The following is a 115343-nucleotide window of genomic DNA, read 5'->3' as shown; positions in this document are numbered from 1 at the left end:
GCAGGTATCTGATGAATGGCTCGGCCGAAAAAAAGAAAAAGGTTTTTCGCTCGGGTTTTTTCATGAAGATTATTTGCAGAAAGCGCCGATTGCCGTTTTAAAAAGCGAAGAAGGCGAGATCGTCGCGTTTATGAATATCATGCCGATGTACCGCGAAGGGGAAATATCCATCGATCTGATGCGCTATTCGAAGAAAGCGCCGAAAGGAATCATGGATGCGCTGTTCATCTATTTATTTCAATGGGGAAAAGAACAGGGCTACACGGCCTTCAATATGGGAATGGCCCCTTTATCGAATGTAGGGACATCGTTTCAGTCATTCTGGACGGAGCGATTAGCCGCTGTGATTTTCAACAATGTCAGCTACATGTACAGTTTTAGCGGACTGCGGTCTTTTAAAGAAAAATATAAACCGGTTTGGCGGGGAAAATATTTAGCCTACCGGAAAAACCGATCTCTCCCGGTGACGATGATCCTTGTGACGAGGCTGATCGGAAGGAGAACGAAGTGAGGCCGTTTTTTAAAACGGTCTTTTTTAGATTGCCATTGTAAGAAGCAATGAAAGGCGGTATACTGCAAATGATTGGAAGGAAAGGATCGAACTCGACAAATGGGGGATCAAAATGAAGCAAATTGAAGTATTAAGATATGATGCATTTTCAAAGACGGCGGGTCTGGGAAACCCGGCGGGCATCGTGCTTGAAGCAGACGGATTGACCGATCGTGAAATGCAGAAGATCGCTGAACAGGCAGGCTATAACGAAACGTCTTTCCTGCTGCCGAGCGAGTCGGCCGACATAAGGATCCGCTACTTTACGCCGGGCCATGAAATGAATCTATGCGGACATGCGACTGTTGCTTCACTTTATGCGCTTCTGGAAAAAGGCGCGATCGAAGCCGGGGCGGAGTTGAAGGTCGAAACAAAAGCGGGTGTTCTTTCCGTGTATACCGCTTCTGACGGCAATCAGCGGTTTTTGGTGACGTTGGAGCAGGCACCACCGAGTTTTCAGTCATTCACAGGAAGCAGAAGCCAACTGGCGGAAGCGCTGGGGATCAGCGAAGCGGACTTTCATGAAGCATTGCCCGTTGTTTACGGCAGCACAGGGATATGGACATTGCTTGTGCCGGTGAGAGATTTGGCCGCAATCCGCAGGATGAAGCCCGTTCAAGCTGAATTCCCCAACATTTTAACCGAAATGCCGCGGGCATCAGTCCACCCGTTTTGCCTGGAGACGATTCATCGGGATTGCCAGCTTCACGGCAGGCATTTTTCATCGCCTTATTCCGGAACGAGTGAAGATCCTGTCACAGGAACAGCATCAGGAGTGATGGGCGCTTATATGAAAACGTACGGAAAGGAATTCTGTGAAGAGGGCCGGACTGATTTTCTAATCGAACAGGGCCAGGAAATGGGAAAAGACGGAAAAGTGAAAATCGAAGTTGCGGAACAAAACGGCATCATGAAAGTGCGGATGACAGGAACCGCTGTATTTGCTGAAAAGCAGAGCTTCGAGGTGTAAAACAGATACCGCCTTTTTTTAACGAGTGATGATCATTGCAAACGCCAGCGGTAAACATTATAATCAACAATGATAATCATTTTCATTTGAGGGGGCGGCCACATGAACGACACGCTGGAAATTCAAAGTATTCGCGATTGTGTCAGAAATAGAAGAACGATTCGAAAGTTTAAACAGGATCCGGTGCCGAAAGAAGTGGTGCTGGAACTCTTGGAAGATGCGGTTTATGCGCCGAACCACAAGCTGACAGAACCGTGGCGGTTCATTTATATCGGGACGGAAAGCGGGAAAAAGAAGCATGCCGACAATTTAAAAGCGGCGTTTAAAGAGCTCAAGCCGAATATGCAGGAAGAACAAATCAATAAGTTCAGAGAGCATATTCTCAGCGTTCCGGCTTTTCTCTTCGTTATTATGAAAGAAGACGAAAACGAACGGGTCAGAAGAGATGATTTTGCAGCCGTCAGCTGTTTGATCCAGAATCTTCAGCTTCTCGCTTGGGAAAAAGGCATCGGCATGGTATGGAAGAGCGGGGAAGTTCTTTCTCATGAAACATTGCACAGGTTAATGGGGCTGAAGCGCGATGAGCGGGTAGCAGCTCTCTTGCAGATCGGATATCCTGCGGAAATTCCTGAAGCGAAGCACAGGACCCCGGCAGCACAGCTACTGACCGAATTAACTTAAAGAATGAGGCCCGGGAATCCCGGGCCTCGATTATTATTTTGACTGCCGCTTTTCCGCGCGCTTATCAGCCGCCTGCATGCGGGCTTGTGCTTCGCGGTCATCCTGATCGGCGAGTTCAGCAGAATATTCCTCGTATACTCCGTCAGCTTCTCTCTTATACTGATCAGGAACTTGAGGGAGCTTTTGCTTGTTTTTGTCACGGTTTTTGTGGATTGCATTTCTGCCCATATGATCACTCCTCATCAATAATCGGCCGGTCAAGCTTTATTGTTCGCTGATCAGGCTCCCGCTATGCATTACGATTTTTCCCTTGCGGCGCGCTCAGCCCTTTTAAATTCGCGCGAATATCTGACTTCCTGCGTCTTGTTCAGAGAGGATTTAAAATGCTCTCGTTTTTTCTTGTCAGCCATCTTTTCAAGCCTCCTCAAAACCTCAGTTATTCACAGGCTGTCCGTTTCAACGGCATTTATACAAGTTTTAAGCTTCTTTTAACCGGCGGTTTTCCTCTTCGAATGTTCTCATGCTGTACAGCGTGTACATATCTTTCGGAATTTCATACAGGTGAAATGTATCGCTGCCGGCCCAGTCAAGATCAGTCTTGACGGCATAGGGGAGCTTTTCCGCCGCTTTGAGGGAGCGCATATTTGTTTTTCTGATTTTCATAAAAACGGCTTCGATTTGCTTTTCATAAAAAAGCTCGCAAAAAAACGTGTCTTTCGCCCGTTGATTCAAGCCTTTTCCATGATAAGGTTTGCCGAGCCATGTGCCAAGGAAGCCTTTTTGATCTTCGATTTCATACAAGCTGATGCAGCCGACCGGGTTTTCCCATTCATCAAGTATCGTTCGCGATATCAGCTTTCCCTGTTCTTCTTCTTCGATCATGTTTTTGACATGAAACATATACTCTTCAATCGTCTCCGCTTTATTTCTGACAAAAGGGAAGACATCCGGATGAATCATCAGTTCAAAAAGTGCATAGCAGTCGGTCAGTTCCCGTTTCTTCAGCATGGCAGCCCCTCCTTAGTTTGAGGGCGGCTTTTACAGCAGAACGGGACGCATAAATCCACCCTCGGAATTTTTTAATTTGCGGAAACAGTTGTCCGCGTATCTTGCACATCCATTAAAAAATTCGGGGTGGGAATCGAACCCACTAAAACCAGAGACCTGGTGGCGCACCATTTGCCTTCCCTGTATTGTATGCTGCTAAAAAGATACTTACATTTTACGCAGCTGGGAAAGGAAAAGCTACAAGGCTTTTGTTGGGAAAACAGCTTTTATGTCAAAAGGTGTTGCAGGGCATCTTCCAGTTCGGGATATATGAAATGATAGCCGTTCTGAAGCGCTTTTTTCGGGAGGACGCGCTGCCCTTTCAGCACGAGCATACTCATTTCTCCGAGGATGCCTTTTATTACAAATTCGGGAACCGGAAGCCAGTGGGGGCGCTTTTCTACTTTCGCGACGGTTTGTCCGAAGGTTTCCATCTGAACGGGATTCGGTGCCGTGACATTGACAGGGCCGGACAGCTGAGGCTGCTCAATCGCTGATAATATCATGCCGACGACGTCTTCGATATGAATCCACGGCACCCATTGCTGCCCTGAGCCGACGCGTCCGCCTGCAAACAATTGATAGGGGAACACCATTTTTGGGAGCGCCCCTCCGTCTTTTCCAAGCACCATGCCAAAACGCATCCAGACGGTGCGGATGCCAAGCGTTTCAATTGGTTCGGCTGCTTTTTCCCACGAAGCTGTCGTTCTGCTTAAAAAATCCTCAGCTGAGACGGGAGATTCCTCTGTGAATGTCTGTTCAAGACTCGTTCCGTAAATGCCGACTGCGCTCGCCTGAATGAAGGTGTTCGGCTTCTTCCGAAGACTTTGTATGATGCGGGCTGACTCCTGCACGGAGCGGAGGCGGCTTGCCGCGATTTCCGCCTTCGTTTTTTCATTCCAACGGCCGAAAAGTGATTTTCCGGCTAAATTGATCCAAACATCGATATCGGTCAGCTCTGTTTCAGGGCGGGTGCCGTTTTTTTGCCAGAGAACGTAAGAAGTGTTTTTTTGTTCGGTTTCAGCCGGTTTTCTTGTTAAAATATAGACGTGATGTCCCCGGGCGGTTAAGGCGTTTGTCAAATGCCTGCCGATAAAACCCGTCCCGCCGGAAATCGCAATCTTCATCATGATTCCTCCCTTTCATGATCATTAACCTTATTGTAAAAGAAGAAAACAAAAGAAGGGAGTTATTTATGCCATATATTACAAAGATTTCTGCCCAGAAAAACAATGAAGAGCGGGTCAATATTTTTCTGGATGAAAAGTATGCGTTCAGCGTCGACCTGGACGTGCTCGTCAAGTTTGACCTGCGAAAAGGCAAAGAGCTTGATGAGCTTGATATCATTGAGATTCAGTACGGAGACGACGTTAAAAAAGGGTTCAAAAAAGCGCTCGATTATTTGTCATACCGGATGCGCTCGACAAAGGAAGTTAAAGACCATCTCAAGAAAAAAGACGTCGCAGACTCCGCGATCACAGAAATCCTGCATATGCTTAAAGGTTATAAATATTTGGACGACCGCGAATTTGCGGCTGCATATGTCAGCACCCACAGAAAAACGAGCGGCAAAGGCCCCGATGTCCTATTCAGAGAGCTTAAATTGAAAGGGATCGATGATGAACTGATTCAGGAAGCGCTCAGTTCGTTTTCGTTTTCCGATCAGGTCGAGGCCGCGGTCAAGCATGCGGAAAAAGTGCTGAAAAAAGAAAAAAAGCTGTCCTCCAAAGAGACGAAACAGGCCATCGAACAGCACCTTGTCAGAAAGGGGTTCTCCTTCGATGTCATCTCGGCCGCGCTTCAGGAAACGGATTACGAAAACGACGACAGCGCTGAAAGGGAAGCGCTTGAGAAGCAAGGGGAAAAAGCGATGAAGAGGTGCGGTTATGACGGATCATACGAAACGAAAATGAAGGTCAAACAGCATCTGTTCAGAAAAGGCTTTTCAATCGACATGATTGATCAATTTTTGGATGAAAAGGGATGAGAATATGGAGAAAAGATACAGTGAAATGACTGCACACGAACTGCACCAGGAAATCGCGGGTCTGACCGAAAAGGCAAGAAAAGCGGAACAAATGGGGATTGTGAATGAACTGGCCGTCCACGAACGAAAAATCGCGATGGCGAAAGCTTACCTTCTTGATCCGGCCGATTTTAAAGCCGGCAACGTATACGAAATCGAAGATGGGGGCGACGATTTCCATATCCGCTATATAAACGGCGTGTTCGCTTGGGGATACCGTCTTTCGTCACCTGATCATGAAGAGGCTCTGCCGATTTCTTTATTAAAGGAAAAGGGCTAAGCCAAAAGCTTAAACCCTTTTCGCAAATGTTATCTTGTCCGGATGCGCGTGTTGCGCTGGAGAATGATGAGGTCCTGGGTCTGCTGCGTTTCTCCGTTTACCTGCGCGCGCGCATGCTTTGTGTTTGCCCATGGCTGCGGATAGTTTTGCGTTTTCATCTGGTTAAAATCGTTTGTATACGGTTTGCGATTTGCACACAAAAGAAATCACTCCATCCCAGAAAAGTTTAGCGTTTGCCGGAAGCCCTCATTCTTTCTTGCGGATGAGTATTTGTGCTTCCGTCAGGGCGCTTTGAAGCAAAATCATCTTTGGCCCGGGGCTCGCCTTCAAATTTATTGTTGTTCATGTTCGGAAAGCCTCTTGATTTATTTCGCATCTCTTTTAGGCTCCTCCAATCAAGTCCATAATGTTTGCGTCTTCGGTTCGGAAGACGTAAGGTTAGTATATGAAAAGGACGACGTTTTCAAAAAGAAAGTTTTTTCCTTAGGGAAAGGGGGAAAAGCCAAGTGGAAGAGTACTTTGAAAAGCTGACAAATGCGCTTCTTGAAAAAAATCATATGCTGAGTTACGCACAAGCCAGAACATGGGTTGAACTGCTGTGGGGGGATTTCGAGGCGACATTTGCAAAGGCCGGCCACCCATACAGAGGAAAAGAGCTGACAGAGCGTGTCGTCAAAGAGTGGATTGAGCACTATGGCAGCAAGTTGCATTTATTTCAAAATGATAAGCCTTCTTACAAGGATCTGTTCTCCGGAGGCCGCGGGCTGCTTCATTAAGCATTTCTTTCGAAAAGAATGATTGGAGTGAAAGCGATTGTCATTGGTTCCGGATTGCCGGTGCCAGCACCGCATATCAAAAGGAGCACGAATGTCGTGAAGGCAAGGCGAGGCCGGAGCGGGAGCTGTCTGTCCGTTGAAGCGAAGACTGGTGTAAGCTTGCCTGATCAATGACCATTACATTGTGTCATTCGCCGATTCCCGGGTTGTCGGGAGGAGCCGCAAGAGGAGCGGGGTCACGGTTTCGACTGCAGCATAACGGCGTGAAGTCATGAAAAAAGCTCTGTCTGCAGCGTTCGGTCTTCCATCATGGAACAGTCGGAGAAATCAAATCCGGTTTTCACCCGATGACAAAGGGCATATTAAGGGGAAGGATTTGATTGCGGCGGCGGGCTTTGACCTCCGGTTTGACAAGCGGTCCTTACGAGGTTTTCCCTGCGGCTTCTTTGGCTTTTGGTGAAGAGCAGGGGTTTAATTTGGAAAAATATGATTCAATGCGAAAAATGTCGTAAAATGGGAAAACCATTAGGCTATCGTGTTTGATTCTAAAGCAATATCATTTTTTTACCACTTGTTCATAGATGTCTGATATAATGACAAAATAATCTTGTAGAAAATAGTACAGCGTGCCCACAGTTTTCCTTTTGTTGTGTGGGAAGCGGCTAGATGCAAGTATCCTGCCAAACGGATGCCGGATGCAATTTTATTATGTCCAAAAGAGGTGCCTTTAAGTGAAGAGAGGATTCGTTTCAATCATTATTCCTTCATACAATGAAGCAAGCAATATTAAATTGATTTATGAATCGTTGAGGAACGAATTTCAATCCATTGATTATGATTATGAAATTTATTACATAAATGATGGAAGCACTGATCAAACATTGGAGGAAATTAAAAAGCTAGCCGAAAAAAGCGAGCGTGTGAAATATATTTCGTTTTCACGGAATTTCGGCAAGGAGGCAGCCATCCTTGCCGGTTTTCAGCATGCCCGCGGCGATGCCGTTGTGGTGATGGATGCGGATTTGCAGCACCCGACATACCTCCTGCACGATTTTATTAAAGGGTATGAGGAAGGCTATGATCAAGTGGTCGCCCAGCGCAACAGAAAGGGAGACAACCCTGTGCGCTCCTACTTGTCGTCCCTTTATTACCGCTTTATCAATAATGCCGTGGAAGTCGATTTAAGGGACGGCGTCGGCGATTTTCGTCTTTTAAGCAGAAAAGCCGTCAATGCGATGCTGAAGCTGAGCGAAGGCAACAGGTTCTCAAAAGGGCTGTTTTGCTGGATCGGTTTTGACCAAAAGATTGTTTATTACGAGAACGTCGAAAGGAAAAACGGAAAGTCCAAGTGGTCGTTCCGCCACTTGTTGAACTATGGAATCGACGGGGTTGTGTCGTTCAACAACAGACCGCTGAGAATTTGTTTTTACGCCGGTATTTTTATCCTTTTTCTATCGCTTATTTATATCGCTGCGACATTCATCAGAATCTTAAAATACGGTGTGATCGTTCCCGGCTATTTTACGATTATTTCCGCCGTCCTGTTTCTCGGCGGCATCCAGCTTCTCAGCCTCGGAATCATCGGCGAATACATCGGGCGCATTTATTATGAGACGAAAAAGCGGCCTCATTACTTAATACAGGAGGCAAACATCGCTCATGGAGAAACTCATGAAAATCGTGAATCCTGAATTTATTCGCTTCGCCGTCGTCGGTGCAGTGAATACTTTGAATTACTATGCGGTGTATTTGCTGCTGCATGTTTTGCTTCAGTTGAATTATATGGTTTCTCATATTGCCGCTTTTTTCGTCAGTCTTGTGATTTCTTTTTTCTTGAACTGCTATTTTACATTTAAAATCAAGCCGACGCTGGCAAAGTTTTTGCAATTTCCGCTGACACAGCTGTTTAATTTGACGGTATCTTCTTTGTTCGTCTACACGTTTGTGAATTTTTTCAAGATGAACAGTGAGGCAGCTCCGCTTGCCTCCATGTTTTTAACCGTTCCTCTGACATTTTTAGTGACAGGGAAGATTTTGAAAAAAGACAGGGGAAGAGTATGAAGAAAACAGTTTTTTTATTTGTGATCGCAAGCGTTGCAGTTTCCTTGGCCGCCCATTCCTTTTTTCTGTATGAATGGGCGCATGACCGCTACATGACTGGGAACGGCGACGGACTTGCACAAATGATTATTTTTAAGTCGTTTCTTTTTGAACAATACAAACAAGGGAACTTCTTTTATTCGTATTCTTTCGGTCTCGGAGGCGGGATCTACAGCCAGCTTGGCTATTATTTCACGACGTCTTTTGTCTTCATCGCTTCATCCGCAGCCATTTTTCTGATGCAGCTTTTGCATTTGGCCGGGGATGCGGACCCTTTGTTCTGGGCGCAGGCCTCTGTATTCATCAGTGTCATTAAGCTAAGCCTGATCATTTTAGCGGCAGCGTATGCGTTAAACGGCATGGTGAAAAACAAGCTTGCCGCCTTTACAGGTGCGGTCTTGTACGGTACGTCGGTCATCTATTTCAGGCACACGGTGTTCTGGGAATTTTTCAGTGACGCCATGCTGTGGCTGCCGCTGCTTGTCGCCGGAGCCGAGAAAGTTATCAGGGAAAAGCGGACAGGACTGTTTATTACGGCTTGTTCTTTAACGCTGATCAATAACTTTTATTTTGCCTATATCAACTTGATTTTCATTGCGATCTATATCATCTTCCGCTGGCTGATCCGGCTAGACCCGGAAAAGGAAGCGCCGAGGTGGAAGCAATTCGGGATGTTCGCCGCTTCATGCCTGATTTCTTTCGGAATCAGCGCGGTTTCCTTTGTGCCTGCAGTTTACGGATTTTTAAACAATTTACGGCCGCCGTATGAACAGGCTGTCGCTGTATACGATCTGACGGACAACATTCTGTTTTCCAGCCGCATTGTCTTGCTGCCGGCTGTCTTTATGCTGTTCTTGTTCGCGTTTTCGTTCTATAAAAATAAAACGTTCAGGCTGTTTGCCTCAATCAGTGTGCTGCTTGTGCTTTTGCACTACAGCCCGCTTGCGGCAAGCGCGTTCAACGGCTTCTCCGCTCCGCAGAACCGCTTTGAATACCTGCTCGCTTTTACGATCGGGGGAGCGGCGGCCGCAGGAATGACCGAACTGAAAAACATCAGGCGGAAAGAGATGATATGGTCCATCCTGCTCGCCCTTCTGGTTTATATCGCGGTCATTTGGCGAAAAGACGTGGATTTATCACTGATGCAAAATTGGAGCATGCTCGTGCTTCTGTTCCTGACAATCGCCATCTTTACGGCGGCGGGGTTTCAATATAAGAAATCGCAGCTTTTTTTGCAAGCCTGCATTTTATTATCGTCCGTTCTCGTGGCGAACACGTATCAGAAATATGTTCTGTCTGAGTCAAGCGGCATTAAAGACGTCACAAAAAGCTATTTGACCAGCAATGAGTACAATGGCGAAGAACAGCGCCGCCTCTTAAACAACATTCGAAAAGACGATGACGGTGACCCGTATACAAGAATCGACTGGATGAACGGCGTGCGCAACAATACTCCGCTGATGCAGGATTTTAACGGCTTCAGCGCCTACTCAAGCATTCTCAATCGCGATCTTCTCCTGTTTTATTGGGAAGACCTGCAAATCGATATGGGAAGGGAAAGCGTCAGCCGCTACGCATCGATGGGCGACCGGGCCAACTTGTACAGCTTGCTGTACGGCAAGTATTACATGACGGAAAAAGAGAATGCCGCCAATGTTCCGTACGGGTTTATCAAAACGGATGAATCAGAGCACTACGCGGTCTATAAAAACAAATACACCATGCCGTTTATCCGGACCGCGCGGACAGTATTTACGGAAAAAGATTTAGCGGATGCGCCTGTTTTAGCGCGGGAGCATGCGATGCTTGAAGGAATCGTGCTTGAGAATGGCGATGATGGAAAAGTGCAGCCGCCGGACGTTCCTGATTTGATGAAGCAGACGAAGCTGAAAACCGAAGGGGCGAGCTATCATAACGGCGTCCTCGACGTCACCGCCGAAAATGGCGGCATCGATCTCATTCCCGAAGGCGGGCTCCCGAAAGAAGGCGACTATTATGTCGGATTTTATTTAAAAAGCCTTGCAAAAGACCAATTCTTTAACTTGCGGGTCAATGATTATGTAACATCAAGAAAATCGAACGAGTCGATTTACAAAACAGGTGTTTACGATTTAACGATCAGGGTCCCGAAAACAGATAAAATTTCAATCAGGCTGCCAAAAGGGAAATATCAATTGGACCATTTGAGCCTGCACCAGGAAGACTATCAATTGCTGAAAAAAGCGGCCGCCCAAAAAGCGCCGGCCGCCGACTTGGACTGGCGGAACAATCAAGTGTCCATCAGCTTTGACAATCAAAATGGAGACCGCTACATGGTCCTGCCGGTTCCGTACGAAAAAGGCTGGGAAGTCACTGTAAACGGAAAACCGCAAACCGTCCATAAGGCAAATTACGCGTTTATCGGATTTTCAATAGAAAAAGGGAAAAACGACATCCGGCTCGTTTATTACCCGCCGTACTTCAAAGCTGCCTTGGCCGTGACAGTCATCAGCCTCATCATCGGAATCTGGTACGGCAGAAGGAGAAAAAAGCTTGGCTCTTAAACAGAGCCAAGCTTTAATTTTTTCTGAAGTTTTTCCTCGCTGAAAATCCATCCCGTATAGGAGGTGATTAATTCGAGCGTGTCTCTGTCGATGTGCGCGATCGCCACGAAAGGGTAGTGTCCTTTGCTGCGGTATCGCAGGTCGATAAAGCGGACTTCGTAGTGATCTTTATACGTATCGATCTCCCATTTGTAAACCGGTGAGAATGAAAGAAACGCCGAAATGTTCTTATCTTGTTTCGCCGCTTTCATCACGTTCGTATCCGGCACAGGCACCCTGTTGAAGGTGTCGACGATGACGACGTTTCCGTCCATGCTTCGTCCGACGTAAAAAGCCGATTTTGCTTTGACGGCAATTCGCCACTGCCTGAATTTCATCGTAGGCGAAATAATGATTTCTTCAATATCTTCGATTTTTTCACGGAGCTCATGCTTGATGTTCCTCTGCATGAAATACCTCACCAGATAATAACCGGCCAAGACGATGTAAAGAGCCAAAAATGTATAGCCCTGATGAGCGCCTGCCAGCCAAAAGGCGATGGCTATGAGATGGCTGACGAAAATAAACGGATCAAATGTATTAATCAAGCCGAGCGCTACCCATTTCCTTGAAAAAGGTCTGATCGCCTGTGTTCCGTATGCATTAAAAATATCCACGAACACATGAAGCGCGACCGCGGCAAAGGTCCAAAGCCACAGGTGAAGCAGATTGGCTTCGGGATAAAAGAGCATGAGAATGCCCGGAATCATCAGCGACCAGGCGAGAACAGCGGGGATGGAATGGGTGAATCCCCTGTGGTGCCTAATATAAACAGCGTTGTTTTTCAATTTCAAAACGGTATCGATATCCGGAGCCTGAGATCCGGCGATTGTCGCAATCATCACGGCTTGAGCCATTGATGGGTCCATTCCGACAACTGGATCAAGCGTCGCAATGCCTCCGAGTGCAACGCCCATGACAACATGTGTGCCAGTATCCATTGGTGACCTCCCCTAATGGTGCTAGAAAATCATTTTATTTTCCAAAAACAGAACGAACGAACGACGGACCTTGCCTGAAATATTTAACGCTTTTGCTTTCTTCACTTTTAATGTAACATGTTATCGTATATGCATATAGTTTACAACAAAAAGCCGAAGTAACAAAAGATCGGTATGCAAATGTGACGTGCACAGGCAAGGAGAAGTTTCATGATGGATCTGCAAAAGAAATTACAGCAAAAAAACATCAAACAATTTCAAGAAGATTTAATTTCTTGGTATGAGCAAGAAAAACGGGATCTGCCATGGCGCTCAGACAGCGACCCTTATAAGGTATGGGTGTCAGAAGTGATGCTTCAGCAGACGAGAGTGGATACGGTGATTCCTTACTTCAACAACTTTATCGAAAAATTCCCGACCGTTGAAGCGCTCGCTGAAGCCGACGAAGAAAAAGTGCTTAAAGCCTGGGAAGGACTGGGATACTATTCAAGAGTTCGGAACTTGCAGAGCGCTGTCAGGGAAGTCCACGAACGATACGGAGGAGTGGTTCCTCCTTCAAAAGAGGAATTCGGCAGCTTAAAAGGTGTCGGCCCTTATACAAGAGGCGCGGTGCTAAGCATCGCCTACAATCAGCCGGTACCCGCGGTGGACGGAAATGTCATGCGGGTCATGTCACGGATTCTTTCCGTATGGGATGATATCGCAAAGCCTAAAACCAAAACCCTGTTTGAAAAAATTGTCGAAGCGTTTATTTCTGAAGAAAAACCGTCCGAATTTAACCAGGGGCTGATGGAGCTTGGCGCTGTCATCTGTACGCCGAAATCGCCATCCTGCCTTCTCTGTCCCGTCCGAGAACACTGTTCCGCTTTTGCAGAAGGCTGTGAAAAAGAGCTTCCGGTTAAAAGCAAAAAGAAAAAACCCTCGGTAAAAACTCTTGCAGCCGTTGTCCTGACTGATGAAGAAGGATACATCTATATCCATAAAAGACCGGCATCAGGCCTTTTGGCAAACCTTTGGGAATTCCCGAACACAGAAACGCAGAAAGGGCTGAAGCACGAGCGCGAGCAGCTTGCGGCTTTTTTGAAAGAAGCAGCCGGAATAGAGGCCGAAATCGGTCCGCTTGAAGGAATCGTAGAACACGTGTTTACACACCTTGTCTGGAACATTTCTGTCTTTTTCGGGAAAACGCTCGATCAACCGGATGATTCATACTTTAAAAAGGTCACGAAAGAAGAGCTCGCTGAATATGCCTTCCCGGTTTCGCATCAGAAAATATGGAATATGTATATGAAATAGGCAGCTTGACTGTGCATGCTGCCCGTTAGTCGTACTGGATGGTGGTGCCGTGCGTATAATCGGCTTCCTGGCGGCGCAGTCCGCCTCTTGCTTGAATTTCTTTCACAACCTCCAGGTATTCGGCATGCCCTTCTTCATTAAGGAATGGCATGATTTGCTGGAAGGCGCGGTGAAAATAGAGAAGCTCCGCATCTTTCCACTCGTTTTTCGGCGTGTGGTCGAGCTCGCTCATATCGCGTCCTACGTACATAAGGCGAATGCCTCCTTTTTGATCGTGTTATGAGCTATTTTTTATCAGATTTTTAATCACTATACTAGGAGATGAATGACAAATGGAACAAAGAAAATGTGCCCTTATTACAGGAAGCAGCCGCGGCGTCGGCAAAGCAGCCGCCCTGAGGCTTGCCGAAAACGGCTACAATATCGTCATCAACTATGCAAGAAGCAAAAAAGCGGCCCTTGAGACGGCTGAAGAAATCGAAAAGCTCGGTGTCAAAGCATTGGTCGTCAAGGCGAATGTCGGGCAGCCGGCGAAAATAAAAGATATGTTTCAGCAAATCGAGGAAGCCTTCGGCAGACTGGACGTGTTCGTCAACAATGCTGCATCCGGCGTATTACGCCCCGTCATGGAGCTTGAGGAAAGCCATTGGGACTGGACGATGAACATCAATGCGAAAGCTCTGCTATTCTGCGCGCAGGAAGCGGCAAAGCTGATGGAGAAAACGGGAGGCGGCCACATTGTGAGCATCAGTTCGCTCGGTTCGATCCGTTATTTGGAAAACTATACGACAGTCGGCGTTTCAAAAGCTGCGCTTGAATCATTGACAAGATATCTCGCTGTTGAGCTTGCGGCGAAAAACATCATCGTCAATGCGGTTTCCGGAGGCGCGATCGATACAGACGCCCTGAAGCACTTCCCGAACCGCGAAGAACTTTTGGAAGATGCCCGGCAAAATACGCCTGCCGGCCGCATGGTTGAGATTAGCGACATGGTCGATGCGGTGGAATTTTTAACGTCAGGGAAAGCGGATATGATCCGCGGACAGACGATCATTATTGACGGCGGCCGTTCACTGCTCGTGTAAATTTTTCGCGTTCAATGAATAGGATATCATCCTCCTGCACAATCTAATGGTCGTGGAGGTGATATACAATGGCTAACCAACAATCCAAAACAAACGCACAAAAAGTAAGACAACAAAACCAAGCTTCTGCACAAGGTGGTCAGTTCGGCACTGAATTTGCCAGCGAAACTGACGCGCAGCAAGTAAGACAAAATAACCAACAAGCTGAGCAAAAAAAACAGCAAAACAGCTAATCACTGAAACAGGAAAAAGCACTTCACCATCGGATGAGGTGCTTTTTTCTTTTCGTTTTTTTGATCCGACAAAACATCCGAATCTTAGCCACAATCAGTCAAAGGACATCCGGCATGTATAGAGAAATGTTAGTTAGGCAATAAATGGAGTAGAGCATAGAATGGAGGATCCCGAATGCCGGAATTTGAAAACTTGGTTCAGGGGCAGATGGAGATTATGGATAAGCTGCTGTATCTGCAAGCGGAGATTGAAAGATGCCAGAAAATTGAAAAAGAATTGGCTGCCCTTGAAAAGAAAGCCCAGCTTTTATCGATCCGGGAAGATATATCCCAGAAGCGGAAAGATCTTGCTCAAATTCAGGATTTATTCCAAAAGCAGACGGAGCAGGTGATTCAGGCTTATCAAAGAATCGAAGCATGAGCCTCTCTTTATCGTTTTTAGAAAAGAGCCATTCCTGTTCGGGAGTGGCTGTTTTATTTTCATTTTTTATTTTCAAACGTTATAATAAATAAAAGAACTGTCGGACAGGCGATGTGACACACTGACTTGTAAGGCTTTTGCAAAGAAAGTAGGGGAGAAAAACATGGGCTTTCCCAAGGAAGGAGAAACCATTCAAATTCATAGCTATAAGCACAATGGACAGATTCATCGGATTTGGAATGAAACAACGATTTTAAAAGCAACGGAATTGTGCATCATCGGCGCCAATGACCGGACAATGGTCACAGAATCTGACGGCCGGACATGGGTGACGCGAGAGCCCGCAATTTGTTATTTCCATGCAAAGCAGTGGTTTAACGTCATCGGCATGCTTCGCGAAGACGGGATTTATTACTATTGCAACATCAGCTCGCCGTTTGCTTTGGACGATGAAGCCATCAAATACATCGACTATGATTTAGACGTGAAAGTCTTTCCGGATATGACGTATCATATTCTTGATGAAGATGAGTACGCGGATCATAAAAAGGCGATGAATTATCCGAAGGAAATCGACGGCATTTTAAGGTACCACTTAAATACGTTGCTGCATTGGATACACCAAAGAAAAGGCCCGTTTGCATCTGAATTTATTGATATTTGGTATGAACGGTATTTGCATTATACAAAATAAACCTGAAAAACCTGTTGAGACCAACAGGTTTTTTGCGGTGTACTCACACATCAAGATATAGAGGGGGGAAGACGTGTGGGGGTAATCAGAAGGTACATGGAATTTGTGAAGCCGTATAAATGGAAAATCGTTTTGACGGTTTTAATCGGTATTATTAAATTTTCTATTCCGCTGGTCATCCCGCTTCTGCTGAAATACGTCGTTGACGACATCATCCAGGGGAGCGGAACCACTGAAGAAAAAACATCCACATTATTCATGGTAATGGCGGTTATGTTCGCCATTTTTTTGGTGCTTCGGCCGCCTGTCGAATACTATCGGCAATATTTCGCACAGTGGACGGCAAGCAAGGTGCTTTATGATATCAGGGACAAGCTGTTTGCACACATTCAAAAGCTGAGCCTCAGGTATTATGCAAACACCCGCGCAGGAGAAATCATTTCAAGGGTCATCAACGATGTCGAGCAGACAAAGGAATTTGTCATCATCGGGTTGATGAACGTATGGCTTGACGTGATGACGATTTTTATCGCCATCGCCATCATGCTGACGATGGATGTGAAGCTGACGCTTATTTCGATCGTGCTGTTTCCGCTTTACGGACTGTCTGTTAAATTCTTCTACGGCAGGCTCAGAAAGCTGACGAGAGAACGTTCCCAGGCGCTGGCCGAGGTGCAGGGCCACCTTCATGAAAGGGTTCAGGGGATGCCTGTCATCAGGAGTTTTGCGATCGAGGATTATGAACAGAAGCAATTTGATCACGAGAACGCGAATTTTCTCGGCAAAGCAATCCGCCATACGGCCTGGAATGCCAAAACGTTTGCCGTCGTCAATACGGTTACAGACCTCGCTCCGCTGATCATCATTACGGTTGCGGGTTACCATGTGATTCACGGGTCCCTTACTGTAGGAACGATGGTGGCGTTTTTCGGATATATTGAACGCCTCTACAACCCGCTGCGCCGCCTGATCAATTCATCGACAACATTGACGCAGTCGATCGCATCGATGGACAGGCTGTTTGAATTTATTGATGAACCGTATGAATTAAAAGATAAACCCAATGCTGTAAAAGCAGAGCGGTTAAAAGGAATTGTTGAATTCAAAAATGTTTCCTTCCAATACGAAAAGTCGGAAGAAATGATTCTGCAGAATCTTTCTTTGAAAGCGGAACGGGGCGAAACGGTCGCACTCGTCGGGATGAGCGGAGGCGGAAAATCAACGCTCGTCAGCCTCATTCCGAGATTCTACGATGTCTCAGCCGGAAGCCTGGAGATCGACGGCATCGATGTGCGCGATTACCAGGCGCAGAGCCTTAGAAACCAAATCGGCATGGTGCTTCAGGATACATTTTTATTCAGCGAATCGGTACGTGAAAACATATCGATCGGAAATCCCGAAGCTTCGATGGAAGACATCATTGAAGCGGCAAAAGCCGCGAATGCCCATGATTTTATTATGGAACTGCCGCAAGGCTATGATACAAAGGTCGGAGAAAGGGGCGTCAAGCTGTCCGGAGGCCAAAAACAGCGGATATCAATCGCCAGGGTGTTCCTGAAGAATCCGCCTCTCTTAATTTTGGATGAAGCGACATCAGCGCTTGACCTTGAAAGCGAGCACTATATTCAGGAAGCGATGGAAAAGCTCGCGAAAGACCGGACGACCTTTATCGTTGCCCACAGATTGTCGACGATTACCCACGCTGACAAAATCGTCGTCATCGAAAACGGACGTGTCGCGGAAGTCGGCACACATGACGAATTAATGAGCCGCGACGGCCACTATAAGCATTTATTTACCATTCAAAAATTAAACTAAAACCGCCAAAAGCCTGACTTTCGTTTGAAGCCGAACGATTGTCAGGCTTTTTCTTTCCATGCAAATTTCGTACATATTTCCTATCCCGTCTAAATACAATTTAAAAAATACAAGCTCCGGAGGTGTATAAGTGACAAAAGAAAAATTGCTTGAAGTATCGGATTTGTCGATTTCGTTTCACCAGAAAAAGTCTGAAACCCCGATTGTGCAAGGCATTTCTTTCGATCTCCATCCCGGAGAAATCATGGGAGTCGTCGGAGAGTCCGGCTGCGGCAAGAGCGTCACCTCTTTGGCTTTAATGGGGCTGAACGCAAACACCCGGACGACGGGCCGGATCAAGTTTCAAAACAAAGATCTTCTCATGCAGTCTGAAAAAGAATGGAGACAGATGCGCGGCAATGACATCGCAATGGTTTTTCAAGAGCCGATGACCTCCCTCAACCCCCTTTTCACAATTGGCGATCAATTAACAGAAGCACTCTCCAGCCATACCAATATTCATAAAAAAGAAGCAAGAAGAAAAGCCGTTCAAATGCTGGAAACCGTCGGCCTGCCGAGGGCGGACCAGCTGATGAAGCAGTATCCCCACGAACTGTCGGGAGGCATGAGGCAGCGGGTCATGATCGCAATGGCATTAATTTGCGAACCGAAGCTGCTGATCGCCGATGAACCGACAACAGCTCTCGACGTCACCATCCAGGCCCAGATTCTGTCCCTGCTGAAAAAGCTCAATGCCGAATTTAACACAGCCATTCTCCTCATTACCCACGACCTTGGCGTCGTTCACAATACATGTGAACGCGTGATGATCATGTATGCCGGCCGGATCGTTGAAGAGGGCGGTGTCACCGCTGTTTTTGACAGTCCGAAACACCCTTATACAAAAGGCTTGTTCGCCTCTATTCCGGCATTCACAGACAAATCCGAGCGGCTGTCTTCGATTGAGGGGCAGGTGCCGAAGCCGGGATCGATTAAAAAAGGCTGTATGTTTGCGCCGCGATGCCCCCATAAACATGAACGCTGCATTGAAGAAGCGCCTGGATTGAACAAGCTGAAGGATGATCATGCTGTAAGCTGCTTTCTCTATGAAGAGGAAGGTGTTTTCACATGAATCGCGAACTGCTGAGCGTTCAAAAGCTGAAAACGTATTACCGCGTGTCCCGTAAGAAAATCGTGAAAGCGGTAGATGATGTTACACTGTCAGTTGAAAAAGGCGAAATCTTAGGGGTTGTCGGGGAATCCGGCTGCGGAAAATCGACCTTAGGAAAATCGATATTGCGGCTGACCGAACCGACTTCGGGAAAGGTGACTTTTCTCGGGCAGGAGATGACAGGCCTTGATGCAAAAGATCTTCGCAATATGAGAAGGCATATACAAATGATTTTTCAAGACCCGTACGCTTCGTTAAATCCGCGCATGAAAATAAAGGATATTTTGGAAGAACCGCTGATCGTTCATCAACTCGGAAAGAAGGCGGAAAGGAGAGAGGTCGTGCGCTCGATGCTTGAAATTGTCGGCCTTGATGCTTCATACGGCGACCGGTACGCACACCAATTCAGCGGCGGTCAGAGGCAAAGGATCGGCATTGCAAAAGCGCTGATCACTAAGCCAAAACTAATCATTGCCGATGAACCTGTCTCCGCGCTTGATGTATCCGTTCAGGCGCAGATCTTAAATCTGCTGAATGATTTGCAGGAGGCATTCGATTTAACGTTTCTGTTTATTTCTCATGATCTCGCAGTCGTTCGCTATATCAGCGACAGGGTGGCCGTGATGTATTTCGGAAAGATCGTCGAGATGGCGGACGCCGAATCGTTATTTAGAGAGCCGAAACACCCGTATACAGAAACGCTGTTAGCGGCAGTACCGGTCATCGGCAAAGGCGAAGCGGTTCATACGGCACCGGATATTGCCGCGCCCCGCATGAGTGAAAAGGGCTGTCCTTTTTACAGCAGATGCATGAAGCGGGCAGCGGTTTGTCTGGAAGCGGAGCCGCCTCTTGAAGAGACTGCGGACGGGCATTATGTCGCATGCCATTTTACCAATAAGGAGGCAGTACGATGAAAAAGAAAAGCTGGCTGATCTGTTTGGGAATGATTCTGTCTGTTTCCGCTTTTTTAATGGGATGCTCCGGTAACGAAAGCGGAAAAAACGACGGAGAGACGAACGGGGGAAAAGATACGCTGATCATCGGCAGAGGCGGTGATTCAACATCGCTTGATCCGATCACAACGACAGAAGGCGAAGCGTTTAAAGTGACGATCAATATGTTTGAGACCTTGCTGAATTACGGAGAACAAGACACTACGCTGAAGGAAGGCCTCGCGGTCAAATGGGACGCTTCAGATGACGGTTTGACCTACACACTGGAGCTGAGGCAAGGCGTGAAATTCCATGACGGAACGGATTTTAATGCAGAAGCCGTCAAATACAATTTTGAGCGGTGGATGAACGGGGATGAAGAAAAATTTCCTTACTACGGCATGTTCGGAGGCTATAAGAAAGATGAGGGGCATGTCATCAAAGATATAAAAGTGCTCGACGACCATAAGATTCAGTTCATTTTAAAACGCCCGCAAGCGCCGTTTTTAAAGAACCTTGCCATGACTTCATTCGGGATTGCGAGTCCTGCCGCCATCGAAAAATACGGCGAAAAATTCAGGGAGCACCCCGTCGGCACGGGCCCTTACAAATTTGTCGAATGGAAGCCGAACGACCGGATCGTTCTTGAAAAAAATGAAGACTATTGGGATCAAGGCAAACCGAAATTGCAGAAGATCATTTTCAGAGCCATTCCTGAAAACTCAGCCCGCTTAAATGCGTTGAAGACGGGCGAAATCGACCTAATGGACGGCGTCAATCCGTCTGATATCGAAAGCATCAAAGCAGACGCCAATCTGAAAACATTTGAAAGGCCTTCAATGAACGTCGGGTATCTCGGAATGACGACGACAAGAAAACCATTTGACAATAAGCTGGTCCGCCAGGCGCTGAATCATGCTGTTGATAAACAGGCGATTATCGATTCCTTCTACGGAGGCCTCGCCGAATCTGCCAAAAACCCGCTCCCTCCTTCACTTGAAGGATACAACGATCAGATAAAGGAATATCCGTATGATTTAAAAAAGGCAAAAGAACTCTTAAAAGAAGCCGGATTCCCGGACGGGTTTAAAATGAAGCTTTGGGCAATGCCTGTTCCGCGGCCATATATGCCGGACGGTATGAAAATAGCCGAAGTGATTCAATCAAGCTTCGAAAAAATCGGCGTCAAAGCGGAAATCGTCACTTACGACTGGGCGACGTATTTGGATAAGGTGAGCAAAGGGGAAGCTGACGCGTTTTTGATGGGCTGGACCGGAGACAATGGAGATCCGGACAACTTCATTTATACCCTGCTTGATAAAGATAATATCGGCGGTAACAACTATACGTACTTCAGCAATGACGAGCTTCATGACATCTTAATCGAAGCGCAGTCAGACCCTGACCAAAAGAAGAGAAATAAACTGTATCAAGATGCGCAGGAGCTCCTCCATGAAGAATCGCCTTGGATTCCGCTTGTCCATTCCACGCCGATTTTGGCCGGTTCAAAAGATATCGAAGGATATGCTCCGCATCCGACAGGGAGTGAAGTATTGTCCGGCGTAGAGTTTAAATAGGTGGTGACAGCCATTGCTTGCGTACTGTTTAAAACGGACGGGGATGCTGATCCCCGTTCTCATTGGCATGACACTGGTCGTTTTTTCGATCATCCGCTTTATTCCCGGCAACCCCGCCCAGGTTATTCTCGGCCAGAGGGCGACAAAGGAAGCGGTGCAGCAGCTGACCATCCAGCTCGGCCTTGATCAGCCGTGGTATGTGCAATACGCCAGATATATCGGGGATTTGCTGAAAGGGGATCTCGGGACATCAATCCGCACGGGAGCGGCGATTACGCAAGAAATAAAGCCGTATTTGTTCGCCACTCTCGAGCTTGCTTTTTTCGCGATGCTGATCGCAGTGTTTGTCGGTGTGAATGCCGGAATCATCAGCGCGTGGTTTAAGAATTCGGTATTCGACTATATTGCGATGCTGGTTGCTTTAATTGGCGTGTCGATGCCGATTTTTTGGCTTGGTCTGATGGGCCAGTGGTTCTTTTCGATCGAGCTCGGCTGGCTGCCGACAACGGGAAGGGAGAATGTCAGAAATCCGGTCGAAGCCTTTACTTACATTCATACACTGGACACCCTTTTACACGGAAGATTTGATCAGTTTGCAGAAACCATCCGCCATTTAATTCTGCCGGGAACCGCTCTTGCCACCATTCCCGCCGCGATCATTGCGAGAATTACAAGGGCCAGCATGATAGAGGTGCTGCAGTCCGATTATATCCGCACGGCAAAAGCAAAAGGCGTGCATATGTTTTTCGTTATCTATAAGCACGGTTTAAAAAATGCGTTCATTCCGGTGTTGACCGTCATCGGCCTGCAAACCGGACTTTTACTGGGCGGCGCGATTTTAACGGAGACGATTTTTGCCTGGCCCGGCATCGGCCGGTACATTTATGATGCGATCAGCTACCGCGACTACCCGGTTATCCAATCGGGCATTCTCGTGATCGCCTTCATCTTCGTCATGATTAACTTCATTGTTGATCTGCTGTACGCTGTCATCGATCCGAGAATTAAATATTAGGAGGCGGGAAATGTGGTTGTGCTTCAAAATGAACAGCAGAGGGAGGACGTGAAGGTGCGTTCGCCTTTGGCGGAACATATTCGGCGGTTCTTTGAGCATAAACTGGCTGCCGCCGGCACGATTTTAGTCGCGCTGTTTATCCTGCTGGCCATCTTCGCGCCGCTCATCGCACCCTATGGAATAAACGACCAGTCACTGTCAGACAGGCTTGCCGCTCCGTCTGCTGAACACCTTTTTGGAACGGACGATTTTGGCAGGGATATTTTTTCAAGGGTGCTGTACGGCGCGAGGCTGTCTTTATGGGTCGGCTTTTTCTCCTGTCTGGCATCGGCCTTGGCGGGGACGCTGTTAGGGCTGATCGCCGGTTTTTACGGCAGATGGGCTGATGCGTTGATTTCGCGGCTGTTTGATATCATGCTCGCGTTTCCCAGCATTCTGCTGGCGATCGCCATTGTGGCGATTCTCGGGCCTTCCCTTGAAAATGCCCTGATTGCCATCGCCATCATCAACGTTCCGACGTTTGGCAGGCTCGTTCGTTCAAAAGTGCTCAGCATCAGGCAGGAGGAATATGTCTTATCTGCGCGTGCTGTCGGGATGTCCAATATGAGGATGATGTTTAAACACATTCTTCCCAACAGCATGGCCCCGGTTATCGTTCAAGCGACACTGAATATTGGAACGGCGATTATAGAAGCGGCCGCGCTCGGATTTTTAGGGTTGGGGGCGCAGGCGCCGAACCCGGAGTGGGGAAAAATGCTTGCAGATGCCCGGCCTTATTTGGCGCAGGCCCCGTGGACATTATTTTTTCCGGGATTTGCGATCATGCTGACCGTGCTCGGCTTTAATCTGATGGGAGACGGCCTGCGCGACACCCTTGATCCGAAAATGAAGGAAGGAAAATAAAAAAACCGGTTAACGTATTCGTTAACCGGTTTACTCTTCCTCAACTTCAAGCTCACTGTCTTTTTTGTGGTACGTCTGAAAGCTTGTGAGCAAGGTTTCCAAATGTTCAAGCTGTTCTCGGTATTCTACGGTGCTCGCCATAATGGTCAGCATATTGTAGTCCAACAGTTCTTCTTTCAATTTGTCCTGGTTTTTCAGGAATGATTCGGTCAAGTGCTGTTTGTACACGTCTCCTTCTTCGTGAAGGTCGACGTGATCCTGCGTTTTAATCCTGCCGACGAATCTCATTAAAATTCGCTCGTGCCAATGGAGAAGATAATCAAGCTCTTCGACCAGCGTTTCTTGAAATTCTTCAGGCATATGACAAAACTCGTTTTCAAGCCGGTGCAGTTTTTTCAAAGCATCAAGCGCGCGGTTTGATGCAATGATCGCCTGTCTGAACAGCACGAGCTTTCGCTGTTTTACATATGTGGAACGTTTTAAATAGCTTCTTTCTTCTTTGTAAAGCAAGTAAAGGTGATCGACCTTCATCATTTTTTCTTTCAGCTTTTCAATGTCTTCTTTCAGCATGGAGTGTTCCGTTGTCTTCCGCGTCAACAATCTGATCCATTTAATGACTTCATCTGTATTTTCAACAACATGGCTGACGAGCTTCGTTTCATATTTAGGCGGCAGAAAAATCAGGTTGACCAGGAACGCAGACAATACGCCCAAAATAACCGTTCCGGTTCTCACCAAGGCAAACCATAAAAAGTTGTCGCCGGAGCTCTCCAATATGGCAATAACGGTGACGAGAGCGATCGAAATTGTATTCTCGATCTTCAGCTTCAGGTTGATCGTAATGACGATTACCGCCGTCAATCCGATGATGATCGGACTGGGTTCAAAAATAAGTCCAAAAATAATGGCTGTGGCAGCTCCGATTATGTTCGCCTGCACTTGATCGACAATCGTCAAAAATGAACGATAGATCGAAGGCTGTATCGCGAAGATAGCCGCGATTCCCGCAAAGACAGGAGTCGGAAGGCCGAGCCAAGACGCGAGGTAAAGCGCAAGCGTAATGGCAATGCCTGTTTTGAAAATACGGGCACCAAGTTTCATTAGGCTGTACTTGCATCCCTTTCTATAATAAAATTCGTTCTTTACAGAAAATGAATTGTATTGAACATTCCCTCTCTGTTAATTTGCCAAACAATAAAGTAATATACAGCGATCTTCCGAAATATTCAACCCATTTTTAAGAAAAAACAAATCATTGACAAAAAAGAAAAACAAGCCGGCGGAAAGTGCCTGTTCACCGCGTTCTCAAAGTGCTCCGCATTTGATAAAAAAGAGAGCGGACCCGCTCTCTTTTTATATGCGTTGTTTCAATTGTTTAAATGAGTCATCCACGGCTTTAAGCGTCGCTTTAATGTCCTCTTCCGTGTGCGCGGTGGTGATAAACCATGCTTCATATTTTGAAGGCGCAAGATTGATTCCGCGCTCAAGCATCAGTTTGAAAAAGGCAGCGAACATTTCTCCGTCCGTATTTTCGGCTTGCTCATAGTTTTCGACTTTTTCGTTCGTGAAGTATACGGTGAGCGCGCCTTTTAGACGATTGACAGTGATATTGATGCCATGGGTCTCGGCATGTCCCAGGATACCTTCTTCAAGCATAGCGCCGAGGCGGTCAAGCTTTTCGTATGTGCCTTTTTCTTTCAGCACTTCAAGGCAGGCGATACCTGAGAGGATCGAAGCCGGATTCCCCGCCATCGTGCCCGCTTGATAAGCAGGTCCGAGCGGTGCGACTTGTTCCATAATCTCTTTTTTGCCTCCGTATGCGCCGATTGGCAGGCCGCCGCCGATGATTTTGCCAAGCGCCGTTAAATCAGGTTTGACGCCAAGCAGATCCTGGGCGCCGCCGTACATAAAGCGGAAAGCGGTGATAACTTCATCATAGATGACGAGCGCCCCTGCGTTATGCGTCAGTTCATTGACCTGTTCGAGGAATCCGCTCTTCGGTTCAACGATCCCGAAGTTTCCGACAATCGGTTCAACGAGAACTGCCGCAATATCGTTCCCCCATTTATCGAGCGCTTCCTTATAGCTGTCGATATCATTGAAAGGAACGGTAATCACCTCGTTTGCGATGCTTTTTGGAACCCCGGCGGAATCAGGCGTGCCGAGCGTTGACGGACCTGAACCGGCCGCCACCAGCACAAGATCGGAATGGCCGTGGTAGCAGCCGGCGAACTTGATGATTTTCGTCCTGCCTGTATAGGCCCGGGCGACGCGAATCGTCGTCATCACAGCTTCCGTTCCCGAATTGACGAATCTTACTTTATCCAAGGCAGGCATCGCTTCTTTAAGCATCTTGGCAAATGTCACTTCATGCTTTGTCGGCGTGCCGTAAAGCACCCCGTTCTCAGCAGCTGTTTGAATCGCTTTTGTGATATGCGGGTGAGCGTGACCCGTAATAATCGGTCCGTAGGCGGCAAGGTAGTCTATGTATTTGTTGCCGTCCACATCCCAAAAATAAGCGCCGCTTCCCCTTTCCATCGCGACGGGAGAACCTCCGCCCACCGCTTTATAAGACCTTGAGGGGCTGTTGACGCCTCCGACTATATGTTGAAGAGCTTCTTCATGAAGCTTTTCAGATTGAGTATGCTGCATAATATCCTCCTCATTTCTGCACCTTTTATCTATTTCTATATTGTAACACGAGGCGGACAGAGCGCAAAAAGAAGCCGCCGAACATTTGAACAAGACGGCGCTGTTTTTTATAATGGGGGAAAGCAAGCGATTAAACATAACAGGAGGCAAAACAATGACTGTTGAAATTGGACAAAAGGTGCCTGATATTGAACTGCTGGGTGATCACGGAGAAAAAGTAAAGCTGTCGGATTTTGAAGGAAAGTATGTCGTGCTCTATTTTTACCCGAAAGATATGACGCCGGGATGCACAACGGAAGCGTGCGATTTCAGAGACCGACATGAAAGCTTTGCTGAACTTGATGCCGTCATCATCGGAGTCAGCCCTGACGACCAGACAAGACATGAAAAATTCAAGCAGAAACACGATCTGCCGTTTCTGCTGCTCGTCGATGATGAACACAAGCTCGCTGAAAGCTTTGACGTATGGAAGCTGAAGAAGAATTTCGGCAAGGAATACATGGGTGTTGAACGGTCGACATTCCTGATTGATAAAGAAGGCCGCCTTGTGAAAGAGTGGCGGAAAGTAAAGGTAAAAGACCATGTCGCAGAAGCGCTTCAAGCAGTAAAAGAAATCGCGGAAGCGTAAAGCTCTGGGGGAGGCCGGACTGTATGTTAGTTTGGTCTCTTTTTACGCTCATATTCGTCTGTCTGACCGGACATGCTGATCATATCGGCCTTTTTCGCCTTAAAAATAGCTTTTTCACAGGGATTGGAATTGACAAAGATTCTGATCAGGAGTTACACTAATTATAAACGTTATAATGTAAGAATTTTTTTTAGAAGAGAGGTGCATGACGATGGCTGAACATAACCTGAAAGAAGCGTTGGAAGCGTTGAAGGAAACCGGGGTTCGAATTACTCCTCAACGTCATGCCATTCTGGAATTTCTCGTGAATTCTATGTCTCATCCAACTGCAGATGATATATATAAAGCTCTGGAAGGGAAATTTCCAAACATGAGCGTAGCAACGGTTTACAACAATTTGCGGGTTTTTAAGGAATCAGGGCTCGTTAAGGAATTAACGTACGGAGATTCCTCCAGCCGGTTTGACTTCGTGACATCCGAGCATTATCACGCAATTTGCGAACGCTGTGGGAAAATCGTCGACTTTCATTATCCCGGCCTCGACGAAGTGGAGCAGCTGGCTTCACATGTGACAGGATTCAAAGTCAGTCACCATAGACTGGAGATATACGGTTTATGTCAGGAATGCGACAAGAAAGAAAGCCATTAAAAAGAGCTGGCCGCTTTTTTAACGGTCAGCTTATTTTTGTTGCAGCATTTACTGAGACTTTCGATTATACGATTCGTTAAACTCTTTTCCTTCGAGGTTTTTATCCAGTGTCAGAGGCTCCCTGCAATGCATGCACATATCGACCCGGCCTAAAATCTTGGTCGGTTTTTCACAGTTTGGACAGACGACTTGAACCGCTTTCGTTGAAAGCATGCCGATCCAAAAATAAACCGCTGTGCTCAACAAGATAGACAATACCCCCAAGATCATAAACACCGACATCAAGAGGATCGAGGACCTAAAGAAGATCCCGACATACATAATAATGAAGCCTATAAATACAAGGCTTAACGCAAACGTTCTGATTTTGTTGATTTTGCTAGAGTATTTTGCCATATCCATCCCCCTGTCTCTAATATAGCATAGAAAAGATGTGTTATTCTTTAATTAAAACGAATCAATTGGAAAATTTCTATAGAGAGTTTTGGGGAAATTGATTATAATAATTCAATGTGTTTTCAAAATAAAGGAGTTTTTATTGGCTCGTAGAAATAGGTAGAAACAAAGAGAGAAGCTTTTAGAGCAACGCATTTACATCGTATTGGAGGAATGGTGATGGAAAATCTTCTCCGTCCGATTTACCAAGAAAGAGCAAGCCGCCCTGACACACTCGCTGTCATGCTGATTGAGAGGAGAAATCAAACCTCATCTGCGACAGATAATTTTGATGCGGCATTGTTGATTATCGTTAATAAGGCTGAAGACCCTGTATTCGTGAAGCATTATGAGTTCGACGGAAAAACGGCTTCTCTTCATATTATTTCTGTTGAACAGCTTCAGGAATGGATTTTGCTCGGAACAAATAGAAGAATCATAGACTGGGTCCTCAATGGAAAGGTGCTTTTCGACCGAAACGAATTTATCGCCAAGCTGATTGAGCAGCTCAATACATTTCCGTTTTCAGAAAGAAAACTAAAAATCGGACTTGAATACGGGAAATTAATCAGAAGATATATAGAAGGAAAATCGTTTTTTGAAGACGGTCAATTTTTGGACGCCTACAATTCCATCGTGCACGCCCTCCATCATTTGGCCAGAATCGAAGTGATCGATAAAGGTTTTCACCCAGAAGTTACGGTATGGAACCAAGTCCGCCACATGGAGCCTCAGGTTTATAAATTGTATAAGGAATTAATTGAGAGCAATGAAAGCTTGCAAAAACGGCTTGAGTTATTATTCCTCGCAAGCGATTTTCTCATTCATTCAAAAGCCGAAATCGGGGCCGCACATATTCTCAATGTCATGGATGAAAAAGAGGTTTGGCAATTTGCCGATCTTCTCAAGCATCCGGATCTCAAGTATTTCACGGCAGACCTGGGAGTCATACTGGAGTTCTTGGCTGAAAAGGACTTAGTCGGAGTCAAGCCGATTGAGACAAAGGGCCAAAAGATTTTTCACCGAGGATATTTTATCAAAAAAAGTGTTGACACTAATTTATAACGGTGATATATTATTAAGCGTCGCTGTTAGCGGAACGGTTTTTGAACTGAAAGCAGCAGCGACGAAAAAACAAAAAAACATTTGACACTCCTTGTTGAAAATGTTATACTAATAAAGTCGCTTCGGACAGGAGCGGAAATGATCTTTGAAAACTAAACAAGACAAAACGTACCTGTTAATTCATTAAATAAATCGCACATTTTGTGCGTAGTCATTATCAAACTTCATGGAGAGTTTGATCCTGGCTCAGGACGAACGCTGGCGGCGTGCCTAATACATGCAAGTCGAGCGGACAGATGGGAGCTTGCTCCCTGATGTTAGCGGCGGACGGGTGAGTAACACGTGGGTAACCTGCCTGTAAGACTGGGATAACTCCGGGAAACCGGGGCTAATACCGGATGCTTGATTGAACCGCATGGTTCAATTATAAAAGGTGGCTTTTAGCTACCACTTACAGATGGACCCGCGGCGCATTAGCTAGTTGGTGAGGTAACGGCTCACCAAGGCGACGATGCGTAGCCGACCTGAGAGGGTGATCGGCCACACTGGGACTGAGACACGGCCCAGACTCCTACGGGAGGCAGCAGTAGGGAATCTTCCGCAATGGACGAAAGTCTGACGGAGCAACGCCGCGTGAGTGATGAAGGTTTTCGGATCGTAAAACTCTGTTGTTAGGGAAGAACAAGTACCGTTCGAATAGGGCGGTACCTTGACGGTACCTAACCAGAAAGCCACGGCTAACTACGTGCCAGCAGCCGCGGTAATACGTAGGTGGCAAGCGTTGTCCGGAATTATTGGGCGTAAAGCGCGCGCAGGCGGTTTCTTAAGTCTGATGTGAAAGCCCCCGGCTCAACCGGGGAGGGTCATTGGAAACTGGGGAACTTGAGTGCAGAAGAGGAGAGTGGAATTCCACGTGTAGCGGTGAAATGCGTAGAGATGTGGAGGAACACCAGTGGCGAAGGCGACTCTCTGGTCTGTAACTGACGCTGAGGCGCGAAAGCGTGGGGAGCGAACAGGATTAGATACCCTGGTAGTCCACGCCGTAAACGATGAGTGCTAAGTGTTAGAGGGTTTCCGCCCTTTAGTGCTGCAGCAAACGCATTAAGCACTCCGCCTGGGGAGTACGGTCGCAAGACTGAAACTCAAAGGAATTGACGGGGGCCCGCACAAGCGGTGGAGCATGTGGTTTAATTCGAAGCAACGCGAAGAACCTTACCAGGTCTTGACATCCTCTGACAACCCTAGAGATAGGGCTTCCCCTTCGGGGGCAGAGTGACAGGTGGTGCATGGTTGTCGTCAGCTCGTGTCGTGAGATGTTGGGTTAAGTCCCGCAACGAGCGCAACCCTTGATCTTAGTTGCCAGCATTCAGTTGGGCACTCTAAGGTGACTGCCGGTGACAAACCGGAGGAAGGTGGGGATGACGTCAAATCATCATGCCCCTTATGACCTGGGCTACACACGTGCTACAATGGGCAGAACAAAGGGCAGCGAAGCCGCGAGGCTAAGCCAATCCCACAAATCTGTTCTCAGTTCGGATCGCAGTCTGCAACTCGACTGCGTGAAGCTGGAATCGCTAGTAATCGCGGATCAGCATGCCGCGGTGAATACGTTCCCGGGCCTTGTACACACCGCCCGTCACACCACGAGAGTTTGTAACACCCGAAGTCGGTGAGGTAACCTTTTGGAGCCAGCCGCCGAAGGTGGGACAGATGATTGGGGTGAAGTCGTAACAAGGTAGCCGTATCGGAAGGTGCGGCTGGATCACCTCCTTTCTAAGGATATTATACGGAATATAAGACCTTGCGGTCTTATAGACAGGTGCGTTTAGATCTTGTTTAGTTTTGAAGGATCATTCCTTCAGACATAGGAGACACCTGCTAAATGCGCCACATCCTGTGGCAACGCATGTGTTAGCACCTCCTGTGCGTTGTTCTTTGAAAACTAGATAACAGTAGACATCACATTCAATTAGTAAGCAAGATATCACGTAGTGATTCTTTTTAACGGTTAAGTTAGAAAGGGCGCACGGTGGATGCCTTGGCACTAGGAGCCGATGAAGGACGGGACGAACACCGATATGCTTCGGGGAGCTGTAAGCAAGCTTTGATCCGGAGATTTCCGAATGGGGAAACCCACTGCTCGTAATGGAGCAGTATCCATATCTGAATTCATAGGATATGAGAAGGCAGACCCGGGGAACTGAAACATCTAAGTACCCGGAGGAAGAGAAAGCAAATGCGATTCCCTGAGTAGCGGCGAGCGAAACGGGAACAGCCCAAACCAAGAGGCTTGCCTCTTGGGGTTGTAGGACACTCTGTACGGAGTTACAAAAGAACGAGGTAGATGAAGAGGCCTGGAAAGGCCCGCCATAGGAGGTAACAGCCCTGTAGTCAAAACTTCGTTCTCTCCTGAGTGGATCCTGAGTACGGCGGAACACGTGAAATTCCGTCGGAATCCGGGAGGACCATCTCCCAAGGCTAAATACTCCCTAGTGACCGATAGTGAACCAGTACCGTGAGGGAAAGGTGAAAAGCACCCCGGAAGGGGAGTGAAAGAGATCCTGAAACCGTGTGCCTACAAGTAGTCAGAGCCCGTTAACGGGTGATGGCGTGCCTTTTGTAGAATGAACCGGCGAGTTACGATCCCGTGCAAGGTTAAGTTTGAAAAGACGGAGCCGCAGCGAAAGCGAGTCTGAATAGGGCGCATGAGTACGTGGTCGTAGACCCGAAACCAGGTGATCTACCCATGTCCAGGGTGAAGTTCAGGTAACACTGAATGGAGGCCCGAACCCACGCACGTTGAAAAGTGCGGGGATGAGGTGTGGGTAGGGGTGAAATGCCAATCGAACCTGGAGATAGCTGGTTCTCTCCGAAATAGCTTTAGGGCTAGCCTCAAGGTAAGAGTCTTGGAGGTAGAGCACTGATTGGACTAGGGGCCCCTACCGGGTTACCGAATTCAGTCAAACTCCGAATGCCAAAGACTTATCCTTGGGAGTCAGACTGCGAGTGATAAGATCCGTAGTCGAAAGGGAAACAGCCCAGACCGCCAGCTAAGGTCCCAAAGTATACGTTAAGTGGAAAAGGATGTGGAGTTGCTTAGACAACCAGGATGTTGGCTTAGAAGCAGCCACCATTTAAAGAGTGCGTAATAGCTCACTGGTCGAGTGACTCTGCGCCGAAAATGTACCGGGGCTAAACGTATCACCGAAGCTGCGGACTGTTCTTACGAACAGTGGTAGGAGAGCGTTCTAAGGGCTGTGAAGCGAGACCGGAAGGACTCGTGGAGCGCTTAGAAGTGAGAATGCCGGTATGAGTAGCGAAAGAGGGGTGAGAATCCCCTCCACCGAATGCCTAAGGTTTCCTGAGGAAGGCTCGTCCGCTCAGGGTTAGTCGGGACCTAAGCCGAGGCCGAAAGGCGTAGGCGATGGACAACAGGTTGATATTCCTGTACCACCTCCTCACCATTTGAGCAATGGGGGGACGCAGGAGGATAGGGTAAGCGCGGTATTGGATATCCGCGTCCAAGCAGTTAGGCTGGGAAATAGGCAAATCCGTTTCCCGTAAGGCTGAGCTGTGATGGCGAGCGAAATATAGTAGCGAAGTTCCTGATTCCACACTGCCAAGAAAAGCCTCTAGCGAGGTGAGAGGTGCCCGTACCGCAAACCGACACAGGTAGGCGAGGAGAGAATCCTAAGGTGATCGAGAGAACTCTCGTTAAGGAACTCGGCAAAATGACCCCGTAACTTCGGGAGAAGGGGTGCTCTGTTAGGGTGCAAGCCCGAGAGAGCCGCAGTGAATAGGCCCAGGCGACTGTTTAGCAAAAACACAGGTCTCTGCGAAGCCGTAAGGCGAAGTATAGGGGCTGACGCCTGCCCGGTGCTGGAAGGTTAAGAGGAGCGCTTAGCGTAAGCGAAGGTGCGAATTGAAGCCCCAGTAAACGGCGGCCGTAACTATAACGGTCCTAAGGTAGCGAAATTCCTTGTCGGGTAAGTTCCGACCCGCACGAAAGGCGCAACGATCTGGGCACTGTCTCAACGAGAGACTCGGTGAAATTATAGTACCTGTGAAGATGCAGGTTACCCGCGACAGGACGGAAAGACCCCGTGGAGCTTTACTGCAGCCTGATATTGAATGTTGGTACAGCTTGTACAGGATAGGTAGGAGCCTTGGAAACCGGAGCGCCAGCTTCGGTGGAGGCATCGGTGGGATACTACCCTGGCTGTATTGACCTTCTAACCCGCCGCCCTTATCGGGCGGGGAGACAGTGTCAGGTGGGCAGTTTGACTGGGGCGGTCGCCTCCTAAAAGGTAACGGAGGCGCCCAAAGGTTCCCTCAGAATGGTTGGAAATCATTCGCAGAGTGTAAAGGCACAAGGGAGCTTGACTGCGAGACCTACAAGTCGAGCAGGGACGAAAGTCGGGCTTAGTGATCCGGTGGTTCCGCATGGAAGGGCCATCGCTCAACGGATAAAAGCTACCCCGGGGATAACAGGCTTATCTCCCCCAAGAGTCCACATCGACGGGGAGGTTTGGCACCTCGATGTCGGCTCATCGCATCCTGGGGCTGTAGTCGGTCCCAAGGGTTGGGCTGTTCGCCCATTAAAGCGGTACGCGAGCTGGGTTCAGAACGTCGTGAGACAGTTCGGTCCCTATCCGTCGCGGGCGCAGGAAATTTGAGAGGAGCTGTCCTTAGTACGAGAGGACCGGGATGGACGCACCGCTGGTGTACCAGTTGTTCTGCCAAGGGCATCGCTGGGTAGCTATGTGCGGACGGGATAAGTGCTGAAAGCATCTAAGCATGAAGCCCCCCTCAAGATGAGATTTCCCATTCCGCAAGGAAGTAAGATCCCTGAAAGATGATCAGGTTGATAGGTCTGAGGTGGAAGTGTGGCGACACATGGAGCTGACAGATACTAATCGATCGAGGACTTAACCTAAATGTTTGTGAATCGTCTGACCGTTATCTAGTTTTGAGAGAATAATTTCTCGAAAAATGCACTTGCATTTTTTCAAATACATAGTATAATGATCTTTGTCACTAAATTGTCTGGTGATGATGGCGAAGAGGTCACACCCGTTCCCATGCCGAACACGGAAGTTAAGCTCTTCAGCGCCGATGGTAGTTGGGGGATTCCCCCTGCGAGAGTAGGACATCGCCAGGCAGGCATTATTCCGCAGTAGCTCAGTGGTAGAGCTATCGGCTGTTAACCGATCGGTCGCAGGTTCGAATCCTGCCTGCGGAGCCATTTATTGGAGAGCTGTCCGAGTGGTCGAAGGAGCACGATTGGAAATCGTGTAGGCGGCCAACGCCGTCTCAAGGGTTCGAATCCCTTGCTCTCCGCCACTTTAAATACATCTGGCCCGTTGGTCAAGTGGTTAAGACACCGCCCTTTCACGGCGGTAACACGGGTTCGAATCCCGTACGGGTCACCATTCTTTTTGGACAGCACGCTAAAAAGCATCAGGTTTACACCGAAGCTTTTTAAAGGAAGGCATGCTAAGATCGCAACGTCCTGTTGCAACGCATGCACTTGTACGTCCTGTACTTCGGAGGATTAGCTCAGCTGGGAGAGCATCTGCCTTACAAGCAGAGGGTCGGCGGTTCGATCCCGTCATCCTCCACCATTTCTATGAAAATCATATTATCGCGGGGTGGAGCAGTTCGGTAGCTCGTCGGGCTCATAACCCGAAGGTCGCAGGTTCAAATCCTGCCCCCGCAACCAAATTAAATTCATTGTCAAAATGGTCCGGTAGTTCAGTTGGTTAGAATGCCTGCCTGTCACGCAGGAGGTCGCGGGTTCGAGTCCCGTCCGGACCGCCATTTAAATAAAGGCTCGGTAGCTCAGTTGGTAGAGCAACGGACTGAAAATCCGTGTGTCGGCGGTTCGATTCCGTCCCGAGCCACCATTTGCCGGTCTAGCTCAATTGGTAGAGCAACTGACTTGTAATCAGTAGGTTGGGGGTTCAAGTCCTCTGGCCGGCACTGTTTTGGAGGGGTAGCGAAGTGGCTAAACGCGGCGGACTGTAAATCCGCTCCCTCAGGGTTCGGCGGTTCGAATCCGTCCCCCTCCACCATGTTTTTAGGGGCATAGTTTAACGGTAGAACAGAGGTCTCCAAAACCTCCGGTGTGGGTTCGATTCCTACTGCCCCTGCCAATTTTAATTCACAATTTATGGCGGTTGTGGCGAAGTGGTTAACGCACCAGATTGTGGCTCTGGCACTCGTGGGTTCGATTCCCATCAATCGCCCTTCATATTGGGCTATAGCCAAGCGGTAAGGCAACGGACTTTGACTCCGTCATGCGCTGGTTCGAATCCAGCTAGCCCAGTTTTCATCTTTCTTTATCATCCTGCATATGATAAGATGAATATTAGTTAAAATGCGGAAGTAGTTCAGTGGTAGAACACCACCTTGCCAAGGTGGGGGTCGCGGGTTCGAATCCCGTCTTCCGCTCCAATTCTTAAAATGATGGCGGCATAGCCAAGTGGTAAGGCAGAGGTCTGCAAAACCTTTATCCCCGGTTCGAATCCGGGTGTCGCCTTATTTGCCTCGTGCCGGGGTGGTGGAATTGGCAGACACACAGGACTTAAAATCCTGCGGTAGGTGACTACCGTGCCGGTTCAAGTCCGGCCCTCGGCACCATTGATCACACACATGCCGGTGTGGCGGAATTGGCAGACGCGCACGACTCAAAATCGTGTTCCTTCGGGAGTGTCGGTTCGACCCCGACCACCGGTATCACTAATCATCGTATTGCCAAACGATGAAAGAGCGTTCCTTATAAAGGGAACGCTCTTTTTATTTATTCTTTATCTTTGAACAAGTCCGTAAGAATTTTTTCTTAAGGACTGCGAGCTCTGGAAGCTACGAGAACATACCGTGAGATATTATCGAAATGAGCTTAATAAGGTGCAGAAACTTTTACAGGAGCAAAATGTATGTGGCGACCCCTAGTCGATGACAGAGGAGCATATAATGCTATCTTATTCTCTCGAAATAAACTGTGTAAGTAAAAGTTGTGTCCGCTCTTTTACTCACACAGTTTATTTTACATTCCTAAAAAAGACGCAAAATCGGCGTCTATAAATTAAATTTTATTCCAAGTATCGGTATTGATTGCTGCTTATAATTTAATTCTATACTAAACAGCTTACTTTTCTGTATCTAACTTCTTCATTTCTTCAAACCATGACTCAAAAATATCATCGGGTAACAGTTCGTCATCATTTGAATAAACTAAATCATATCTGTAATTGCCTTTCAAACTGTTTTGTTTAACATTGTAAATTAACTTTATTTCTGTAGGCATCTCCTGACTAAATTCAGTACATACCTTATGGATTTCCTTTAAATTTTTTAACCCGATATCTAAAACAGCTTCTTGACGATTTTCTGATGTATCGTATTTTTCATTCTCTTTTACCGCGTCGTTAAGTTTGTGCTTGTAAACCAACTTACCATTTATTTTATAAAATACATCAAAGGAATACATTTCAGGTTCATATGAGCAATAAATATAAATGGCATCAGCCTGATTTTCGACATACTCAAGACAAATGGCGACCATATCTGTTTGTAATTCAGATAAATAATCTTCAAATGTTTTAGTCATATAACCACTCCTAGTTCTCTAAAGTTACTTTCTTCAAGTTACCATCTATACTGTATTTTATGTCAAAACTCTTTGGTCTAGGATTGTTCCCATCATAATTAATTTTAACATTAACGGCTACTTTTTTCTTTTCAGATATCGCTTTAGCCCATTTGTTTTCTAATCTCTTGTATTTACTCTGGTTAATGTTACTGGACTGCGAAACGAGATTGTCTAATTCAGGAGAGCCACCAAATCTATCGGCAGCTAAGTGTCCGGCATGACCCTTAAAGACCGGAAGCAGATCATCGCTACGTTCAGGCGGAAGCAACTTTTAAGCCAGCCAAATCTTAGAACATTCACAGGTATTCGAGACTATACGATGATGTTGCTTCTATTGGAGACGGGTATTCGGACGAATGAGTTCGTAAGCATAAATTTAAAAGATGTAAAAATCGAAGAATCAGTCATACACGAAAGAAATGCAAAAGGGAATCAAGAAAGAATTGTTCCGATTACATCCGCAATGATGAAGCAACTTAAAAAGTACATTTCTATCCGAGGGTATGTTGAGACAGACGCGCTGTTTATTACTCTCGATAGAAAGCCTGTCATTGAAATAAGAAACATTCGAGAAGAGGGCGGATAAGTTTGGCCGTAACTTCTATCGGGCGGTATTCGCACAGTTAATTAGCATGCCCTTACTTTTTATTAGCCATTTATAGGACGAAAAGTAAATTATTTATACAAATTTCTTTGCAAACATTGGTAACTTTCTGTAAAATGTTCTCATAGCGATAGAGGCAGTAAAGTGTGGGAGGTTTGACAATGAAAACAGTAGCCTCTGTGAACGTAGCCAATCTCATCAATCAGTGGTATGTTCACATAAAAAAAAGAGATGTCTCAAATGCCGTAGAACTTAGGGGCAGAATAAAAGGCCTTTTAAACGTAATGGAAGAAGATCAGGACGTTTTGCTTTACTTTAATCTACTTGATTACAGGTTCAGAGTATTAATGGAAGACGTCGCGGGGGAGCCGCAGCTTCCGCCTATTGCTGAGGATAAGGCGAAGACAGACGGTTTGTTAAGATACTATCACTTTCTCTTTAAAGGAATGTATGAAAGTGCGAGGAGCAACTACTCTAAAGCGCTTAATTGTTTTAGAGTTGCCGAGCGGCAGCTCGATAATGTCGAAGATGAAATCGAAAAGGCCGAGTTTCATTATAAGCTTGGAAATCTCTATTATTTTACTAAAACAACTCTACTTTCTTTTCATCATCTTTCAATCGCGAAGAGCATCTATAGGGCTTATGAAGAATATAAGACACAGTCGATAAACTGTACGGTGCTGCTCGCACTCAATTATATAGACGACGGACGTTTAACAAGAGCTGAAAATATGCTTAATAGTTGCGCAGAAAGACTGATCAAGATGGGCGATAATCATCTGCTGGCGGCTGTCTACTATGATCTCGGCTTTTTAAAAATTCAAGAGGATAAACACGAAGAAGCACTCAAGTATTTCGACCTCTCATTTAAAACAGATGACATCGAAAAAAATGCGCCTATTATGTACATGCAGTGCATATACGAGTCAGCTAGATCGACTTATAAGATAGGTGAGGTTGATAAGGCGCTTAAGTGGGTTCATCTTGGTTTTGAGTTTGCTCAGAAAACGAATAATATCAACTTTTCGCTCAAATTCTCGATTTTAAATATATGCTATAGCGCTCCCCTCGAGGGTGTACCGCAAGTAAAAGAGTTTATCGAAATGCTCGAGGAGAGGGAGGCTTACGTAGACATTGAGGCGCTTGCTGAGGATGTGGCCAACGTCTACAGCTCATTAAATAATTACAAATATTCCACATACTTCTTGGAAAAAGCAATAAAATCAAGTAAACTAACAGGAAAGGAGGTTCTTTAAATGAAAAAACTTATTGTAACTGCTTTCCTTACTGCATCGCTTGGACTCGTTTTAACCAGCGCAGCAGACTTCCTCGCAGAAAGTATTCAAACAGCAGACTCAGTAACATTACTTGCCTCAAGAGGAGCGGGCTCATAAAACAAAAATACAACAGTAAGAGGGCGGCTATTACAGCCGTCTTTTTTATGATTTCCATCGCATTGAAAGAGGAAGTGTATGTGAAGGGAAGTGCTTCATAATGAACTTTGTGCAGCCTATCCGGGATATGGACCAGATTTATTATATAAAAAAATTCCTGAGAGAACGGATTGAAAGAAACTAGCTGCTTTTCGTCACCGTCATAAACTCAGACTTGCGTATATCCGATTTACTTCGTTTAAGAGTCCGCAACGCCAAACGAATGTACATCGATTTACGCGAGAAGAAAACCTGCAACCAGAAACGGATCAAAATAAATAAGGCCCTAAAAAAGGCCCTGGCCGATTACATTAAAGACAAGGATGACCAGGAATTTTTGTTTAAGAGCCGTGAAGGGCTTAACAAACCAATCAGCAGAAGCACGGCATATAACATATTGAAAGAGGCGGTGGAATTCGTCGGGCTTAATGGCATCGGTACCCACACCATGAGAAAAAATACTCTTTTAAGGCTTCTCATTATTATTGATTTTGTCTTTATAAACTTTTAATATTGTCGTGTTTAAATCACTGATTTCTGAGAAATGCCATTCAAACGTCGTTAGAATTCTATGAAGTTCAAATAACATTTTCTCTATTTCATCACCATCGTTCTTATCCAATGAACTAAAATTGTTTAATATAACATCTAAATCTCCAGTTAACATCCTAAAATCCTCAAGGTTCTCGTACTGTTCATCTATATCTTCTTTATTTACAATAGTAATACTTGAATTAAGTTTATCTAATATGTCCAATATTCCTTCTAACTTTTTATCCATATAAATTCCTCCACAATTATTTCCAGCCCTTAACTACTCGTCCAAGTGCTTTTTTAGTCTTATCAGAGTTTAAAGCACCATCTAAATTCAATACGTATTTCACATTACCTGTCTTATCTATTACTTCTAAATGGTCTTTATGTAATGCGTCAAGATAAACTCCATAACCCTTTTTCAGATATGGGTTATCCGTCTTCTTTTCTACCTTATAAATTGATTGTCCATCGTACTTTACTTTTGATTTTGACAAGGAATTACTTATTGATTTTCCAAATTCCATATCAAAAAACTCATTCATATTTGAAACAGGTTTAACACTACCCTTAGAGCTTTTCTCAACCTTCGCAACTTTCTTTGCCGTCTCTTCGCCTTTAAAGAACTTAAATCCTTTTCTACCGTATTTCAGCAGCCGTCCAACAGGTGTTAAAGAAGTTCCGGACGCAGCACGCTCGACATCAGAGACTTTTTCACCTGTGTCCGGATCTCTGCCTATTATGACTCGAACCGCATCATTTCCGCCCGCTATTTCTTTTGCAACAAAATCCCCTATATCATTTACTGGTTCTAAAGGAGTTCCTTCAAAATCTCGCTTAAGATTCCCTTGGCTTCGACTTTCTGGAATACGTTTAACAGCTTCCATCTCTACTTTGCCGTTTACAATGTACTCTCTTACGATTTGACCATTTTCATATACATGGTAACGCCCACCGATATATTTAATGTCTGACGGATTTTGAACTACTTCATCGGCGACATCAACTGTTTTGACCTTTTTCCATCCTTTATGATTATATAGTTTACCATCAATGACCCGAATATCTCCATAAACCTTCGGATGTTTTTCTGCTTCTTTTTGTAACGTATTCAAATCAAAATCGTTCGCATAAACGTCTTGATTGATATTTTCTTTATTGTCTGCCCTCATCACCGTATACACATTGGATCGTTTATTTTTGTTGAGCTTTTCAAGCATCATCTCCATCGGAGACGGCTCGGCATTCTCCAGTTGGCCCTGAAGTCCGCCAGGTAGTCCGTTTGCTTTAGTGTTATCATCCGGCTTTAAAATCGCGCCTTTTTGATAACCGGTGATTTCAATTTTGGGGCCGGTATACATCTTTTCGAGCCGCGCTATGTATCTCTGCATCGTCTCAAGATCATTTTCAGCCGTTTTGAGCGCGTTTGTCTGTTCGCGGTCAAACGCATGCAGCTTTTCAAGAGTCGTGCTGATTTCCTTTAACGCTTTCTGATTCTGTTCATGAAAACCGCTGTCATTCAAATCCGGTAAATCAACGATATGACTAACTTTTGCGATCGTGGCGTTGGTCTTGGAAACCAAATGTTTCGTTGTTCGATCAGCCGCATTTAAGCCATTCTCAAGTTCGTGTTCGAGAAAGGACTGGGAAATAAATCCGTTATGGTTGGGTTCCAGGGAATTCAGCGCGCTTTTCATTTTCTTCAGCGTGGAACTGTATTCCTCTATAAAGGTATCATAGAACTGTAGAAAAGGGGTGTGACATTCCTCGTAAAAGGCGCGGATCGCGTCGCCGCCTTTTCCTTTTAAAGCATCATCAAGTGATGTGATGCCCTCAACGGCCTTTTTGGCTTTAGCGAATTCGTCTGATTGTTGTTTTAATTGTTCGAGCGTTTGATCAATTGCATTGTGTAACGCCTGAACATCCAGAGTCTTCATGGCATTCTCCTCTAATCCTTTTGGTTACAATCAGTATAGAGTTTACCACTTTACGGAAAGGGATTGGTGAATAAATCCTGTTTATCCATGAAAATGAATCTTATTGATTAGGTCTATAAACCTAAATGTTTTTGTTTTTGAGGATAAACCGATCTTGATTTTTTAGAAGCTTTAATAGCTTAAAAGATCTTAATTGGTTTTCGGTAATGGAAAACCATGATATAATTGCCATTAAAGGATTTTTAATGGTTCAGGGGGTTAACCTGTGATTTATATATATTGTGATGAGAGTTGTCATTTGGAAAAGGACAAGAGTGATGTAATGGTATTAGGTGCAATAGGAATTGATTCTCGATATCTTAAAGAAATTTATGAAGATATACGTCAGATTAAGATTAATCATGGGTTAGATTCTTGGTTTGAGATTAAGTGGACCAAAGTTTCTAAGGGAAAGATTGATTTTTACATAGAATTGATTAAGTACTTTTTTAACACACCATCTTTATCTTTTCGGGGTGTTGTTGCTACAGGTAAAGATGAATTAGATCACTCCATTTATAACGGAAACGATTATGACACTTGGTACTATAAAATGTACTATTTATTGCTTGATCCGTTTACCTTGCCAAATAATAATTATCGAATTTTTATTGATATAAAGGATAGTCGTGGAGGAAAAAAAGTAAAGAAACTTCACGAGGTTCTTTGTAATAATAAATATGATTTCAACAAAGAAATTATAGAAGACATAAAGCAGATCCATTCCCATGAATCTGAAGTTTTGCAATTATGCGATTTATTTATTGGAGCACTTTCATTTTTCCATAGAGGCTTATATTTACACTCGAATTCGAGTGTAGCTAAAAAAGCAATGATTGAGAAAATAAAAGAAATGTCAGGCTGGTCCTTAAATCATAGTACATCTAGAGCAGAAAGCAAATTTAATTTATTTATTTGGCAGCCAAGAAGGAGCTTTTAAAAATGTATTCAGAAAAGTTATCTCCTCCTATAGATATCACAGGGTTGACGAAACATTCTGATATTGAAAATAAGCTTTATAGAGTTTTTCGAGAAAAGATTATGGATAAGGAAGGCAGAAGTAAATTCAAAGGTAAATTTATTTTTGTGAATTTTGAAAATTGGATAGAAGGAAAAAGTGAAACATTTTGGCACTTAATCAGTTTGAATAGTGAAGAAAAATTCAATATATTGCCATGTAATAACTGTTTATCCATAACCAAGTGTTATTCTAATTGTATTGAAAATGAAAGAACAATTCTTATGAACAATAGCGATGTTCGAAACATTTGTTATTATAGGGGAATAAGAATCCATTGGATAAACGAAATAATAAATCTAGCAAATAAAGGTGATCCGGACATTAAGATATGGAAAGTGAATAAAAAGAAAGGGCGAAAACAGACATATATTAGATTTGTCAATGGGGCTGTTGATTATGTTGTAATACTTGATGAATGGTATAAAGAAGGAAAACTGAAGAATTATGTATTGACTTCAGCTTATCCGGTTTTTTACATAAATGCTAAGATGAATTTTGATTCTGAGTATTCTAAATATATAAAGAGTTTAGTTCATGATCCTAAATAAATAAAAACCGGTAATCGCTGTGCGAAAACCGGATTCTCCTTCTACACGTGGCAGATGAGCTACATTTAAATTACTATAAAAGTAATCTGTTGTCAACAGACCGTACAACATTGTCCACTTATTTAATTCCAGAATGGGATTCATTTAAAGTATTCCCATTCTGTTTTGTTTTAAAACCTTAAATAATTTGTTTTAAATGAAGCCCTCTTATCAAAAATATGTGCTTACCTAATTTCTATGTCAACAACATCCTCAAATTTAATGAGATTGGTGTCTCTTTTTGAATCCACAACATGGAACAGCTTGCGCAGCTGGTTTATGTAATGGATATGGCCCTCTATTTGAACGATCTCCCCGGTTTCCGGTCCGTTAAGCATTGGCATTGGCTTAAATAAAGAAAACTGAACTGGATTATTAAACTCCATTGCTTCACTTTTGATCATTTCCATATCTTCGATCTGTGACATGTCAAGAACCGGCCTTTTAACCTTATTCTGGTTGCTTTCTAATTCGCGGAGCAGGCTGACATGCTCCGGCAGCATCATAGCTGTCCATTTGATTGATCCCCGATCTTTCAAGTTGTCATCTTTCATGGTGTTCATCTCCTTGAGATGATTATAAGGAAACGTTTGTTCTGTTCTCGACAAGAAAAATTAGCCATTAAAAAACTTCTTTAAGAGAAGGGCTTATTTCGGTTCGATTTTTGTATCTGGGAGTTTGGCCAGATGTACAGAGTAATCCTCATCTTCTATATCCAGCATATCTTGATCGCTTTTTAAAAGGTCATTTAAATGCCCAATATCAATTCCAAAAATTTGAAAAACTACGAGTGTATTAAAGAGACCCATATCGGATGCCATATTATCTGAGCCAAAAGTGGATAGATTTAAACCGTTGAAATTTTGATCGTTATCATACCATGCATTCAAAGTAAAACTGCCACCGGAGTCATCACTTTCACTTATTAGCTCTCTAGTATAAATATTTTTATTTTCGTCATATTCAAAATCCCCAATATCATCAAAAATAATTCGATTGAGAATAGGAGAGTTCATTTCTTCATCGTTTTCAATTTCCTCAGCTTTTTCATTGTATGCCTGTGCAAACTCTTCAAGGCTAAAATTAAATGCTTTTTGGCTACTCTCAACGTTATTTGTTTGGATGTTATTGTCTTCACTCTCAGCGTTCTTTGTCTCTTTTTCTTCAGAAGACGTATTTTCACTGCTGCACGCGGATAAAGTGAAGGATAAAAGAAAAATGAATAATAAAAAAATAAAGTTCTTTATAAAAAAATCCCCCTCTTGTTTTAAAACGAACATTTACATTTTAAAACAAATGAGGGGGGGTTTCTATATAGACTCGTTTGAACAGCTTGTTAAATAGTTGGTTTACAGCAGCTCTTCTCACTACGCTTTTTCCTAATTATAAGAAAGTAAGTTCTTATTATCTGATTTTGTTGATACTCATTTTCTTCTTCCCTTTTGTGTTGGTGATTTTATTATAACAAAATTCGATATACGGCTATCCGTAATGCAGAAAAACCTTCCTGAAATTTTTTTGCACAAATTTTGCACAAAGGTAAACAAAAACCTTGATAAATCAATGGTTTAAAGGGTATGTTCGACCTCGCCCACCGGTATCACTAAACACCGTATTGCCAAACGATGAAAAAGCGTTCCCTTTGTAAGGAACGCCCTTTTTGTTTATTCCTCATCAACGTGGAGAACCGCCAACATATTCGCAATGACCAACTGTTGTCCGCACTCTTCATTCATCGCACCGTGAAATGAAGCACCTTATCATCAGCAAGGTGCTTTTCTTTATGCAATGATATGTTCCGATCCACCTTTTTACGTTTTGTTTACAAGTTGATCAAACTTTAGCGACATCTGCCCGCTATATTGAATACAGCCAGATCTCATCCAAATATAGACAAAGGATCATTTTGAGGAGGAATACAGTTGTCAATTAGCATTAAATTGCCTGACGGGTCCGTCAGAGAATTTGAGGAGGAAGCAAGCATTGAAGATGTCGCTGCTTCTATTAGCTGCGGTCTGGAAAATGCGGTTGCAGGTAAATTAAACGGAAAGCTTGTAGATTTATCAACTCCGCTTCAGGACGGTGCGCTCGTTGAAATTGTCACCCGGGACTCGGCTGAAGGTCAGAAGTTCAAGCGTGAAAAAGCGCGGGGGACAGGGCGTATTGTGGCACTTGATGCAGCTCGGGGGCTGGCGGTCATCGGGATGTATTTGCAGCACTTCGCCTTGAACGAAACGAACGGTTCAATCGTTTCCGGGAATACGACGCTTCTATTTGTGCTTTGCGGCGGCATCTCCTATTCGATCATGGCCGGGCGCATGTTGGATCGAGGAATGGAGCCGGCCGCATTTCGGACGCGGATGCTTGCCCGCGCGGTATTTATCGATATTATAGGATACCTTCTCATCATGCTGAATACTCCGTTCGGGGTGATTTTGCCAGCTTATGCGGCACTGTTTGTGCTGGCGTTGGTGCTGATTCGTCGTTCGACACGTGTGTTAGTTACAACAGCAGCTGTTTTGCTTGCAGTGAGCCCGCCGCTGATGATTCTCGGAGGCAGCGTCCTGTCGAAAGCATACTTACTTGGTGATATGGCAGGCGGCCCGATGTCGGCGCTCGCACTTGCACCCGCTTTTGTCGCCGGTATGGCAATCGGGCGCTTCGATTTGACCAGGATGCGGACCGCACTCTCGCTAGTGGGCAGCGGCACAATCATGGTTATCGTCTCTAAAGTTTTGGGCACTTTCGTTCTTCCGGGGCTGAGCCGTTCATTCGAAGAGTGGCTCGTAAGTGTTCAAGGCACCGCCGGCGCTGAGCCGGATCAGTATGCAATCTGGCCGCACAACGTGGCACCGCCGTTGTGGCACAATCTTCTTTCGATCGCTCCGCACAGTGCGTCAACTTTCCAGACGATGCTGGGGCTTGGGGTTGCCTTTCTGGTGCTTGGATTGGTATGTCTCGTGCCGCAGAAAAACTCTGCCGTGTTAAAGCCGTTCGCGGGAGTCGGACGTGTGGCGTTGACGATGTATGCAGCTCAGTTTGTTGTTATATGGACTCTTGAAATCTCGGGGGCCAAGTATGATATCGGGGCCATTCCATTCAGTGATCTGTTCGTCGCGGCCATGGTGACGGTGACAGGGTGGCTGATTGCACGGCTTCCTGCCGGTCCGCTTGAGACAGCGATGCGCCGCTTTGACCGGGCCTTCAGCACCTTGGGACCCGTCACGGGAACGACGACATCCAGGTAGGCGGTCTTTAACATTTTACCAGAAGAAACCGTCTAAGGAGGCAGTTCCTTCAGGCTGTTAGCCTGTCGGGAGCTCCGGAAGATATTGGAGGAGGAGGGCATGCTGAATCAGAGTGTGAGGCAGGCAAATGAAATGCAGCCAGAACTCCTCACTCTTGTAATGGTTTTCTCTTATCAAGTTTGCAATTTGAAAATATCACGAAATGGGGATGGCATTTTTCTATGTTTAAGAAATCGTTCACAAAGTGTTATCTGATCTTGGTTTTGTCGTTTATGATGCTGCTTGGAGCGATAACCCCCGGTGTTGCTATGGCGCAGACTGGCAAGGGGACGGCGTCCGGTCAGCAGACAAAAGTAAAGACTAAAAAATCTCAGAAGCTAAAACTGGACAACAATGTTGCTTCGATGACAGAGAAACGAACGCTTCATGCTGCGTTTAAGCTTCCGCAAGGTGTTGATGTGAAGAGCTTAAGCTGGACGTATGACGGCAAACCGCTGTCTCAATGGAAAAAATATAAGGTCCGGGATTACAGCGGTGCACCTTTCATTACTGTTAGCCATGTAAAAGTGACCAACGGCAAGGTTCATGCTAACATCAATTTCGATCTTCCATACGATACAGACAACCTGTCAGAGCCGCGATTGCAACGTCCGCTATACGCATCGCTGATGGGCACATATGATTTGGCGGCAACAGTGAACGGACGAGTGGTTGCCCATGCTCCCGTAAAATTGACGCCATATGACAGCTTCCGCACTTACGATGAGCTGAAACCGGAGATCGATGCCGTTACAGCAAAAGCTGCGCAAAAAAACAACAGATATATCAAAACGACTTCTATTGGAAAATCGGTCGAAGGCCGTGATATCTATTTGACAGTGCTTGCCAAAGATAAAGCCGCTGTCGATAAGTATCAGAAGGTGACTCACCCTGCCATGCTCAATGACCCGAAGAAATTGCAGGCCGACATTAAATCCGGCGCATTTGGCGACTATCAGGTGCCGATCTGGTTGAACAATATTCATCCGAATGAAGCGCCTGGCGTCGATGCGATCATGAATTACTTTAAGTCAATGGCATTGGATAAGAGCATGACGTACGATACAGTCCTGCCGAATGGCAAGAAAAGCAAGACAACGTTGAATATAGACGATGCATTGGAACATGTTTTTTTCCTGTTCGTTTATACGGACAACCCGGATGGCCGGGTTCATACAACACGTTCCAATGCTGAGGATTTCGATTTGAACCGGGATAATTCTTATCAAACCCAGCCTGAAACGCGCAGCGTAACGGAACAAATCGCGAAGTGGTCGCCGCTGTCTTTTCTGGATATGCACGGGTTCGATGCCAATTTCCTGATTGAGCCTTCTACTCCGCCTCATAACCCGAATGTTGAGTATGACCTTTTGATTGACCACATGGTGGAACAGGCAAAGGCTATGGGTGAGGCCGGGATTGCTAATACGAAGTATGACTACTATCATATTCCTTATGAAGAACATCGGAAAACTGCGAAAGATCCAAATTATGTGTCAAAAGGCACGGCTTCGGGATGGGATGATGCATCTGCAGCATATACCGCTGCATTCGCCATGTATCACGGTGCGATGGGTCACACGCTGGAAACGCCCGAGTCGAATGAAGAGTCTACCAAAGCTCTGTATTACAGTTCTGCGGCAGCTGCAAAATATGTAGCGGAAAAAAAAGAAGAGCTGTTCCTGAACCAATTAAAAATATTCGAGCGCGGCGTGGACAATATCGATGATCGCGCTGTCGATCATTACTTGGTCAACGCCAAAAACGAAGAGATCGGCCGACCGCGGCAGGGCAATCAAAACTTCTTCCCGGAATATTACGTACTGCCGGTCGATAAAAATATTCAAAAGAATGTGTTGGAAACCTATAAGATGGTTGAGTACTTCCTTCGCAACGGCGTAAAGATTGAACGATCAACAAAAGCGGTAACCGTTGACGGAAAAACATATCCGGCAGGATCATTTATTGTAAACATGCACCAGGCAAACCGCGGCCTCGCGAACTTGGTCTTGTATGATGGAATAGATGTATCTGATTATGAAATGATAGCCGGTGAGATGATTCAAAATTTCCATGATATGCGAGGTTTTGACCGTTATGTAATTCGAGATGCCGGGGTGTTCAAAGGCAAGACTTCTGCCATCACCTCCGTGTCGTTTCCGGGGACTAAAATGCCAAAACGCTCAGCTTATGTGCTAATCCAGAACACAAACAATGATGCGATAAAGGCAGTCAACGAGTTACTGGCAGCCGGCAAGACCGTTACAATGCTCACCAAGAGCGGATCAGGCTATCAAGCGGGCGACTTCGCGGTTGCCTACAAGGACCTGGCCCCGTTGGCTTCCAAGTACTATCTCGACGTGAGCGCATCCGGCCATAAGAAACCAAGCGGCAAAGTCCTCAGGGCTTCTACTGTAGGAGCACTGGGTGAAGCGGCATATGTACTGAAAAATCTGGGCTTTAACGTCACCTCAGAACAGGCGGGCGCAGATGTGCTTGTCAATACGTTCGACTCTTCTAAATATGTTAATAAAGGAAAGCCTTACATTGCATTTGGAAACATGGGGATGACGAATGTTCAGAAGTGGATCCCCGGATTTTCTTTTAAAGGACCTGAATGGGAGAGATACGAAGGCGTCTTCTTGGCAAATGTCATGCAAGATCATGCTATTACAGCTCCTTACAATAAACAGGAATATTTCTACACAGTCACTGGTTCTTATATTACCGCTGTTCCTAAAACGGCAAAAGTGCTTGCGGTGATTGCTGATGAAGATCACTTCTTCAAGGCAGGCTGGTGGCCTGGACATGATGCTGCCAAAGGAAAGATTATGGCTTTCACGTATAAAGATAACAACAAGAACTTAACTGTTTTCGCTAACGATCTAACCAATGACGATCATCCGCAGCATCAATATCGGTTGCTGGCGAATTCGATTTTCAATGCCGGTCCCGGAAAAACCGAAAATGCTCCATCATCAAAACGATGAGAGGCTGGACAGCTGAAGTGCAAGCGGCTCCCGCAGTGGAGGCGCCTCTAAACAGCTGGATAGACAAGCTTTGGAACGAACATTGAACCATCGTTAGCAGTGCCATGATTTTAGATCATGCTGCCTTTCTTTTGAAGGGCAGTTTTTTCGTGTCTGACGGGTCTCCATCGTTTGCTTTGCTTCTAGTCAAAGGGCCGGAAGCTTCCGTAAGTGCCTGCTTTTCATGTGCGGCCATATGCTTCCAGCCTTTCTTGAATCTTTCCCATTTTTTTATGCAGAAACTTAAGGTTAAAAAAGACGATAAGTGTTCCGGATATGGCTGATAAGATCATTGCAGGAAAACTGAATTTTTCTATCTCTGCGGCAGCGGTCAGCAGATAGCAACAAAATGGCAGCATAAAGATCGACGTTAATATGCCGGGTACATAATGTTTAAATGTGAACCATAGGACGATATGAACAAGGAAATGAACAGTAAAAGCAAAAAAGAAACCAAACCAGATAATATATTGATTAAAATAAATACTGAGAACAGTTACACCAACAGCTAGAATAAATTCTTCGAGCACAGCGCAAACAAAAGAAGCGGTTTTGGCATGGCCGAATGGAGCTTTTTTCAGTTGTTTCAGCTTGCTTCGATATCTTTTGCCCCATGCCTCGACCATCACCATCTCTTCAAAATCATGCAGTATAAATAAGATCGGCAGCATCCAAGCCATAAATTGCATGTTTTCCATTTACATTCCCCCCTCTTATGTGCCACAATTGTGACATTTCATAGAGAACAAAGTCAATGAGCCAACGAAAAGTGCTACATTGCCATAAAAAGTGCGACAGGAGAGAGAATATGAAGCAAATGCCCTCAAAAACAGCTCAGCAATCTAAAAGCTGGCTGACGCTATCATTGTTGGAGCTTATGAAGGAAAAAAGCTTTTCAGACATCACCATTACAGAGATAGCGGAAAAAGCGCAGCTTGACAGAAGAACATTTTATCGGCATTTCCATTCAAAAAAAGATATATTAGACCGCTATTTTGAGCAGCTTTGCAGTGAGTATTCCAATTACATTGTTCAGGAAAAACATATTGACTTATCCAGTCTTGGACATGCATACTTCAACTTTTGGAGCCGACATGCCGATTTTTTACAAGCCCTTTATCAGAACCATTTGTTTTATTTGATTGTTGAGAAATATAATGAACTTCTACCGGATCTTCATAAAAAATTTAAAGAAGAAACCTTTCATTTTAAAAGCAAAATCGACTTGGAGTACGGGCTTTCATTCAGCGCAGGGGGCTTTTGGAACATCCTTTCAAAATGGTTTGAGAGAGGCCGGAAGGAAACTCCTGAAGAAATGAGTCATATTCTGCAAGGAATAGTAGATTCATTTTTAAACAAGCAAGCTATCGAAAGGTGATCTCATGTTGGTATATAAGTGCTTTAAGTGTTTAGCCTTCTTTCTTAATTTCTGCTTGTGCTTACGGCCAATCTTCGGTACCGTTAATGCAAAGACCCTTGTAATATAGAGAACAGGAGTGAGGCCGTTGTTGAATACGGTGAAGATCAGAGGGGTGGCCATCGGAGAAGGAGCCCCGAAAATTTGCGTGCCGCTCATCGGAAAAACGCATGAACAATTGAAAGAAGAAGCTGCTTTTCTTCTATCGATTAATCCGGATCTTGCCGAATGGCGGGCGGATTTTTTTGAGGATGTCGAAGACGTTGACAAAGTGAAAAAGGTATTGGCTGACATCCGGGAGATCTTAAAGGATATCCCGTTGATATTTACATTTCGCAGCGCGGAGGAAGGCGGCGAAAAAGAAGTCAGTAAGGAATTTTACTTTTCCTTGAATCATGCCGTAGTCAAAACAGGGCTGGCAGATGTGATTGATGTCGAGCTGTTCAATGAAGAGCATCATGTGGAAAAACTGGTTCAAGCGGCTCATATGCAACATGTCTTTGTCATTATATCCAACCACGATTTCGGGAAGACGCCGAGAGCGGAAGAGATCGTTTCCCGTCTCCGAAAAGCCCAGGATCTTGGCGCCGATTTCCCTAAGATCGCGGTGATGCCTGAAACACCGGCAGATGTGCTGGTGTTGCTTGAGGCGACTCATATGATGCATGAGCGGTATGCGAAGCGGCCGATTATCACGATGTCGATGGCCGGAAAAGGCTTGATCAGCCGGCTCGCCGGAGAGGTATTTGGCTCGGCCGTGACGTTCGGCGCAGCGAAAAAAGCATCCGCACCTGGCCAAATTGAGGCGACGGATTTGAAACATATACTTGATGTGCTTCATCGCAATTTATAATAATTGGGTGTGCCGCTATAGTGAAAAAGATTCATATATTTTTCCATCCTTTTCACTTGCTAAATCGGTGTGTTACGATAAAAAATGAATTGAATAGCTTTACTAGGGGTGCCCGACTGCGGGCTGAGAGAGAAACATGTGTTTCTTAACCCTTTGGACCTGATCTGGTTCGTACCAGCGTGGGGAAGTAAAAAGGATTCGGGAGAAGATGGGGAATGGGTATGGTCCGTCTGTCTTCCAGTGATTTTACTGACTGTAAAACCAGGTTCATCATATGAGCCTGGTTTTTTTGTGCTGGTGCTGTTCCGGAGTTTCGTCCTGATCAATTTTTTAGAGGGGAAGGATTTTTACATGAAACAGGAGTCAGTACAGCAAAAAAACATCTCGATTATGTCAAGTTTTTCAGGGAGCCGCAAAGTGTATGTCGAAGGGGCGCGACCTGACATTCAAGTGCCGATGAGAGAAATTTCGCTAAGTCCGACGACGGGTTCATTTGGCGCCGAAGAAAATCAGCCTGTCCGCGTCTACGACACGAGCGGTCCCTATACGGACGCGAATGCAGAGGTTGATATTCTGAAGGGGCTGAAACCTTTGCGGGCGACCTGGATCAGGGAGCGCGGCGATACCGAAGAATATGAAGGCAGAGAAATCAGACCGGAGGATAACGGCTATAAAAGCAAAGAGAAAGCGAGCAACAGCTATCCAGGGTTGAAACGAAAACCGCTGCGCGCGAAAAAAAGTCAAAATGTCACCCAGCTGCATTACGCAAGAAAGGGGATCATTACGCCCGAGATGGAATTTATCGCGATCCGAGAGCATGTATCTCCCGAATTTGTTCGTGATGAAGTGGCAAGCGGACGGGCGATTATTCCGTCAAATATCAACCATCCGGAAAGCGAACCGATGATTATCGGCCGCAACTTCCACGTGAAAATCAATGCCAACATCGGCAATTCCGCTGTCACCTCTTCGATTGAAGAAGAAGTAGAAAAAATGACATGGGCCATCCGCTGGGGCGCCGATACGATGATGGACTTGTCCACAGGTAAAGATATTCATACAACGAGGGAGTGGATCATCCGCAATTGTCCAGTTCCTGTAGGGACTGTGCCAATTTATCAGGCGCTTGAAAAAGTAAACGGCGTCGCGGAAGATCTCACTTGGGAGATTTACCGCGATACATTAATCGAGCAGGCTGAGCAAGGCGTTGATTATTTTACGATTCATGCCGGCGTCCTTCTTCGGTATGTGCCGCTGACGGCAAAGCGCGTCACTGGAATCGTATCCCGCGGCGGGGCAATTATGGCGCAATGGTGTTTGGCTCATCATGAGGAAAGCTTTCTGTACACTCATTTTGAAGAGATTTGCGAGATTATGAAAACATACGATATCGCATTTTCGCTCGGGGACGGCCTTCGGCCCGGCTCGATTGCGGATGCGAATGATGAGGCCCAATTTGCCGAATTGGAGACGCTCGGCGAGCTGACGGAAATCGCCTGGAAGCATGATGTTCAAGTGATGATCGAAGGACCGGGACACGTGCCGATGCATAAAATTAAAGAGAATGTCGACAAGCAGATGGAAATTTGCAAAGAGGCGCCGTTTTACACGCTCGGCCCGCTGACGACCGATATTGCACCGGGCTACGATCATATTACATCAGCAATCGGAGCGGCGATGATCGGCTGGTACGGCACGGCCATGCTTTGCTATGTGACGCCGAAGGAGCATTTGGGACTGCCGAACAAAGACGATGTCCGCGAAGGCGTCATAACATACAAAATCGCGGCCCATGCGGCTGACCTTGCCAAAGGGCACCCCGGCGCGCAAATCCGCGATGACGCGCTTTCGAAGGCGCGCTTTGAATTCCGCTGGCGGGACCAGTTCAATTTGTCGCTCGATCCGGAAAGAGCGCTTGAATACCATGATGAAACCCTTCCGGCGGAAGGCGCCAAAACAGCACACTTTTGTTCAATGTGCGGGCCTAAATTTTGCAGTATGAGAATTTCCCAGGATATTCGCGACTATGCCAAGGAAAACGGCCTTGATGAACAAAAGGCTATTCAAAAAGGATTGGAAGAGAAGGCGAAGGAATTTAAAAAAGCAGGCGGCAGCATTTACAGTTAAAAACGGGCAATACTGCAGATGAAAGGGGAACCTTTCATCTGTTTTTTTATAATATGGGGTTGACAGGTCGGAATAATATGAATTAGTATGTTGTTTAATATTTCGGAAAATTTCATCAGCGCTGATCGGTCAACCGAAGGCTCTTATCTCAATTGGGATAAGAGTTTTTTATTTTCAGTTTAGAAAAGAAAGGGGAACAAGATGTCTTTATCAATTCGTGTAAATGAAAAAACATTTGGAAACGGCAGCCTTAAAACAAGCGTGCTTCAAGACGTGAAACTGACGGTCGAAAACGGCGAATTTCTGACTGTCATCGGTCCAAGCGGATGCGGGAAAAGCACGCTCTTAAAAATCGCTGTCGGTCTTGACGGGAATTATGAAGGGCGAATCAGCATGAACGGAAGAGAAATCAAGGGCCCGGGGATTCAGCAAGGTTTCATCTTTCAGGAGCATCGGCTTTTTCCATGGCTGACGGTCGAGCAAAATATCGCCGCAGATTTAAGCCTGAAAGAACCGGCGGTGCGAAAAAAAGTCGATGAATTGATTGAAACGGTGCGGCTGAAAGGCGCGGAGAAACAGTATCCACGCGAGCTGTCCGGAGGTATGTCGCAGCGGGTCGCGATTGCCAGGGCTTTGCTCAGGGAGCCTGAGATTTTGCTGCTTGATGAACCCTTCGGCGCCTTGGACGCCTTTACGAGAAAGCATCTCCAGGATGTTCTGACAGACATTTGGCGAGAAAAGAAGATGACGATGATCCTCGTGACGCACGATATTGACGAATCGGTTTATTTAGCCAACCGGGTCGCGATTCTTACCGCAAAGCCGGGGAGAATCCACAAGCTGATTCCGGTCGATCTGCCATTTCCGCGCAGCAGAACATCGCCCGTTTTTCAATCAATCAGACAAAAAGTGCTGAAAGAATTCGAGACAACGGAAACATTCAGCTTTCAGGAAGGTTCAGGGATTTGAGCAGAAAGGAGCGGAAAAACGTGAAAAAATGGCCGTTGTATATGCTGGGCTGCCTGATGCTTCTTGCGGGCTGTTCAGCAGCCCAATCAAGCGGAGGGGGCGGAGATTTAAAAGAGATCAACATCGGAGTGCAGCAAAGCTTAAGCCCGTTGCTCCTTGCGAAAGAAAAAGGCTGGTTTGAAAAAGAGTTCGCAAAAGAAGGGATTCAAGTGAAATGGACAGAGTTTCAAAGCGGTCCGCCGCAGTTTGAAGGTCTTGCCGCAGGTAAACTTGATTTTTCCCAGGTTGGAAATTCACCGGTGATCGCAGGGCAGGCGGCTGGCATTGATTTTAAAGAAATCGGTCTTTCGCAAGACGGTTTAAAGGCGAACGGCATTCTTGTGAAAAAAGGGAGCGGCATCAATGACATAAAAGATTTGAAAGGAAAGAAGGTGGCGGTGGCAAAAGGCAGCAGCGGGTTCGATTTTCTGTATAAAGTGATCGATAAAGCAGGTCTGGAGCCAACAGACGTCAACATCATTCAGCTTCAGCCTGACGAAGCCATGCCGGCATTTGACAGCGGCGCGATTGATGCATGGTCGATTTGGGAGCCGTTTTTGTCCCTTAAAACGATCAAAAGTGATGCGGCAATATTGGTTGACGGGGAACAAATCGACAAGTATTCCCCGGGTTTTACGCTTGTACGAAGCGAATTTGCTGAGAAGTATCCGGATGAGGTGATCCGTTTTCTGAAGGTGTATGACAAGGCCGTGAAATGGCATAAAAACCATAAGAAAGAAGCGGTTGAAGCGTATGCGAAAATTAAAAATCTCGACAAAAAGGTCGTTGAAAACGTGCTGAATAACACCGAACCGTTAAATGAGCCGATCACAGACCTCATTATTGAAACGCAGCAGGAGACTGCCGATTTTCAATTCGAATTAAAAGCGATTAACAAAGAGATTGATGTAAAAGAAGTGGTTGACAATTCATTTATTAAAAAAGCGCTGAAAGGAGGAGATGACAAATGAGGGCTGTTTCATCAAGCACCCCCTCGATCCAGCCGAAAGCAGGCGCAAAACTGAGACCGGCCGCTTTTCGGCTGGCATGGGGGAAGGGAATTGTATTACCTGTGATATTGATTTTATTATGGCAGCTTGTCGGGTCATTTGAGCTCATATCAAAAACCGTGCTTCCGGCTCCTTTAGGTATATTGCTTACATTTCGGGATCTCATCGTATCAGGAGAGCTTTTCACTCATTTAGGCATCAGCATTCAGCGCGCCGCGCTCGGCTTTTTCCTGGGAGCCGGACTCGGGCTCCTGCTGGGGCTTGTAATCGGCTTTTCAAAAATCGCCGAGGATTATCTCGATCCCTCTCTGCAAATGCTGAGAACCGTTCCGCATCTCGCCGTCACGCCGCTGTTTATCTTATGGTTCGGTTTCGACGAACTGTCAAAGGTGCTCTTGATCGCGCTCGGCGCCTTCTTCCCGGTATATATCAACACATTTTCAGGAATCAGGGGCGTCGATTCGAAACTGTTCGATGTGGCGAGAGTATTGGAGTTCCATTGGCTGAAGCAGGTGACTAAGCTGATTCTTCCCGCGTCGCTTCCGAACATCCTCTTAGGCATCCGCCTGTCGCTCGGTGTTTCGTGGCTGGGCCTTGTTGTTGCCGAACTGATGGGATCAAGCGCGGGAGTCGGCTATATGATTATGGATGCCAGACAGTTTTCACAAACAGATAAGGTGTTTGTCGGAATTTTGATTTTCGCTGCCGTCGGCAAGCTGACGGATTCATTCGTCAGAATTCTGGAGAAAAAGTGCCTTGGCTGGAGAAACAGCTATCAAGGTAATCAAAAGTAAAGGGGAGATCTTTTTGGACATTTTATGGTTTATTCCTACTCATGGGGACGGACGTTATCTCGGCACAGACACGGGAGGCAGAGCCGCAGATCACACCTATTTTCAGCAGGTAGCGCAAGCGGCTGACCGGCTTGGGTATACAGGGGTTCTTTTGCCGACGGGAAGATCGTGCGAAGATCCGTGGATTACCGCCGCCGCTCTGGCGTCAGTCACGAAAAATCTGAAGTTTTTAGTCGCTGTAAGACCCGGTTTGATGCAGCCGTCGGTTGCGGCGCGGATGGCTTCCACATTCGACCGGCTTGCAGAGGGCAGACTCCTCATCAATGTGGTCGCCGGCGGTGATCCGTATGAATTAGCCGGCGACGGCCTGTTTATCAGCCATGATGAACGGTATGAAGCGACAAATGAGTTTCTCGACATATGGCGGTCGCTTTTAAAAGGCGAGACTGTCAGCTATTCGGGGAAACACTTGAAGACCGAAAACGGCCGCTTACTCTTTCCGCCCGCCCAACATCCTCATCCGCCGATCTATTTTGGGGGCTCGTCAAAGGCCGGGCAGGAGACTGCCGCCAAACACGCGGATGTCTATTTAACATGGGGAGAGCCGCCCCATCTCGTTAAAGAAAAAATCCAATCTGTCAAAAGACAGGCTGAAAAAGAAGGGAGGAACGTCCGTTTTGGAATTAGACTGCACGTAATCGTCAGAGAAACGGAACAAGAGGCGTGGCAGGCGGCAAATAGACTGATCAGCCACTTGGATGATGAAACGATTGCCGCAGCCCAAAACGCGATGAAACGGACGGATTCATCAGGGCAAAAGAGGATGGTTCAGCTTCATCAGGGAAACAGAACCAATCTTGAGATCAGCCCGAATCTTTGGGCGGGCATCGGACTGGTCAGAGGCGGAGCGGGGACAGCGCTCGTCGGTGATCCGGAAACGGTGGCCTGCCGGATAAAAGAATATGCTGATCTCGGCATCGAATCCTTTATCTTCTCAGGTTATCCTCATCTTGAAGAAGCGTACCATTTTGCCGAAAAGGTCTTTCCGCTCCTTCCGTTTCGCCCGAAACTTCAAAGAAAAGCGTCTGGCGAAGTCATCGGAAATGACCATTTTCCGACGAGGCAAAAGGAAAAAACGATTTAAATAAAAAAACTCCAGACATTCTGGAGTTTTTTATCTGTTTTTATAAAATGAAAACATATACGAAAGATGCTGAATAATGATCAGCACAAAGATGACGATGATCGGGAAATACGGGATCCTGGCTTGGAAAAACGGGTAAAAGATCAATAGAAGCGCTGCGACTGGCATCGCCACATACAGCACGATATAAGATGTTCTGCATGCTTTTGCGGTAATCATCTGTTCTCTTTCATCCTGTTCTTTAAATTCGTCAGGGACGAGCATAAAGCGCTGCTTGCGTGAACCGCTTTTTTTCTCCAAGTATGTGTAAATCGAAAGCACGAGCCCAAAGAGAAGGATGGGAATCAGGTTAAAAACAAAATGGAGCTCTGAAGCGTTTGTTTTCAAGCTTTTGGCGATTTGTTCCGATGTGTGAAAAAAGGTTATAAACGTCCAGCATGCGAGTCCGAACAGAAGGATGTGAAAGAAAGTCCGTGTGATCATATTCATTCGTGTTTGCCTCCCTCTAACCAAAATACGTCTTCCATTTTTAATTGAAATTCCTCGCAAATTTTCAAAGCCAAAAGAAGCGACGGGATGTAATTGCCTTTTTCAATGGCCGCAACTGTCTGCCTTGTAACTCCGATCGCGTTTGCAAGGGCTTCCTGTGAATACCCGTACCTTGCTCTCAATTCTCTAACCCTGTTGTTCATCCTACCACCTGCAATTCTTCGTTTATATAGTATATTTGACATATTGTTAAATGGGTTTGACATAATGTTAACTTGATTTTACAATGTAATCAACATCTTTTGATCTAGGATCGGCAGGTTATTAACTGTAACATTTAAATTTATACATAAAATTAACAGAAATGGAATAGAGAAAATAGAATTATCTCACTTTTTAAAAAAAGGGACTTTGAGGGTATTTTGGGGTTCGGATTTCAGGAGAAGGAGGGTCTTATTAGCTGGTTCTTTTTCCTTAACATCCTTGAAAGACACGAGATTTATAAAAAGAAAAAATGAGAGAGAAAGAAGGAGGAGAAATAAGACAAAAAGATTATAAAGACATCATAAAGTGGAAACGGGGCTTTCATCTTCTCTTCCAAGCCGAAAAGCGTGGGCCATTAGATTGAAAAACCGCGAGATCCTTAAATAAATAGTTGGAACGTAGTGTTTATGAAATAGGAAATTTCATAGATTTCAGTATGATTTTGGATATGTTACTCTTTGGTTACTTGATAGAAAGGAGGGGGAAAAATGACATACGCAGCACCTCAGGTTGACTATTCTGTCAATCCGTCGATCGAAGATCAGGCTTGGTTCTTGGTGTTTGTTGCAGTGCTTTTGGCACTTGGCGCAACTGTTGTTCTTGGCGCCGCTGTATGGTGTGTAGTTAACGGAAACGGCAGCTTCACAGGATCCGTCCAATGGGTCAGCGGTTTGAAAGTCAACATTGAATGTAGGAAATAGCCATACTTAAAGTATCTGTTCACAACAAGAGACATATTTGATGAGGCTTAACCGTCTGTGGGGGGCGGTTAAGTCTTCCTGACATTAATCATACCCTGGAGGCATTATGTTTATTATAGATAACCTATCTAAAACATATAAAAACAATGTGACTGCCGTTAGCGGGTTTCATATAAAGATTGAAAAAAACCAGATTGTCGCGATAGCGGGTCCGAACGGTTCAGGAAAGACGTCGATTATTAATTCCATTTTAGGAATCATTACGCCTAGTGAAGGAACCATTCTTTTGGATGATCTGCAGAACACGACGGCGGAATTCAAGCAAAAGCTGGCGTATGTTCCCGATGAACTGCTTTTGCCGGATGCCCTTTCAGCTGCCGAATATTTGGATTTTGTTTCTTCTATGTATAATTGTACATCAAATGAAAAGCGGAGACAATTAATTGAGCTTTTCGATATGAAAGAGGCTTTGCAGGAGCCGATTGAAACGTACTCACACGGAATGAAAAAAAAGACGCAGCTGATCGCTGCTTTTATGCTGGAGAGCAAATTTGTCATCATGGATGAGCCGTTTCGCGGGCTTGATATTGAAGCGGTCATCAATACGAAAAAGCTGATGAAGCGCTATGCGGCCACACAAGGGTCGATACTGCTTGCGACTCATGACATGCTTTCTGCGGAAGAATTGTGCGATAAGATTGCGATTATTTCCAAAGGCGTCAAGATGGATGAAGGAAAAGTCAAAGAATTAAAGGTTAAATACAGCTGTAATTCGCTTGAAGAAGTGTTCTTGAAAGCTTCGATGCTGAGTGATAGGGGTGCGCATTTTGATCAAATCATTCGAAATTTCTAAAATGATGCTGAAAATGTGGCAGAAGGAAATGGGCAAGCTCTTAAATACCGGCACCAAAAAAATGATCGCCGCCCTTTTTTTAATTTTGGCGATTGCGATGGGGAGCATCATTGGCTACAGCTTTACGGGGATGTTTTTAAGCGCTTTTCTGAATGGAGAAATTCGCTCACTCGGGTTGTTCGTGATTTCAATGTTCATGAACGTCTCGATTTTTACGTTTGTTTTCTTCATTTTATTTAAAGTAAGGACGCCTGAACAGAACAGCTTCTCCATGCAGCTGAGCTGGTTCCCGCTGACGGCTTTCGAGAGGAGTCTCGGATATTTTATTCCGTTTGCCGGCGCGGTTTCATTCCTTGTCCTGTTTATCATGTCTATTCTGCTGATTCCGAATTTTGTCGCCAGCGGTGTAGGCTTTTGGTTTGCTTTTACGTTTTTTGCCCTGCTTTTTGTGCAGATCATTTTTTTCTTTTCGCTTCTCAACCTTGTTTATAACCTGGTGTATATGGTGATCTTGAAATTCGGTTTTCCGCTGCAAAAATTTTTTTCAATGTTTGTTCTTGTCGTATTAGCTGTTATTTACGGATTCACCTCTTTTGATCTGGGGAAGATTCAGAACGCTTATTCAACCTTTGATTATAATCTGACATATTTTGCAGCGCCGCTGTTTCTCGTGCTGAACGGTCAGTCGGCAGGCGCCGGAATCATACTGGTGGTGCTGATCTTGGCAGCCGCAGTAACTGCTTCGTTTATGTCGCTGAATGTTGTGCCGATCCTCACTGAAAAAAAATCATCCAAACTGTTTTCATTTATTAAAATCCCGTCGTCAAAACCGCTGTCTTTGGCGGTGAAAGAAATAAAATCACAGGCCAGAAATGAAGAAAATATTTTAAACTTCATTTTTTTACTTTTGGCTCTATGCTTTTTAAAATACAAATTTCAGTTCGGATTTACCGGGGAGAGCTATTTGGTGCTTGGAGGCGTGACGGGCATCATCGCCTTCAATTCATATGGGAATGATCTGCGGATGATGCAGGTGTACAAGGCGATGCACTTGAAAATAACAACGGTTTTGTGGTCAAAGTATCTCGGGCTGTGTGTGCTTGGCCTCATTCAACTCTGCTTGTTTTCCGTGTTGACGTGGACTTTTCCTGAGAGCTTTGCGGTCTTCGTAAAGACGATTGCCGTGCTGTTAAACGCAATTGCGATGTTCTATTTAGCGGGCATTATTTTTCCGCTTGACCGCAACAACCCTTATATGGGGATCTTCTCTTTCGGAATGCTCCTCATCTTTATGATTCCGCTGTTTTTCATCGTGAATTATGCGGTCGATAAAGTCACGGGCGAAGCGCTGCTGTTTCTCATACCGTGTCTCGAATTACTGCTGATCCTGCTGTTATACGGAGGGTTTAAATGGAGGTACCATTATGATCATTAGGATGTTGAAAGCACTGGTCGGAATCAAAAAAATTCCCTATTTTCCAGAGCATGTGAAGCTGGATCGGAAGCATATTTCAGATCGCGATCTCGATGCGGATTTTCCCATCAATCCGACAGCCTATCAAATGCTGAAAGAAGTCGACGGAAAAAAAGACGAACTGGAGATAGCCGGGGATCTGGCCGGCGTCTTTCGCGTCAGTGAAGAGGTGTTGCTAAAGGATTTGCACCAATTGCTGACAGGGCTCAACCGCAACTATTTAATCAATTGGAAGTACGGTGAACGCCCGTCTTTCCTCGGTTTTCTCTATCAGTTTTTCGGCCAGTACCATATTCGCTACAAGGAAAGGTTTTCAAGCGATTCTGATTCATTTCTGTTTTTGTACATGAAATTTCTTCATGTGATTTCTAAGAAAATTATTGTTTTCTGGCTCGTCTTTTTGATGCTGTCGCTTTCGGCTTACATTTTCGTTCCGGACGGTTCAATCATCAGCATTGCCGCTTATTTTTCCGTCATCTATTTCGGGTTGATCACCGGCACAGCGCTTCATGAAGTGGTGCACGGCATCGCGCACCGGAAATTTGTCGGAAAAAACGGGCCTCAAGGGTTTTTAGCGGCTGATATGATGTCCGTCAAATTTATCAGGCCTGTCATATCGCCGTATGATAAAAAGTCGATTTGGATTACGGCGTTGGGGCCGCTTATACCAGGGGCGCTCGGAATAGCCGGCGTGCTGTTTACGATCTTTTTTCTTCAGGAAAACGCGGTCTCGGTCGGCATGCTTCTGTTCTTTTCCACTTATGCTCTGCATATGATGTATCTGCTTCCGTTTATGGGTGACGGAAAGTCGATTATGAAACAGCTGATGATCAGAGGAATTGGAGGTAAATCATCATGAATACAAACTCTTTAAAGCAGGGACTAATCTTTGCCAGTTTCTCAAGCTTTCTCGCATTTCCGATGCTTGCGGCTGCGCTTTTGTTTTATCATCTTTTTTCAAATCAAACGAGCAACGATATCCTGTTTAACAGTTTGTCGTTTGTCATGGAGAGCGAATCGGCTTTTTCATTCCAGGTGAAGCCCAACTTTTTCTTCATTATGATCGGGCTGTTTATCGGCATTTTTATTATAACGGCCGCGATTTCATCAATTTATCAGAAAAAAAAGGGTGAATCTTAAAAGAGCTTGCTACTTGAGGCAGGCTTTTTTTATTTGCATCGGAAGACGGGTTGTGATAAATTTAAATCGTAATCATTACGCTTTGTTGAGAAGGAGGATACTCAGAGTGGCCAAGAAATCAAAAATTGCTAAAGAAAAAAAGCGCCAAAAGCTTGTTGAACAATATGCGGAACTCAGAAAAGAACTAAAAGAAAAAGGCGATTACAGAGCTTTGAGCAAGCTTCCGCGCGACTCGGCGCCATCAAGGCTGCATAACCGCTGCGAAGTGACCGGAAGGCCGAGAGGATATATGAGAAAGTTTAAAATGTCGCGGATCGCGTTCAGAGAGTTAGCATATAAAGGCCAGGTACCAGGTGTGAAGAAATCCAGCTGGTAATCTGTCAATGTCCGGAAAAAAGCTGCCGATGTTCATATCGGCGGCTTTTTTTCGACAAATTTTTAATATACCCTTGACGAAATTTTAATAAACGTGTAACATAATAAAAGTCAAAACGATGATGTTGTTTTTAGAGATCATATGCGGGTGTAGTTTAGTGGTAAAACCTCAGCCTTCCAAGCTGATGTCGTGGGTTCGATTCCCATCACCCGCTCCATACATACTGTTTATAACGCAGTGTTTCGTTTCTCAGATTAAACGAAGCATTGCGTTTTTTCATGTATGAAATCATCGTAAAAAACCTGCTCTCTTTAAGAACAGGTTTTTAAGGAAAGACGGTTGAGATATGTTCGCCGCCGTGAATTTGTTCGAACATTTTTGTTAAAGACTCGAGCAGGCGGCGGGATTCTTCTATAGATAATGAGGGCCTGAAAAAGACGAGCTGCAAGGCATCTTTTGTATCCGTTCCTGCATGATGAAGGCTGAGGTTTCCGGTGATCGTGCCGAATGCTCCAGCATCATCGGAGAACGTGATGATCTCGCCGGGACTTCCGGGTTCGATTTTGATCGGACCGTTTAATTTCCGGGCATCATATATATGAACCGGTATCAAATATTTGAGGGAGAAAAAACGGCTCAGATCAATCGCTGAATTTTCCGGCTCAACAAAGCGTTGTTCTTTGATATCTTTCAGCATCCGTTCGAGTCCGCTTTCCCGTCCTGAATAAGACGGGTTCAGCTCACGGAAGGCATCATGCCATTCTTTAACGGCCGATTCATCTTCGGGACTGCGATCGGCATAGTCAAAAAACAGCGATTCCTGAAAAAGGCGGAGCCGGCCTTTGAGCATTTGCGGGGAGCCGGTGATCTCAATATCTTGATATAACACAGCGCCAACCTTAAATGAAGGAATGCGGTTTAAAATAGCAGGCGCGATTTGCAAACGAAGTTCCAATTTAAATTCATCTCCCGTGTCATGGTACACTCTATTATACAGAGAGCGAAAACGAAAACAAAGAAAGGAGGCTCTGCACGATGGATGTGAAAAAACTGAAACAGGATGTCATCGAATTCGCACAGGAAATCGGCATCGATAAAATCCGGTTCGCCAGTGCAGATACTTTTGAAACATTAAAAGAACGATTGATTGAGAACCGGACCCTCGGCTATGAATCAGGCTTTGAAGAACCCGATCTTGAAAAGCGGACGAACCCGGATCTGCTTTTGCCGAAGGCGAAATCGATCATCGCCATCGCCCTTGCTTACCCTTCAAAAATGAAAGATGCGCCGAGAAGCAAGAAAGGCGAACGGAGGGGCATCTTTTGCAGAGCTTCCTGGGGAAAGGATTATCATCATGTTCTGCGGGAAAAGCTTGATCAGTTGGAAGAATTTTTGAAAGCGCAGCGCAGCGATGTCAGAACGAAATCGATGGTTGACACCGGTGAGCTGTCGGACAGAGCTGTCGCAGAGCGCGCGGGCATCGGCTGGAGCGGAAAGAACTGCATGATCATTACGCCTGAATTCGGGTCTTACGTTTACTTGGCGGAAATGATTACGAATATTCCGTTCGAGCCTGATGAGAGAATCGAAGATCAATGCGGCTCATGCAACAAATGTATCGAGGCATGCCCGACCGGTGCGCTCGTCAACCCCGGGCAGCTCAACTCCCAGCGCTGCATCGCTTTTCAGACGCAGACAAAAGGTTTTCTGCCCGACGAGTTCCGTACGAAAATCGGGAATAGGATCTACGGCTGTGATACGTGCCAGATGGTATGCCCGAAAAATAAAGGGGTCGATTTTCATCTGCATCCTGAAATGGAGCCGGACCCTGAGATTGCCAAGCCGCTTTTAAAACCGCTTCTGACGATGTCGAATCGCGAATTTAAAGAAAAGTTCGGCCACGTGGCCGGCTCATGGAGAGGCAAAAAGCCGATTCAGAGAAATGCGATTATCGCACTTGCCCATTTTAAAGAAACGGACGCTCTCCCTGAACTGATTGAGCTGATGCACAAAGATCCGCGACCGGTCATCAGGGGAACCGCCGCATGGGCGGTCGGAAAGATCGGCGGAGCAGATGTGATGGGTGAATTGGAGCGCGCGCTCGCGCACGAGCAGGATGAAGAAGCAAAAGCTGAAATCCAAAAAGGCATCGCTCTTTTAAAAGAAACGAGTGCGACTAATTAAGGGCTGTCCTGACATATGTTTAATGATGAGAAATGAATTAACAAACATATGGTGGTGTAGCCCTTGAAACAGATCATCGAGCAGCTCCTGAAAGCCAGACTTCATTACTTAATCAACGGAAAAGATGAAACAAACTGGCGGGATGCCGGGGGTTTTAAAATCATTGAACGGAAGCGGAGGCTTTTTCAAAAACGCGGCGTGCAGATCGTGAAGGCCAATATAAAAGCAGCTGTAAAAGAGCACTGGCTTGATGAAGACGGCGCGTCGCATGTGAACTATCAAACCCATACCGCATACTTGTGCAAAGACGGGGATGATATGTATATGGAAGAACATATTGAAGACAGAAGCGCCATTTTGTATGATCAGATGGTCATCAAAGACTCCAAGGCCCCGCGTCCAGCCGCACAGTCTTATCCTGAGCCTGAAAGCGGCGATGATGAGATGCGCGAATTGCTGGGAAGGGCGTTCCGCTATGACCGGCTGGCCGCGGTGCGCTATGCGGAAACGTATTGGAATAAACGAAATCCCGCTTACAAAAACTTTGAAGACAATTGCACAAACTTTATTTCCCAGTGCATAAGGGCGGGAGATGCGCCGATGCGCGGCTATCCGAACAGAGGAAAAGGCTGGTGGATGCAAAACCATTCCTGGAGTTACAGCTGGACTGTCGCTCATTCGCTCAGAACCTTTTTGAAGCAGTCAAAAGCCGGCCTCCGAGCGGTTCAAAAGCGGGCCGCGAAAGAGCTGATCGAAGGCGATGTCATCTGCTATGATTTTAACGGAGACGGAAGATTTGACCACGTGGCTCTTGTGACGGCAAAGGATAAAAGCAATATGCCGCTGGTGAACGCGCAAACGCACGACTGCCGGATGAGGTACTGGTCTTACGAGGATTCGCCTGCTTATACTTCATCGATTCGATATGCGTTTTTTCATATATCAGATGATACGACAAAATCGTAATGAGTGGTATAATAAACAGCGGATCAGAAAAACAGAGGTGAATACTTTTGGCATTGCATGTCGTACTATATCAACCAGAAATTCCTGCAAACACAGGAAATATCGCACGGACTTGTGCAGCAACAGATACAACGCTTCATTTAATCAGACCGCTCGGCTTTTCAACCGACGATAAAATGCTCAAGCGGGCAGGTCTTGATTATTGGGAATTCGTCAATGTCGTCTACCACGACTCATTGGACGAATTGTTTAATGCCCATCCTGACGGCCGTTTTTTCTTCATTACAAAATTCGGTCAAAAACCGCACACTTCATTTGATTATTCAGATCAAAACGAAGATCACTTCTTTGTCTTCGGACGAGAGACGAACGGCTTGCCGAAAGAGCTGATCGAACAAAACATGGATCGCTGTCTGCGCCTGCCGATGACAGAGCATGTCAGATCACTGAACTTATCAAATACTGCAGCAATCCTCGTGTACGAGGCGCTTCGCCAGCAGAATTACAGAGATTTGACTTAAGCTTTATCAGGAAAAGAGCCCTTTTTAACAGAGGGTTCTTTTTTTTACTTTCTAATGTAACAGTGTTATGTTACAATGTGTGTAAAGGAGCTGAAACAGATGGTTCAGGATGATTTAATTTCAAAAAAAGAGCTGCTGGATTTGACTTCGATCTCATACGGGCAGCTCTATAGATGGAAACGGAAAAATTTAATACCGGAAGAGTGGTTTATCCGGAAATCGACGTTCACCGGACAAGAAACGTTTTTTCCGAAGGAAGACATTTTAAAAAGAATCGAAACCATTCAAAGCATGAAAGAAAATCTTTCCCTTGATGAAATGGCGGAAATGTTTACACCCGGTCTGTCCGAACTTAGCGCGAGCCGCGGGGAACTGCTTGAAAAAGGCATCGTTTCACAAGCGGTCATGACGTTTTTTGAAGAATGCACCGGAAAGCGCGATGATCCATTTCATCTGACAGAAGCGCTTGCGGCTTATGTGCTGGAAGGCCTGCTCCAATCCGGCGACATCAGCCTGGATGAAGGAAAAATGGTGCTGGATGTCATCATGTCACACGAGGCGGAGAACAAAGGGAGGCTGATTGTGCTTCGGAAGCTCGGCATTGCAACATGTCTGATCACCGAGGGCAGCATCGTGTTGGAAAAAGGAGTCAAGGTCGCCGCTGACATCAATCTGGCAGCGAGCAGCGAAGAATTGAAAACAAAATTCATGTAAATGGAGGATCAAAAGATGGAGAATTTATTGATAAACGGATTTGGCAGTTCAGGCGGAGGCACGTATCAAACGGTTGAATTAAACGGCAAAGGAACGATTAACGGCGATATTGACTGCGAAAGGTTCAGCTGCAGCGGCACCGGGACTGTAAACGGAGACGTGAAAGCGGGTGAGCTGAGAATCAGCGGCCACGCCAAACTAAACGGCGCAATCGCAGCTTCCAAGGTCAGAATCGACGGTTCTGCAAAGGTGGATGGCGATGTCGAAGCAGAACAGCTTAAAGTCTTAGGCTATGCCGGCATTAGCGGACATGTGAAAGGCGACGAAGCAATCGTTCGCGGAAAAACGTCAATCGGCAAAGACTGCGAAGTGGAACATTTTACTGCGGAAGGCTATTTTACAATCGACGGGCTTTTAAACGCGGAACAAATTGAGATTAAGGTTCACGGCGGTGAAAGTAAAGTGAAAGAAATCGGGTGCCGGCGGATCGTCTGCACTGCACATCAATCGAAGCTGTTCTCGTTTTTAACGCCGCTTATTTCTCCTCCGAGACTGTCTGCCGAGCTGATTGAAGGGGATCAAATTGAACTCGCCAATACGGCCGCGAAAGTTGTCCGGGGCAATTCGGTTATCATCGGCGAAAATTGCGACATCGACCTGATTGAGTATAAGGAAGATATCCGGGTGGCGGAAACGGCAAAAGTCGGAGAGAGAAGAAAAATATAGCGGAGGGATAGGACATGAAGAAACACGACTTGAAAATACACGGCTCCGGAAATGCCGGAGGCGGATCATTCCATCATGTTCTCATCAGAGGTGAAGGAACGATCACAGGAAACATTGAATGTGAAAAATTCAGTACACACGGCACAAGCGAATTGTCAGGCGATGCGACAATCAAAAACTTTAGTGTACACGGGGAAACAGAGATCCGAGGGAGGCTGAAAGCTGACAAAGCCAGAGTGTACGGGACGGCGGATGTTTCTGAAGACGCCGACATCAGCGATGCAGCCGTAAAAGGCATTATCAATATCGGGGGTAATATGGCGGCTGAAACGTGCGATGTCAAAGGCGCACTGAACGTAAGAGGCGATTGTGAGGCAGAGGATTTTACACTGATGGGCAGCTTGGACGTAAAGGGTCTGCTGAACGCCGGCGCGATTGACATCGGCTTAAAGTTCGGAAACAGTTCGATTGGCGATATCGGCGGCACGCATATTAAGATTGTCAAAAAACGCGGGCTCTTGTTTAATAGAAACGGAGGTTTTCTCTCAGCAGGGACAATCGAAGGAGATGATATTTACCTGGAAAACACGGAGGCCCGCATGGTCAGGGGAAACCGCGTGCATATAGGGCCCGGATGCAAGATTGAGAAAGTTGAATACAAAAGCAGCTGCCGGGTATCTCCTAAGTCTGAAGTGAATGAAGATCAACAAGAATAAAACAGTGTTATGTTACGAAAAAAGGATGGCTTCAAAAGTGAGCCATCCTTTTTCCTTTGAATTTTATTTGCCGGGTTTGCTTTCGTATCCGGCAGTAAAAATGGATACGAGGAACGCGAGGATGACCCCCATCATGATCAACGTTCTCATTAAAATCCCTCCTCATCCTTATTCCCTTGTTGTCATCTGCACCGATGCCATCAGCCGTACCGCAGGAGCACTTGCGGACGGAACTTTTCTGCTCTTATTATGAATGGTTTGCTCCATCCTTGTCAATTCGAGGAAAGTACATTTCATTTTTTATATGAAAAGCATCTAAAGGGACATCTCCGCATAGATTGAATGTAACAGTGATTCACTTGGCACCTTGCATTTATCATCATATAGGAGGTTCTTATGGATATATTAAAAAAGATTGAACAGTATAGAGAGGAAGAGCAGCGTCTGAAATGGGAAGGAACCTTCGCTGAATATTTAGAAATCGTAAAGGAAAATCCGACTGTCGCGCAATCTGCTCATTCCCGCGTTTACAATATGATTAAAGACAGCGGCATTGAAGAGAAAGACGGGAAAAAAGTATACAGCTTCTTTGACAAAGAGCTGTTTGGTCTTGAAGAGCCTTTGGAACGCCTAGTTGAAGAATACTTTCATCCGGCCGCGAAGCGCCTTGATGTCAGAAAAAGAATCCTGCTTTTGATGGGGCCTGTTAGCGGGGGAAAGTCGACTTTGGTCACCATGCTGAAAAGGGGGCTTGAAGCATACTCTCTTACAGATGAAGGGGCTGTCTACGCCATTCAGGGCTGTCCAATGCACGAAGATCCGCTTCATCTAATTCCTCAGCATCTGCGGGACGATTTTTACAATGAATACGGCATTCGTATTCAAGGCAACCTGTCCCCGTTGAACATGATGAGGCTGGAACAGGAATACGGCGGAAGAATAGAAGACGTGAAGGTTGAAAGAATCTTTTTTTCAGAGGATAAACGGACGGGGATCGGTACGTTCAGTCCGTCGGACCCTAAATCGCAGGATATCGCTGATCTGACGGGAAGCATTGATTTTTCGACGATTGCCGAATACGGATCGGAATCCGATCCGCGCGCATACCGGTTCGACGGAGAATTAAACAAAGCGAACAGAGGAATGATGGAATTTCAAGAGATGCTGAAATGCGATGAAAAATTCCTCTGGCATCTTTTATCGCTTACACAGGAAGGGAATTTCAAAGCGGGCCGGTTCGCGCTCATCTCAGCGGATGAATTGATCGTAGCCCACACGAATGAAACCGAATACCGTTCATTTATATCCAATAAGAAAAACGAAGCGCTCCATTCGCGGATTATCGTCATGCCGATTCCATATAATTTAAAAGTATCAGAAGAAGAAAGAATTTATGAAAAAATGATCGCTGAAAGCGATGTGTCTGATGTTCATATTGCGCCGCACACGCTAAAAGTGGCTGCGATGTTTTCGATTTTGACGAGGCTGAAAGAGCCGAAGCGGTCAGACATTGATCTTGTCAAAAAAATGAGGCTGTATGACGGAGAGAGTGTTGAAGGCTACAATTCTGTCGATGTCGAGGATTTGAAAAAAGAATACACTGACGAAGGAATGAGCGGAATCGATCCGCGCTATGTCATCAACCGGATCTCGTCGACGATCATCCGCAAAAACATGGAATCGATCAATGCGCTTGATGTCCTCCGTTCTTTAAAAGAAGGGCTTAGCCAGCATCCATCGATTTCGGCAGAAGACCGCGAGCGTTATTTGAACTTTATTTCCGCCGCCAGAAAAGAATACGACGAAATGGCGAAGAAAGAAGTCCAAAAAGCGTTTGTGTACTCTTATGAGGAATCTGCGAAAACGCTGATGGACAATTATCTTGATAATGTCGAAGCGTACTGTAATAAAATTAAGCTTCGCGATCCGCTGACGGGAGAAGAAATGAATCCGGATGAAAAGCTGATGAGGTCAATAGAAGAACAAATCGGCATTTCCGAAAATGCGAAAAAGGCATTCCGCGAAGAAATTCTCATTCGCATTTCTGCCTATGCAAGAAAAGGGAAACGGTTTGACTATAATTCGCATGAGCGGCTCAGAGAAGCCATTCAGAAAAAGCTGTTCGCAGACTTGAAAGATGTCGTCAAAATCACGACATCGACAAAAACGCCGGACGAACAGCAGCTCAAGAAAATCAACGAGGTCGTCGCCCGTCTCATTGATGAGCACGGCTACAACTCGACTAGCGCAAACGAACTCTTAAAATATGTAGGAAGCTTATTAAACCGGTAACTTGAAGACCCGTCCGGAGAAGGGCGGGTCCTTTTGTCCCATTTTCAAAATTGTTTGTCAAAAGTTATTTGCACCTGCATAAGATAACAATAAACATTTTAGACTTGCATCCGCAGGGCTATAAACCGAAGCCATTTAAGGGGATTATCAATAAGGAGGGGAATTCATGTCCCATAAAGACAATGGCCATTTTATTATTTCTCAGGAAGACTGGTCCCTCCACCGAAAAGGGTATGATGACCAACAGCGTCACCAGAAAAAGGTGCAGGACGCGATCAAAAACAATCTGCCTGACCTGATTACAGAAGAAAGCATTATTATGTCCAACGGCAAAGATGTTGTCAAAATTCCGATTCGATCGTTAGATGAGTATAAAATCCGCTATAACTATGATAAAAATAAACATGCCGGCCAAGGAGACGGCGACAGCGAGGTAGGAGATATCGTCGCAAGGGACGGTTCGGATAAACGGGGCGCCGGCAAAGGCCAGGGAGCGGGCGATCAGGCCGGTGAAGATTATTATGAAGCTGAAGTTTCGTTAATCGATTTGGAAGAGGCGCTCTTCAGCGAAATGGAACTGCCGAATTTAGAACAAAAAGAACGGGATGATATCGTTGTCGAAGATATTGAGTTCAACGATATCCGCAAAACGGGTTTGACCGGTAATATCGATAAGAAAAGAACGATGCTCAGCGCTTTTAAGCGAAATGCAATGACGGGAAAACCTTCATTTTATCCGATCTACCCCGAAGACTTAAAATTTAAAACGTGGAATGACTCCGTAAAGCCGGAATCAAAAGCCGTTGTGCTCGCAATGATGGATACGAGCGGATCGATGGGCGTTTGGGAAAAATATATGGCGCGAAGCTTTTTCTTTTGGATGACACGTTTTTTACGGACAAAGTATGAAACGGTCGATATTGAGTTTATCGCCCATCACACTGAAGCCAAAGTGGTATCAGAAGAAGATTTCTTTTCGAAAGGGGAAAGCGGGGGCACGATTTGTTCATCTGTATACCGCAAATCCCTCGAACTGATTGAAGACAAATACCATCCGACACGCTATAACATTTATCCGTTTCATTTTTCGGACGGCGATAATTTGACATCCGACAATGCGCGTTGCGTTAAGCTTGTCGGAGAGATTATGGAGAAAGCGAATATCTTTTGCTATGGCGAAGTCAACCAGTACAACAGACATTCAACGTTAATGTCAGCCTACAAAAATATTAAAAACGAAAAATTCAAGTATTATGTGCTGAAACAGAAAGCCGATGTTTTTCAGGCTCTGAAGAGCTTCTTCAGCAATGAAGAACGGCATCAATATACATGAAAAAACGCGATTGAAACCTCCGGCAGCGGAGGTTTTTTGTTTGGAAAATATTTAAATCAAAATTTTAAGTGCAAGGTTATTGACATTCTTTATTACTTTAACTAATATTTAATCTTGTTAACTATTTATTTTGTTGTGCAGAGGTAAAAACAAATTTACCGCTTCCGATCTTTCTTGCTCAGTTTTGAACAACTTTTTCAGTACACGTCCCGCAAGTTGCTGGGCAGGAAATAGGAAAACGCAAAACCGCGGAAGCCGATCAAACCGGCTTCATCCAAAATATAAGGATATGAAAGGAGAAATAAACATGAGCAAAGGACGTTTAATTGCGACGAACATTATCGGACTCATCATCGTGCTTGCCATCTTAGCAGGAGGTGCGTATTTCTATTATGACAGCATCAGCTATGTGAAAACCGACGAAGCACACGTGACAGGCGAGATGGCCGACATTACGGCGCCTTCATCAGGGAAGCTCTCAGATTGGGATTTGAAAGAAGGATCAAAAGTTTCAAAAGACGAAAAAGCAGCGAAAATCAAAGGGGAACAAACGGTTGACGTGAAGTCGATCATGGACGGAACGATTGTCAAAAACGAAGCGAAAGAAGGCCAGATCGTACAAGCCGGTCAAACGCTTGCGAAAACCATCGACATGGATCATCTGTACATTACAGCTAACATTGAAGAAAACGACCTGAAAGACATCGAAAAAGGGGACAAAGTCGATATCGTCGTTGACGGTGATTCAGGCACTACATTTGAAGGAAATGTCGAAGAAATCGGCTATGCGACAAACTCAACATTTGACTTGCTTTCTCAAAGCAATTCAAGCGGAAACTACACGAAAGTGACGCAGAAAGTACCTGTGAAAATTTCAATTAAAAACCCGTCTGACAAAGTGCTGCCGGGAATGAACGCATCCGTGAAAATTTCAAAATAACCGGGGGAAATAAAAACGAGCGAAAGGAGGATGTCATAAGTGGCTTCTCAGAAAAAAGGAAATATGTCACTGCTCATCATTTTAATGGGCGGCTTGTTTCTGGCCATTTTAAACCAAACGCTACTGAATGTGGCGATGCCTCATCTCATGACAGAGTTCAATGTGAGCGCCACAACGATTCAATGGCTGACAACCGGATATATGCTTGTCAACGGCGTTTTGATTCCTTTATCAGCCTTCCTGATTATGCGGTTCGGCGGACGGAGCTTGTTTTTAACGGCGATGCTGCTGTTTACGGTCGGAACGCTGATATGCGGAATTGCGCCTAACTTCTCGACGATGTTAACCGGACGCCTCATTCAGGCAGTCGGCGGAGGCATACTTCAGCCTTTGGTCATGACCACGATTCTCTTTATCTTTCCTCCGGAAAGCCGCGGGAAAGGAATGGGAATCTTCGGGCTTGCGATGATGTTTGCTCCTGCTGTCGGTCCGACGCTATCCGGCTGGGTCATTGAAAACTACAGCTGGCGGATCATGTTTTACGGCCTTGTGCCGGTTGGTTTGATCGTCATCATTTTCGGTTTTTTCCTATTTAAAAATATGACGGAACCTAAAAAAATCAAATTGGACACAGCGGGCGCGGTTCTTTCAATTGTCGGATTTGCGGCGTTGCTGTATGGTGTGAGCGAAGCCGGCTCAGACGGCTGGGATGATCCGCTCGTACTTTCCACAGTTGTGATCGGTGTAATCGGCATTGCCGCTTTTATCATCCAGCAGTTGAAATCGAAAGAGCCGATGCTTGACTTCAGAGTGTTCAAATACGATATGTTTTCACTGTCAAGCGTGATCAACGCCATCATTACAGTTGCTTTGTATGCAGGAATGTTCCTGATTCCGATTTACTTGCAAAACCTGGTCGGTTTTACAGCGCTTCAGTCGGGGCTTTTGATGCTGCCGGGCGCACTTGTCATGCTTGTGATGTCGCCGATCTCAGGAATTTTATTTGATAAAGTCGGCCCAAGGCCGCTAGCGATTGTCGGATTATTGATCACTGTTGTGACGACCTACGAATTTACGACGCTTACGATCGATACACCGTATATGCACATCGTGTTGATCTATGCGATTCGGGCGTTTGGGATGTCCATGTTGATGATGCCGATCATGACTGCCGGCATGAACCAGCTTCCGCAGCATTTAAACAGCCACGGAACGGCGATGTCGAATACGCTTCGCCAAATCAGCGGTTCGATCGGAACGAGCTTGATCACGACGATTTATACAAATCGCACGACATTCCACTATGCATCAATGGCCGATCAGACAAATACGGCTGATCCGTCATTTATGAGCACATTGCAGTCAACCATTCAGTCAACAGCGCAATCGATGCATATATCTCTTGAACAAGCACAACAATATGTCGTGAAATATTTGACCGGACAGGCTCAGCTCAACTCGAATGTCATGGGCATCAATGACGCATTTATGTGGGCGGCCGGGTTCTGTGTCATCGGCCTCGTTCTCAGCCTGTTTTTGAGGGATGTCAGAAAAGACAAGCTGCGCAGGAAGAACAAGGCGGAGGAGCTGACATTGCTTCCGGCTCCTAAAGAAGCGAAAGAATCTTAAAATGAGGAGGTTCTGACATGAAAATTTATGTTGTTTACGACAGTGAAGGCGAGCATACGAAAAAGCTGGCTGAAGCCATTGCGGAAGGCGCAGGGGAACATGAGGCTGCAGACGTGCTGATCGATCATGTCAGCCAGGCGGATATTAGAAAGCTCGAAGAAATGGATGCTATCATCTGGGGCTGCCCAGGTCATTTCGGTACAATCAGCTCCGGATTAAAAACTTGGATCGACAGGCTGGGCTACCTTTGGGCGGAAGGGAAGCTGATCAATAAGATCGGCGCAGTCTTCTGCACAACAGCGACAACTCACGGCGGTCTTGAGGCGACAATGCTCAACTTAATAACACCGATGCTTCATCAAGGCATGATGGTCGTCGGCTTGCCTGGAAATGTACCTGAAAATGCTTTATACGGGTCTTATTACGGTGCAGGCATCACGTGTCCTGTCGACAGTGACGAACTGATCGGCGAAGAAGGCCTGGAGCTGGGCCGGGCTTTAGGCAGACGCGTCGCCCAAGTGACAGACCGCTTTACAGCAGGACAGTGAGGAGCGATTTGACATGACCATTATATTGACCATCATCGCTGCTGTCCTCGTCATTATCGGTCTGGTGGTATTTAATGTGCGGTCGGCGTCTTCACAGGATAAACCCGAACATGAGGATAACGCGGCAGCTGAAGCTGGCATTCCTCATGTTCAGGAAGAAGAAGTCGCTGAGCAAGTTGAAGCCGATCAGCAAGATCCGTTCGAAATGAATGATCAAACCTATCGGGCGATTCTGCAAAAACTTCAACATCCAAAAGAGGAAAAAAACCATTCCGAGAAAACGGAAATGGACGATATGGATTACCGAAAAGCATTAAAATCCATGAAAAAGCGGGAACAGGATTAAAGGCAAATTCGCTGGGAACCAGCGGGTTTGCTTTTTTTATTTGCGCTTTTTTGCAATATTACTTGTGATTTCCCTCGTACTACTGATGCAGTACTCTGATACAGCTCGGTCTGGAAGGAAAGACGCAGCTTTGGTTATATAATCCGAACAACAGTGCGTTATTGCTGTTGTATACCAATTGATTTCCCGCGCTAGTTTATTCATTTTCGGGCTGATTGTCAGAAGCGTTCTGCTCTCAAGCAGCAACAGCCTGTTTTCCGCGTCATTTGCTTCTTGTCAATATCGCTGTCTTTTTAGGCTCCGTGTTTTTTCCACATGAGGTGATGTTCTTTCGAACGATAGATGAAGCGCTCAGAAAATATTCGGCTATCAAAAATTCATCCGGGAAATTTCCTTGTTGATCTACAATGCTTATGGATTATTCGAGGCGCTGTTCATCAAGTGCAGAGATTCTGGAGCATTTCTTTAAAAGCTGATTCAGCCAGAAAGGAGACGAAGAACATCGCCTATTTAACAGAGCTCGATATGTTCTACGATCCATTTCGGGTCAAGGATATGATTCACTTTTATGAAACCCAGTTTTCCGATTTCCGTATAAATAAAGCGTGGGACCTGTTAAAGGACATGAAAATCGACGGGGATAAAAAAATCGGCAAGCTTTCCAAAGGCAACCGGGGCAGGCTGAAGCTCGCGCTCACATTGGCGCGCGATGCAGCAGTCGTGCTGCTTGATGAGCCGTTTTCCGGTCTTGATCCGATGGTGAGAGAATCGATCGTCAAAAGCCTTCTTACATATTTGGAGCTTGATAAGCAGACAATCGTCATCGCCACCCATGAGATTCATGAAATTGAACAAATTTTGGATGAGGTCGTCGTCGTCTTAAATGGCCGAATTGAAGAAAAAAAGGATGTCGAACAGCTGCGCGAGGAATCCGGAATGTCGCTTTTGGAATGGCTGAAACGGTTTATTGAAGAAAAAAATTGAAAAGGCTGGAGGAGAAACAGTGGAAACACTTTTGGAATTAAAAAATGTATCAAAAACGATCAGGGGGAAAAAGATTATCGACGGCTTGAGCTTTGACGTGCGGGCAGGCGAAATATTCGGCTTCCTAGGTCCGAACGGCGCCGGAAAAACGACGACGATCCGGATGATTGTCGGGCATATGAACATCACCGCCGGTGAAATCGCCGTGTGCGGCGTCAGCGTAAAAGAAAATTTTGAAAAGGCCGCGCGGCATATCGGAGCGATCGTTGAAAATCCGGAACTGTATAAATTTTTAACGGGCTATCAAAACCTTCAGCAATACGCGCGCATGACGAAAGGCGTGACGAAACAGAAAATTGACGAAATCGTCGAGCTTGTCGGATTGAAAAACAGGATCAACGATAAGGTCAAAACGTATTCTTTAGGAATGAGACAAAGGCTTGGCCTGGCCCAAAGCCTTTTGCACGATCCGAAGCTCTTGATTCTCGATGAGCCGACGAACGGGCTTGATCCGGCCGGTATCCGGGAAATTCGCGATCATTTAAGAAAGCTGACGAGAGAAAGAGGTATGGCGGTCATCGTTTCAAGCCACCTGCTTTCAGAAATGGAGCTGATGTGCGACAGGATCGCCATTATCCAGAACGGAAAGCTCCGGGATATTCAGCATGTGCACGGACCCGCTCGGGATGAAAAGAAGCGCTATTATATTCAAGCGGATGACAATCAGGCTCTGATGCGGGAAGCGGCTGCCTTCAAAAAGATGAAGGTTGACGAAGCGGAAGGCGGGATAGAGCTCAGTCTTCAAAAGGATGAAGTGCCTGATTTGATCAAACACTTGTCAGACAACGGTGTCCGCCTATATGAAGTGAAGGCTGTGAACAAATCGCTGGAAGACCGGTTCCTGGAAATCACCGCAGAGAAGGAGGAAGCTCAGCATGTTTAATCTCATCGTAAATGAATGGATCAAAATTTTTAATCGAAAAGGCACATATGTCATGATTGCGATTTTGCTGTTATCTGCCATCGGGCTGGGCGTTCTCACAAAGATGATCGGAGAGACAGACCAAAACCCGGACTGGAAAAAAGAATTGATGCAGGAAAATAAAGATATGAAAGAACAACTTAAAGGGGTCAATAATCCGGCACTTGAAAAAAGCTATGAACGGTCGACCGCCATTAATGAGTATCGAATCAAGCACGATTTGCCGGAAGACGGGGACTATTCGGCCCTGTCGTTCATCAGCGACGCGAGCGGCAACATTCCTCTCCTCGGTCTGTTTGTGATCACGGTGGCTGCGGGAATCGTTGCGAATGAATTCAACTGGGGAACGGTGAAGCTGCTTGTCATCAGGCCGATCAGCCGCTTTAAAATTTTGCTGGCAAAATATTTTACAGTTCTGCTTTTTGCATTGGCTTTGCTTTTCATTCTGTTCGCAAGCGCGGGTATCACAGGCCTTGCTTTATTCGGGGCAGGCGACGGCAGCCAGGTTCACTTGGCGTACGCCGATGGAACCGTTGAAGAAAAAAGCCTGCTGCTGCACTTGGCCGGCAGCTATTTGCTGAATTCAATATCGCTTTTGATGATGGCGACAATGGCCTTTATGATTTCAGCTGTTTTCAGAAACAGCTCGCTTGCCGTAGGTATTTCAATTTTCCTTTTGGCAATGGGCGGAACGGTGACAAACTTGCTCGCAACGAAATTTGATTGGGTGAAATACATCTTATTTGCCAACACTGATCTCACTCAATACTTTGACGGATCTCCGCTTGTTTCAGACATGACGCTGGGATTCTCGATTGTGGTGCTGGCTGTCTATTTTATCGTTTTTCATGTGCTCGCCTTTGGTGCATTCACAAAAAGAGACATCGCTTCATAAGCGGTTTTCGCAAAAAAAGCCTGACGCCGGTTTTCCGGGCGTCAGGCTTTTTTTAAATATAAAAAGACTGCTGACATTCGGTCAGCAGTCCTGTATGAAGATCAGCGGTTCACAGCTTACGCTTTTGTTACGTTAGCAGCTTGTGGTCCGCGGTTTCCTTCAACGATTTCGAAAGATACAGATTGGCCTTCTTCCAAAGTTTTGAAGCCTTCGCCTTGAATAGCAGAGAAATGAACGAATACATCGTCTTGTCCTTCAACTTCGATGAATCCGAAACCTTTTTCAGAGTTAAACCATTTTACTTTACCTTCTAGCATGAAATTTCCTCCTAAAGCGATAACGCTTAAATTCACTATTCTTGCTCTAAAACAAACTTCCAAGACGAAAACTCTTACAAAACTTTCTTCTTAAAGATAGTTCGAACAAAAATAATTACCTTTACTTTACCAGTGTTTAAGCGAAATTACAACTGCTAAACACAATTTTTTTAAAAAAAGTGAAATTTAATAATCAGGGCGAAAAATAAAGCATTGAAAAGCGGGTTTTTGAAATTTTCACAATTCTGATTGACAACATTTCAAAGAAGCTGTAAAGTTAGGTAAAACTTCATGCATCAACACTTCTTATTTAGAGAGGCGGAGGGAATTGGCCCTATGAAGCCTCGGCAGCGGGTTCTGCATACAGCAGAATACTGTGCCACATCCAACAAGCCGTACGGGCTTGGAAGATAAGAAGAGAGCGGACCACTCTATTTACTTCGTGTCGTCTAAGGCTTCTTCTTATTTTTTAAGAGGGAGCCTTTTTTGTTAGCCAAAAAGAGGAGGAAGATCATCATGATTACATTTGAAGGCGTTGAAAAGGTCTATGAAAGCGGCGGACAGAAGGTTCATGCGCTCAATGGAATCGACCTTCATGTAGATAAAGGGGAAATATACGGCGTCATCGGATTCAGCGGCGCAGGGAAAAGCACGCTGATCCGCTGTGTGAACTTCCTTGAAAAACCGACGGCCGGAAAGGTATTCGTCGGCGGAAGAGACTTAATGTCTCTGTCGAAAGCTGAGATTCGAGCTGTTAAAAGGAAGATCGGCATGGTATTTCAGCATTTTAACCTGTTAAATTCAAAGACGATTTTCGCTAATGTCGCTGAGCCGCTCGCGCTTGTCAAAACACCGAAAGCCGAAATCAAGCAAAAAGTGACGGAACTGCTCCATTTTGTCGGACTTGAGGATAAAGCCCGCGATTATCCGGATCAGCTGTCGGGCGGCCAAAAGCAGCGCGTCGGCATTGCCCGGGCGCTGGCGACAAATCCGGAGGTTCTGCTCTGTGATGAAGCGACATCCGCGCTTGACCCGCAGACGACCGGCGATATTTTGAAGCTGCTGAAGCGCGTCAACGAACAATATAACATCACGATTTTGTTGATCACTCATGAAATGAATGTGGCAAAAGAAATCTGCGACAAAGTCGCGGTCATTGAAAAAGGAAGGATCATTGAATCAGGCAGCGTGTTTGACGTGTTTTCCGCGCCGGAAACCGAAACGGCCAAAAGCTTTGTCAAATCAGCCATCGACCACGAGATACCTGAATCGATTCAAAAATTAAATGTGAAGCATCTCTACCAGCTTCAATTTGTCGGCGAATCTTCCGGGAAGCCATTTCTTTCGCAAGTGGCAAAGCGGTTTGACGTAGAAGTCAACATTCTGCACGGAACGATTACAGAGCTTCAGGGAATTCCGTTTGGCAGTATGACGGTTGAACTGCAGGGGGAAGACGGTGAAATCGGGCGGGCGCTCGAATATATCCGCAGAGAAAACATTCGCATCAGGGAGGTATAAGCATGCTTGTTACATATGACCAAATCATTGACGCACTGGTTCAGACGATTCAAATGACGGTTTTCTCGCTTTTATTTTCAAGCGTGATCGGCATTCCGCTCGGCATTTTGCTGGTTGTCACAAGGAAGGGGCATCTGCTTGAAAATCCGGCAGTTTTTACGGTTGTCAATATGATCATTAACATTTTCCGGTCCGTTCCGTTTATCATCTTGATGGTTGCTTTAATTCCGGTGACAAGGCTGATTGTGGGGACGTCCATCGGCACATCGGCAGCGATTGTTCCCCTGACTTTTTATGCGGGGCCTTACATCGCAAGGCTCGTCGAGAACTCTCTGCTTGAAGTCGATCCGGGAGTCATTGAAGCCGCTGAAGCAATGGGAGCGACTCCGCGGCAGATCATCTTCCGGTTTCTGATTCCGGAAGCGCTCGGTTCGCTTGTGCTGAGTTTTACGGTGGCAACTGTCGGATTGGTCGGAGCGTCGGCGATGGCTGGTGCGATAGGCGCCGGCGGTCTTGGGGATTTGGCGATCACATACGGCTACCAAAGGTTTGACACGCTGACGATGATCATCACGGTTGCAATTCTCGTCATCGTTGTGCAGGGATTGCAGACATCCGGAAACGTTCTGTCCAAAAAATTGAGAAGAAGATAAACAGAGAGGGAGACAGCTATGATGAAAAAGTTCACATTTGTTATCATTTTACTGCTGCTTGCGGGAGTGATCGCGGGGTGTGCGGCAGACTCTGATGCGAAAACCATTAAAATCGGCATCAGCGGAACGGATACAAGAATCTGGGACTATGTGAAGAAAAAAGCCGAGAAAGAAGGCTTAAAGCTTGAAATCGTCAAATATTCTGATTATGTTCAGCCGAACCAGGCTTTGGCAGGCGGTGACATTGACGCCAATGCATTTCAGACGATATCTTACTTTAATGCATTCAAAAAGGAACGCAATCTTGAACTATCGCCGATCGGCACAACGATCATCGCTCCGATGGGCATTTATTCCGAGAAGTATGATTCGCCTGACGATATACCAAACGGCGCGGAAATCGCTGTTCCGAGCGAAGCGACGAACATGGGCAGGGCCTTGCTCCTGTTGGAGTCCGCCGGCCTGCTTCAATTAAAGGACGGATTTGACGGAAACGGAACGCTTGATGCGATTAAAGAAAATCCTAAAAAACTCAAAATCACAACGGTGGCCGCAGAGCAAACGCCGCGCGTGCTTCCCGACGTCGCTGCATCTGTTATCAACAACGGCATAGCGGTTGACGCTGGCTTCCATCCTGTCAAAGATTCGATTAAACTGGAAGACGAAACAGCGACACCGTACATCAACATTATTGCGGCCAGAACAGAAGACCGGGACCGTGAAGATTTGAAAAAAATCGTTGAGCTGTACCAATCAGACGATACCGCTGAATTGATCAAAAAAGAGTTTGACGGTGCACAGCTGCCGACTTTTGTTCCACTGAAAGACATCGGCGAATAAAATGTCAGTCGCGCAATTGATTCCCGGGTCATATATTGAAATACATCGATAATTCCTACTTGACCAATCAGGTTTGTTGTACTATAGTTTTTAAATGTAAAAAATTCTGGGGGTGCTTTTGTTACCATGACATTATTTGTTGTTATTAATATTATCGTCATGCTCGGCCTGATGGCGCTCCTTTATATGATGCAAAAAAAACATGTTTCGTTTTCTAAGCGGGTATTTACCGCTCTGGGAATCGGCATTGTTTTTGGATTCGCTTTGCATTTTATATATGGTTCGTCTTCAGAAACGATTACGCAGACATCTGATTGGTTTAATATTGCAGGCGGCGGCTATGTGAAGCTTTTGCAGATGATCGTTATGCCGCTTGTATTCATCTCGATTTTGGGTGCTTTTACAAAGCTTAAACTGACGCACAATATCGGAAAAATCAGCGGATTGATCATCGGCCTCTTGATCGCGACGACAGCTGTCGCTGCTGCGGTGGGAATCGCGTCCGCACTTGCTTTCGACCTGCAGGCTGTCCATGTGGATCAAGGCCAGGCAGAGTCAATGAGAGGGGCGGAACTCGAACAGAAATCGCAGGACATGGAAGCCAAAACACTTCCACAGCAAATTGTCGAGCTTCTTCCGGGGAATCCGTTTTTAGATTTTACGGGAGCAAGACCGACATCAACGATCGCCGTTGTTATTTTTGCGGCTTTCCTTGGAATCGCGTATCTCGGGGTCAATCGAAAACAGCCTGAACAAGCTGAGCTTTTCAAAAAGATGGTTGATGCCGTGTATGCGATCATTATGCGTGTAGTGACGTTGATTCTGAGGCTGACGCCTTACGGTGTATTGGCGATCATGACAAAAACGATTGCAACGAGCGATCTCGACAGCATTGCCAAGCTCGGCAAATTTGTCATCGCTTCATATGTGGCGCTGATCGTCATGTTCATCATTCACCTGCTGCTCATTACATTCAGCGGTTTAAATCCTGTCACATACTTGAAAAAGGCGTTTCCGGTCCTTGTATTCGCGTTTACATCTAGATCAAGCGCAGGCGCTTTGCCGCTGAACATTAAAACACAGCGCAGCCTCGGTGTTCCCGAAGGCATTGCAAACTTTGCCGGTTCCTTCGGACTGTCCATCGGACAAAACGGATGTGCCGGAATTTACCCTGCAATGCTCGCGATCATGATTGCGCCGACGGTCGGACAAAATCCGCTTGAGCCGTCATTTTTGTTCACGGTTATCGCTGTTGTTGCGATCAGCTCTTTCGGAGTGGCAGGCGTCGGCGGAGGTGCGACATTTGCAGCGCTTCTCGTCCTTTCGGCGTTAAATATGCCCGTAGCGCTTGCCGGACTGCTGATTTCGGTTGAGCCGCTCATCGACATGGGGCGTACGGCTCTTAATGTCAGCGGCAGCATGACGTCAGGACTTGTCACAAGCAAAGCAACAAATGAACTTGAAAAAGACACGTACCAAGACCGTACTAATATCATTGAAGCAGAAGTGTAAAAGAAGAACGGCCCGCACAGCTTGATTGCTCGTGCGGGCCGTTTTTTATGAATAGTTTTGGTCGTTATCGAACATCGTCTGGTTTGCAGTCTGATCGTTCATGACATTAACCGGGGCAGTCATATGGCTTGATTGATGCTGGTCGTTTGCCGTATGGCCTGACTGGCGATGTTCCTGTGACTGTCCTCCGGAATTGAAAGCCTGTTTGATCATGTCAGCCGGATTCATCATCATCTGGTTTCGGCCGTTACCTTGCTGTCGACCTCCCATGCCCTTCGCGAACATGCCTGTCAATCTTTTGCGGATTTCGGGAGAAAAAGCCGCGGTCAATGCAGCTGATCCTAAAACCAATACAGCGGGATGGATGCCTGATCTTCTTCTAAACAAAGGGTCAACCTCCTTTTTACGTATACCATCCCCAGTCCTGATCGGTTTTATTCTTCAAGCTGTGCCGCGAGATATAAGCGGTTACTTTCGAAAAATTCGAAAATTTTATGATAGGCTTTTATTTTATTTTCTCTTTTAGAAAAACCGTGCCCTTCATTTTCCAAAACAAGATACTCAATATTCCGCCCCATGGCTTTTAACCGATTGACGACCTGATCGGACTCTTCCTTTACGACGCGGGGATCGTTTGCGCCTTGGATGATCAGCATCGGCTGAGTCATATTCTCCAGGTATGTAACAGGAGAATCGGCTTTCAGTTTTTCATAATCCCGCTCAGGGTTGCCGACCCATTTTTCCATCATCGGCTGCCAGAAATCCGGTACGGATTCGACAAACGAAAACAGATTGCTGACTCCGCATATATCGACGACGGCGTGGAAATACTCTGGATGCCTTCCGTGAAGCAATAGCGACATATACCCTCCGTAGCTGCCCCCCATTAAAAAAAGTTTTTCGCGGTCCGCAAGCTTTTGATCGATAAGCCAGTCGATGCCTGCAGTCATATCGAGGCGCGGTCCGTCTCCCCAATCTTGTTCAACCATTTTAAAGAAGGAATAGCCGTAATTCGCTGATCCCCTGAAATTAGGGGCGAATAACTGGTAGCCCATTTTCGCAGCGAGTTGAAAGAGATCATAGAACATAAAGGTTTCTGCATCTTGCGGTCCGCCGTGCGGCCAAATAATCGTCCAGCCGTTCGCTTCTTCCGGGCCCGGCTTAAACAGCAGCCCTTCTATTGCGAGACCGTCAAAAGAAGGATATGTCACAACCTCCGGATATGACAGCTCCTGTTCGGAGAAACCCGGAACCGAATGTTTCGTTAATTGCCGCCATTTCGTCTGTCCTTTCGTTAATACATAGAGATTAGCCGGCCTGGTCGGCGTTGAGCCGAGAATGTACAGCGTGCCCGAAGAGGCGCAGTGTATTTTCGAAATGGATGTGCAAGGGCAGTCCACCTGCCGGCTTCCTCCTGTTGCTGTGTTGTACTCATACATCACCTCTTTGACGCCTTTTTTTCCAATCAGATAAAGGAAAGTTCCACTCGGATCAGCGTGGATGGCTGTTAAATCAGTTTTGTCAATCGAAAGCACCGGCGCAAAAATACCGGATGAAACGTTGTACAAGGCAAGGTATGAAAACTCGGCTTCGTAGTTTGTCGTGACGAATAACCGATCATCAGATGCAAAGCGGGAAGAATAAACCATATGAGGCAGCGTCTCATCGGGGACGATTCCTGTCGTCACACCTTCAGCGGTATGGATCATGCAGACATTGTGGCTGTTGACATAGTAGACATGGATGCTGACGGCTTTCTCGCCCGGGCTTACATCAGCCAGTATTGAAGTTCCGTCTTTTCCTTCAAAAATAAGCTCTTCTTTTTCAGCGAGACAATCGTATCTGTATGTATTTAAAAATGTCGGATTGTCCTTTGTGGAGGAGTAGTAAACGGCGTTTTGGACAGGGATGGGCTCGAAGTGGCGGTCCGTTTGATTTCCGTTTAATGAATGGAACGACCCGTTTTTTGACGAAAGCTTGTACAGTCCGCTTTGTTCGTTTCCGTCATGGTCAAAACCGGCATAGAGAATAGAGCCGTCGGGATTGTAGGCGATTCCTTTTGCATCCTGATTCAAGAATGACAGCTGGTACGGGTATGCATCGGGAAGATCCATCGCCCACAGGTTTGATGTTCCGTTGAGATTTGTATCAAAAACAAGCTGCGTCTCATTGGGATGTACCGCAAAGTCTTTAATTCGCAGCACATGCAAAATGCTTTTTGCTTTTTCCATTTTATATACACCTCCGGATTTATTTGGGTATTTTTACATTCAATAAGATCATAACAAAAGTCGCGTATAAAAAATATGCTTTAGACAAATAAATAACACGAAAAAGAAAAACCTATACGTCAATCATTAAAGGAGGCAATTTTAATGTTCAGTATGAAAAAAAGCGCGATTGTTGCTTTGCTCCTTCCGTTTTTGTTCACAGCCGGATGCGGCATGGCAAACCAGGGGGCGGATAACAACCGTCGCAACCAGGACAATGCGCTTCAAAATGTAACAAACAGAGATAACGACCGCACGAATGTCAATGACGGCAGAAACGTCAACGACCAAATGAATGTGACAGACAACCGCGATGCCAACCGGGATAATAATAATATGGAAGTGGCGGATAAAGCTGCAGACAAAGTGACGGAACTGAAAGAAGTAAGAAGTGCAAACGTCATTACGACAAACCGCAACGCTTATGTAGCGGTCGTTTTGAAAGGCAATCCGAAAGGCGACGTAACGAATGAGCTGAAAGGGAAAATCTCGAAAAAGGTTAAAGAAGCAGACAATAACATCAACAATGTATTCGTTTCGGCAAATCCTGATTTTGTTGACCGGATGACAAATTATGGCGACAGAATCCAAAATGGCGAACCGATCGAGGGCATGTTTGAAGAATTCGGTGAAACGATCAACAGAATTTTCCCGAATCAAAGATAATGAAAAGCCGCAATGAGCGGCTTTTTTTGTTGGCTGCTTTTCATACAGGCCACTTCCTGAACCTTCCCGCATAGTGTGTAGTACAGTGAAGCACATTGCGGATGGAGGGATGATATGTGACGGGAGAGATGAAAGCAGCCTTTATTTTAATTATGGCGGGCACTCTATCCGCTTTGTTATTGGCCGTTTTTGTCGTGTTCAGCCAAGAGAGCCCTGAGGCAGCTGTTCTTTCTGGGAAAAAAGAAAAACTGAAAGAATCGCTGAAAATGCTTAAATATGAAAGTGTCAGCATTTATTACGCTAAAGAAGATAGGACGATCCTGGAGCTGACAAAGGAGACGCTTCGGGATGCAGCTGACTTGAATCGGGAACTGTTTGCGAATCCTCTTCAAGACAGCGTTGATTTGATCTTTTTTTCAAACCGCGATGATATGGAGTCATTTTCAAAATTAAAGGATATCACCGGATTTTACTCAAATGATATGCGGATGATCGGGCTGTTGCTCGAGGAGAAAAAGCATCTGAATAGCAGCGAGGGATTCGCCGTCTTCCTGTACAAACGGGTGCTGATACATGAGTATACCCATTATGCTTTTCACGTCAAGCTGAGAGAACTGAATGCCGACCCGGCAGCTTATCCGCTTTGGTTTCACGAGGGAGTGGCGGAATGGGTTTCTGCGCATGACGCCGTAGAAATCCGGACTTTGCCGTCAGCCGTTCCTTTAAGCAAGCTGAAGACCGACCGGCAGTGGCAAAAAGCACGCATTGGATATGAAACCGATATTTATTTGCAAAGTTATTATTTGATCGAAGAGCTCGCGGAGAAAAAAGGAAGGGGTATCATCCTCGACATTATAGAGGAAACGGCTGCTCGGGGAAGTTTTGAAGACGGATTTAAGGCCGCCGTCGGTCAGTCTTTACCGGGCTTTGAAAAAGAATTCAAACGGAAATATGAAGCGAAAAAAACGGCACGGAACGTTTCTCTTCCGTGCCGTTTTCATTATCAATGAATAGGTCTCTGCTGCCCGTTCGGAGGCATTTGCGGCTGACCTTGCACCGGAGCGAATGCTGAAGTCATCTTCTGCATGTCTTGCGGTGCAAGCTGAGGAACTTGATAGTACCCGTGTTTGTTCTGATAAAGGAAAATTTCATAAGCCATTTCGATATAGTGAGGAATCTGGTCTGCGAGAACCCTTCTGCAGACAGGGTTTGTCACTTCGGGAGCCGCCATGGCCAATGCCGAACAATTGGTTTTCATCAAGCCGAGCATAAAGCTGCTGATACAGGCGTCATCAATCGCCTGCACGGATTGCTTCGGCTGTTTTGGCTGGGCATCTTTTAACCCGTAGACAAATTGGCGATCCTCTTTCATCATATATGTTGCCGTTTCCTGGCTCGGCTTTTGCCCCGTTCTGAAACATTCTGTTGTGATGTTGTACTGAGACGAAATAAACCGGTGCTGCCTGTCCAAAATATCGAGCAGCTCCGGATCTTTGACATGCTCTCTGAACATCATATATTGCTCAAGAACGCCGATCATACCGGACAACACTTCATGCATGTCAAACACTTCGTGGCCCCCGTGATTCATATGCTGCATTCCTTCATTGCCTTGATTGATTTGCATTTGCGGCTGGTTTTGCTGTTCCACTCTAACGTATCCTCCTTAAATGTAATTCAACTATTATATTTCGTTTTTGCCGTCATGTTTATTCAAAAAAGGAATAATCGATAAACTGGATTTAAAGGGATTTTATTCTAACCGTCGAATAGTTTAGTTCAGAGAAAATATTATGGGGGTCTTGTGTTCAAAGACAATATATCATCTCATTGGTCGAAAGTGGAAATGAGGTCATTTTGGCGTCAAACTGAAAAAAACTGAGGATCAGGAGAGGAAATTCTGGCCGGTTTTGAGATCCCTCGTACCTTTGTAAACGGAGCACATATCTGCCGGGCGATGATGAAATGTTCATGCATGCTTCCGGCAGTTAAAGGAATTCGATGAGTGGATGGATGTCTGATATCCAAAAAAACAAATGAGCCGAAACAGGTCGGATTCAAATAAAGCCTGCCGGAAGAAGAATAAAAGACGGATGTCGGTCTTGTGTTCATGCACTTTTGTTTAAATATGGACTGAAAAACAATCGATTTGCAATGCCCGGGTGGATATCGGCATGAAGAACTTTGGCATTTAAAGAAGGTGCCTGGAAACTTTTTATTGCCCCTGCGCGATCTGTAAAGGATTCTCCCTCCGTAAATGATTTCAGCTGCCAATCATCATGAAAATGCAAAAAAGGTGTTTTCCTTTTTGATTTTGCACTTAGAAAAGGAGGAGTTTTGTAATGCTGGGCTCAAGTGAGACGGTTGGAAAAATGTCAGGTTTATTTGGTAATGATTCTGTGTATCCGAAGGTGCAAACAGAAGTATATAAAAAAATCAATGAACTGAGTGGTTTTCATAGGCTGGATGATATTTATCTTTCCTTGATCGACCAGTATATGTTTCCTTGTCTGATCCTGAATGACCGGGGAGAAATTGTCGCGTCCTCAGAAAGTGCCGATCAATATTTGAAAAGTTCAAAAGGCAACATTCATCAAGCTTTTCCCGCGAGCTTATCCGTGCAGGTCAATGCCGCTTTACAACGGGCAAAAAAAGAGAAAAAAGTGTCGTTTAAAAACGTTCCGATTTATTTAAGCGGAGAACTATCCTTTGTTCATTTGACATTAAAAAGTTTCTTCCGCCAGTATCACAAGCTTTATGTGCTGTTTATCGAAAAAGCAAAAGAAGAGGCTGCCCGCGCGCCGGTATCCGGCGGAGAGGACGGCCAGCTTCATCTCCAACATCTGTACCGGACGGTAAAAGAGCTCGAAGCGTCCAACGACGCTTTGGTGTCCGCCAATCAAAAGCTTCAGGAAGAAAACAAAAAATTAACAGCGCTAAACAGGGCGTTTGAAAAGAAAGTGAATGAGCTGAACACCCTTAAAAATGATCTGAACAATCTGCTGACGAGCACGAACATCGCCGCCGTTTTTTTGGATCAGGAATTGAAATTGAAATTATTTACGCCAGAAGCCGCCAATATGTTCGACCTGAAAAAGGAGGACCTTTCAAGGCCTGCCGATAAGCTGACAGAGAGGTTCAACTATGAGGAGTATGCCGATGACTTAAAGCGGACGCTTTATGAAAACAAGACGGTCGTAAAAGAGTTCGAAATGCCAAACGGCGGCTGGTATGCCGTGAAAATGATGCCTTATTATGCTTCGGGGAAAAAGATTGAAGGCATTGTTGTCACGTTCACGAATGTCACTGAACTGAAAAAGACAAACGAGGCCCTGCACATCAGCTCACAGGCTATTGATCAAAGTCCGGCCAACATATTGCTCACTTCGGTCGACGGTTCGGTTACTTATGCAAACAAACGCTTCTGCCGGATGCTCAGAAAACAACAGGATGACATCATCGGCAGGGATGTATTTGACATTTACCGCAAGCATTTTCACTGTGATGATCTCCATCGCTACTGGAAGCACGTCCTTGATAAGAAACCATGGTCAGGGGATCTTCATTACCAGGATGGGGAGCAGCAGGACAGGTGGGAGCAAACCTCCCTTGTTCCTGTGGAGGACAGCGCAGGGAACGTGCATCAGGTGATGCTGATATCCGAGGACATTACAAACCAAAAGCGGTCTGAAAAAATGCTTATGAAATCGGAAATGCTGTCAGCGGTCGGGCAGCTCGCGGCCGGGATCGCTCATGAAATACGGAATCCCCTCACATCTCTGAAAGGGTTCCTCCAGCTGATGATCCAGTCTAAAAAATATCAAAAAGACTATGCGGAAGTGATGATGTCCGAATTCATCAGGCTTGAAGCGATTATCAACGAATTTCTCGTATTGGCCAAAACAAAATCGACTACATTTGATCCGGTTCAGGTCAACTCGATTGTTGAAGATGTCTGCATGGTATTGGAGTCGCAGGCCGTGCTGAACAATGTGCGGATCGAGAAACAGCTGAGCGGAGATCTCCCTGAGATTCTTGCTGTATCAAATGAACTGAAACAGGTTTTCCTCAACATATTAAAAAATGCGATCGAGGCGATGGAGGATGTTGAAGGCTTTATCACAATACGTTCCTACTTTGAAAAAGACAGCGTATTCATCACCTTTGAAGATCAGGGAAAGGGCATCTCAAAAGATGTGCTTGAAAAGCTTGGGGAGCCATTTTATACAACGAAGGAAAAAGGAACCGGGCTCGGATTAATGGTTACATTTAAAATTATTGAAAATCACGGCGGAAGCATTCATTTTGAAAGCGAGGAAGGAAAAGGAACGACCGTAAAATTGAAGCTTCCGATTAAAGAATGAGAATGCGGTCATCCCTGTTCTCATTCTTTTTTGAAAATTTTACAAAAAAATTATATGTTCTTTATCATCATCAGATAAACTTGACAGGAAGCAAAAAACGGGAGGCGAATATATGGTCAATGTTCTAAAGTGTCGTTTTTTAGCTGGTTTGACGATCACCCTTATGATGATTGCGTCTTTTTTAGCGCCGTTTGCGGACGTATCGCGCGCTTCAGAAACGATTACCGTAGAAGAAGCGATTAAGCACAACGAAGGGCATGCAGCCGTTGAAGGGTATGTCGTCGGGCATACTGTGTCGAGCGGCCATTATCGTTTCAGCGGAAATTTCGCCAACGATTATAACATCGCAATCGCAGATAAAAAAGAGGAAACATCACCTGAGAACATACTCCCCGTGCAGATACCCGCATCTTTCAGAGACCAGTTCGGTTTAAAGACAAACCCTCATCTCATCGGAAAAAAACTCATCATTGAAGGCGAACGCTCTACATATTTTAATTCCCCCGGTTTGAAATCCGTTCAATCCATCACATTTTCCGGAGGCGATGCGCCGCCAGTCCAGCCGGAGATCAAAACGATAGCCGAGGCGCGCAAGCTTTTAAATGAAACGGTCAAAATCAAAGGAATCGTCACTGCGGATCAAGCAGCTGTCGGAGGAGGAAAACTGTCCACATTTATTCAGGACGACACGGCGGGAATCAATATTTATTCCGCTGTACAAGGCGATTTTCCGGAGCTGAAAGAGGGGATGTCTGTCTCGGTCACAGGGAAGATCACGACATTCAAAGGTTTGACAGAAATTGTTCCTGTACCGTCAGGCATTGAAGTAACCGGAGAAGGAGCGGCACTGCCTGACCCTGTTCCGTTGACCATTAAAGATGTGCTCGATCACGGAACGGCAGCTGAATACGAAGGCCGGCTTGTGAAGATGAAAGGCTTTATTGAAACAAAGCCGGATACGCCGGCAGGCGGCGGCTATAATATCACGATGATCGATGAAAACTATCATCCGCTCACACTAAGGGTGATGGAACAAACGAATGCCGCCGAATCGATAGAACAAGGACAATGGTACGAAATTACCGGCGTGTTAAGCCGTTATGATACGGTGCAGCTTCTGCCAAGAAAGCAGGACGACCTTCAGATATTAGACGGCGTCGGGCATCCTCCCCCCGCTGCTGAAGGGGAATACGAAAGTGTTGTCGAACGAGTTGTTGACGGGGATACGATCCACTTAAAAGAGCCGGTTCTCGGATCTACAAAAGTCCGCTATGTCAACATAGATACAGCCGAAACTTATCATACACCGAAAAATGAATTAGATGAAAACCAGCTGAAGCATGGAAACAAGGCGAAGGAATATTTGCAGTCTATATTGGCTCCGGGAGACAAAGTCACTGTGAAGGTGGGCAAAGAAGCAAAAGACAGCTACGGCCGCCTGCTTGCCCAAGTCATCACTGAAGACGGCGTCAATACGAATTTGCAGCTTGTCCAAAAGGGGATGGCTGTCACCTATTTCATTTGGCCGATTGGAAGTGATGAAGACTATCAATTGTTTCAAAGCGCCGTCAAAAAGGCGAAAGACGAGAAAATCGGCATTTGGAATCCCGCTGATCCCCTCCTCGAAATGCCGTTTGAATTTCGTGCCAGGGAGCAAGGCAAAGGGCTGACGCGGCACGTCGGAGACTCTGCGGAAAAAACGTATGTCGTGCCTGAAAAGTGGCGAGAGATTCCGGTGGAAAGACGAATTTTCTTTGCGACGGCTGAAGAAGCGGAAGCTGCAGGCTATTCGAAAAAAGAGCAAAGCGGCAATATTCCGCTGCGTCTGTTAAGCATGAATGATCTGCATGGAAAGATCGATCAGCAATATGAGCTCGATCTAAACGGCGATGGCCGGACGGATGGAACATTCGGCAGGATGGATTATGCAGCAGCATTAATCAAAGAAAAAAAATCCGAACGTGAAAATACGCTGATCGTCCATGCAGGCGATATGATCGGAGGAAGCTCGCCGGTTTCTTCCCTGCTTCAAGACGAACCGACAGTTGAAGTCATGGAGGAAATCGGATTTGACATTGGAACCGTCGGGAACCACGAGTTTGATGAAGGGACCGAAGAGCTGCTGCGCATGTTGAACGGCGGCGAACACCCTGAAGGGAAAGGGACAAGTGGTTATGACGGACAGAATTTCCCGCTTGTCTGCGCCAATTGCAAGTTGAAAACAAGCGGGGACAGCTTTCTTCCTCCATATGAAATCATTGAAGTTGAAGGAGTGCCTGTCGCTTTTATCGGCGTCGTGACACAGGCGGCTGCCAATATGGTCATGCCCGAAGGGATTCGCTCAATTGAATTTACAGATGAAACAAAGGCCGTCAACCAGGCTGCAAAAGAATTGAAAGCGAAAGGGGTCCGGGCGATAGCGGTGCTCGCCCATATGACAGCTTCCCAGGACGGCGGAGTTGTGACCGGTGAATCAGCCGAACTTGCCAAAAAAGCAGATCCCGAGATCGATGTTATCTTTGCCGGCCACAATCATGAAGTGGTCAACGGCCAAGTCAATGATATTTTAATCGTTCAAGCATACGAATACGGGAAGGCAATCGGTGTTGTCGATCTTGAAATCGATCGGGAATCGAAAGACATTGTTCAAAAGAAAGCGGAAATCGAATATGTGAATCAGGAAAAGCTCAAGCCTGATCCGGCGGTCGGTCAGATACTGGATAAATATGAGCAGATGGTTGCGCCGATCATCGGTGAGAAAGTCGGTGAAGCAGCGCGCGATATGGCAGGAGGCTATTCAAATGACGGAGACACCCCTCTCGGAAATCTGATTGCTGACGGCATGCGGCACGCGATGAATTCAGATTTCGCATTGATGAACGGGGGCGGGATCCGCCAAGATTTAAAAAAAGGAACGATTACATGGGGAGACTTGTTCAATATCCAGCCTTTCGGCAACGTACTCGTCAGGCTTGAAATTAAAGGAAGGGATTTATACGATATTATAGACGCGCAAATATCCCCATCATACGGTCCGGATTACTCGATCAGCGGCTTTACCTACACATGGAACCCGAAAACAAATAAAACCGCGGATATCTTTCTTGAGGACGGAACGCCAATTGATTTAGACCGGACATATACGCTGACCGTAAACAACTTTATGGCATCTGCTTCGGGCAGCAAGTATTCGCCGATTTCCCGGCTTGGAAAAAATTCGGTCACAGGGCCGGAGGATATCGAAGCCACAGTAGAATTTGTCAAAAGCTTTAAAGAACCGATCGCTTACGCTGCCGAAGGACGAATCAAAAAATTAGCAGAAGATGATTCGCGTCCGGGAGAAGAGCCAGCTGATCCTGATGATGAAGAAAAACCCGGAAGCGGAGGCGCTGATCCGAATGACGAAGAAAAACCGGCTGGAGATAAGGGCGATGGAGAAAAGCCCGGCAATGACAGCGGAGAAAAGCCGGTTCATGGCGATACGTCAAAGAGCGGAGCTGCTCCTGTTGCAGGCGTGACGATCGGTGAAGGGGCGGATGCGCCGGAGGAGAAGATGGACGGTCTATCAAATGATGCGTTTCTGTCAGATTCGCGTGAAGAGCACAAGCTGCCCGATACGGCGGCCTTTTACGGCGGTTTCCTTTTGTACGGCTTCCTGACGTTTATGTTTGGAGCGATTCTTTATATGCGGAAAAGGGGTATTGCAAAACTATGAAAGTCAAGATGTTATCGTTTCTGCTTATGACGGCGGGGCTTGCCATTTTTGCATACGGCGGCTGGAAAATATTCGATATGAACAGACAGACCGATATTTCTTTAACTGCAGCAAAAGAAGCCATTGCATCGAGTCAATCCGTCCGTTCAGCAAAGCATCCCTCAGCGCCCGCATCGTTTAAACCCGACAACGGCGAAGCGGCAGGCATCCTCCATATTCCCAGACTGGACGCTGAGCTTCCCATCGTTGAAGGAACCAGTCCCGATGATTTGAAAAAAGGCGTCGGTCATTATAAAGACAGCTATTATCCAAAACAAAACGGGCAAATTGTTCTTTCGGGGCACAGGGATACGGTTTTTCGCAGAACAGGAGAGCTTGAAATCGGAGATAAGCTGAAAATCGAGCTTCCATACGGAAGCTTCGAATATGAAATCACACACACGAAAATTGTTGATCAAGATGATACATCCATCATCACGCTGCAGCACGAAAAAGAAGAACTGCTGTTAACGACATGCTATCCGTTTTCTTATGTCGGAAATGCGCCTGAGCGCTATATTATGTATGCAAAACCGCTTTAAGGCTGTCCTTAATGGACAGCCTTTTTTATGTTTAATCAATCGTGCCGAACAGTCGTCCGATTTCGTCTTTCAAGTCATCCGGCAGCGGTGCTGTGACAGTGACGGGTTCTTTTGTGATCGGATGGGTCACATTGATTTCGATCGCGTGAAGAGCCTGCCTCGGAAAAAGCCCCTCTGAACCGCCGTATAAAGTGTCGCCTGACAAAGGATGGCCGATGCTTGCAAGGTGAACACGTATTTGGTGGGTTCGGCCTGTCTCCAGCTGCAGCCTGCATAGTGTAACATCGTGCCGGCTGTCATACTCTTTCGATTCAAAATGGGTCACGGCGGGCTGTCCGGAATCGGACACCCTTCTTCTGACGGGGTGGTACCTGTCTCTGCCGATCGGCGCCGAAATGGTTCCTGTTCTTTTTCTGAATTTCCCTTCCGCTACAGCTAGATATGTACGCGACAGTTCTTTTCTTTGCAGCTGTTCGTCTAAAAGGGCGTGGGCGAGGCGGTGCTTTGCAAAAACGACAGCGCCGCTCGTATCCTTATCAAGACGGTGGACGTGCCGGACTTTCCGCTCCTCGCCGTTCATTTGAAAATAAAACGCCACAAGGTTGCTCAGCGTACCGGTCTGGCCAGCTTCATTCGGATGTGTCGCCATTCCCGCCGGCTTATTGACAATGAGCATATGATCATCTTCAAACAGAACGGGAAGTTCCCCGTATTCAGGGACGATTCCGCTTTCTTCCTCCTCCCTGAGATCGATCATCACGCTGTCTCCGCTCTCCAGCCGAACGTTATGATCTACGGGTTTATGATTCACTTTAATTTTCTCGTTTGCGACCCAGTATTGAATGACAGGCTTCGATGCTTTCGCTTCTCTTTTTAGAAATGCAAATAAATGTTCGCCGTCATGCCGGCTGCCTGCACTAAAGATTAAGCCGTGGTTTTTTTGGTTCATTTTTACTGCTCCTTTCTGTAAAAAGCGTTCAGCCATTAGGAAACACTTACCTTCACAGCCCATTGTTTATGTATGATATTCTGATTGAAGAGATTTGAACAAGGGATGAAGGGTGATCAATTTGCGAATTGTAAAGGCAGCAACTGAAGAACAAGAAATTTATATAGAAGAGCTTGTATCAGAGCTGTATCAAATATTTCCATTGTACTTGAATAAACAAAAAATAAAAGAACTTAAAAAGCAGGGCATGCTTGAATTGAAAGAGGATGAATACAAAGGAACGCTCGATGAGGCGTTTCAGATTATGACAAGCCTGCAATTGATCCATGCCTTATTAACTAAGGCGAAGCGCCGGTGGATGCTGAAAGACCGTGATTTGTTCGATAAAAACTGCCGCAAGCTGAATGACTGCGGTTTGTACTTCCCTCTGACATCCGCCGACTTTCATATCGTGAATACCGAGAATAAAATGCTGATGTAAAATCGGCTTTTGCCTGAATTGAAAGAGCTTGTTCCGTTTTCGGAAAAGCTCTTCTTTTTATGAAAAGATGATATAAGAAATAAGCGGAAAACACAATGAAATGGTGCCAACTTCCTTTTTAGCATGTGCGCGACCTGTACATACTAACAATCGAAAGGGGTGCAGTCTATTGACGACAATCAGCAATGCAATGTCTAAGCAAGTGGCGACAATTTCTTCCAATCAAACGGTTCAAGAAGCGGCTGAGTTGATGAGCCGTCATAATATAGGGGCGATCCCGGTCGTAGATCAAGGCGTGTTAAAAGGAATGATCACAGACCGTGATATCACACTCAGAACGACAGCGGAAGGCCAGGATGGACAGACGCCTGTTTCAAACGTGATGACAACCAATGTTGTTTCAGGGAATCCGAACATGAGCCTTGAAGAAGCATCACAGCTGATGGCTCAAAGTCAAATCCGCCGTCTGCCGATCGTCGATAACAACCATTTAGTTGGGATTTTGGCGCTCGGGGATCTGGCGGTAAACGAAATGTCCAACGAATCTGCCGGACAGGCGCTTACGAACATCTCCACTCCGGCGCGGACTCAGTAAGAACGGAAGAGCTTGCCTCTTACAGCAGGCTCTTCTTCATTTATACATACCGGTTTTTAGTGTCTTCTCTTTTCAAGGGGCGGCAAGAAGGATACAATGAATGGTGCAAACAGTCAAAAGGAGTTGGGCTAAAGCGCGATGATTAAAGCAGTGATTTTTGATTTTGACGGTCTTATTTTAGATACAGAAACGCATGAATATGAAGTGCTCCAGGAAATTTTTGAAGAACATGGCTCAGAGCTGCCTATGTCGGTTTGGGGAAATGTCATCGGCACGGCCGCCGGATTCCAGCCGTTTTCTTATCTGGAGGAACAGCTGCAAAAAAAGCTGGACCATGAGCAATTGACGAAATTGAGGCAAGAGCGTTTTACGAAAAGAATGGAAAGCGAAAAAGCGCGTCCCGGTGTGGAAGCTTATTTGTCCGCGGCGAAAGAGCTCGGTTTAAAAATCGGCTTGGCGTCAAGCTCGGATTATAAATGGGTGTCTCAGCATTTGAAACAAATCGGCCTGTACGATGATTTCGAGTGCATCAGAACGGCCGATGATGTTGAGGAAGTCAAACCGAACCCGGAACTCTATTTAAAAGCGGCGGAATGTCTCGGTGTGAAGCCTGAGGAGTGCATTGCATTCGAAGATTCTGTCAACGGATCAGTCGCCGCGAAAAGAGCCGGAATGAAATGTGTGATTGTACCGAATAAAGTAACGAAAAGCTTGCTGTTCGAGCATTATGACCACCGTTTGGAATCAATGGCGGAAATGGAGCTGGAGCAGCTGATCGAAAAAATTTCCAATCCATCATAAAGAAGGCAGAGGAGGAATGGGACGTGTCTGAAAAACTGGATCTTTCCCGCTTTGAAAAAAAGATTGTCATCCGCAATATTGAAGAAAAAGATATCGACAGCATCATCGGGCTTCAAGAGCTATGTTTTCCGGGAATGATCCCATGGAAACGGGAACATCTGGAAAGCCATTTGGAACACTTCCCGGAAGGCCAGTTTTGCGCAGAGCTTGACGGAGAAGTCATCGGTTCCTGTTCAAGCCTGTTGATCAACTTTGATGAATATGATGACAGACACACATGGCAAGATATTACAGACGACGGGTATATTACGAATCACAATCCCGACGGTTTAAACATGTACGGGATCGAGGTCATGGTTCATCCTGAATACAGACGGATGAAGATCGGCCACCGTCTCTATGAAGCGCGTAAAGATCTGGCAAGGCGCTTGAATTTAAAGAGCATTATCATCGGCGGCAGGATTCCGAACTATCATAAGTACGCTTCCGAGATGACGCCGAGGGAGTATGTCGAACAAGTCATCCACCACCAGATCTATGATCCGGTTCTTTCGTTTCAACTGTTGAACGGATTTACGATGATGAGGATCAATCCGAACTATCTCCCGGATGACAGAGCATCAAGCAAATATGCGACATTGATGGAGTGGAATAATGTCGACTACTTGCCGCAGACGAAGCGCTATTACAAATCAGCTTTTCCGGTAAGAATCTGTGTGATTCAATATGAGATGAAGCAGATTCATTCCTTCGAGGAGTTTGCCAACCAAGTCGAATACTATGCAGACGTGGCTTCAGACGCGGGAGCGGATTTTGCCGTCTATCCCGAAATCTTTACGACGCAGCTGATGTCGTTTCTTGAAGAGCGTTCACCGAGCCTGGCTGTTCAGCGGATCACCGAATATACAGAAGACTATATCAGCCTGTTCACAGATCTTGCCGTTAAATACAATGTCAACATTATCGGCGGTTCCCACTTCGTTGAAGAAGAAGGGAAGATCTACAATATCGCTTACTTGTTCAGAAGGGACGGAACTATCGAAAAGCAATATAAGCTTCATATTACCCCGAATGAACGAAAATGGTGGGGCATCAGCAGGGGGGACGAGGTGCGCGTCTTTGACACAGACTGCGGCAAAATCGCGATCCAGATCTGCTATGACATCGAGTTCCCGGAGCTCGGCAGAATCGCAACCGAAAAAGGGGCCAAGATTATTTTCACCCCTTTCTGCACGGAAGACCGCCAAGGCTATTTGCGAGTCAGATACTGCGCTCAAGCAAGAGCGGTTGAAAATCAGGTGTACACGGTTATTTCCGGTACGGTCGGCAATCTGCCGCAAACCGAAAATATGGATATCCAATATGCACAATCCGCGATTTTTGCTCCTTCAGATTTTGAATTCGCAAGGGATGGAATCGTCGGAGAATGCAATCCGAACATTGAAATGGTGGTCATCGGCGATGTCGACCTGGAAATTCTCAGAAGGCAGCGGCAGGACGGAACCGTCCGGCAGCTCAAGGACAGACGCCATGACATCTACCGGATTCATTATCAAAAATAGCAGATTCGTGTGCCGGCCGTTTTAGGCCGGCTTTTTCATGTTGACTTTTATCTTTATTTTTCATATATTGTAACTATTAAAAGGAGGTGGAAAAGATGAATCAAACTGGTAAGCGTATGACGGATATGCAAGCTCATCTGTATATTTGTCGCGCGATTTTTTCCGGGGAATGCGTATTACGGGATCAGTCTGCCCTTTTTTACACATTCAATTGGAAAAAATACCAGTGAGAGACATCTGCCCACAATCGGATTTTTGATGCTGACGGCGGGGTGTAAGCTCTGCTGTCTTTTTTATGCTCGGTGTCTCTTTACGGAGTGCGGAGGAAAAATAGATGATGATATGCAGTTTGCAACATGTCGGGCAAACATACGGAGGACATACGATTTTCAGCGGGCTGTCATGGGACCTGCACCAAGGGGAGCGAATCGGTCTGATCGGACGAAATGGGGAAGGAAAAACAACGTTGCTGAAGCTGATCGGCGGCCAAGCGAAACCTGATGAAGGCCTTGTGACTTGGAAAAAAGGATTATCAACGGGGCTCTTGGAGCAGAATCCCGCATGGGACGGCAGCCAAACGGTAAAAGAGCTGCTGTATGATGTTTTTTCGTCATTATGGGACACACAGCAGAAGCTTTCCCGGATTGAACGGCAATTGGCCGTTGAAAAAGACGAGGAAAAACTCAGTCTTCTATTGGAAAAGTACGGGGCTTTACAAGATGAATTTCAACGGAAAGGCGGCTACGGCATCAGTGCGCAAATCGAACGGGTAGCGCACGGCTTAAATATCGAGCGGCTACTCGATGCCGAGTGGCGGGAGTTAAGCGGAGGAGAACGGACGAAAGCGGGTCTTGCCAGGCTTCTCTTGTCAGCTCCGGATCTGCTTTTACTGGATGAACCGACAAACCATTTGGATTTGACAGCGATCGAATGGCTGACGTCTTTTTTAAAGCAGTACAAAGGCACAGCAGTCATTGTATCGCATGATCGCTATTTCCTGGATGAATCGGTCACCTCAATTCTTGAAATCGACCAGGGAGAGCTTCACTTTTCCAAAGGCGGCTATACACATTATGCCGATGAACGGGAAGAGCGCCTCATGAGAGAATTTCATGACTATCAGGATCAGCAGAAGAAAATCAAAAAAATGAAGGAAACGATCAAGCGGCTGAAGGAATGGGCGAATCGCGCCAATCCTCCGAATGATGGCCTGCACCGGCGAGCCAAAAGCATGGAAAAGGCTTTGGAGCGCATGGAGAAGGTGAAGAAACCCGTACTGGAACGCAAAAAGATCGATTTAGCTTTCAGCATGGATGAACGAAGCGGAAAAGATGTCGTCAGGCTTGAGGATGTCTGCAAAAGCTTCGGTGAGCGGTTGCTTTTTGACAATCTCAGTATGCATGTCCGTTTTCAGGAGCGCGCCGCCATCGTCGGAGAGAACGGCAGCGGCAAAACGACGCTGCTCAACATCATTAGCGGAAAGGAAACACCGGACAGCGGTGACGTGCAGCTTGGCAGCAATTTATCGGCCGCATATCTGACGCAGCATGTCGGCGAAATGGAGGAAGAGCGCACGGTTTTAGCCGAATTCCGTGAACATGTTTCTGCATCAGAAGGCGAAGCCAGAATGTTGCTTGCAAAGTTTTTGTTTTTCGGCCAATCCGTCTTTCAAAAAGTGAAAAATTTAAGCGGAGGCGAACGGATGCGGCTTCGCTTGGCCCAGCTCGTTCACCAAAACCATAATGTGCTGATCCTCGATGAGCCGACAAACCATTTGGACATCGAATCGAAGGAGATGCTTGAAGAAGCATTAAGCCAATTTCAAGGGACGATTATCGCGGTTTCGCACGACAGATACTTTCTTGACCGGCTTTTCAATGTCACCTGGTGGCTTGACGGCAGAAAACTCGTCAAGTATGAAGGGAACTATACATTCGCAAGAGAGAAGCGGCGGCAGGGTTGACACATTTTTATCACATTTGATAGGATATTGCTACAGTTATAGAAGGCAAAAGCAATGGAATGTATGCACGGACTGTATATATTCTCTTTCGATATCTTAATTCTGCTTGATTTTGTTGTATGGGTATGCATACAAGTTAGGCAGCATTCAAACGCCTGGTTGACACAGGTTATTTGAGTGCTGCCTTTTTTTATTGTCTTTCTGCCATAACTGTGAGAAAAGAAGAAATAATGGAGGTTTTAGTATGGCTTTTCGAAAACCGGATGAAATAGCGGAGGCGGCAATTGAAGCAGGAATGAAAAAGATACAGCTCCCGCTGCCGTCTCTGCTTGTATTGGGGTTTTTAGGCGGCGCATTTATCGCGCTTGGGTACTTGCTTGATATCAGGGTAATCGGCGACCTGCCGAAAGAATGGGGAAGCCTGTCCAGCCTGATCGGAGCTGCCGTATTTCCTGTCGGTCTGATCCTTGTGGTGCTCGCTGGCGCTGAATTGATCACAGGGAATATGATGTCCGTTGCGATGGCTTTATTTTCAAGAAAAATATCACTGAAACAATTGGCGGTTAACTGGGGAATCGTTACGATTATGAACTTAATCGGGGCACTGTTTGTTGCTTACTTTTTCGGACATTTGGTTGGATTGACTGAAACAGGTCCTTATTTAGAAAAAACGATCGCCATTGCACAAGGGAAACTCGATATGAGCTTCGGCAAGGTTCTCATTTCCGGCATTGGCTGTAACTGGCTTGTATGTCTTGCTGTATGGCTTTCTTTCGGCGCACAAGACGGAGCAGGGAAGATCCTTGGCATCTGGTTCCCAATTATGGCTTTTGTCGCAATCGGATTTCAGCACGTTGTCGCCAACATGTTTGTGATTCCCGCAGCCATTTTTGCAGGCTCGTTCACATGGGGGCAGTTTATCGGAAACATCATTCCGGCTTTTATCGGCAATGTCATTGGCGGATCCGTGTTCGTCGGTCTCATTTATTTTATTGGATACTACAAGAAAGACCGCTCCAGAAAAGAAATGAAGCGGGTATCATAAACAAAGGGCAAACATACAAATGCCGTCCGTTTTTGGAAAAAGATGATGATGAAATGGGATTAGGCGGGTGTACTTACAAAGTAAGAAAAAAGCAACGGAGGCTGAACAGCATGACAATGAGACAGCAGAATGTGATGCACAAGGAAAAGCTCATGGCTCATTCAGCCTGTGGAAGAGTTCGTGTCCTTCCTTAACCAATGCTTTTCGCACGCATTAAATCGGAATAGACGGACATCCGCAACTTCCCGCAGGCAGTAGAGACAATGTATGTCTTCTTTTGTCTGCGGTTTTTATTTGCCTGCGGCAGAAAAAATGATGCCCTTTGAAAGGACAGTGAAAAGACAGTTGCATTTGCCTAAACCAGCAAGACCGAAAGGCTGCCGGTCATATAAAAATCCTGAAACATGCCCATTGCTTGAGCACTGCCAAGATCAAAGAACCGCCAGAAAGTCATCATCCGACATGTAGGGGAGGCCCGCAAAATCGTTTGTCTGTTTCAGGGGAAACGGAATGTGAGTGAACAAGTTCTCCTTACAGCCGCATCCCAGTACATGAAGAAGATTGCCGCATACCTAGCCAAGCAGGGCCGGGTATGCGGGAGCTCTTTTACTGCAAACGGGCTGGAAACACCGTTGAAAACAAACGGAATTTTCTATATGATTGATAGTATTAATGAGAACGGTTATACATAAAAAGAAGGTGCATCATGGAGTTTGTGCTTGTTTTACTGCCGGTTTTCGGGATATTTGCGATCGGGTTCATCGGACAAAAGCTGCTTCATTTTGATATTCAGAACCTATCTAAAATGTCCCTGTATTTAATGTCTCCGTTTTTAGCGTTTGATACGTTTTATGAGAACAAGCTGACGATGGATTATATCTATATGTCTGTCTATTGTCTCGGCCTCTGTTTCATTTTGATTCTATTTGTCTACCTCATTTCATATGTTCACGGGTATTCCAATCAGGAGCGGTGCGCTCTCGTTTTATCATCCGCTTTCATGAATAACGGAAACTACGGCACTCCCGTCGTCCTGCTTGTCTACGGCACGGCCGGGCTTGATATCGCCGTTGTGCTGATGGTGCTTCAGCAGCTTGTCATGAGCACGATCGGCATATATTATGCAGCGAAAGGAAGCCCTGAAGCGGGCGGATTTAAAATTGTGATGACAAGGGTTATCCGGATGCCGGTCGCATACGGTGCGCTGCTCGGCATATGCTTTCAGCTGGGGCATATTTCGATTCCCGAACAGTTAATGACGGGAATTAAATTGGTGGGGGACGCCGCGATTCCGACGATTATGATTATTCTCGGCATGCAGCTTGCGGTGATTTCCTTTCAACATATCGAATACCGGAAAATTTCTTACTCGCTTTTGCTGAAACTATTCGTGTCTCCGCTCATTGCCTTGGGGTTTGCGCTGATTCTTCCCGTCGACGGGCTGGTTAAACAGATCATGGTGTTGGCGGCGGCCATGCCGACAGCGGCGAATACGACTTTGATGGCGGTTCAGTTTGAAACAAAGCCGGAAATCGTTTCAAGCGCGACGTTTATCAGTACAATGCTCAGCATCGTCACCCTTCCGGTCGTGCTGTGGCTGCTTTCATTATGGGGCTGACCTCTTTTTTCGGTCAAAACCAAAAAACGGCGGCTGATGACTGGCAAGCCGCCGTTCCCCAGAGGTTACCCGCCTATTTGCAAAGCGATATTTCCAAACTGCTCCCCGTCTTTCATCCGTTTAAAGGCTGCAACCGCTTCTGATAAAGGAAACACTTGATCAAGCACCGGCTTAAGGGAATGGCGTTCGATAAAATCAATCATTTGCCGAAATTCTTCGAGGCTGCCCATCGAAGTGCCGATGATGCTGATCTGCGGGAAAAAGAGCGAGCGCAGCGGAAGCTGGATGCTGTCTCCCGAGCTGGCGCCGAAATTGATGATCCTTCCGTTCGGCTTGATGACATCGAAATAATTCGCAAAAGTTGCCGGACCGATGCTGTCGAGGATTAAATCAACCCGTTCCCCGCCCAAGCTTTCTTTCCACAGACCGCGGCTTTCAATTGCGAGATCCGCCCCATAGCGGAGCGCTTCTTTTCTTTTTTCTTCGCTTCGGGAGGTTACAGTCACCCGCGCGCCTGCTGCCTTTGCCATGAGCACTGCGTTTGTGGCGACGCCTCCGCCGACTCCCGGTATTAAGATGTGTTCGCCTTTTTTTAAATGTCCTTTCGTAAATAAAGCCCTGTAAGCGGTCAGAGCGGATAAAGGCAAGACGCCTGCTTCCTCCCAGGAAAGGTGCGCCGGTTTTTTCAACACGTGCTTCGCCGGGACGATGACATGGTCTGCGAAGGTTCCGTCAGATGGGCCGCCGAGAATGTCGGGTACTTGCGGAACAGAATCCGTATATTCCCAGCCGATGCTCGGATTGATGATCACCTCTGTATGAACGGCGAGGCCCTGAACGCCTTCGCCTGTCTCTTCGATCGTGCCTGCTCCGTCGGAGCCGGGTATAAATGGGGCATCACCCGCCTCCCTGGATTGAAAGAGGAACAAGTCACGGTGGTTCAGTCCGGCCGCTTTCAGTCTGATTTTGACTTCACCCGGACCGGGCGTTTTGTCGGAAACGTCTGTATATTTCAGTCCTGAAAGGCCCTTGATTCCTTCATGGATGATCGCTTTCATAAAAAATTCCCCCATTCGAGTTGGTTGTGTTAAATTATGGACATGACTGAAGGTAAATGTAAAATGATTTGCCCGGGCACCGTGAGAGGCTTCTGTTTATAAAGGATTGCAATGAGGCGGAAATTCCATTAGTGTAATACAGAAGCAAGATAGCAAGTGAAGGAGATGGAACATGAGTTTTCACGATCAACAAATTTTACCTGCGGTACGTAATATGAAGCAGTTTGATACATTCCTGGACAGCCCGTTTTCATACGGGGTCCTGCTTGACATCCACCTTGGACAGCTGGGAGGCGTCATCAGCGCGGCCAGATCCCATGGGAAAAAAATGTTTGTGCACGTCGATCTGATCCAAGGAATTAAGCATGATGAATACGGGGCGGAATTCATTTGCCAGGAAATGAAGCCGGCGGGCATTCTCTCTACAAGATCAAGCGTTATCGCAAAAGCAAAGCAGAAGAAAGTATATGCGATCCAGCGCATGTTTTTAATAGACACAAGCGCCATGAAGAAGAGTATTGAATTGGTGAAAAAGCACAGACCCGACTATATAGAAGTGCTTCCCGGAGTGGTGCCGGAACTGATCAAGGAAGTCAAAGAAATAACCGGCATTCCGATCTTTGCGGGCGGGTTTATCCGTACCGAAAAAGACGTCGAGCAGGCGCTTGCAGCAGGGGCGTCCGCAGTCACCACCTCAGACACTGATTTATGGAAAAAATACTGGAAGTAAAAATTTAAAATGTGAAAAATTATTGACAACGCTTTCACTATACGATACGATCTTACTAAGTTAATACATTGTGACGGAGACCCGGAGACCACAGCAGTTCTTTACTCAGTATGATGTAAAGAAAGTTTGCTGTGTTTTTTTATGGTCTTTTAGACACAGTGAAGAAGGTGAACCCATGGTGTTCATCTTAGAATAACACTTCATAATAGATTTTAGGAGGGATAGCCTTGACAGCATTTTGGGGGGAAGTTATCGGAACGATGCTGCTCATCGTCTTTGGAGCTGGAGTTTGTGCAGGAGTTAATTTGAAAAAATCGCTGTCCCATCAATCCGGATGGATTGTGATCGTCTTCGGCTGGGGGCTTGGCGTGGCCATGGCGGTATATGCCGTCGGCGGCATCAGCGGAGCGCATTTAAATCCCGCCGTTACATTGGGGCTGGCATTTGTCGGAGATTTTCCTTGGAAAGAAGTGCCTTCCTATATTTTGGGACAGATGATCGGCGCATTTTTAGGAGCGGTGCTCGTTTTTCTTCACTACTTGCCGCACTGGAAAGAAACCGAAGATCAAGGCGCGAAGCTGGGAGTATTTTCGACAGGGCCGGCGATTCCAAATACATTTGCAAACCTGTTCAGTGAAACATTGGGGACTTTTGTTCTCGTTCTCGGACTTTTAGCGATCGGTGCAAACAAGTTTACTGACGGACTGAATCCGCTCGTTGTCGGATTTCTGATCGTGGCGATCGGGCTCTCGCTCGGCGGAACAACAGGCTATGCGATTAACCCTGCCCGCGATTTGGGGCCGAGAATCGCCCACTTTGTCCTTCCGATTGCAGGCAAAGGAAGTTCAAATTGGAAGTACGCGTGGATTCCTGTTTTAGGACCGGCGCTCGGCGGTTCATTTGCAGGCGTTTTTTACAACGCCGCATTCAAAGGGCACATCACCAACACATTTTGGATTGTAAGCGTTATACTAGTTGTGATATTGTTAGGTTTCTATATTCATATGAAAAAACAATCGGTTGATCAATCGGTCAACATTTAAAAAAAAACGCAAATCTTAACAGACATATAAGGGGGAGTTTCCAAAAATGGAAAAATACATTTTGTCTCTTGATCAAGGCACCACAAGCACAAGGGCGATTGTTTTCAACAAAGCAGGCGAAATCGTCCATATTGCGCAAAAAGAATTTCAGCAATATTTTCCAAACCCCGGCTGGGTTGAACACAATGCAAATGAAATCTGGGGCTCCGTTCTGTCGGTGATCGCTTCTGCGCTTTCAGAATCGGGAATCGAAGCCGCGCAAATTGCCGGAATCGGGATCACCAACCAGCGGGAAACGACCGTTGTTTGGGATAAACATACCGGTAAACCGGTCTACAATGCGATTGTGTGGCAGTCCCGCCAATCGGCGGAAATATGTCAGGAATTGAGAGAACAAGGCTATGAAGAAACGATCAGGGAAAAAACAGGCCTTTTAATCGATCCTTATTTTTCAGGCACGAAGGTGAAATGGATTTTGGATCATGTGGAAGGGGCACGGGAGAAAGCGGAAAACGGCGACCTTCTCTTCGGTACGATCGATTCTTGGCTGATCTGGAAAATGTCCGGCGGAAAAGCGCATGTGACAGATTATTCAAACGCCTCAAGAACACTGATGTTCAACATCTATGACCTCAAATGGGATGATGAACTTCTCGATATTCTCGGCGTGCCGAAATCGATGCTTCCTGAAGTCAAGCCTTCATCGCATGTATACGCTGAAACGGTCGATTATCATTTCTTCGGCAAAAACATTCCGATTGCAGGTGCAGCCGGCGACCAGCAGGCAGCATTGTTCGGGCAGGCTTGCTTTGAAGAGGGAATGGTTAAGAACACGTATGGAACAGGCTGCTTTATGCTGATGAACACCGGCGAGAAAGCGATCAAATCAGAGCACGGCCTGCTGACGACAATCGCTTGGGGCATCGACGGAAAGGTGGAATATGCGCTGGAAGGCAGCGTCTTCGTCGCTGGTTCCGCTATTCAATGGCTCCGTGATGGGCTGAGAATGTTTAAGGACGCCAAAGAAAGTGAAAAATACGCTGTAAGAACAGAATCTGCCGATGGTGTTTATGTGGTTCCTGCATTTGTAGGTTTAGGCACGCCTTATTGGGACAGCGATGTCCGCGGCGCTGTATTCGGACTGACCCGGGGTACGACGAAAGAGCATTTTGTTAGAGCAACGCTTGAAGCGCTTGCCTATCAAACGAAAGATGTTCTTGACGCAATGATGGAAGACTCCGGGATCTCGGTGAAAACGCTGAGAGTCGACGGCGGAGCTGTCAAAAACAACTTCCTGATGGATTTTCAGGGCGACATTTTGGATGTCCCTGTAGAACGTCCTGAAATCAATGAAACAACCGCGCTCGGTTCAGCCTATTTAGCGGGTCTTGCCGTCGGGTTCTGGAGTGATCGTTCCGAGATCAAAGACCAGTGGCAGCTTGACAAACGTTTTGAACCGAAAATGGAAGAAAAAGAGCGTGAGAGTCTGTACAGCGGGTGGAAGAAAGCTGTAAATGCAGCTAGGGCTTTTAAATAAGCCGCATGTATGTTACAATCTAATTAAGTTAATAGAAACGGTTGGAGAAGAGGAGAGACCGCAGGCACCAAAGCAGTATCAGCGCTTTGGATGTTTGTGGTCTCTTTTTCTATTTTTTTACCGTGACAACAAGGGAGGACATGAACATGGAATCATTATTTTCAAGCCGCAAACGGGACGATATTTTACAGAATATGACGAAGCAGAAGTATGACGTGTTTATTATCGGCGGAGGTATTACAGGCGCAGGGACGGCATTGGACGCCGCATCTCGCGGAATGAAAACGGCGCTTTGCGAAATGCAGGACTTTGCGGCCGGAACGTCAAGCCGCTCCACGAAACTCGTACACGGCGGACTTCGCTATTTAAAGCAATTTGAAGTGAAAATGGTAGCCGAGGTCGGCAAAGAGCGGGCGATCGTCTATGAAAACGGTCCGCACGTGACAACGCCTGAATGGATGCTGCTTCCGATGCATAAGGGAGGCACTTTCGGCAAATTCAGCACTTCAATCGGACTGCGAGTGTACGACTTTTTAGCAGGTGTCAAAAAAGCTGAGCGGAGGAGCATGCTGAATGCCGAGGAAACGCTTCAAAAAGAGCCGCTCGTGAAAAAGAACGGCCTGAAAGGCGGCGGCTATTATGTCGAATACCGGACGGATGACGCCAGGTTGACGATCGAAGTCATGAAAGAAGCGGTTAAATTCGGAGCCGAGGCCGTCAATTATGCGAAAGTAAGCGATTTTATTTATGAAAACGGCAAGGTCACCGGCGTGGTCATTGAAGACGTCTTCACGAAAAAAACGTACCGTGTCCACGCGAAAAAAATCGTGAATGCCGCGGGTCCGTGGGTTGACCGTCTACGGGAAAAAGACCATTCAAAAGAAGGCAAACACCTTCAGCATACAAAAGGCGTGCATCTTGTTTTTGATCAATCGGTCTTTCCTTTAAAACAAGCCGTTTATTTTGATACGCCCGACGGCCGCATGGTGTTCGCGATTCCGAGAGACGGAAAGGCATATGTCGGCACAACGGACACCGTCTACAACGAGGATCTGGAACATCCTCGAATGACGACTGCAGACAGGGATTATGTCATTAATGCAATCAACTATATGTTCCCTGAACTGGGAATCAAGGCCGAAGATGTCGAATCAAGCTGGGCGGGGCTCAGACCGCTGATTCATGAAGAAGGAAAAGACCCGTCCGAGATTTCCCGGAAAGATGAGATCTGGACTTCTGAATCCGGACTGATCACGATTGCCGGCGGAAAGCTGACCGGCTACAGAAAAATGGCTGAGCATATCGTCGATCTTGTCAGAGACCGATTAAAAGAAGAGGGCGGCAGAGACTTCGGTCCTTGCAGAACAAAAACGATGCCGATCTCAGGCGGCCATATCGGCGGCTCCAAAAATCTGGAGGATTTTATTCAAGTGAAAGCAGCCGAAGGGATCAAAGCTGGACTGTCCGAAGAGACGGCAAAACAGATTGCCGCACGATACGGTTCAAACGCAGACCGCCTGTTTGATCGTGTCCCATCCCTGAAAGATGAAGCAGCAGAACGCCGCATTCCTGTCCATGTACTGGCAGAAATGGATTACGGGATCGAGGAAGAAATGGCTGCCGTCCCGGCAGACTTCTTCGTGCGCAGAACGGGTGCGCTGTTCTTTGATATCAATTGGGTCCGCACTTACAAAGACAGCCTTACCGACTACATGAGCGAGAAGCTGAACTGGGATGGCGAAACGAAGGCCCGGCATGTCCAAGCATTGGAAGGACTTCTTCACGACGCTGTTGTCCCGCTGGAAAGCAGATGATGTATCAGGTCAAATGCCCTTGATGGAATTTCGTTAAAAATCAACCGAATGGCCTAACGTGAGGCTGTCTTGATCAGGCAGCCTCATTTTTTTCGTTCGGCATGCTAAATTTGGACAAAGCGGCTGTTTGTCGATATGATAAAAGAAAAGCTGCAATTACTTAGCTAGAACATTGGAGGTAATCATGAGCTGGAGAACGAGCTATGAACGCTGGAAAAACAAAGAAAACTTAGATTCCGAATTAAAATCGCTTCTTTTGGAAGCTGAAGGAAATGAAAAAGAACTAGAGGATTGCTTTTATAAAAAACTTGAGTTTGGTACAGCCGGCATGCGCGGAGAGATCGGACCCGGTCCGAATCGCATGAACGTTTATACGGTTCGCAAAGCATCGGCGGGCCTTGCCGCATACATAGGAGCGAACGGCGAAGAAGCAAAAAAGCGCGGTGTTGTGATCGCGTACGATTCCCGCCACAAGTCGCCTGAATTTGCAATGGAAGCTGCTAAAACGCTCGCGGAAAACGGCGTTCAAACGTACGTGTTTGACGAACTGCGCCCGACACCTGAACTTTCCTTTGCGGTAAGAGAACTGAATGCGTTTGCAGGTATTGTCATCACGGCGAGCCATAACCCGCCTGAATACAACGGCTATAAAGTCTACGGAGAGGACGGCGCGCAGCTTCCGCCTGCTGATGCCGACAAACTCATCGGCTTTGTCAATGCGATTGAAAATGAATTGGAAATCGAAGCAGGCGATGAAGCTGCCTTAACCGAAAAAGGGTTGATCCAAATAATCGGCGAGGAAATCGATCAAGCGTATCTCGATAAACTGACATCGATTTCTGTCAATCCTGATCTGGCAAAGGAAACTGAAGTCAAAGTCATTTTCACCCCGCTGCACGGCACGGCAAATAAATCCGTGAGACGCGGCTTGAAAGCTCTCGGGTATGAGCATGTCACAGTCGTTCCGGAACAGGAGCTGCCTGATCCTGACTTTTCGACCGTGTCTTCTCCTAATCCGGAAGAGCACGCCGCTTTTGAATATGCGATCAGGCTCGGAGAAGAAAAAGGAGCCGATATTCTGATCGGAACCGATCCCGACGCGGACCGCCTCGGCGTTGCTGTAAAGGATCAAGAAGGCCGTTACGCGGTGCTGACAGGAAATCAAACCGGCGCGCTGCTTTTGCATTATCTGCTATCGCAAAAACAGCAGAAAGGCACGCTGCCTGATAACGGAGTCGTTCTAAAAACGATTGTGACAAGCGAAATGGGGCGCGACATTGCCGCTTCTTTCGGACTTGACACGATCGACACGCTGACCGGCTTTAAATTCATCGGAGAAAAAATCAAACAATTTGAAGCATCGGGCGAATATGCTTTCCAATTCGGTTATGAGGAGAGCTACGGTTACTTGATCGGCGATTTCGCAAGAGACAAGGATGCCGTCCAGGCAGCACTGCTTGCGGTTGAGGTATGCGCCTTCTATAAAAAGCAAGGAAAATCGCTGTATGATGGGCTCCTCGAATTGTATCAAACGTTCGGCTTCTATAGAGAAGGCTTGAAGTCCCTGACCTTAAAAGGAAAAGAGGGAGCGGAGCAAATCGCAGCCATCCTCAGCACATTCAGAGAACAGCCGCCTCTTTCCATCGCCGGAAAAGACGTTGTATCCGCAGAAGACTATTTGACAGGGAAGCGGACGCTGCTGAAGGAAAACAAAACAGAAACGATCGATCTTCCGACATCCAATGTTTTGAAATATTTCCTTGAAGACGGCTCATGGTTCTGCCTCCGTCCATCTGGCACAGAGCCTAAAGTGAAATTTTATTTCGCAGTCAAAGGCCCAACCAATGAAGACAGTGAAGCGCTTCTCCATCAATTGACAGATGAAGTGATGAAAAAAATCGATGATATTGTAAAAGCGACTTCAAATTGATAATCGCTGAAAACCCGCCTTGCTACACGGCGGGTTTTCAATTTTTATTGATAAGCGGCCATAAATGATGTAATATATATTTAACAATAAGTTAGATATAAATTGCATATGAAAGGGGAAAATGGCTGACATGAAATGGATTAAAACCGGGGATGAATACGTAGAAAAGAAAATGACGCAATTTTTTAGCGAAGCCGGTACGATTGTCGCTGCTATCTTATTTTTGGATATGATCATCCGGGGCCTCATTTTAGGGCGACCGGCATCCGAATACATCGTCAGTGCCATCGGTTTTGCAGTCTATGCAGGCTGGATATTGTTCCGCTATCTTTTGTCGGGGTTTGAATATCCGGAGATTGCAGGTCAAGCGGCGTACAGGAAAAAAAGAAAAGAGATCACGGCTCTCAGCCTCGCTTCCGGCATCATATTTGCCATTTTAGTGCTTATTTTTACCGGCATACCAAAACACCCCGGCAGTTGGTTTGACTTTATTATGATGGTGATGTTGTTTGTATTTTTTCATTTTCTGATCAACTTTATCTCGTTGCGCAAATCCTTTCGGAAAAATCAAGATCTATTAGATGATTAAATGAAAATGGCGGGTGAGCATATGGTTAACCGGGTCAAACTCGCCCGGGTCGAAAAGTCTTTGACACAAGCCCAGCTTGCCGAGCGGGTCAATGTGACAAGACAGACGATCGGGCTGATCGAAAAAAATAAATACAATCCGACATTGCACCTTTGCCTCGCGATCGCAAAGGCGCTGGACAAAACGCTTGATGATTTGTTTTGGGAGGAAGAAGCTTAACGATTCGCTTTGTCCCTTCTCGGTCAAAAGTCTTAGAAAAGTTCATCTCATGAGGTGGCCTTTTTTTTATCAAATATCGATATAATAAAAGAAACTCCGGGTTAAGGGGATGAATCTTTTGCGGGAAGACACGCAGTTTGAAAAATTGAAAACGCTCAAAGAAATAGCGGAAGCTTTAAACGAAGGGAACCATCTAAAAGAAACGCTTCATGCTGTTTTAAAAAAGCTGCTCAGCTTAACGGGACTCAAAACGGCGTGGCTTTTTCTGATCGATGAAAAGGGGCGCTTTGAACTGGCCGCTTCGGTCTGCCTGCCTCAGGCGCTTTCTTACCGGCACAACCGTTTATTATGCGAAGGAAGCTGCTACTGTCTTGAACAATATAGGGACGGAAAGCTGGACAGGGCGAAAAATATCATTCATTGCCGGCGAATTACGACGGCCATGAGACAGAAGACCGGAGATCCGGAAGGCATCACACATCATGCAACCGTCCCCCTCAGCGATCAGAAGAAACGGTTCGGTTTGCTGAACGTTGCGGCTCCGGACAAAATTCATTTCAGCCGCGGGGAACTGGCGCTCCTCGAAGCTGTTGCTTTGCAAATCGGGATGGCGATCAAACGGATGCGGCTTGCTGAACAACAGCAAAAACACATGCTGCTGACCGAAAGAAACAGATTGGCTCAGGACTTGCATGATTCCGTCAATCAAATGCTTTTTTCGCTCAGCTTGACCGCTAAAGCGGCGGGGGAAATGACAGACCAGCCTGAGATCAGGGAAATGCTCGAGTTTATGCAACATCTTTCTCATGAAGCACTGCTTGAGATGCGGGCGTTAATATGGCAGCTGAGGCCCCAAGGCCTTGAAGAAGGGTTGGCGGCGGCTCTTGAAAAATATGCGGAAGTGCTCGGCCTTCAGGTGATCTTCACGCTCAGCGGTGTGCTCCGGCTGCCGCCTCCTGCTGAGGAATTGATGTGGCGGCTGAGCCAGGAAGCTCTCAACAATTGCAAAAAGCATGCCAGTGCTAGCCGCATACAAGTGAAAATCGATGTATTCCAATCGTCTGCCGTCTTGGAGATCGAAGATGACGGCAAAGGGTTTCAGTACGATCCTGACGCGGGGCTTCCGACGCTTGGGCTGAAAGGAATGAAGGAGCGGACGGAAAAAGCGGGCGGCACGTTTTTGATCGACTCCGCAATCGGTAAGGGGACGAAAATCCGGGCGGTTTTGCCTTTGAAGGAGAGGGGGGAGGCAGGATGGAAAAGGTGAAAATCATCATTGCCGATGATCATCATATTGTCAGAAAAGGCCTCTTATTTTTTTTCAAAACAAAAAGCGATTTTGACGTTGTCGGAGAGGCATCAACAGGAATTGAGGCGCTCGATGTCTTGCGAAGACGGGAGGCAGACATCGTATTAATGGATTTATCAATGCCTGAAATGGACGGAATTGAGGCGACAAAGCGAATAAAAAAGGAATATCCGTCTGTCAAAATCATAGCGCTGACAAGCTATGCGGATGAAAGCTATGTGATTCCCGCCATCCAGGCTGGAGCCTCTGCCTATCAGCTCAAAGACGCCGAACCTGATGAACTTGTCGAGACGATACGTGCTGTTTATGGAGGGAGATATTCCTTGGATCCAAGCATCATGTCCCACGTCTTTCACCATATGTCACAGGCTGATGAGAAAGAAAAAATACATCAATTGACAAAAAGAGAAAAAGATGTTTTATTGGAAATTACAAAAGGGAAAAGCAACAAGGAAATCGCCGCTTCTTTATTTATCAGCGAAAAAACAGTGAAAACTCATGTATCCAATCTGCTGTCAAAGCTTGGCTTATCCGATCGCACGCAAGCCGCGCTCTTTGCAGTTAAACATGGACTACAACAAAATGACGGGAGATGATCAAATGAAAATAACCGTAGTCAGCGGAACCGCAAGAAAACAGGGCAGAACGCGGATCGCCGCTTCCTATATCGCCCGCACGTATCAGGCCGAGCTTATCGATCTAAGCGAGTTCATCCTACCGATTTTCAACGGAGATGAAGAGCAGAGCTCGCTGGAGAATGTTCAAAAACTGAAAGCTTCGGTCAAAGAAGCAGACGCTGTCGTTTTATTATCTCCCGAATACCACAGCGGTATGAGCGGCGCTTTGAAAAATGCGCTCGATTTTTTAAGCAATGAACAGTTCTCGGGCAAACCGGTGGCGCTTTTTGCTTGTGCAGGAGGCGGCAAAGGCGGGATGAACGCGCTCGCCAATATGCGCATTGTCGCGCGCGGAGTTTATGCGAACGTCATCACAAAGCAGCTTGTGCTCGATCCGATTCATATTGATGAGGAACACCATACGGTTACTGAAGCAGCCAAAGCCAATATCAAAAACGTAATGGAAGAGCTTCTGCTCTTTGCCGAATTTCAAAAAGCCTGACGCTGATTAAAGCGCCAGGCTTATTTTATTTTACGTAAAAACGAGCACGCCGTTTTCGTGTTCTTGTCCCGAAAATGAGGCGTGATCAATGTATTGCAGCAGATCATAAAGCCTTTTTTCGACAATGGCGTCATCTCTTTCAAAATTGTAGGCGTGCAAAAAATGCTCGATCCGCTTTGATAATAAATCGTCTTCTGTCCGCACCATCAGGATCAGCAGGTTGTCCCACTGCGAGCGGTGCGTATAATACAAAGCTTTGTCATAGTCAGCGTAATTCAATTTCGCCACTCTCCCTTCTTTCTGAGGAGTCATGATTATTTTATGTGGCGGGGTGTTTTTTTCTCCGGGCAAAACTTGGTCTCCCTTGTTTGACGGCCTAGAAATATGAGGATGGTATACGCTATACCGCGAAAAAATGTCTGCATGACATTCTCCGTTTCCGGTCAAGCTAACGTATGTACAATACATGCGGAGCGAATGGAAATGAA

The 115343-nt window shown here is 46.1% G+C and carries 115 protein-coding genes, 17 tRNA genes, 3 rRNA genes, 1 pseudogene and 2 riboswitches (2 of these 138 cut by a window edge); of the genes and pseudogenes, 108 read left to right on the top strand and 28 right to left on the bottom strand.

Translation table 11 applies throughout. The annotated features are described in order from the left end of the window. The 3 genes from mprF to M1D90_RS17645 form a co-directional block, all read left to right on the top strand. Positions 1 to 511, top strand: the final stretch of a protein-coding gene (gene mprF / locus M1D90_RS17655) for a bifunctional lysylphosphatidylglycerol flippase/synthetase MprF (protein ID WP_023856445.1). The gene continues 2042 nt to the left of window position 1, outside the view; 511 of the gene's 2553 nt are visible here — the last part of the coding sequence; its start codon lies beyond the left edge, outside the window; the stop codon is at positions 509 to 511. A gap of 112 nt (positions 512 to 623) precedes the next feature. Continuing rightward, positions 624 to 1520 carry a PhzF family phenazine biosynthesis isomerase gene (locus tag M1D90_RS17650; RefSeq protein ID WP_020450616.1) on the top strand — a complete coding sequence of 299 codons (897 nt, stop codon included), beginning with the start codon at positions 624 to 626 and terminating at the stop codon, positions 1518 to 1520. A gap of 102 nt (positions 1521 to 1622) precedes the next feature. Further along, positions 1623 to 2201, top strand: coding sequence for a nitroreductase family protein (locus tag M1D90_RS17645; protein ID WP_020450617.1), 579 nt, complete (start codon positions 1623 to 1625; stop codon positions 2199 to 2201). 33 nt (positions 2202 to 2234) lie between these two features. On the opposite strand, the gene M1D90_RS17640 is transcribed toward M1D90_RS17645, so the two are convergent. From M1D90_RS17640 to M1D90_RS17625, 4 genes are all read right to left on the bottom strand, one after another. After that, positions 2235 to 2429 (bottom strand): YfhD family protein, encoded by a 195-nt coding sequence (locus M1D90_RS17640; protein ID WP_020450618.1) that lies wholly within the window; start codon positions 2427 to 2429, stop codon positions 2235 to 2237. 68 nt (positions 2430 to 2497) lie between these two features. Then, positions 2498 to 2611 carry a YfhE family protein gene (locus tag M1D90_RS17635; RefSeq protein WP_023856002.1) on the bottom strand — a complete coding sequence of 38 codons (114 nt, stop codon included), beginning with the start codon at positions 2609 to 2611 and terminating at the stop codon, positions 2498 to 2500. A gap of 67 nt (positions 2612 to 2678) precedes the next feature. Next, positions 2679 to 3209 (bottom strand): GNAT family N-acetyltransferase, encoded by a 531-nt coding sequence (locus tag M1D90_RS17630; protein ID WP_043054191.1) that lies wholly within the window; start codon positions 3207 to 3209, stop codon positions 2679 to 2681. 266 nt (positions 3210 to 3475) lie between these two features. Continuing rightward, positions 3476 to 4375 (bottom strand): TIGR01777 family oxidoreductase, encoded by a 900-nt coding sequence (locus M1D90_RS17625; protein ID WP_023856001.1) that lies wholly within the window; start codon positions 4373 to 4375, stop codon positions 3476 to 3478. Positions 4376 to 4443: 68 nt separating this feature from the next. On the opposite strand from M1D90_RS17625, the gene recX reads away from it, so the two are divergent. Continuing rightward, positions 4444 to 5235, top strand: a complete 792-nt coding sequence (gene recX / locus M1D90_RS17620) for a recombination regulator RecX (protein ID WP_020450621.1) — start codon at positions 4444 to 4446, stop codon at positions 5233 to 5235. 4 nt (positions 5236 to 5239) lie between these two features. Beyond that, complete coding sequence (locus M1D90_RS17615; protein ID WP_025810180.1) at positions 5240 to 5554, top strand: YfhH family protein; 315 nt, start codon at positions 5240 to 5242, stop codon at positions 5552 to 5554. Positions 5555 to 5583: 29 nt separating this feature from the next. Here M1D90_RS17615 and M1D90_RS17610 read toward each other — a convergent pair whose 3' ends face one another. After that, a complete protein-coding gene (locus M1D90_RS17610) occupies positions 5584 to 5712 on the bottom strand; it encodes a YpzG family protein (protein WP_369878957.1) in 129 nt (42 codons plus the stop codon). A 68-nt stretch (positions 5713 to 5780) separates the two neighbouring features. Next, the gene (locus tag M1D90_RS17605) at positions 5781 to 5930 is read right to left on the bottom strand and encodes a small, acid-soluble spore protein K (protein ID WP_003179924.1); all 150 of its coding nucleotides are present in this window, start codon (positions 5928 to 5930) and stop codon (positions 5781 to 5783) included. Between the two features lie 130 nt (positions 5931 to 6060). On the opposite strand from M1D90_RS17605, the gene M1D90_RS17600 reads away from it, so the two are divergent. From M1D90_RS17600 to M1D90_RS17585, 4 genes are all read left to right on the top strand, one after another. Continuing rightward, positions 6061 to 6330, top strand: coding sequence for a YfhJ family protein (locus M1D90_RS17600; RefSeq protein WP_020450622.1), 270 nt, complete (start codon positions 6061 to 6063; stop codon positions 6328 to 6330). Positions 6331 to 7061: 731 nt separating this feature from the next. Further along, on the top strand, positions 7062 to 8021 hold the full coding sequence (locus M1D90_RS17595) for a glycosyltransferase family 2 protein (protein WP_020450623.1): 960 nt from the start codon (positions 7062 to 7064) through the stop codon (positions 8019 to 8021). Then, positions 7990 to 8391: a GtrA family protein gene (locus M1D90_RS17590; RefSeq protein WP_020450624.1), complete on the top strand. Its 402-nt coding sequence runs from the start codon at positions 7990 to 7992 to the stop codon at positions 8389 to 8391. Before M1D90_RS17595 ends, M1D90_RS17590 begins: the two co-directional genes overlap by 32 nt. Continuing rightward, on the top strand, positions 8388 to 10973 hold the full coding sequence (locus M1D90_RS17585; protein WP_105980824.1) for a YfhO family protein: 2586 nt from the start codon (positions 8388 to 8390) through the stop codon (positions 10971 to 10973). The genes M1D90_RS17590 and M1D90_RS17585 overlap by 4 nt, the downstream gene beginning before the upstream one ends. On the opposite strand, the gene M1D90_RS17580 is transcribed toward M1D90_RS17585, so the two are convergent. Then, entirely contained in the window at positions 10970 to 11953 is a 984-nt protein-coding gene (locus tag M1D90_RS17580; RefSeq protein ID WP_023855996.1) for a metal-dependent hydrolase, read from the bottom strand. The two genes, M1D90_RS17585 and M1D90_RS17580, sit on opposite strands and share 4 nt — an antisense overlap. Before the next feature lie 210 nt (positions 11954 to 12163). Between M1D90_RS17580 and mutY the strand changes: the two genes are divergently transcribed. Continuing rightward, positions 12164 to 13249, top strand: coding sequence for an A/G-specific adenine glycosylase (gene mutY, locus M1D90_RS17575; RefSeq protein WP_025810173.1), 1086 nt, complete (start codon positions 12164 to 12166; stop codon positions 13247 to 13249). Positions 13250 to 13274: 25 nt separating this feature from the next. Here the strand turns inward: mutY and M1D90_RS17570 are convergent, their stop codons facing one another. Next, positions 13275 to 13499, bottom strand: coding sequence for a hypothetical protein (locus tag M1D90_RS17570; RefSeq protein WP_020450628.1), 225 nt, complete (start codon positions 13497 to 13499; stop codon positions 13275 to 13277). Between the two features lie 82 nt (positions 13500 to 13581). On the opposite strand from M1D90_RS17570, the gene fabL reads away from it, so the two are divergent. From fabL to M1D90_RS17520, 10 genes and pseudogenes are all read left to right on the top strand, one after another. After that, positions 13582 to 14334: an enoyl-[acyl-carrier-protein] reductase FabL gene (gene fabL, locus M1D90_RS17565; RefSeq protein WP_020450629.1), complete on the top strand. Its 753-nt coding sequence runs from the start codon at positions 13582 to 13584 to the stop codon at positions 14332 to 14334. 83 nt (positions 14335 to 14417) lie between these two features. After that, positions 14418 to 14567: pseudogene (locus M1D90_RS17560) on the top strand (gamma-type small acid-soluble spore protein); the annotation flags it as partial. A gap of 175 nt (positions 14568 to 14742) precedes the next feature. Next, positions 14743 to 14988 carry a YgaB family protein gene (locus M1D90_RS17555; protein WP_003179940.1) on the top strand — a complete coding sequence of 82 codons (246 nt, stop codon included), beginning with the start codon at positions 14743 to 14745 and terminating at the stop codon, positions 14986 to 14988. A 163-nt stretch (positions 14989 to 15151) separates the two neighbouring features. Further along, the gene (gene ntdP / locus M1D90_RS17550; RefSeq protein WP_003179942.1) at positions 15152 to 15682 is read left to right on the top strand and encodes a nucleoside tri-diphosphate phosphatase; all 531 of its coding nucleotides are present in this window, start codon (positions 15152 to 15154) and stop codon (positions 15680 to 15682) included. A 75-nt stretch (positions 15683 to 15757) separates the two neighbouring features. Then, positions 15758 to 17500 carry an ABC transporter ATP-binding protein gene (locus M1D90_RS17545; RefSeq protein WP_020450630.1) on the top strand — a complete coding sequence of 581 codons (1743 nt, stop codon included), beginning with the start codon at positions 15758 to 15760 and terminating at the stop codon, positions 17498 to 17500. Positions 17501 to 17630: 130 nt separating this feature from the next. Then, positions 17631 to 18611 carry an ABC transporter ATP-binding protein gene (locus tag M1D90_RS17540; protein ID WP_023855992.1) on the top strand — a complete coding sequence of 327 codons (981 nt, stop codon included), beginning with the start codon at positions 17631 to 17633 and terminating at the stop codon, positions 18609 to 18611. Continuing rightward, positions 18608 to 19564, top strand: a complete 957-nt coding sequence (locus M1D90_RS17535) for an ABC transporter ATP-binding protein (RefSeq protein ID WP_023855991.1) — start codon at positions 18608 to 18610, stop codon at positions 19562 to 19564. Before M1D90_RS17540 ends, M1D90_RS17535 begins: the two co-directional genes overlap by 4 nt. Further along, complete coding sequence (locus M1D90_RS17530; RefSeq protein WP_026580617.1) at positions 19561 to 21159, top strand: ABC transporter substrate-binding protein; 1599 nt, start codon at positions 19561 to 19563, stop codon at positions 21157 to 21159. Before M1D90_RS17535 ends, M1D90_RS17530 begins: the two co-directional genes overlap by 4 nt. A 13-nt stretch (positions 21160 to 21172) precedes the next feature. Further along, positions 21173 to 22174, top strand: coding sequence for an ABC transporter permease (locus tag M1D90_RS17525; RefSeq protein WP_020450634.1), 1002 nt, complete (start codon positions 21173 to 21175; stop codon positions 22172 to 22174). A 12-nt stretch (positions 22175 to 22186) separates the two neighbouring features. Continuing rightward, complete coding sequence (locus M1D90_RS17520; RefSeq protein WP_020450635.1) at positions 22187 to 23077, top strand: ABC transporter permease; 891 nt, start codon at positions 22187 to 22189, stop codon at positions 23075 to 23077. 30 nt (positions 23078 to 23107) lie between these two features. On the opposite strand, the gene M1D90_RS17515 is transcribed toward M1D90_RS17520, so the two are convergent. Further along, positions 23108 to 24178, bottom strand: a complete 1071-nt coding sequence (locus M1D90_RS17515) for an FUSC family protein (RefSeq protein ID WP_020450637.1) — start codon at positions 24176 to 24178, stop codon at positions 23108 to 23110. A gap of 252 nt (positions 24179 to 24430) precedes the next feature. Beyond that, positions 24431 to 25729, bottom strand: coding sequence for a glutamate-1-semialdehyde 2,1-aminomutase (locus tag M1D90_RS17510; protein WP_023855989.1), 1299 nt, complete (start codon positions 25727 to 25729; stop codon positions 24431 to 24433). Positions 25730 to 25883: 154 nt separating this feature from the next. Between M1D90_RS17510 and bcp the strand changes: the two genes are divergently transcribed. Both bcp and perR read left to right on the top strand, forming a co-directional pair. Next, the gene (bcp, locus tag M1D90_RS17505; RefSeq protein ID WP_023855987.1) at positions 25884 to 26357 is read left to right on the top strand and encodes a thioredoxin-dependent thiol peroxidase; all 474 of its coding nucleotides are present in this window, start codon (positions 25884 to 25886) and stop codon (positions 26355 to 26357) included. 211 nt (positions 26358 to 26568) lie between these two features. Next, entirely contained in the window at positions 26569 to 27006 is a 438-nt protein-coding gene (perR, locus tag M1D90_RS17500) for a peroxide-responsive transcriptional repressor PerR (RefSeq protein ID WP_003179961.1), read from the top strand. 48 nt (positions 27007 to 27054) lie between these two features. Here the strand turns inward: perR and M1D90_RS17495 are convergent, their stop codons facing one another. Next, on the bottom strand, positions 27055 to 27402 hold the full coding sequence (locus M1D90_RS17495; RefSeq protein WP_020450640.1) for a YgzB family protein: 348 nt from the start codon (positions 27400 to 27402) through the stop codon (positions 27055 to 27057). Positions 27403 to 27621: 219 nt separating this feature from the next. Here M1D90_RS17495 and M1D90_RS17490 point away from each other — a divergent pair, with 219 nt between their 5' ends. The 20 genes from M1D90_RS17490 (at position 27622) to M1D90_RS17395 (ending at position 35244) form a co-directional block, all read left to right on the top strand. Further along, entirely contained in the window at positions 27622 to 28506 is an 885-nt protein-coding gene (locus tag M1D90_RS17490) for a nucleotidyltransferase-like protein (RefSeq protein ID WP_020450641.1), read from the top strand. A 223-nt stretch (positions 28507 to 28729) separates the two neighbouring features. Then, positions 28730 to 30279, top strand: a 16S ribosomal RNA gene (locus tag M1D90_RS17485). A 233-nt stretch (positions 30280 to 30512) separates the two neighbouring features. Then, positions 30513 to 33442 (top strand): 23S ribosomal RNA (locus M1D90_RS17480). A gap of 109 nt (positions 33443 to 33551) precedes the next feature. Beyond that, positions 33552 to 33667 (top strand): 5S ribosomal RNA (rrf, locus tag M1D90_RS17475). The 16S, 23S and 5S rRNA genes sit together here with 16 tRNA genes alongside, the layout of an rRNA operon. A 9-nt stretch (positions 33668 to 33676) precedes the next feature. Then, positions 33677 to 33751 (top strand) — tRNA-Asn (locus M1D90_RS17470). Between the two features lie 6 nt (positions 33752 to 33757). Then, a tRNA-Ser gene (locus M1D90_RS17465) sits at positions 33758 to 33849 on the top strand. A gap of 14 nt (positions 33850 to 33863) precedes the next feature. Further along, a tRNA-Glu gene (locus M1D90_RS17460) sits at positions 33864 to 33938 on the top strand. Positions 33939 to 34054: 116 nt separating this feature from the next. After that, positions 34055 to 34130 (top strand) — tRNA-Val (locus M1D90_RS17455). 21 nt (positions 34131 to 34151) lie between these two features. Beyond that, positions 34152 to 34228, top strand: a tRNA-Met gene (locus tag M1D90_RS17450). Between the two features lie 21 nt (positions 34229 to 34249). Continuing rightward, positions 34250 to 34326 (top strand) — tRNA-Asp (locus M1D90_RS17445). Between the two features lie 10 nt (positions 34327 to 34336). Continuing rightward, positions 34337 to 34412, top strand: a tRNA-Phe gene (locus M1D90_RS17440). Positions 34413 to 34415: 3 nt separating this feature from the next. Beyond that, a tRNA-Thr gene (locus tag M1D90_RS17435) sits at positions 34416 to 34488 on the top strand. Positions 34489 to 34495: 7 nt separating this feature from the next. After that, positions 34496 to 34580, top strand: a tRNA-Tyr gene (locus M1D90_RS17430). A 7-nt stretch (positions 34581 to 34587) separates the two neighbouring features. Continuing rightward, positions 34588 to 34661 (top strand) — tRNA-Trp (locus M1D90_RS17425). Between the two features lie 20 nt (positions 34662 to 34681). After that, positions 34682 to 34754: transfer RNA gene (locus tag M1D90_RS17420), tRNA-His, on the top strand. A gap of 8 nt (positions 34755 to 34762) precedes the next feature. Next, positions 34763 to 34834 (top strand) — tRNA-Gln (locus M1D90_RS17415). Between the two features lie 53 nt (positions 34835 to 34887). Beyond that, a tRNA-Gly gene (locus tag M1D90_RS17410) sits at positions 34888 to 34962 on the top strand. A gap of 14 nt (positions 34963 to 34976) precedes the next feature. Beyond that, positions 34977 to 35047: transfer RNA gene (locus M1D90_RS17405), tRNA-Cys, on the top strand. 12 nt (positions 35048 to 35059) lie between these two features. Beyond that, positions 35060 to 35148: transfer RNA gene (locus tag M1D90_RS17400), tRNA-Leu, on the top strand. Between the two features lie 14 nt (positions 35149 to 35162). Continuing rightward, positions 35163 to 35244, top strand: a tRNA-Leu gene (locus M1D90_RS17395). A 412-nt stretch (positions 35245 to 35656) separates the two neighbouring features. On the opposite strand, the gene M1D90_RS17390 is transcribed toward M1D90_RS17395, so the two are convergent. After that, on the bottom strand, positions 35657 to 36118 hold the full coding sequence (locus M1D90_RS17390) for a DUF600 domain-containing protein (protein WP_456282930.1): 462 nt from the start codon (positions 36116 to 36118) through the stop codon (positions 35657 to 35659). Positions 36119 to 36128: 10 nt separating this feature from the next. Beyond that, positions 36129 to 36428, bottom strand: a complete 300-nt coding sequence (locus M1D90_RS17385) for a DNA/RNA non-specific endonuclease (RefSeq protein WP_218832537.1) — start codon at positions 36426 to 36428, stop codon at positions 36129 to 36131. On the opposite strand from M1D90_RS17385, the gene M1D90_RS17380 reads away from it, so the two are divergent. The 4 genes from M1D90_RS17380 to M1D90_RS17365 all read left to right on the top strand — a co-directional run bounded on the left by M1D90_RS17380 (position 36378) and on the right by M1D90_RS17365 (position 38708). Next, positions 36378 to 36746 (top strand): tyrosine-type recombinase/integrase, encoded by a 369-nt coding sequence (locus M1D90_RS17380; RefSeq protein ID WP_095289807.1) that lies wholly within the window; start codon positions 36378 to 36380, stop codon positions 36744 to 36746. The genes M1D90_RS17385 and M1D90_RS17380 overlap by 51 nt on opposite strands. A gap of 179 nt (positions 36747 to 36925) precedes the next feature. Continuing rightward, positions 36926 to 38020 carry a response regulator aspartate phosphatase gene (locus M1D90_RS17375; protein WP_025811897.1) on the top strand — a complete coding sequence of 365 codons (1095 nt, stop codon included), beginning with the start codon at positions 36926 to 36928 and terminating at the stop codon, positions 38018 to 38020. Further along, on the top strand, positions 38021 to 38158 hold the full coding sequence (locus M1D90_RS17370; protein ID WP_011201590.1) for a hypothetical protein: 138 nt from the start codon (positions 38021 to 38023) through the stop codon (positions 38156 to 38158). It abuts the gene before it with no gap. Positions 38159 to 38420: 262 nt separating this feature from the next. Beyond that, entirely contained in the window at positions 38421 to 38708 is a 288-nt protein-coding gene (locus tag M1D90_RS17365; RefSeq protein WP_376711831.1) for a tyrosine-type recombinase/integrase, read from the top strand. Here M1D90_RS17365 and M1D90_RS17360 read toward each other — a convergent pair. Both M1D90_RS17360 and M1D90_RS17355 read right to left on the bottom strand, forming a co-directional pair. Then, the gene (locus M1D90_RS17360) at positions 38664 to 38978 is read right to left on the bottom strand and encodes a hypothetical protein (protein WP_106070804.1); all 315 of its coding nucleotides are present in this window, start codon (positions 38976 to 38978) and stop codon (positions 38664 to 38666) included. The two genes, M1D90_RS17365 and M1D90_RS17360, sit on opposite strands and share 45 nt — an antisense overlap. Positions 38979 to 38994: 16 nt before the next feature. Next, positions 38995 to 40668 (bottom strand): T7SS effector LXG polymorphic toxin, encoded by a 1674-nt coding sequence (locus M1D90_RS17355; RefSeq protein ID WP_456282929.1) that lies wholly within the window; start codon positions 40666 to 40668, stop codon positions 38995 to 38997. A 265-nt stretch (positions 40669 to 40933) separates the two neighbouring features. Between M1D90_RS17355 and M1D90_RS17350 the strand changes: the two genes are divergently transcribed. Both M1D90_RS17350 and M1D90_RS17345 read left to right on the top strand, forming a co-directional pair. Then, a complete protein-coding gene (locus tag M1D90_RS17350) occupies positions 40934 to 41647 on the top strand; it encodes a DUF3800 domain-containing protein (RefSeq protein ID WP_061578444.1) in 714 nt (237 codons plus the stop codon). A 2-nt stretch (positions 41648 to 41649) separates the two neighbouring features. Beyond that, positions 41650 to 42276 carry a hypothetical protein gene (locus tag M1D90_RS17345; RefSeq protein WP_161621065.1) on the top strand — a complete coding sequence of 209 codons (627 nt, stop codon included), beginning with the start codon at positions 41650 to 41652 and terminating at the stop codon, positions 42274 to 42276. 224 nt (positions 42277 to 42500) lie between these two features. Here M1D90_RS17345 and M1D90_RS17340 read toward each other — a convergent pair whose 3' ends face one another. Both M1D90_RS17340 and M1D90_RS17335 read right to left on the bottom strand, forming a co-directional pair. Continuing rightward, entirely contained in the window at positions 42501 to 42869 is a 369-nt protein-coding gene (locus M1D90_RS17340) for a YolD-like family protein (protein WP_456282928.1), read from the bottom strand. A 93-nt stretch (positions 42870 to 42962) separates the two neighbouring features. Continuing rightward, positions 42963 to 43595, bottom strand: a complete 633-nt coding sequence (locus tag M1D90_RS17335) for a hypothetical protein (protein WP_456282927.1) — start codon at positions 43593 to 43595, stop codon at positions 42963 to 42965. Positions 43596 to 44237: 642 nt separating this feature from the next. Between M1D90_RS17335 and M1D90_RS17330 the strand changes: the two genes are divergently transcribed. Together M1D90_RS17330 and M1D90_RS17325 are read left to right on the top strand one after the other, a co-directional pair. Continuing rightward, positions 44238 to 45563 (top strand): TGS domain-containing protein, encoded by a 1326-nt coding sequence (locus M1D90_RS17330; protein ID WP_144498061.1) that lies wholly within the window; start codon positions 44238 to 44240, stop codon positions 45561 to 45563. 221 nt (positions 45564 to 45784) lie between these two features. After that, positions 45785 to 48592 (top strand): M14 family metallopeptidase, encoded by a 2808-nt coding sequence (locus M1D90_RS17325; RefSeq protein ID WP_456282926.1) that lies wholly within the window; start codon positions 45785 to 45787, stop codon positions 48590 to 48592. A gap of 221 nt (positions 48593 to 48813) precedes the next feature. On the opposite strand, the gene M1D90_RS17320 is transcribed toward M1D90_RS17325, so the two are convergent. Next, complete coding sequence (locus M1D90_RS17320) at positions 48814 to 49329, bottom strand: HXXEE domain-containing protein (RefSeq protein ID WP_145929893.1); 516 nt, start codon at positions 49327 to 49329, stop codon at positions 48814 to 48816. 110 nt (positions 49330 to 49439) lie between these two features. Between M1D90_RS17320 and M1D90_RS17315 the strand changes: the two genes are divergently transcribed. From M1D90_RS17315 to ssuD, 7 genes are all read left to right on the top strand, one after another. Next, positions 49440 to 50009, top strand: coding sequence for a TetR/AcrR family transcriptional regulator (locus M1D90_RS17315; RefSeq protein ID WP_023856463.1), 570 nt, complete (start codon positions 49440 to 49442; stop codon positions 50007 to 50009). 127 nt (positions 50010 to 50136) lie between these two features. Then, complete coding sequence (gene aroD, locus M1D90_RS17310) at positions 50137 to 50901, top strand: type I 3-dehydroquinate dehydratase (RefSeq protein ID WP_031305076.1); 765 nt, start codon at positions 50137 to 50139, stop codon at positions 50899 to 50901. 94 nt (positions 50902 to 50995) lie between these two features. Next, a riboswitch (TPP riboswitch) is annotated at positions 50996 to 51104 on the top strand. A 148-nt stretch (positions 51105 to 51252) separates the two neighbouring features. After that, positions 51253 to 53028 (top strand): phosphomethylpyrimidine synthase ThiC, encoded by a 1776-nt coding sequence (gene thiC / locus M1D90_RS17305; RefSeq protein WP_429726145.1) that lies wholly within the window; start codon positions 51253 to 51255, stop codon positions 53026 to 53028. A 201-nt stretch (positions 53029 to 53229) separates the two neighbouring features. Further along, positions 53230 to 53997 carry an ABC transporter ATP-binding protein gene (locus M1D90_RS17300; RefSeq protein WP_456282925.1) on the top strand — a complete coding sequence of 256 codons (768 nt, stop codon included), beginning with the start codon at positions 53230 to 53232 and terminating at the stop codon, positions 53995 to 53997. Between the two features lie 41 nt (positions 53998 to 54038). Next, the gene (locus M1D90_RS17295; protein ID WP_186440207.1) at positions 54039 to 55007 is read left to right on the top strand and encodes an aliphatic sulfonate ABC transporter substrate-binding protein; all 969 of its coding nucleotides are present in this window, start codon (positions 54039 to 54041) and stop codon (positions 55005 to 55007) included. Then, positions 55004 to 55840, top strand: coding sequence for an ABC transporter permease (locus M1D90_RS17290; protein WP_145608274.1), 837 nt, complete (start codon positions 55004 to 55006; stop codon positions 55838 to 55840). Before M1D90_RS17295 ends, M1D90_RS17290 begins: the two co-directional genes overlap by 4 nt. A 13-nt stretch (positions 55841 to 55853) precedes the next feature. Next, on the top strand, positions 55854 to 56984 hold the full coding sequence (ssuD, locus tag M1D90_RS17285) for an FMNH2-dependent alkanesulfonate monooxygenase (RefSeq protein WP_020450658.1): 1131 nt from the start codon (positions 55854 to 55856) through the stop codon (positions 56982 to 56984). Between the two features lie 30 nt (positions 56985 to 57014). Here ssuD and M1D90_RS17280 read toward each other — a convergent pair whose 3' ends face one another. Both M1D90_RS17280 and M1D90_RS17275 read right to left on the bottom strand, forming a co-directional pair. Beyond that, positions 57015 to 57473, bottom strand: a complete 459-nt coding sequence (locus tag M1D90_RS17280; RefSeq protein ID WP_020450659.1) for a hypothetical protein — start codon at positions 57471 to 57473, stop codon at positions 57015 to 57017. After that, a complete protein-coding gene (locus M1D90_RS17275) occupies positions 57470 to 57676 on the bottom strand; it encodes a helix-turn-helix transcriptional regulator (RefSeq protein WP_020450660.1) in 207 nt (68 codons plus the stop codon). The genes M1D90_RS17280 and M1D90_RS17275 overlap by 4 nt, the downstream gene beginning before the upstream one ends. Before the next feature lie 549 nt (positions 57677 to 58225). Between M1D90_RS17275 and M1D90_RS17270 the strand changes: the two genes are divergently transcribed. The 7 genes from M1D90_RS17270 to M1D90_RS17240 all read left to right on the top strand — a co-directional run bounded on the left by M1D90_RS17270 (position 58226) and on the right by M1D90_RS17240 (position 62498). Next, positions 58226 to 58438 (top strand): hypothetical protein, encoded by a 213-nt coding sequence (locus M1D90_RS17270; protein ID WP_020450662.1) that lies wholly within the window; start codon positions 58226 to 58228, stop codon positions 58436 to 58438. Positions 58439 to 58544: 106 nt separating this feature from the next. Then, positions 58545 to 59291: an ABC transporter ATP-binding protein gene (locus M1D90_RS17265; protein ID WP_456282924.1), complete on the top strand. Its 747-nt coding sequence runs from the start codon at positions 58545 to 58547 to the stop codon at positions 59289 to 59291. Next, positions 59257 to 60726 (top strand): hypothetical protein, encoded by a 1470-nt coding sequence (locus M1D90_RS17260; protein ID WP_025811867.1) that lies wholly within the window; start codon positions 59257 to 59259, stop codon positions 60724 to 60726. The genes M1D90_RS17265 and M1D90_RS17260 overlap by 35 nt, the downstream gene beginning before the upstream one ends. Further along, on the top strand, positions 60716 to 61624 hold the full coding sequence (locus M1D90_RS17255; protein WP_020450665.1) for a PqqD family protein: 909 nt from the start codon (positions 60716 to 60718) through the stop codon (positions 61622 to 61624). Before M1D90_RS17260 ends, M1D90_RS17255 begins: the two co-directional genes overlap by 11 nt. After that, the gene (locus tag M1D90_RS17250; RefSeq protein ID WP_011197680.1) at positions 61621 to 61905 is read left to right on the top strand and encodes a hypothetical protein; all 285 of its coding nucleotides are present in this window, start codon (positions 61621 to 61623) and stop codon (positions 61903 to 61905) included. Before M1D90_RS17255 ends, M1D90_RS17250 begins: the two co-directional genes overlap by 4 nt. A gap of 106 nt (positions 61906 to 62011) precedes the next feature. Next, positions 62012 to 62281, top strand: a complete 270-nt coding sequence (gene rpsN, locus M1D90_RS17245; RefSeq protein WP_023856470.1) for a 30S ribosomal protein S14 — start codon at positions 62012 to 62014, stop codon at positions 62279 to 62281. A 143-nt stretch (positions 62282 to 62424) separates the two neighbouring features. Then, a tRNA-Gly gene (locus tag M1D90_RS17240) sits at positions 62425 to 62498 on the top strand. Between the two features lie 108 nt (positions 62499 to 62606). Here the strand turns inward: M1D90_RS17240 and M1D90_RS17235 are convergent. Beyond that, entirely contained in the window at positions 62607 to 63236 is a 630-nt protein-coding gene (locus M1D90_RS17235; RefSeq protein ID WP_023856471.1) for a hypothetical protein, read from the bottom strand. Positions 63237 to 63316: 80 nt separating this feature from the next. Here M1D90_RS17235 and queG point away from each other — a divergent pair, with 80 nt between their 5' ends. The 16 genes from queG (at position 63317) to M1D90_RS17155 (ending at position 78057) form a co-directional block, all read left to right on the top strand. Beyond that, positions 63317 to 64465 carry a tRNA epoxyqueuosine(34) reductase QueG gene (queG, locus tag M1D90_RS17230; protein ID WP_025811864.1) on the top strand — a complete coding sequence of 383 codons (1149 nt, stop codon included), beginning with the start codon at positions 63317 to 63319 and terminating at the stop codon, positions 64463 to 64465. A gap of 63 nt (positions 64466 to 64528) precedes the next feature. Beyond that, positions 64529 to 65431: an amidase domain-containing protein gene (locus M1D90_RS17225; RefSeq protein WP_197407214.1), complete on the top strand. Its 903-nt coding sequence runs from the start codon at positions 64529 to 64531 to the stop codon at positions 65429 to 65431. 47 nt (positions 65432 to 65478) lie between these two features. Continuing rightward, positions 65479 to 65952 carry a tRNA (uridine(34)/cytosine(34)/5-carboxymethylaminomethyluridine(34)-2'-O)-methyltransferase TrmL gene (gene trmL, locus M1D90_RS17220; protein ID WP_020450670.1) on the top strand — a complete coding sequence of 158 codons (474 nt, stop codon included), beginning with the start codon at positions 65479 to 65481 and terminating at the stop codon, positions 65950 to 65952. Between the two features lie 99 nt (positions 65953 to 66051). Then, positions 66052 to 66666, top strand: a complete 615-nt coding sequence (locus M1D90_RS17215) for a YhbD family protein (protein ID WP_023856473.1) — start codon at positions 66052 to 66054, stop codon at positions 66664 to 66666. A 15-nt stretch (positions 66667 to 66681) separates the two neighbouring features. Next, positions 66682 to 67392, top strand: coding sequence for a polymer-forming cytoskeletal protein (locus M1D90_RS17210; RefSeq protein ID WP_039072541.1), 711 nt, complete (start codon positions 66682 to 66684; stop codon positions 67390 to 67392). Between the two features lie 14 nt (positions 67393 to 67406). Then, positions 67407 to 68108, top strand: coding sequence for a hypothetical protein (locus M1D90_RS17205; RefSeq protein ID WP_328031196.1), 702 nt, complete (start codon positions 67407 to 67409; stop codon positions 68106 to 68108). A gap of 37 nt (positions 68109 to 68145) precedes the next feature. Then, a complete protein-coding gene (locus M1D90_RS17200) occupies positions 68146 to 68361 on the top strand; it encodes a hypothetical protein (protein WP_125897635.1) in 216 nt (71 codons plus the stop codon). 143 nt (positions 68362 to 68504) lie between these two features. Then, positions 68505 to 70400, top strand: a complete 1896-nt coding sequence (gene prkA / locus M1D90_RS17195) for a serine/threonine protein kinase PrkA (RefSeq protein ID WP_020450674.1) — start codon at positions 68505 to 68507, stop codon at positions 70398 to 70400. Positions 70401 to 70566: 166 nt separating this feature from the next. Next, positions 70567 to 71733 (top strand): sporulation protein YhbH, encoded by a 1167-nt coding sequence (yhbH, locus tag M1D90_RS17190; protein ID WP_020450675.1) that lies wholly within the window; start codon positions 70567 to 70569, stop codon positions 71731 to 71733. A gap of 307 nt (positions 71734 to 72040) precedes the next feature. After that, complete coding sequence (locus M1D90_RS17185) at positions 72041 to 72673, top strand: HlyD family secretion protein (RefSeq protein WP_128822912.1); 633 nt, start codon at positions 72041 to 72043, stop codon at positions 72671 to 72673. A gap of 63 nt (positions 72674 to 72736) precedes the next feature. Then, entirely contained in the window at positions 72737 to 74302 is a 1566-nt protein-coding gene (locus tag M1D90_RS17180) for a DHA2 family efflux MFS transporter permease subunit (RefSeq protein WP_231692498.1), read from the top strand. Between the two features lie 17 nt (positions 74303 to 74319). Then, a complete protein-coding gene (locus tag M1D90_RS17175; RefSeq protein WP_020450678.1) occupies positions 74320 to 74850 on the top strand; it encodes an NAD(P)H-dependent oxidoreductase in 531 nt (176 codons plus the stop codon). Between the two features lie 13 nt (positions 74851 to 74863). Continuing rightward, entirely contained in the window at positions 74864 to 75196 is a 333-nt protein-coding gene (locus tag M1D90_RS17170) for a hypothetical protein (RefSeq protein WP_039072544.1), read from the top strand. A gap of 441 nt (positions 75197 to 75637) precedes the next feature. After that, positions 75638 to 76180 (top strand): ATP-binding cassette domain-containing protein, encoded by a 543-nt coding sequence (locus M1D90_RS17165; protein ID WP_230631837.1) that lies wholly within the window; start codon positions 75638 to 75640, stop codon positions 76178 to 76180. Positions 76181 to 76199: 19 nt separating this feature from the next. Then, a complete protein-coding gene (locus M1D90_RS17160; protein WP_023856481.1) occupies positions 76200 to 77123 on the top strand; it encodes an ABC transporter ATP-binding protein in 924 nt (307 codons plus the stop codon). After that, positions 77116 to 78057: an ABC transporter permease gene (locus tag M1D90_RS17155; protein ID WP_101560629.1), complete on the top strand. Its 942-nt coding sequence runs from the start codon at positions 77116 to 77118 to the stop codon at positions 78055 to 78057. Before M1D90_RS17160 ends, M1D90_RS17155 begins: the two co-directional genes overlap by 8 nt. A gap of 116 nt (positions 78058 to 78173) precedes the next feature. Here M1D90_RS17155 and cspB read toward each other — a convergent pair whose 3' ends face one another. After that, positions 78174 to 78374, bottom strand: coding sequence for a cold shock-like protein CspB (cspB, locus tag M1D90_RS17150; RefSeq protein ID WP_003155376.1), 201 nt, complete (start codon positions 78372 to 78374; stop codon positions 78174 to 78176). 303 nt (positions 78375 to 78677) lie between these two features. After that, positions 78678 to 78791: riboswitch (SAM riboswitch) on the top strand. 99 nt (positions 78792 to 78890) lie between these two features. On the opposite strand from cspB, the gene M1D90_RS17145 reads away from it, so the two are divergent. From M1D90_RS17145 to M1D90_RS17130, 4 genes are all read left to right on the top strand, one after another. Next, positions 78891 to 79892, top strand: a complete 1002-nt coding sequence (locus M1D90_RS17145) for a methionine ABC transporter ATP-binding protein (protein ID WP_023856483.1) — start codon at positions 78891 to 78893, stop codon at positions 79890 to 79892. Positions 79893 to 79894: 2 nt separating this feature from the next. Then, a complete protein-coding gene (locus M1D90_RS17140; RefSeq protein WP_020450685.1) occupies positions 79895 to 80545 on the top strand; it encodes a methionine ABC transporter permease in 651 nt (216 codons plus the stop codon). Positions 80546 to 80566: 21 nt separating this feature from the next. Next, positions 80567 to 81385, top strand: coding sequence for a MetQ/NlpA family ABC transporter substrate-binding protein (locus M1D90_RS17135; protein WP_149169340.1), 819 nt, complete (start codon positions 80567 to 80569; stop codon positions 81383 to 81385). 126 nt (positions 81386 to 81511) lie between these two features. After that, complete coding sequence (locus M1D90_RS17130; RefSeq protein ID WP_020450687.1) at positions 81512 to 82897, top strand: L-cystine transporter; 1386 nt, start codon at positions 81512 to 81514, stop codon at positions 82895 to 82897. A gap of 45 nt (positions 82898 to 82942) precedes the next feature. Here the strand turns inward: M1D90_RS17130 and M1D90_RS17125 are convergent, their stop codons facing one another. Both M1D90_RS17125 and M1D90_RS17120 read right to left on the bottom strand, forming a co-directional pair. Then, a complete protein-coding gene (locus M1D90_RS17125; protein ID WP_020450688.1) occupies positions 82943 to 83284 on the bottom strand; it encodes a hypothetical protein in 342 nt (113 codons plus the stop codon). A 47-nt stretch (positions 83285 to 83331) separates the two neighbouring features. Further along, positions 83332 to 85128 carry an alpha/beta fold hydrolase gene (locus tag M1D90_RS17120; protein WP_456282923.1) on the bottom strand — a complete coding sequence of 599 codons (1797 nt, stop codon included), beginning with the start codon at positions 85126 to 85128 and terminating at the stop codon, positions 83332 to 83334. A 144-nt stretch (positions 85129 to 85272) separates the two neighbouring features. Between M1D90_RS17120 and M1D90_RS17115 the strand changes: the two genes are divergently transcribed. Next, complete coding sequence (locus tag M1D90_RS17115) at positions 85273 to 85833, top strand: YhcN/YlaJ family sporulation lipoprotein (RefSeq protein WP_396279054.1); 561 nt, start codon at positions 85273 to 85275, stop codon at positions 85831 to 85833. Between the two features lie 116 nt (positions 85834 to 85949). Further along, a complete protein-coding gene (locus tag M1D90_RS17110) occupies positions 85950 to 86843 on the top strand; it encodes a hypothetical protein (RefSeq protein WP_456282922.1) in 894 nt (297 codons plus the stop codon). On the opposite strand, the gene M1D90_RS17105 is transcribed toward M1D90_RS17110, so the two are convergent. Next, positions 86837 to 87484, bottom strand: a complete 648-nt coding sequence (locus M1D90_RS17105; RefSeq protein ID WP_020450692.1) for a spore coat protein — start codon at positions 87482 to 87484, stop codon at positions 86837 to 86839. The genes M1D90_RS17110 and M1D90_RS17105 overlap by 7 nt on opposite strands. Before the next feature lie 691 nt (positions 87485 to 88175). On the opposite strand from M1D90_RS17105, the gene M1D90_RS17100 reads away from it, so the two are divergent. The 3 genes from M1D90_RS17100 to M1D90_RS17090 all read left to right on the top strand — a co-directional run bounded on the left by M1D90_RS17100 (position 88176) and on the right by M1D90_RS17090 (position 94493). After that, on the top strand, positions 88176 to 90197 hold the full coding sequence (locus M1D90_RS17100) for an ATP-binding protein (RefSeq protein ID WP_411239087.1): 2022 nt from the start codon (positions 88176 to 88178) through the stop codon (positions 90195 to 90197). Between the two features lie 112 nt (positions 90198 to 90309). After that, a complete protein-coding gene (locus M1D90_RS17095) occupies positions 90310 to 93912 on the top strand; it encodes a 5'-nucleotidase C-terminal domain-containing protein (RefSeq protein ID WP_456282921.1) in 3603 nt (1200 codons plus the stop codon). Beyond that, positions 93909 to 94493 carry a class D sortase gene (locus M1D90_RS17090; RefSeq protein WP_023856493.1) on the top strand — a complete coding sequence of 195 codons (585 nt, stop codon included), beginning with the start codon at positions 93909 to 93911 and terminating at the stop codon, positions 94491 to 94493. The genes M1D90_RS17095 and M1D90_RS17090 overlap by 4 nt, the downstream gene beginning before the upstream one ends. 31 nt (positions 94494 to 94524) lie before the next feature. On the opposite strand, the gene M1D90_RS17085 is transcribed toward M1D90_RS17090, so the two are convergent. Continuing rightward, on the bottom strand, positions 94525 to 95442 hold the full coding sequence (locus M1D90_RS17085; protein WP_035339123.1) for an RluA family pseudouridine synthase: 918 nt from the start codon (positions 95440 to 95442) through the stop codon (positions 94525 to 94527). A 112-nt stretch (positions 95443 to 95554) separates the two neighbouring features. Here M1D90_RS17085 and M1D90_RS17080 point away from each other — a divergent pair, with 112 nt between their 5' ends. From M1D90_RS17080 to M1D90_RS17045, 8 genes are all read left to right on the top strand, one after another. After that, positions 95555 to 95923 (top strand): DUF5365 family protein, encoded by a 369-nt coding sequence (locus M1D90_RS17080; protein ID WP_026579999.1) that lies wholly within the window; start codon positions 95555 to 95557, stop codon positions 95921 to 95923. Positions 95924 to 96113: 190 nt separating this feature from the next. Beyond that, on the top strand, positions 96114 to 96518 hold the full coding sequence (locus tag M1D90_RS17075; protein ID WP_373367315.1) for a CBS domain-containing protein: 405 nt from the start codon (positions 96114 to 96116) through the stop codon (positions 96516 to 96518). 138 nt (positions 96519 to 96656) lie between these two features. Beyond that, complete coding sequence (locus M1D90_RS17070) at positions 96657 to 97319, top strand: HAD family hydrolase (RefSeq protein WP_456282920.1); 663 nt, start codon at positions 96657 to 96659, stop codon at positions 97317 to 97319. Positions 97320 to 97342: 23 nt separating this feature from the next. Continuing rightward, the gene (locus tag M1D90_RS17065) at positions 97343 to 98881 is read left to right on the top strand and encodes a bifunctional GNAT family N-acetyltransferase/carbon-nitrogen hydrolase family protein (RefSeq protein ID WP_020450701.1); all 1539 of its coding nucleotides are present in this window, start codon (positions 97343 to 97345) and stop codon (positions 98879 to 98881) included. Between the two features lie 334 nt (positions 98882 to 99215). Next, positions 99216 to 100844: a ribosomal protection-like ABC-F family protein gene (gene abc-f / locus M1D90_RS17060; protein ID WP_456282919.1), complete on the top strand. Its 1629-nt coding sequence runs from the start codon at positions 99216 to 99218 to the stop codon at positions 100842 to 100844. Between the two features lie 244 nt (positions 100845 to 101088). Beyond that, positions 101089 to 101889 (top strand): formate/nitrite transporter family protein, encoded by an 801-nt coding sequence (locus M1D90_RS17055; RefSeq protein WP_448155682.1) that lies wholly within the window; start codon positions 101089 to 101091, stop codon positions 101887 to 101889. 512 nt (positions 101890 to 102401) lie between these two features. Beyond that, positions 102402 to 102581, top strand: a complete 180-nt coding sequence (locus M1D90_RS17050) for a hypothetical protein (RefSeq protein WP_142300486.1) — start codon at positions 102402 to 102404, stop codon at positions 102579 to 102581. 14 nt (positions 102582 to 102595) lie between these two features. Next, on the top strand, positions 102596 to 103507 hold the full coding sequence (locus tag M1D90_RS17045) for an AEC family transporter (RefSeq protein WP_020450706.1): 912 nt from the start codon (positions 102596 to 102598) through the stop codon (positions 103505 to 103507). 65 nt (positions 103508 to 103572) lie between these two features. Here M1D90_RS17045 and M1D90_RS17040 read toward each other — a convergent pair whose 3' ends face one another. Further along, positions 103573 to 104565, bottom strand: coding sequence for a quinone oxidoreductase family protein (locus M1D90_RS17040; protein ID WP_023856502.1), 993 nt, complete (start codon positions 104563 to 104565; stop codon positions 103573 to 103575). A gap of 172 nt (positions 104566 to 104737) precedes the next feature. Here M1D90_RS17040 and M1D90_RS17035 point away from each other — a divergent pair, with 172 nt between their 5' ends. From M1D90_RS17035 to M1D90_RS16990, 10 genes are all read left to right on the top strand, one after another. Then, on the top strand, positions 104738 to 105295 hold the full coding sequence (locus M1D90_RS17035; protein ID WP_026579996.1) for a glycerol-3-phosphate responsive antiterminator: 558 nt from the start codon (positions 104738 to 104740) through the stop codon (positions 105293 to 105295). Positions 105296 to 105522: 227 nt separating this feature from the next. Continuing rightward, positions 105523 to 106338 carry an MIP/aquaporin family protein gene (locus M1D90_RS17030; protein ID WP_020450709.1) on the top strand — a complete coding sequence of 272 codons (816 nt, stop codon included), beginning with the start codon at positions 105523 to 105525 and terminating at the stop codon, positions 106336 to 106338. Positions 106339 to 106384: 46 nt separating this feature from the next. Continuing rightward, positions 106385 to 107875 (top strand): glycerol kinase GlpK, encoded by a 1491-nt coding sequence (glpK, locus tag M1D90_RS17025; protein WP_020450710.1) that lies wholly within the window; start codon positions 106385 to 106387, stop codon positions 107873 to 107875. 146 nt (positions 107876 to 108021) lie between these two features. Further along, positions 108022 to 109689, top strand: a complete 1668-nt coding sequence (gene glpD, locus M1D90_RS17020; RefSeq protein ID WP_095289875.1) for a glycerol-3-phosphate dehydrogenase — start codon at positions 108022 to 108024, stop codon at positions 109687 to 109689. A gap of 184 nt (positions 109690 to 109873) precedes the next feature. Further along, the gene (locus M1D90_RS17015; protein ID WP_456282918.1) at positions 109874 to 111619 is read left to right on the top strand and encodes a phospho-sugar mutase; all 1746 of its coding nucleotides are present in this window, start codon (positions 109874 to 109876) and stop codon (positions 111617 to 111619) included. A 130-nt stretch (positions 111620 to 111749) separates the two neighbouring features. Further along, positions 111750 to 112208 (top strand): DUF6773 family protein, encoded by a 459-nt coding sequence (locus tag M1D90_RS17010; RefSeq protein WP_025811820.1) that lies wholly within the window; start codon positions 111750 to 111752, stop codon positions 112206 to 112208. 21 nt (positions 112209 to 112229) lie between these two features. Beyond that, entirely contained in the window at positions 112230 to 112427 is a 198-nt protein-coding gene (locus tag M1D90_RS17005; protein WP_026579993.1) for a helix-turn-helix transcriptional regulator, read from the top strand. 118 nt (positions 112428 to 112545) lie between these two features. Next, positions 112546 to 113694, top strand: a complete 1149-nt coding sequence (locus tag M1D90_RS17000; RefSeq protein WP_456282917.1) for a GAF domain-containing sensor histidine kinase — start codon at positions 112546 to 112548, stop codon at positions 113692 to 113694. Next, entirely contained in the window at positions 113682 to 114332 is a 651-nt protein-coding gene (locus tag M1D90_RS16995; protein WP_033155147.1) for a response regulator, read from the top strand. Before M1D90_RS17000 ends, M1D90_RS16995 begins: the two co-directional genes overlap by 13 nt. Before the next feature lie 4 nt (positions 114333 to 114336). Beyond that, positions 114337 to 114855 (top strand): NADPH-dependent FMN reductase, encoded by a 519-nt coding sequence (locus M1D90_RS16990; protein ID WP_101560641.1) that lies wholly within the window; start codon positions 114337 to 114339, stop codon positions 114853 to 114855. 30 nt (positions 114856 to 114885) lie between these two features. On the opposite strand, the gene M1D90_RS16985 is transcribed toward M1D90_RS16990, so the two are convergent. Further along, on the bottom strand, positions 114886 to 115134 hold the full coding sequence (locus M1D90_RS16985) for a YhdB family protein (protein WP_023856510.1): 249 nt from the start codon (positions 115132 to 115134) through the stop codon (positions 114886 to 114888). 198 nt (positions 115135 to 115332) lie between these two features. Between M1D90_RS16985 and M1D90_RS16980 the strand changes: the two genes are divergently transcribed. After that, positions 115333 to 115343: the beginning of a YqzG/YhdC family protein gene (locus M1D90_RS16980; RefSeq protein WP_306453675.1), read on the top strand. It continues 316 nt past the right edge of the window; the window shows 11 of its 327 coding nt (coding positions 1-11); its start codon is at positions 115333 to 115335; its stop codon lies off the right edge, out of view.

The organism is Bacillus sp. JZ34, assembly GCF_053903205.1.
This window is presented reverse-complemented; position numbering and strand designations above follow the sequence as displayed.

Excerpts from the sequence above, each read along its gene's own strand:
- queG (WP_025811864.1), top strand. The coding sequence starts at position 63,317 with ATGGATGTGAAAAAACTGAAACAGGATGTCATCGAATTCGCACAGGAA.
- thiC (WP_429726145.1), top strand. The coding sequence starts at position 51,253 with ATGAAACAGGAGTCAGTACAGCAAAAAAACATCTCGATTATGTCAAGT.
- M1D90_RS17015 (WP_456282918.1), top strand. The coding sequence starts at position 109,874 with ATGAGCTGGAGAACGAGCTATGAACGCTGGAAAAACAAAGAAAACTTA.
- M1D90_RS17300 (WP_456282925.1), top strand. The coding sequence starts at position 53,230 with ATGTCTTTATCAATTCGTGTAAATGAAAAAACATTTGGAAACGGCAGC.
- M1D90_RS17205 (WP_328031196.1), top strand. The coding sequence starts at position 67,407 with ATGAAGAAACACGACTTGAAAATACACGGCTCCGGAAATGCCGGAGGC.
- M1D90_RS17615 (WP_025810180.1), top strand. The coding sequence starts at position 5,240 with ATGGAGAAAAGATACAGTGAAATGACTGCACACGAACTGCACCAGGAA.
- M1D90_RS17290 (WP_145608274.1), top strand. The coding sequence starts at position 55,004 with ATGAGGGCTGTTTCATCAAGCACCCCCTCGATCCAGCCGAAAGCAGGC.
- M1D90_RS17635 (WP_023856002.1), bottom strand. The coding sequence starts at position 2,611 with ATGGCTGACAAGAAAAAACGAGAGCATTTTAAATCCTCTCTGAACAAG.
- M1D90_RS17335 (WP_456282927.1), bottom strand. The coding sequence starts at position 43,595 with ATGTTCGTTTTAAAACAAGAGGGGGATTTTTTTATAAAGAACTTTATT.
- M1D90_RS17175 (WP_020450678.1), top strand. The coding sequence starts at position 74,320 with ATGAAAATTTATGTTGTTTACGACAGTGAAGGCGAGCATACGAAAAAG.
- M1D90_RS17380 (WP_095289807.1), top strand. The coding sequence starts at position 36,378 with ATGACCCTTAAAGACCGGAAGCAGATCATCGCTACGTTCAGGCGGAAG.
- prkA (WP_020450674.1), top strand. The coding sequence starts at position 68,505 with ATGGATATATTAAAAAAGATTGAACAGTATAGAGAGGAAGAGCAGCGT.
- M1D90_RS17010 (WP_025811820.1), top strand. The coding sequence starts at position 111,750 with ATGAAATGGATTAAAACCGGGGATGAATACGTAGAAAAGAAAATGACG.
- M1D90_RS17650 (WP_020450616.1), top strand. The coding sequence starts at position 624 with ATGAAGCAAATTGAAGTATTAAGATATGATGCATTTTCAAAGACGGCG.
- M1D90_RS17580 (WP_023855996.1), bottom strand. The coding sequence starts at position 11,953 with ATGGATACTGGCACACATGTTGTCATGGGCGTTGCACTCGGAGGCATT.
- M1D90_RS17640 (WP_020450618.1), bottom strand. The coding sequence starts at position 2,429 with ATGGGCAGAAATGCAATCCACAAAAACCGTGACAAAAACAAGCAAAAG.
- yhbH (WP_020450675.1), top strand. The coding sequence starts at position 70,567 with ATGTCCCATAAAGACAATGGCCATTTTATTATTTCTCAGGAAGACTGG.
- glpK (WP_020450710.1), top strand. The coding sequence starts at position 106,385 with ATGGAAAAATACATTTTGTCTCTTGATCAAGGCACCACAAGCACAAGG.
- M1D90_RS17070 (WP_456282920.1), top strand. The coding sequence starts at position 96,657 with ATGATTAAAGCAGTGATTTTTGATTTTGACGGTCTTATTTTAGATACA.
- M1D90_RS17145 (WP_023856483.1), top strand. The coding sequence starts at position 78,891 with ATGATTACATTTGAAGGCGTTGAAAAGGTCTATGAAAGCGGCGGACAG.
- M1D90_RS17270 (WP_020450662.1), top strand. The coding sequence starts at position 58,226 with ATGACATACGCAGCACCTCAGGTTGACTATTCTGTCAATCCGTCGATC.
- M1D90_RS17265 (WP_456282924.1), top strand. The coding sequence starts at position 58,545 with ATGTTTATTATAGATAACCTATCTAAAACATATAAAAACAATGTGACT.
- M1D90_RS17535 (WP_023855991.1), top strand. The coding sequence starts at position 18,608 with ATGAATCGCGAACTGCTGAGCGTTCAAAAGCTGAAAACGTATTACCGC.
- M1D90_RS17140 (WP_020450685.1), top strand. The coding sequence starts at position 79,895 with ATGCTTGTTACATATGACCAAATCATTGACGCACTGGTTCAGACGATT.
- fabL (WP_020450629.1), top strand. The coding sequence starts at position 13,582 with ATGGAACAAAGAAAATGTGCCCTTATTACAGGAAGCAGCCGCGGCGTC.
- M1D90_RS17035 (WP_026579996.1), top strand. The coding sequence starts at position 104,738 with ATGAGTTTTCACGATCAACAAATTTTACCTGCGGTACGTAATATGAAG.
- M1D90_RS17365 (WP_376711831.1), top strand. The coding sequence starts at position 38,421 with ATGTACATCGATTTACGCGAGAAGAAAACCTGCAACCAGAAACGGATC.
- M1D90_RS17625 (WP_023856001.1), bottom strand. The coding sequence starts at position 4,375 with ATGAAGATTGCGATTTCCGGCGGGACGGGTTTTATCGGCAGGCATTTG.
- glpD (WP_095289875.1), top strand. The coding sequence starts at position 108,022 with ATGGAATCATTATTTTCAAGCCGCAAACGGGACGATATTTTACAGAAT.
- M1D90_RS17630 (WP_043054191.1), bottom strand. The coding sequence starts at position 3,209 with ATGCTGAAGAAACGGGAACTGACCGACTGCTATGCACTTTTTGAACTG.
- M1D90_RS17590 (WP_020450624.1), top strand. The coding sequence starts at position 7,990 with ATGGAGAAACTCATGAAAATCGTGAATCCTGAATTTATTCGCTTCGCC.
- M1D90_RS17155 (WP_101560629.1), top strand. The coding sequence starts at position 77,116 with ATGTTTAATCTCATCGTAAATGAATGGATCAAAATTTTTAATCGAAAA.
- M1D90_RS17040 (WP_023856502.1), bottom strand. The coding sequence starts at position 104,565 with ATGAAAGCGATCATCCATGAAGGAATCAAGGGCCTTTCAGGACTGAAA.
- M1D90_RS17585 (WP_105980824.1), top strand. The coding sequence starts at position 8,388 with ATGAAGAAAACAGTTTTTTTATTTGTGATCGCAAGCGTTGCAGTTTCC.
- M1D90_RS17490 (WP_020450641.1), top strand. The coding sequence starts at position 27,622 with ATGGAAAATCTTCTCCGTCCGATTTACCAAGAAAGAGCAAGCCGCCCT.
- M1D90_RS17180 (WP_231692498.1), top strand. The coding sequence starts at position 72,737 with ATGTCACTGCTCATCATTTTAATGGGCGGCTTGTTTCTGGCCATTTTA.
- M1D90_RS17095 (WP_456282921.1), top strand. The coding sequence starts at position 90,310 with ATGGTCAATGTTCTAAAGTGTCGTTTTTTAGCTGGTTTGACGATCACC.
- M1D90_RS17390 (WP_456282930.1), bottom strand. The coding sequence starts at position 36,118 with ATGACTAAAACATTTGAAGATTATTTATCTGAATTACAAACAGATATG.
- M1D90_RS17255 (WP_020450665.1), top strand. The coding sequence starts at position 60,716 with ATGATCATTAGGATGTTGAAAGCACTGGTCGGAATCAAAAAAATTCCC.
- M1D90_RS17340 (WP_456282928.1), bottom strand. The coding sequence starts at position 42,869 with ATGAAAGATGACAACTTGAAAGATCGGGGATCAATCAAATGGACAGCT.
- recX (WP_020450621.1), top strand. The coding sequence starts at position 4,444 with ATGCCATATATTACAAAGATTTCTGCCCAGAAAAACAATGAAGAGCGG.
- M1D90_RS17045 (WP_020450706.1), top strand. The coding sequence starts at position 102,596 with ATGGAGTTTGTGCTTGTTTTACTGCCGGTTTTCGGGATATTTGCGATC.
- M1D90_RS17360 (WP_106070804.1), bottom strand. The coding sequence starts at position 38,978 with ATGGATAAAAAGTTAGAAGGAATATTGGACATATTAGATAAACTTAAT.
- cspB (WP_003155376.1), bottom strand. The coding sequence starts at position 78,374 with ATGCTAGAAGGTAAAGTAAAATGGTTTAACTCTGAAAAAGGTTTCGGA.
- M1D90_RS17370 (WP_011201590.1), top strand. The coding sequence starts at position 38,021 with ATGAAAAAACTTATTGTAACTGCTTTCCTTACTGCATCGCTTGGACTC.
- M1D90_RS17495 (WP_020450640.1), bottom strand. The coding sequence starts at position 27,402 with ATGGCAAAATACTCTAGCAAAATCAACAAAATCAGAACGTTTGCGTTA.
- M1D90_RS17355 (WP_456282929.1), bottom strand. The coding sequence starts at position 40,668 with ATGAAGACTCTGGATGTTCAGGCGTTACACAATGCAATTGATCAAACG.
- M1D90_RS17375 (WP_025811897.1), top strand. The coding sequence starts at position 36,926 with ATGAAAACAGTAGCCTCTGTGAACGTAGCCAATCTCATCAATCAGTGG.
- M1D90_RS17210 (WP_039072541.1), top strand. The coding sequence starts at position 66,682 with ATGGAGAATTTATTGATAAACGGATTTGGCAGTTCAGGCGGAGGCACG.
- M1D90_RS17280 (WP_020450659.1), bottom strand. The coding sequence starts at position 57,473 with ATGAATATGATCACACGGACTTTCTTTCACATCCTTCTGTTCGGACTC.
- mutY (WP_025810173.1), top strand. The coding sequence starts at position 12,164 with ATGATGGATCTGCAAAAGAAATTACAGCAAAAAAACATCAAACAATTT.
- M1D90_RS17315 (WP_023856463.1), top strand. The coding sequence starts at position 49,440 with ATGAAGCAAATGCCCTCAAAAACAGCTCAGCAATCTAAAAGCTGGCTG.
- M1D90_RS17530 (WP_026580617.1), top strand. The coding sequence starts at position 19,561 with ATGAAAAAGAAAAGCTGGCTGATCTGTTTGGGAATGATTCTGTCTGTT.
- perR (WP_003179961.1), top strand. The coding sequence starts at position 26,569 with ATGGCTGAACATAACCTGAAAGAAGCGTTGGAAGCGTTGAAGGAAACC.
- M1D90_RS17135 (WP_149169340.1), top strand. The coding sequence starts at position 80,567 with ATGAAAAAGTTCACATTTGTTATCATTTTACTGCTGCTTGCGGGAGTG.
- M1D90_RS17100 (WP_411239087.1), top strand. The coding sequence starts at position 88,176 with ATGCTGGGCTCAAGTGAGACGGTTGGAAAAATGTCAGGTTTATTTGGT.
- M1D90_RS17005 (WP_026579993.1), top strand. The coding sequence starts at position 112,230 with ATGGTTAACCGGGTCAAACTCGCCCGGGTCGAAAAGTCTTTGACACAA.
- M1D90_RS17250 (WP_011197680.1), top strand. The coding sequence starts at position 61,621 with ATGAATACAAACTCTTTAAAGCAGGGACTAATCTTTGCCAGTTTCTCA.
- M1D90_RS17120 (WP_456282923.1), bottom strand. The coding sequence starts at position 85,128 with ATGGAAAAAGCAAAAAGCATTTTGCATGTGCTGCGAATTAAAGACTTT.
- M1D90_RS17185 (WP_128822912.1), top strand. The coding sequence starts at position 72,041 with ATGAGCAAAGGACGTTTAATTGCGACGAACATTATCGGACTCATCATC.
- ntdP (WP_003179942.1), top strand. The coding sequence starts at position 15,152 with ATGGGCTTTCCCAAGGAAGGAGAAACCATTCAAATTCATAGCTATAAG.
- bcp (WP_023855987.1), top strand. The coding sequence starts at position 25,884 with ATGACTGTTGAAATTGGACAAAAGGTGCCTGATATTGAACTGCTGGGT.
- M1D90_RS17605 (WP_003179924.1), bottom strand. The coding sequence starts at position 5,930 with ATGCGAAATAAATCAAGAGGCTTTCCGAACATGAACAACAATAAATTT.
- M1D90_RS17055 (WP_448155682.1), top strand. The coding sequence starts at position 101,089 with ATGGCTTTTCGAAAACCGGATGAAATAGCGGAGGCGGCAATTGAAGCA.
- abc-f (WP_456282919.1), top strand. The coding sequence starts at position 99,216 with ATGATGATATGCAGTTTGCAACATGTCGGGCAAACATACGGAGGACAT.
- M1D90_RS17345 (WP_161621065.1), top strand. The coding sequence starts at position 41,650 with ATGTATTCAGAAAAGTTATCTCCTCCTATAGATATCACAGGGTTGACG.
- M1D90_RS17515 (WP_020450637.1), bottom strand. The coding sequence starts at position 24,178 with ATGAAACTTGGTGCCCGTATTTTCAAAACAGGCATTGCCATTACGCTT.
- M1D90_RS17090 (WP_023856493.1), top strand. The coding sequence starts at position 93,909 with ATGAAAGTCAAGATGTTATCGTTTCTGCTTATGACGGCGGGGCTTGCC.
- M1D90_RS17610 (WP_369878957.1), bottom strand. The coding sequence starts at position 5,712 with ATGAAAACGCAAAACTATCCGCAGCCATGGGCAAACACAAAGCATGCG.
- M1D90_RS17215 (WP_023856473.1), top strand. The coding sequence starts at position 66,052 with ATGGTTCAGGATGATTTAATTTCAAAAAAAGAGCTGCTGGATTTGACT.
- M1D90_RS17510 (WP_023855989.1), bottom strand. The coding sequence starts at position 25,729 with ATGCAGCATACTCAATCTGAAAAGCTTCATGAAGAAGCTCTTCAACAT.
- M1D90_RS17320 (WP_145929893.1), bottom strand. The coding sequence starts at position 49,329 with ATGGAAAACATGCAATTTATGGCTTGGATGCTGCCGATCTTATTTATA.
- M1D90_RS16990 (WP_101560641.1), top strand. The coding sequence starts at position 114,337 with ATGAAAATAACCGTAGTCAGCGGAACCGCAAGAAAACAGGGCAGAACG.
- M1D90_RS17115 (WP_396279054.1), top strand. The coding sequence starts at position 85,273 with ATGTTCAGTATGAAAAAAAGCGCGATTGTTGCTTTGCTCCTTCCGTTT.
- M1D90_RS17555 (WP_003179940.1), top strand. The coding sequence starts at position 14,743 with ATGCCGGAATTTGAAAACTTGGTTCAGGGGCAGATGGAGATTATGGAT.
- M1D90_RS17275 (WP_020450660.1), bottom strand. The coding sequence starts at position 57,676 with ATGAACAACAGGGTTAGAGAATTGAGAGCAAGGTACGGGTATTCACAG.
- M1D90_RS17570 (WP_020450628.1), bottom strand. The coding sequence starts at position 13,499 with ATGTACGTAGGACGCGATATGAGCGAGCTCGACCACACGCCGAAAAAC.
- M1D90_RS17130 (WP_020450687.1), top strand. The coding sequence starts at position 81,512 with ATGACATTATTTGTTGTTATTAATATTATCGTCATGCTCGGCCTGATG.
- M1D90_RS17325 (WP_456282926.1), top strand. The coding sequence starts at position 45,785 with ATGTTTAAGAAATCGTTCACAAAGTGTTATCTGATCTTGGTTTTGTCG.
- M1D90_RS17075 (WP_373367315.1), top strand. The coding sequence starts at position 96,114 with ATGTCTAAGCAAGTGGCGACAATTTCTTCCAATCAAACGGTTCAAGAA.
- M1D90_RS17170 (WP_039072544.1), top strand. The coding sequence starts at position 74,864 with ATGACCATTATATTGACCATCATCGCTGCTGTCCTCGTCATTATCGGT.
- M1D90_RS17085 (WP_035339123.1), bottom strand. The coding sequence starts at position 95,442 with ATGAACCAAAAAAACCACGGCTTAATCTTTAGTGCAGGCAGCCGGCAT.
- M1D90_RS17645 (WP_020450617.1), top strand. The coding sequence starts at position 1,623 with ATGAACGACACGCTGGAAATTCAAAGTATTCGCGATTGTGTCAGAAAT.
- M1D90_RS17295 (WP_186440207.1), top strand. The coding sequence starts at position 54,039 with ATGCTGGGCTGCCTGATGCTTCTTGCGGGCTGTTCAGCAGCCCAATCA.
- M1D90_RS16995 (WP_033155147.1), top strand. The coding sequence starts at position 113,682 with ATGGAAAAGGTGAAAATCATCATTGCCGATGATCATCATATTGTCAGA.